Origin of the sequence: Nocardia sp. NPDC050412 (genome assembly GCF_044458825.1) — a bacterium.
Classification (GTDB): domain Bacteria; phylum Actinomycetota; class Actinomycetes; order Mycobacteriales; family Mycobacteriaceae; genus Nocardia.
The window spans coordinates 288,358-387,443 of record NZ_JBITIJ010000009.1; the positions used below are offsets into that span (position 1 = coordinate 288,358).

Sequence of the window (99,086 nt, forward strand, 5' to 3'; positions counted from 1 at the left end):
AGCGCTCGCCCTCGGCATTGACCCAGATCCCGCCGCGGGTGCCGGTATGGAAGACGGGCCGACCGTCGGGCTGCACCACCCCGGGGACGTACCAGGCCTCATCGAGCAGGTCGGTGGCCGCGCCGATCGCGCGACCGGCCAGGATCGCGTCACCGGTGTTGCCCGGCGCGCCGTGGGACCATTCGCCGGTGAGCGGTACGGGCGAATACTGCTCGCGCATCTCACGGTTGTGTTCGAAGCCGCCCGCCGCCAGGATCACGCCGCGGGTGGCGCGGAATGTGCGGCGCTGGCCGCCGCTGACCGCAACCACACCGGTGACCCGGTCGTCCTCGACAACGAGGTCGGTCATGGCGGTTTCGAGCAGGTAGGAGCCGTTGCCCGTTGCCAGGAAGGCTTTCAGCGCCCGGCCGATCAGTGCGCGGCCGCCGACTAGCACCGGCCCTTCGTCGATACCCCAGCGTTCTTCCGGGACGGAGCGCCGGATGAGCGGGGCGAGTTCCTCGAGTTCGGCTACCGAGATTTCCTGCGGGAATATGGTTCGCCCGGTGGCGGTGGATCCGGGACGCCCGTAGAAGTATTCGGGCACGGGCTGGTAGGTGAAGGACCCGAACAGTGGGTTCTGCTCGAGGTCGTCGATCAGCTGGGGCGCGGTCCGCAGATAGGCATCCTGCAGCGGTTCGCGCGAGTTGTCGGCGACAACGTCGTGCAGGTAGGTGCGGGCGGCCTCGGGATCATCTTCGATGCCCGCGCGCGCGATCGGGGCGCTGCCGGGAAACCACAGTCCCGCACCGGAATACGCGGTGGTACCGCCGATCAGCGAGGACTTTTCCAGCAGGAGTGTGCGCAGCCCGCGCGCGGCGGCCGTATAGGCGGCGATCAGGCCACCTCCTCCGGACCCCACGACCACGACGTCGTAGGTTTCCTCGTCAGCGGGCATTGCGTTCTCCTTGTCGAATCGAGGCGCTCCGGTCCCTTGCGTGGCGACGCAGGCTGACGCCGCCGAGCCCTTCGTGCACCGCGGTGTTTCGCTGATCTGCCGCAGCCGGTCGCGACGCGATATGGCCGGTGGGGTGACCTGGTTCACGGGAATTCGGATGTCGGATGAGTGTGCGACCTGCGATGTCGGGTCGAGTGCGGGATTCCGCTGAGCGGGATGGCGCCGGTCGCGGTGGGGGAGCAGTCCACGGTGGCTCGTCGGGAGGCAGCGCGTCCCAGTGTTCGGAAAGTCCGGCGTGCGCTGCCCGGTTTCCCGCTCAAACTTGCCAGCCAGCAGGACATTCCGACTCGAAGGAGAGCTCGCATGGCTGGTTCGCACGACTACGATCCCGGCCCGGAGATTGCCCATGCCGGTGGCCTGAACCTGGGGACGCCGGATCTGCGGCGTTCGATCTGGTTCTTCCGGGACCTGCTGGGCATGGAGGTGGTCGCCGAATCCGACGGTGTGGCATATCTGCGCGGGTACCAGGAATTGGTGCACCACTCGCTGGTGCTCACCCAGCAGGACGAGGCGCGGGTGAACAGCTACAGCTTCCGGGTGAAACGGCCCCAGGATGTCGAGCTGTTCCACAAGCAGCTGACCGAGGCGGAGATCGAGGCGGTGGAGTTGCCCGTCGATCACGAACTCGGCCGCGGCACCGCGATCCGCTTCCTCGTGCCCGGCAGCGAGCATCCCTTCGAGCTCTACTACGACATCGAAAAGCCGGTTGCCCCACCGGAATTGCGCTCGAAGCTGCTCAGCAACAGTTCCCGCCGCCGCGGTTTCGGAGTTCGGCGGCTGGACCATCTGAACGTGCAGTGCAGCCCGACCACGGTGAACCAGGCCGAGGGCTGGCTGCGCAACGCGCTGGGGTTCAAGCGGCGGGAGTTCGCGATGATCCCGCAGTTCCCGGAGACCATCCTGGCTTCCTGGCTGTCGGTGACCCCGCAGGTGCACGACATCGCGATCGGTGTCAACGGGGAGGAGAAGAACGGGGCGTTCCACCACGTGGCCTTCAATATCGAGAACTACCACGACATTCTGCGGGCCGCAGACGAGATCCGTGATCTCGAGATCGACTACGGGCACGGTCCGGGCAAGCACGGCATCGGGCAGGCGATGTACCTCTACATCCACGATCCCGGCTCCGGTCACCGCGTCGAGCTCTACTCCGGCGGGTATTTGATCATGGATCCGGATTGGCAGGCGCTGGAGTGGAAGATCCCCGAATTGCAGTGGGGGCAGACGTGGTACGGCGAAGCCCTCGATGTCGGCCCGGGCGGCGCGTTCCTGTCGACCACACCATCGGCCGGATTGTGAGAGGATCGGTATGACGCTCGAATCCCAGGGCACCCATGACGGTGTGCCCGCCTACTATTTCGACAATCGCCTATCCGGTTCACTGCTGAGCCATCACGAGCAGTGGGACCGACTCGCCGGCACCCACTCCGCATTCAGAAGCACTGTCGCACAGGGTTATTGGGTCATTACGGACGGCCAGGCGATTCAAGAGGCGCTACAGGACTGGCGGACGTTCTCCAGCACCTCGGTGACGGTGCTCGAGCCGAATCCGAAATTCCTGTGGATTCCGGAGATGCTGGATCCGCCGCTGCACACCAAGTGGCGGCGGCTGCTGGGCAGCGAGTTCGGGCCCAAGTGGGTCGCCGCCGGCGAGCCGGAGATCCGCAAGATCGCGGCGGATATGATCGACCGGCTGCTGCCGAAGGGGGCCGCGGATGTTCTCGACGAGTTCGCGCGCCGGTTCCCGACCCTGATCTTCATGCGGCTTATGGGCCTGCCCGAGCAGGATCTGGACCAATTCCTGGAATGGGTCCATGAGATGCTGCACCTGCCGCACGCCGAGGATCCCGACCACCGTCGCCAACTTGCCGCGATGACCGCTGCGTCGGCCTATTTCGAAGAGCAGATCGCGCTGCGTCGCGACGCCCCGCGCGATGATCTGCTGTCGCGCATGATGAGCTGGCGCATCGATGGCGAGCTACTCAGCGACGCCGATATGCACGCGTTCTGCATTCTGATGTTCCAGGCCGGTTTCGATACGGTCCCCATCGCCATCGGCTGGGCCATGTACCACTTCGCCGCGCATCATGAGGATCGCGCGGCCATCGTGGCCGACCCATCGCTGATCGCCAATGGCGTCGAGGAAGTCCTACGTGTCTATTCGTTCGTCATTCCGGCACGAAAGGCGACACGGGATACCGAGATCGGCGGCTGTCCGGTGAAGTCCGGCGACATGGTGATGCTGCCACTAGCGGTGAGCAACCGGGATGCCGAGCGGTTCGACAATCCGCTCGAGGTGGATCTGCAGCGCGCCACGAACAACCACATCGCCTTTGGTTCGGGACCGCACCGCTGCTTGGGTTCGCACCTGGCTCGACTGGAGCTGAACGTGGCGATGGAGGAGTGGCACAAGCGGATACCGGAGTACCGGATCGCACCCGGACAGCAACTCGAGCAGACCGGAAACATGTATGGCCTGATGTCCTTGCGCCTCGAATGGTGAACCACGGCCGGCACACGATACGAAAGGCATTACCACGTGGGAATTCGTGACCGGCTGACCCGACTGCTTGCCGAGGCTCCCGCCGATGCCGAAGCGATCGAGCACGAGGAGACCTGGTGGACCTGGGGTCGGATCCAGACCACCGCGCGCTCGGTCGTGGATGCACTGGAATCCGCCGGTTTGGGCGCGGGATCCCGAGTCGGTGTGGTCCTGGAGAACCGGCCTGAACATGTCGCGGTTGTCGCCGCGCTGATCGCGACCGGTCGATGCGTCGTACTCCTCGCTCCGCTGCAACCGGCGCCGCGGCTGGCCGCCGACATCATCGCCTGTGACCTGCCCGCGGTTGTGTGCGGATCCGTGCTGCTGGCCCGAGATGGCGTACTCGATGCCGCGACGACGGCCGGTTTCGCCCTGGAACTGCGGGACGACGGTTCGGTGCGACGCGTGAGCGGCACGATCCGCGCGTCGGCCGTGACGAATCCGGGGACCGTGGTGGAAATGCTCACCTCGGGGACGACTGGCGCGCCGAAGCGCGTGCATCTGCGGACCGAGCAGTTGGATCAGGCACTGACTTCCGGCGGGCAGACGGCCAGGGACGACCGATTGCTTTCCACCTCCGCGGTACTGGTGAACGCGCCGCTGGTGCATATCGGCGGCCTGTGGCGGGCACTGGCGTGCCTGGCCACCGGTCGGCGGATGATTCTCATGCCCAAGTTCGTCCTGGAACCATGGGTCAGCGCCGTGGAGCGGCATCGGTTGCGTGCCGTGAGTCTGGTGCCCGCGGCATTGCGGGCGGTGCTCGATTCCGGAGTGTCGCGGGCGCGGCTCGCGAGCCTACAGGTCGTCACCTCCGGGACAGCGCCATGCCCGAAAGAGTTGGCGGACTCGTTCTTTCGCACCTACGGCATCCCGGTGCTGATGACATACGGTGCCACCGAATTCGCGGGCGCGGTGGCGGGTTGGACGCTGGCGCTGCACGAACAGTGGTGGGACCTGAAGGCGGGCAGCGCCGGTCGCGCCTTCCCGGGCGTCGAGTTGCGGGTGACCGGCGAGGATGGCGTCGAACTCGGCGGTTGGACGACCGGACGGCTCGAGGTCCGCACCGCGCAGACCGCGGCGGGCGCCGGCGAGTGGGTCCAGACCAGCGATCTGGCGCGGATCGATGTCGACGGCTTCCTCTGGATCGACGGCCGCGCGGACGACGCGATCATCCGCGGTGGCTTCAAGGTCCAGCCGGAGACCGTCAAGCGAGTGCTGGAGACGCATGCGGCGGTGCGCGAGGCCGCGGTGGCCGGACTGCCCGACGCCCGCCTCGGACACGTACCCGTGGCGGCGATCGAAACCGAACCCGGACTCATACCTCCCGACAGCGACGAACTCGTCGAACTCTGCCGCGCTCACCTGCTGCCGTACGAGGTACCGGTGCACGTGGTGGTCCTGGACCAGCTACCACGCACGCCATCGAGCAAGGTGAGCAGGATGGAACTGCTCGACATCGTTCGGGAGCGAAGGAGCCGATCATGACGGCACTGACGATCGGATTCATCGGCGCCGGCCGGATCGGTGCGGCGATGGTGGAGCGATTACTGGCGGCGGGGCACCGGGTCCGGCTGTACGCACGGCGGCCGGAGGTACGGGACCGGCTGGCGGCACTCGGAGCAGAGCCCGTCGATCGGGCCCGGGATATCGCGGCCGCGGATGTCATCGTCAGCTGCCTGTTCGGCGACGAGCAGATATCCACGCTGCTGCCCGAGGTCGTCGGCGCGATGGGGGAGGGCACGGTACTGCTGTCGCACACCACAGGGACGCCGGAGGTGCTGCACGGTCTGGACCGGTTCGCGCCGATCGGACAGGCCGCGCTCGTGGACGCGACATTCAGTGGCACACCGGAGGCGGTGCGTGCGGGTGAGCTGGTGGTCTTCCTCGGTGGCACGCCCGAAAACGTCTCGATCGCGCGACGGGTCGTCGAGTGCTATGCCGGAACGGTCATAGAAACAGGTGGGCGGGGGTCGGCGCTGCGCGTGAAGTTGATCAATAACCTGCTCTTCGCCGCGGTCTCACAGCTCACCCTGCAAGGCCTGACATTGGGCCGCGGGGTGGGCATAGACGAAGACGTAATGCTCGAGGCGCTCGCGGTGAGCAGTGGCGGTACGACGGCTGGACGCTATATCGCCGACCGTGGCGGATCGGAATCCTTCGCCGCCGCGGTCGCACCTTTTCTGCACAAGGACGTCGCCGCCTGCCGAGCCGCATTGACCGATTCCGGCGTAGATTTCTCGGGTCTGCTCGGCGTGGCCTGCGGCGGACCGATCGACATCGGCGATATTGCCCCTAAAGAGGAAACTTAATTTCGATATCACCATTACACAGCGGCTCTCTTTCGCTACACTCGCGCCTGAGGTTCGAGCTCCAAGAAGGAGGCTGGCCAATGGCCTCAGTGGTGAATGACAATGCGGTCGCCACCTCCGAACGACACGAGGCGCCACCGTCCATGGTGGAGCGGATGACACTGATCATGGATTCGTTCGGTGGTCCGCAGATCCGGCTCTCGCTCGAGGATGTTGCCGGACGCACAAATCTGCCGCGCTCGACGACTCATCGCATCCTGGAACAGCTGGTTCGGCTGCGATGGCTCGAGCGCAACGGTCGTGACTACGGCCTCGGTCAACGGGCGCTCGGGTTCGGCGGCCGGGAAGAGGGCCACGGCGCGTTGCGGACCGCGGCGTTCCCACTCCTGCACAACTTGTCGGTGCGCACCGAAATGGTGGTGCACCTGGCTGTTCTGGACGGCGCCGAGGCGTACTACCTGGACAAGTTCGGCGGCAAGGCCGCCGTCCAGGTGCCGTCCGTCGTCGGCGGCCGGGTACCCGCGCACTGCACGGCCGTCGGAAAGAGCATGCTGGCGTGGCTGTCGCCGGAACAGATCGACGATCTGTACCGCGATGTCCTGGTCAAGCGGACCGCGCACAGCATCGGCGATCTCGAGGTCCTGCACCAGGAGTTGATTCGCATTCGTGCGCGTCGCGGCCTGGCTTTCGAGCGCGGCGAATGCTTCCAGCACATCGCCTGTGTGGGTGCGGCCGTCCGCGGTCCCAAGGGGCCGGTCGGCGGGATTTCGCTCGTCGGCGATGTGCGAGCACCGCTCGAGCGGCTGGCGCCGCTGGTCGCCAATACCGCGCACGCGATATCTGAAAAGCTGATGGGCGACACCGCGCGCAAACATTCGGCGCGCTTCGAACCCGTCGTCGTGCGGGATGAACCGCCGATCCCGGCACTCACCGAGACCCTCGGACGAATCGTCGCACTGGGCGAACGCGGTGAGTGGTTCTGAGGTTCGCGCACGTATCCGGACCGCTTTCCGCTGAGCGGAAACAACCACGGGTCCACCGGGTTTCCTGACCAAACTTGCGTTCAGTCGGCCGTCGGCTCGACCGTTGCGCAAGAGAGGTGAGGGCCCATATGAGTCCGCTTCCGGATCCGGTGTCGATGGGTGCCAGGCGCTTCCGCGACGTGCTGGGACATTTTCCGACGAGTGTCGTCGCGATTACCACCACGGCATCCGACGGGCGTCCGCACGGGTTGATCGTCGGTACCTTCACCTCGGTTTCGCTCGAGCCGCCATTGGTGTCTTTTCTGGTGAACCGATCCTCGTCGACGCTGGCAATGATCCAGGAGGCGGGCGGCTTCTGCGCCAACGCGCTCGCGGGCAACCAGGAGCCGACGTCACGCCGATTGTCGGCTCGCGGATCGGACCGTTTCGAGGGCGTGGTCTGGGCACCGTCACCGCTGGGCAATCCGGTGCTGGACGGCATCGTGGCATGGGTCGACTGCAAGCTCGAAAACGTGGTCGAAATCGGTGACCACTATCTGGTCGTCGGCCGGGTCAGCGATCTGAATATCGAGTCGGTGCGAACACCGCTGCTCTTCTTCCGCGGTGGGTACGGCGACTACCTCGCCAGTGCGACGCTGCTGATGGACCGTCTCGTCGGCTGGTGGTGACCGGGTCCGGATTCGGACTCAGACCAACATGTCGTCGACCGGCAATCCGAATGTGCCGCGGCCGTAGAGCGTCAATGCCGTGCCGACATCGTTGGACGCGTGAATGCCCGCGATATGTGCGTCACGCCAGGCCCGCTCGATCGGATTGCGACGGCGCAGCAGCATCCCACCGGTCGCCGCGAAAACCAGATCGATCGACGTCAACGCGCGTTCGGCGCCACACGCCTGATCACGGCGGGCGCGCAACCGCAACTCCAGCGGAATCTCCTGTCGCGCACACACGCACTCGTACAAATCGCGAAGGCTCCGGCTCATCTGCAGGATGGCCGCGTCGATTTCCGCGCTGGCGCGCGCCGCGGCGGTCGGCTGATCCGCGGTGATACTGCCGCCACCGAAACTGAGCCGGTTACTGTCGCGCATCCGGCTCAGAAAGACATCGAGGCAACCCTGTGCCATGCCGACCATGGGTGAGCTGTTCGCGTAGGTGTACATGGTTCCGTATGGCATCCGGTAGAGCGGGCCTGGGTTCGCCTTATGTCCCGGGCTCTCCAGTCGTGCGATGTCGTAGAACCGCGTTACCCGGTGTTCCGGGACGAAAATCCGGTCGACGTACAGATCGTCGCTGCCCGCGCCGCGCAGTCCAGCGGCATCCCACACCTTCGACATCCGATAGTCGACGCAGGGCACCAGCCCGCTGACCATATCCACCGGCTGGCCGTTCTCGGCCACGATGGTGCCGCCCAGCAGCGCCCACGACGAGTGCGCACAACCGCTGGCGAATCGCCACTGGCCCGAGACTTCGTAACCTCCGGCGACCGGAACGAATCTGCCGACCGGCGCATAGGACGAGCAGATCAATGCGTCCGGATCGTCCGACCACACATCACGTTGCGCGCGCTCATCGAAAAGTGCCACATGCCAAGGGGCCAAGCCGAGTACCGACGTCACCCACCCGGTCGAACCGCACGCGGTGGCGACCATGCGCACCGCGTCGTAGAAGTCCAGCGGATCGGCCTCCAGCCCACCCTGGGCTTTCGGGCGCAGCAGTCGGAAGATTCCGGTACCGATCAGATCGGTCATCGTCTCGGCCGGTATCTCGCCGGTCTCGTCGACCAGCGCCGCCCGTTCGGCGAGCGTTGGCAACAGTTCGCCGACCGCTGCGGCTACGTCTGCATTCATGCCGGCTCTCTCGTGTCCTCGCCCCCTGCGCCATTGGCTCCACGGCGGAGCGTAACAGGCACCGACACTGCCCGGCCGATCAGCGGGCGGCCCAGCTGATCGCCTTGGTCTGCAGGAATTCGTCTAGGCCGAATTCGCCCCACTCCCTGCCGATTCCGCTCTGCTTGTATCCACCGAACGGCGAGCGCGGGTTGACCCCCGCACTGCCGCCGTTGATCGCTATGCCGCCCGCGCGGACGCGCGTGGCGATCTCATACGCGGCCTTGGTGTCGGCGCTCCAGACAGCACCGGCCAGACCGTATGGGCTGTCGTTCGCGATGCGTACCGCCTCGTCGTCGGTGCGGAACGGAATGACGACGCCCACCGGGCCGAAGAACTCCGTCTGCGCGATCGTCATCGAATTGTCGACATCGACAAACAGGGTCGGTTCCACGAAGTAGCCCTTGTCCAGCCCGGCCGGGCGCCCGCCACCGGCGACGATCCGCGCACCCTCCTCCTCGCCGACACGAATCAGCTTCTCTACCTTTTCCCGCTGCGCCTCGGTGATCAGCGGGCCCATCGTGGTGGATTCCTGTGCCGGATCGCCGACCCGGACACCGGCGAGCGCGACGCGCAGCCGCGCGACCAGTTCGTCGTGGACGGATTCGTGCACGATCGTGCGGGTCAGGATCGAACAGCCCTGGCCCGCGTGCACCGTGATGCCCATCAGTGCGGACCGGACCGCCCCGTCGAGGTCGGCATCGGCGCGGACGATATTGGCGGACTTGCCGCCGAGCTCGAGCACGACCTTCTTGATCGAGCTCGCGGCCTGGGTATAGACCATCCGTCCGACGGTGTCCGATCCGGTGAAGCTGACCAGGTCCACCATGGGATTGGTGGTCAGCTCCCGGCCCGCGTCGATATCGCCGGTCACGATGTTCAGCACGCCCGGCGGCAGACCGGCGGCATCGGCGAAGTCACCGATCAGCAGGGATTCCAGCGGGGTGGTCGGCGCGGGCTTCAGCACGGCGGTGCATCCCGCGGCCAGGGCCGGTATCACCTTCATCATGCTGAGGAAGAACGGGAAGTTGTAGGCCGCGATCAGTGCGCAGACCCCGAAGCCCTCGCGCCGGATCTGTCCCTGGGAGATGCCGATGCCCGGCGCGATCGTGGGTTCCATCGGGCGCTCCCACGCGAAGGTCGGCATGACGCGTTCGGCCATATCGCGCAGATGGGCTACCGGCACCCGGGTTTGCAGGGTCTCGGCCAATGAGCGGACCGAACCCGCCTCGGACATATTGACGGCGACGAGCTCGGGCAGGCGACGCTCCATTTCCTCGGCCATGCGCAGCAGTACCGCCGCCCGCTCGGCAGGCTTCATCCGCGGCCATGGCCCCTCGTCGAATGCCTTGCGCGCGGCCGTGATCGCGCGACGCACATCCGGGATCGAGGCCTGCGGAATGTAGGCGATCGTCTCTTCCGTCGCCGGATTGCGCACGCTGATGAGCTCGTCCGATTCGCCGTCGGTGCGCCGCCCGTCGATATAGAGCTGCGTCGAGAACGAGTACGCCGTGGTCATGTTCGGTCTCCTGATTGCCGGATCTGCGTCGGACTTCTGGGCAGGCTCACCTGCGGTGCCGTCCGCACGCCGCGTCTTAAAAGTGTACTGAATAGCTGAACTGGCTGATTCGTTTGTCCGATTGCCGCTGAGTGGAAAGTCCGATTGTGTGACCCGACCCACAGGGAGTGTGCTGTCGCGTACGTCTTCGCCCCACTCCGAGCAGGGCGAACGCGATCACCAACCACAGCCACGGCTCGATTGCTCGGTGCGAGTCGGAAACGAGAGCTCCGTGGCAGCCCCCGAAAGGACTCGTTCGATGAGCCCTGCAATGCAATTCGATGAATCGCCCGATGTCGCACAGTCATGGACGCCGCGGCTGGTGCTTTCCCTGGCCTCGATCGTGCTGACGCTCGAGATACTCACCCTCAGCTACATGATGGTTTCGATGGCGGCCCCGGAAATCTCCATGCATTTCCAGACGACGCAGGGTGCCTGGCTGCTGACAGCATTCCTGCTGGTCGGGGCTGTGACGGGTCCGCTGCTCGGCAAGCTGGCCGATATGTACGGCAAGCGCAAGATCCTGTTGTCCTGCGTCGCTGTCTCGGTGCTCGGCTCGCTGGTCTCCGCGGTCGCGACCAGTTACGCGGTGCTGATCGCCGGGCGAGCGTTGATGGGGGTACTCACGCCGTGTGTCTTCCTGGCCTATTCGCTGATCCGGGATGTGTTCCCGAAGAAGACAGTCGCGCTCGCGGTCAGCGTTACCACCAGTGGTTTGGGACTCATCGCGATACCGGCTCCGTTCATCACCGGCTGGCTGCTCGATGACTACGGTTTCCGCAGCATCTTCTGGTTGTTCGTGATCGGGCTCGCGGTCTTCGGCACCCTGATCTCGCTCACCACCGGCGAATCCACCGTGCGGGTGCGGTCGCGGATCGACTTCGCCGGTGCGCTGCTGCTCGGTTTCGGCATCGCGGGCATACTCGTCGCGGTCAGCTTCGGTCCCAGCTGGGGCTGGATGACCGGTTCGACGCTCGCGTACCTCGTCGGCGGCGGCGTGCTGGTGGCGGCCTGGTTGGTTTCGGCCGGAATCGTGCGCGATCCGCTGCTCGATCTGGATGTGGTGCGCAGGCGGCCGGTCCTGCTGATCTCCATCGGCTCGGGCATGTGTTATGGCTGCAGTGCCCTCATCACGATTCTGCTGCCGATGATGGTGATGACTCCCGCCGCCATCGGACTGGGCTACGGATTCGGTGTCAGCGCAAAGGGATTCGCGGTCTTCCAGGCGCCTATCGGCGGCATGGTCGTGGTCGGCGGAGTGGTGGTCGGCGTTCTGGTCGGCCGCAATGTTCGGCCGCGGTTGCTGATGATCGTCGGCCTGCTGCTGTTCGCGCTCGCTTTCGTGCTCATCGCGGTCAAGCATGACGACAAGGCGCTGCTGCTCGTGTTCGCTGGTATGGCGGGCACCGGTATGGGGCTGGGCTACGCATCGGTTCCGAATCTCTTGATCGAAGCGGTTCCGCCGCAGTTGCAAGCCAGTACGGCGAGTGTCGCGGGCGCCGCGCAGAGTGTCATCGCGGCGGTCTTGCCGGTGCTCGCGTTCACGGTGCTGAACAACTCCTATATGGCACCGATCCCGCTCGAAATGACTCATGGCGCCGTGCTTTACACGGAAAAGGGATTCCAGGTCGCATTCCTGATCGGCGCGGTGGCCTGCGCCATCGGCGCGCTGCTCGCCGTGCTGCTGCCCCGTAAGATCGAACAACTTCCGGCGCCTGTCGCGCAGGATGCCGAGGCTCCGGTACTGGCGCACTGATCGAGCCGAGGGCGGCCGCGTGCGAACGCGGCCGCCCTCTCTCAGGATGTGGCGCCGATCAGGGCGAGGCTGGAATGGGCATATGCCGCACGACGTTTGGGACTCACCAGATACGACGGCGGGGCGAAGTAGCCGACATCGCGGGGCAGCGCGTCGGCGCGGCGCGCGAGGGCCGCACGGGCGTCGGCGGTGGTCCCGCACAGCGCGATCTCGGCGAGCATTTCGTCGGTGACCGCCTTGACCATGCCGTCGGTATCGCCCGCCCGGAATGCCGAGCGCAGTTGTGCCACAGGGCTTTCCCAGCCGTGATGGGTGACGTAGGGGTCGTAGGTCTTGACGGTGAGGTAGAAGGCGATCATCCGCTTGGCGTCGGCGATGGCGCGTTCGGGTGCGTTGTCATCGATCGCGGTGATGATCCAACCGTGTTCGAGTGGGCTCCGACCACTATCGGCCGCGCCGCGGTCGACCGCAGGGCGCACGACGTCGCTCCACCAGGTGCGGGTGAACAGGCCGTGGCCGATCACACCGTCGCCGACTCGGCCCGCGGTGGCAGCCATCCGGCTGTTGAATCCGGCGAGCAGCACCGGGATATCGAGGCGGCCGAGCACCGGAGCCCGGACATCGGCGTCGATCGAGTAGAACTCCCCGGAGTACTGGATCTTTTCGCCGTTTTCCGCATGCAGCCAGGCGCGCACCACATCGATGGTCTCGGCGATCCGGTCCACGGGACGATCGGCGGGGACGCCGAACCAGTCGCGGTTGATCCGGAATGCGGCGGTGCCGAGGCCGAGGAACAATCGGCCGGGCGCCTGGCGGTGCAGTTGACGCAGGGCGGTGGCGTGCGCGTACGGGGTACGCGCGAAGGCGTAGGCGATGGCCGGGCCGACCAGTGCGCGTTCGGTATTGGCGACGATCTCGGCCACGGTCAGGTAGGCGTCGTGGTCGACGAAGTCCCCGGTGCAGAAGGCCTGCACACCGGCCTGCTCGGCCTCCCTCCCGACGTCGCGGCCGGGCCACGGCATGCCGAACTTCATCGAATTCTCCTCTTGGACTTTGTGATCGGTGATGGAAGCGCGTCAGCGCAGCGTCCATTTGCTGCGCGGCACCGCGGCGCGGTCTACTTCGGCCTTGCCGATGGGGTTTCCGATCTGGGTGTAGGACAGGCCGGTGCGCAGTGCCTGGGTGCGGCCGGTGTCGAGCGACTCCCAGATCGCCCGGACCGTGCCCTGGATGGCAGCGGGTGGTTTGGCGGCGATGATGCGGGCGATCTCGTCGGCGCGATCCCAGAGTTGATCGCGCGGCAGTATCTCGCTGACCAGGCCGATCTGCATGGCGCGCTCGGGGGACAGGCGCTCGTCCAGGCCGAGCAGCGCGATGCGCAATGTCTCACCCAGCGGAATGCGGCGCGCGAGCCCGATCGGCTCCAGCGCCGCGGTCAGTCCGTAGCTGACATGCGGGTCGAAGAAGCTCGCGTCCTGCGCGCAGATGATGATGTCGGCCTCGTTGAGCCAATAGAACGCGCCACCGGCCGCCATCCCGTGCACCGCGCAGACCAGTGGTTTCCACACCTGGTTGAGCTTGGGCGACAACTTCTCGCCGGGATCGGTCTGCGACCAGACATTGGTGTGCCGGTCGATGCCCTGTTTGACGTCCATACCGGTGCAGAATGCGCGGTCGCCCGCGCCGCGCAGCACGACGACACGGATATCGTCATCGAACTTCACTCGCTGCCAGATGCGATCGAAGTCCTCGAGCATCTCCTGATTGAAGCTGTTCATCGCTTCCGGTCGGTTCAGGGTGATCGTCGCGACGTGCTCGGTCACGTCGAACAGGACGGTTTTCAGCTCCATCCGGAAACTCCGATGTTCGTGGGTCGGCCTGAATGCGGCGCAGCAGCCGGATTAGAGTGTAACAAATTGTTCTACCAGCGACATTGGAGTGCGTGCTGGTCGCCGTCCGAATCGAACCGCTTAATATGTGGTAGACAAGCAATAGCAGCGCACTGTCCGGCACCTCGGGCTGGCCTCGGGCTGCTGCGGATTCTAGATAAGTCGTATACTCTTCTCTGGTCTCGGTCGTCCGGATGTGCTCGTGACGACGGCGGTCGGGGCGAGATGCACGACGAGATCCACGGAGGAAGTTGCGATGAAGCCACGCGTGGGGCAGACGCTCGCCAGCACGGTCGACACGACGACGGTCATTGTCGTCCGCGCTCCGCAGGTCGACCTCGAGATCACCTGTGGCGGTGCGGCGATGGTCGATCCGAAGGGCCCCGACGGCGTCCCGGTGGGCACCGCCGATCCCGCACAACTCGGCGGTTCGCAGCTCGGCAAGCGCTACGCTGATGAGGAAATCGGTGTGGAACTGCTCTGCACGAAAGCGGGTCAGGGCACGCTGGCGGCGAACGGCGTCGCGCTGCCGCTCAAGAACGCCAAGCCGCTGCCGGCCTCGGACTGAAAGCGCATCGATGAACATAGCGATGCTGTTGGATATGGCCGCCGACGGTTTCGGCGACCGAATCGTGGTCGGGCGGACCGACGATGGACTGACTCCGGTTCGGCTGCGTGAACTGGCCGCCGGTGCTGCGCGGGTAGTTCGTGCGGCCGGTGCCGACGCGATCGTCTACCTCGCTGTCAACGGTCCGGCCTTCCCGGTGGCGCTGTTCGCGGCGGCCCAGGCGGGTGTGCCGTTGGTGCCGGTGAACTACCGCCTCGGTGCGGAGCAACTGGACGCGTTGTTGGCGAATCACCCACGCGCACTTGGTATCGCAGATCCTGAGCAGGCCGAGGCATTGCGTCGGGCGGGGTTGTCGGTGCGGAGTCCCGAAGAGTGGATTGCTGCCGCGGCGGATGCCGGTGGCGACGATGACGAGGTTCCGGCGGCTCCGGAAACACCGGCGGTATTGATCTATACCAGCGGCACGACATCCGCGCCGAAGGGTGTGGTGCTGCGGCACCACAACTTGGTGTCGTATGTGCTCGGGACGGTGGAATTCGCGGGCGCGGACGCCGACGAGGCCGCGCTGATGAGCGTGCCGCCGTACCACATCGCGGCCGTGTCGAATGTTTTGACGAACCTGTATGCCGGGCGTCGGGTGCTCACCCTCGAACAGTTCAGCCCCCAGCAGTGGCTCGAACTCGTGCGTGAGCAGCGGATAACGAATGCGATGGTCGTGCCGACCATGCTCGCCCGGATCATGGACGGTGACGGGCTGGACCGCGCGGTGCCGTCGTTGCGTGGGCTCGCTTACGGCGGCGCCAAGATGCCGGTACGGGTGATCGAGACCGCGCTGCGCGAGTGGCCCCATGTCGATTTCGTCAATGCCTATGGGCTGACGGAGACCTCGTCCACGATCTCGGTGCTCGGGCCCGAGGAGCATCGCGCGGCCGTCGCCAGTGACGATCCCGCGGTGCGTGCCCGCATCGGTTCGGCCGGTCGGCCGGTGCCCGGTATCGAACTCGAGGTTCGCACCGAATCCGGCGGTGTCGCCGCGGCCGGGCAGCCCGGCCAGATCTGGGTGCGCGGCGAGCAGGTCTCGGGTGAATACGCCGGGCACGGTGCCTCGATCGATGAACGCGGTTACTTCAACACCCGCGACCACGGCCGCCTCGATGCCGACGGCTATCTCTACATCGAGGGCCGGGTCGACGACACCATCATCCGCGGCGCGGAGAATATCGCGCCCGCCGAGATCGAGGACGTCCTGCTGCGGCATCCCGACGTGCTCGACGCGGTGGTCGTCGGTGTGGCCGACGAGGAGTGGGGTCAGCGGATCGAGGCCGTCGTCGTGCCGCGCAGCGGAGTGCACGTCGATGCCGAGCAACTGCGCGCGCAGGTGCGAAAGACATTGCGCGGCTCCAAGACTCCCGATCACATCACGTACTGGCCGGAACTGCCGCGCACTGCGACCGGCAAGTTGGTGCGCCGAGATATCGTCGCGGCGCTGACGGCCGATCGTCAGCCGACCGCAGGGTGAGTATCAGCCAACCGGGACCGGTATCGCACGACGCCACGGTCGAGGAGGCCGTCGCATGGGTGCGGTTCGACCGGCCGGACGCACGCAACACTCTCGCCGAGATGCGCATCCGCTCGTAGGGCACCTGCAATCTGATCGCCGCCGCGCCGACCGCAGTCGCGAAACACCTTCTCGCTCAGAGCCTTGTGTGGAGGCGCAGCAACGACATCGTGAGCCTGTCGCTGAAACGTGAGCCGGCACATATGGTCGCCGATCGTACCGACGAAAGGATAAGGGTGAGTATGAGCATTGTCGCGAATAGTTCGGCGTTGATGCGGGACCTAACCGCGCGTAGCGCGACCGCGGTCCGTAGCTGGGCGCCCGGCGCCACGGTTGTCGGTATCGAACCACTCACGGGCGGGACATCGAGCCTGACCTACTTGGCCGAATTAACGGGTGCGCCAACTGGATACGAACGTGTCGTGCTGAAGGTGGCGCCGCCCGGTTTGGCACCGGTTCGCAACCGAGATGTGCTGCGCCAGGCACGGATCATGGAAGCACTGGCGGATCGACCAGGGGTGCGGGTGCCGAAGGTTCTGTTCCACGACGGGGGCGCACCGCCGACGGTCCCACCGTTCGTCGCCATGGACCGGGTGCCTGGTACCTGCGTCGAGCCGGTGCTCGTGCCGCGCGGCACGCTGCCCGCGAACCAGGTGCGGGCTCGTGCCTTGGACGCGGCCAGAATGCTCGCCGATCTGCATCGGGTGAACCCAGAGCACACCGCGCTCGCGACTGAGCCGGTGGTCACTCTCGGCGCTGAGATCGACCGCTGGACAAGGGCTTTCATCACTGTGACGGACGATCTGCGCACCGGATACGAAGCGGTCGCGGACCGCCTGCACGCCACCGTGCCCGCCGCCATGACACCGGTCTTCACCCATGGTGATTACCGACTCGGCAACACACTGTGCGAGGCCGACCACATCACCTCGATCATCGACTGGGAAATCTGGTCCCTCGGCGACCCCAGGATCGACGTGAGCTGGTTGACCTTCTTCACCGACGAGGCCGCACATCCGGCGTCGGTATCCGATGAGCCGACCGGCATGCCGGGCAAGGCCGAACTGGTCGACGCCTACCAGGAGGCGCGCGGCGCCGCCCTGCGGGACCTGCCGTGGTTCGAGGCGCTCACCAAATACAAGGAGTCCGCCGCGACCGCCTTGCTGATCAAACGCGGCCGCAAGTCCGGCCAGTGGAACGACATGCACCAACGCATGCTGCCCGCCCTCCCGCTGCTGCTGGACGAGGCGATGGAACTGCTGGGCCGATACCGCCGATCTAGACGGGGTGATACGGATCGGGCGCGCCGATAGCGCGAACGCGGTGAGGCGCACCCCCGGAACGTCGATGTCGGTCGCCGCGTTCACAATGCGGGTCGAGGGCCTCGAAATATCCTCGGCAACTGCGTATTCCGTGGCTTTCGCTACTGCGGCCGCCAGCGCCGCCGTCGCTCCGATCCTGTCGGCCATCCTGGTGGGCGTGCGACTTAGGCAGCGAAGACCGCTGTCGGTGCGGTGGATCCGTCGGTTACTTTCGGGCGTGCCGGTACTCCCGGCTGAACAATTCGCGCAGCGGGGTTTTGCGCAGGTCGCCCTGGTGGGTCCGGAGGTTGGTCCAGGCCGCCGTCTCGGCGAGATTCATCCGCTGATCGTGGACCTGTCGAGGAGGGCGAGTATCTCGTCGGTGGTGCCGGTTTCCGCGATCTTGGGAAACACCTTGCGCAGCACGTAGTCGTGATCTTCCTGATCCAGATCGGTCACCGCGTCGGTGGCGATCGTGACGTTGAAGCCGTACTCGTGCGCGCCACGCGCGGTCGATTCGACACCCATACTGGTGGCGATACCGGTAACCACGACCTGGGTGACGTCGTGCTCGCGCAGCCACGCCGCGAGCACGGGATCGTGGAACGCGCCCCAGACCCGTTTGATCACGGTGTGGTCACCCGGCCGCGGCCCCAACTCGGACAGCAGCGCGACGGCCTCGGCCGCCGAATTCGCGGCCGCCGAGCTGGACTGTCCGCCCGCCGCGCGAGCACGGCTCGCCTCGGTGCGGCCGGGCGCGACGCCGGCCGCCGTCACGATCACGACCGGGAGGTTGCGTTTCCGGAACGCGTCGGCCAGCCGGATCGACTGCTCGACAATCGACTTCGCGGAGCGCACGGTCGGCAGCGCTACCACCGCATCCTGGAGGTCGACGACGACCAGCGCGGTGTGCGCATCTATTTCGGTTAATGGCATGTGATCACCTTTCGGTCCGAGAGCAACGTTATTCTCTACCGGAAATATTAATTCCGTTGTCCGGCAGTCGGATCAGCCCTCAGTACAGCCCGCCGTCCACCCGGATCAGTGCGTCGGTGGTGTAGCTGGAGGCGTCGCTGGCGAGGTAAAGCGCGGTGCTGATGATCTCCTCCGGCTTACCCGGCCTGCCGAGCGCACTGCGGGTGGTGTGTCGTTTCTCCGCCGCCCAGGCCTTGGAGATATCGGTGAGGAACGGGCCCGCCGAGATGGTGTTGACCCGCACCTTCGGGCCGTACTCCTGGGCAAAGACAGTGGTCAGCACATTCAGGGCGGCCTTGGCTCCGGCGTAAGGGCCGAAGCGCGGTTGCGGCAGCAACGCGCCCGAGGAGGAGATATTGATGATCGAGCCGCCGTCGCCGTCGGCCATCCGCCGCCCGATCAGCGATGCGAGCCGGAACGGGCCCTTGAAATTGACCCCGATCACCTTGTCGAACAGCTCTTCACTGGTCTCCTCCGAGGACGGCGCCAGCGGCGACATACCGGCATTGTTGACCAGGATGTCGACCTTGCCGAACTCCTCGTACGCCGCGTCGGTGAGTCGGCCGAGATCGTCCCAGTGACCGACATGCGCCGCGAACGGCAGCGCGCGCCGCCCCAGCGCCCGGACCTCCTTGGCGGCCACCTCGCAGGCCTCGAGTTTGCGGCTGGTGATCACCACATCCGCGCCCGCGGTGGCGAAGGCGCGCACCATTTCCAGGCCGAGGCCGCGGCTGCCGCCGGTGACCAGCGCGACCTTGCCGGACAGGTCGAACAGCCCCGCCGTCATGCGTTCACCCCACCGCTCAGGCTGTCGTCATTAATGATGTGCGCGTAGCGCTTTCGCGCATCCTCGAGCTTCGGCGGAATGTGCTCGCTGGGGAACAGCCCCTCGGCGGGCCGGTACTTCTTCAGCATCTGCTTGGCGACAGTGGTGCGGTGCACCTCGGTCGGACCATCGGCGAGGGCGAGATTCGGGGCGGCCATCCACCACTTCGCCAGCGGCAGCTCGTTGGTGGTGCCGAGCGATCCGTGCAGATGCAGTGCGCGCTGGATGATGTCGTGCAGCACCTTGGCCATCGCCACCTTGCACATCGCGATCTGTGTGCGGGCTGCGCCGTGCGGCTGCGTGTCGATGATCCAGGCGGTGTTCAGCACCAGCAATCGGTACTGCTGCAGTTCGATCCAGGAGTCCGCGATGAACTGCTGTACGGCCTGCTTATCGGCGAGCAGGGTGCCCTGGGTGCGGCGCGACAGCGCTCGCTCGCACATCATGTCGAAGGCGCGGGTGCATTTGCCTACCGTGCGCATCGCGTGGTGGACGCGACCGCCACCGAGGCGGGCCTGGGCGACCTTGAAGCCCTCGCCGGGTGCGCCGAGCATGGCGTCGAGTGGAACGCGGACCTGGTGGTAGCGGATGTAGCCGTGGATGCCCTCATCGAGGGCGTCGCGTTCATCCATGGTTCCGACATTGCGCTTGATCTCGATGCCGGGCGTCTCGGCGGGCACGATCAGCATCGACATGCGGGCGTGTGGCGGCGCATCCGGATCGGTGACGGCCATGACGATGAGGAATGCCGCGTACCTGGCATTGGAGGAGAACCACTTCTCGCCGTCGATCACCCATTCATCCCCGTCACGCCAGGCGCGACACACGAACTCCTTCGGGTCGGCGCCCGCCTGCGGTTCGGTCATCGAGAAGGTGGAGACGATCTCGCCGTCGAGCAGCGGCTGTAGATAGCGGGTCTTCTGCTCCTCGGTACCGAACATGGCCAGGATCTCCGCATTACCGGTGTCCGGTGCGGCGGTGCCGAAAACCGTTGGCGCCCAATAGGATCGGCCGAGGATCTCGTTGAGGTAGGCGAGTTTGACCTGACCGTAGCCCGGCCCACCGAGTTCGGGGCCGAGGTGACAGGCCCACAGGCCCTGCGCCCGGACCTGCTCCTGCAGCGGCCGCAGGATCGCACGGGCCTTTTCATTACCGGTGTCGTACGGGTCGCCGCCGTGCGGGAACAGCAGGTCGAGCGGCTCGACCTCCTTGCGCACGAACTCCGCGGCCCAGTCCAGCTTGGCCTGGAACTCGGGTTCGATCGTGAAATCCAGCATCGGGTCCTCCGAAAGGGATCAGTGGGTCAGGTAGGTGCGGGCGGCCATGAGCAACGGCCGGATGCCGTGGCGCATCCGTTCCACCCGCTCGGTGACCTGGCCGCGGCGTACGGCGTTCTTGACCAGCAGCGCGGATGCGGCGGCCTGTTTGTAGCGGACCAAGGCGTCGAACCAGCCGAGGTCCGCGACCGGTGTGCCGCGCGCCGTCTCGTACGCGGCGAGCAGTTCGTCGGGTTCGAGCGTCGGTGCCGCGGGCGCGACGGCCGTGGGATGGGCGGGATCGGACATCAGTCGCAGCCACGCCAGGTCCAGGCGCGGATCGCCGACCGACCAGATTTCCCAATCGATCACAGCCCGGATTTCGGTCCCGACGCACTGCATATTGCCCAGCCGCCAGTCACCGTGCAGGAGTGCGGGCGGCAGCGGCTTCGGAACTGCCGTGGTGAGCAGTGTCCGGCACTCGACTTCGTCGAGCTCGGCATCTGGTTCGAGCACACAGGTGGCGAAGGCCCGCTGCCACCGCTCGACCTCGGTGTCGAGGGCGACCGCCGGTTCGTCGATGCCCAATTCGGCGGGGCCGACCGTATGCAGTGCCGCCAGCATGCTGGCCGCCGCCGCCGCCCGCGCACGCACCTCGTTCGGAGCGGGGCGACGTTCGAGCTCGAGATGGCGCGGTTCGTAACCCTCACCGTCCGCGAAGGACATGACGAACAGCGGCGGAACTTGCGGCGGTGCGCCGACATCGGAACCGAGCACCCGCGGCACGGCCACGGCGGGCACCGCGGCGAGGGCGGTGAGTGCGCGGGCTTGGCGCAGCACATCCCGGTTCCGGACCGGCTCGAGACCCGGCGGAGCGACCTTGACCACGACGCGAACTCGCTCATCGGTCACGGCCGAGTAGGTGAGGCTGGAAGTGCCACCGGTCAGCTGGGTCAGCTCGTGCAGTGGACGGCCGATCGCCGCGGCCGCACGGAGCGCGATATCGGCGGGATCGGCAATGCCGATCCGCGGTCCTACGACCTGTGACCCCTCGGCCATTCCAACTCCGTTCGACAGAACGCCATACCACCGTGCAAGAAAACGATTCTGGTGAATCGATGTTCGAACAGTACACTCTTTTATATGACGAGTCCACACGTCGGGGACGACCCCGTCGATGGCGAATCCCTGGTGGCCCGGGCGGTGCGGCGGCGAACGGGGGATCGCTACGCGATCGCACGGGATGAAGTGCGCCGCCTGCTCGACGCGGGCATGGAGCTGATGCGCGACGATCCGGACGGAAATCCGCGAATCGTCGAGATCGTCCGCCGGGCAAGGGTTTCCAATGACGCCTTCTATCGGGCATTCCGGAGCAAGGACGATCTCATGGCCGCGATCGCCGACGACGGAGCCCGGCGGTTGCTCGGTCATATCCGTCGCCGATGTGCTCGCTATACCGACCCCGTCGATCAGGTCAGGGCCTGTATACAGGTGGTTTTCAAGCAGGCGGCCGACCGGGAGGTGGCCGCGACGACACGGGCGGTGCTGCGCAATACGTCCCGCGACGGGCGATCGGCCTTCGGTGGTGTCGAGCTGCGTCGCCGGATCGCCGAACTGCTCGCGGTGCCGTTGGCGGCGGGCGGGAGCCCGGATCCGGACCGTGACGCCATGGTCGCCGCATGTGCGATCTTCGCCGTGATGGAGCAGTTCCTGTGGACCGAGCGGGTGCCGACGGCCCTGGATGTGGAGCATCTCGTGGCCTGGATCGTGCCATCGAAGCCCAGGGCGGCCGATGCGGTCTGAGGCCGCACAACCTTGTGGTGTCGGTTGAATAGCGGATACTCTTCTTGAATTACCGACGCTAAGAGGAGCTGGTTCGATGCACAAACCGATGCAGGGCGTGCGCGTACTCGAGGTCGCGCAGTTCACCTTCGTCCCGGCGGCGGGTGCGGTGCTCGCGGACTGGGGCGCCGACGTGATCAAGATCGAGCACGCGGAACGGGGCGATGCCCAGCGCGGACTGGTCAGGGTGCTCGGCTACGAGGCGAACAGCGCCGGATCGTCGTTCTTCCCGATCATGGAGGGCCCGAACCGGGGCAAACGCAGTGTCGGTCTCGCACTGGAGAAACCGTCCGCACGCCGGGTGCTAGAGGAGTTGATCCGCAGCAGCGATGTATTCCTGACGAATTTCCTGCCGCAGGCGCGAGCCAAATTGCGGATCGACCTCGAGGACGTGCGCGCGATCAACCCGGACATCATCTACGTGCGAGGCAGCGGCTTCGGTGTGCGCGGCGAGGAGGCGACCAAGGGCGGCTACGACAGCACGGCATTCTGGGCGCGCGGCGGCAGCGCCGCCGGGGTGACCCCGCCCGACGCCGACCGTATGACGCGGATGCCCGCGGGCGCCTACGGCGATTCGATCGGCGGCATGACCATTGCCGGTGGTATCGCGGCCGCCCTTTACTCGCGGAAGATGACGGGGGAACCGTCGGTCGTTGACGTCTCACTGCTCGGCGTCGGCGCCTGGGCGACGCAGTTCACGGTCAATCTCGCATTGATGAATGGTGGTCCGCTGCCGGTGAATACGCCGCCGCGGCACGGTTCGGCCACGAACCCGCTCATCGGGGCGTACCGCACTTCAGATCAGCGGTGGCTCGAATTGTCGATGCTGCAACCCGGCCGCTACTGGCCCGAGTTCTGCAGGCTGGCCGGTCGCGCGGAATTGGCCGCCGATGAACGCTTCGACAGCACCGAGAAGCTGATGGCCAATGCGGCGCGGGCCGCCGAGCTCGTCGCCGAGATCATCGCGGCGCGTCCCTTCGACGAGTGGGTCGAGATCCTCGGCAGTGGGGAGGGGCAATGGGCGGCGGTGCAGAACGCGTGGGAGGTCGGTCGGGATCCGTCGCTGCGTGCCAACGATTTGATCGTCCCGGTGGTCGATGCCGACGGCGTCGACCGTGAACTGGTCGCCAACCCGGTCCAGTTCGACGAAACGCCGGTAACCCTCACGCGGGCACCGCAATTCGCCGAACATACCGACGAAATCCTGCTCGGGCTCGGTCTCAGCGAGGAGGAGCTGATCGCGCTGAAGATCGACGGCGCGGTCACCTGACCGGGAGGCATGCCGAAGGGAATGTGTCCTCGTCGGAAGCTGAATGTCCATCCCATGGGATAGCGCCTCGACTGGCGCTGGCAGTCAAATAGGCTGCTAATTGCGAGTTGTTTCAGCGCACGACGAGGAAGAATTCGTCAACAGAAGGCAAAAGAGGTTACGAAATAAGGGCTGGCCGGTATATTGGACCAGCACGACGAGTCGAGGCATGCCGGGTCGCGGCATGCGCGTGACGTACTACGAGGCCGCGATGCGGCATGGGTGCGGCCGTAACGCCCACCGGCCCGCGGGGACGCGAATACAGCAGCCCGGTGCGGCGGCCTTCCAGAGAGGATCAGCGATGAGCACTGCGCTCGAGCCCGAGGGCACCTACGACGGTGTCCCCGCGTATCACTTCGACAACCGGCTCGGCGGTCCGGTCCTGAGTCATCAGCGGCGATGGGATGAAATCGCCCGCACCCATTCCGGATTCCGCAGCACCATCGCGCGCGGGTACTGGGTCGTCACGGAAGGTCGGGCGGTGCAGGAGGCGCTGCAGGACTGGCGCACCTTCTCGAACACCTCGGTGACCGCACTCGAGCCGAATCCCAGGTTCCTCTGGATTCCGGAGATGCTGGATCCGCCCGTGCACACGAAATGGCGGCGACTGCTCGGCAACGACTTTTCCCCGAAGACCATCGCCGCCCGTGAGGCGGAGATCCGGCAGGTCGCGATCGAGCTGATCGATCAGCTGAAGGACGGCGGCAGTGCCGATGTCCTCGACGAATTCGCCCGCCGGTTCCCGACCATTATCTTCATGCGGCTGGTCGGCCTGCCCGAGGCGGATCTGCCCATCTTCCTGGACTGGGTGCACGACATGCTGCACCTGACCTACGACGAGGATCCAGAAGGGTCCCGACAACTTGCCGCGATGCGGGCCGTTTCGGATTACTTCGACGAGCAGATCGCACTGCGGCGCGAGGCCCCGCGTGACGATCTGCTCTCGCGGGCAATGAATTACCAGATCGATGGCGAGCCGATCAGCGATGCGGATATGCACGCGTTCTGCATTCTGCTGTTCCAGGCGGGCTTCGATACGGTCCCGATCTCCATCGGCTGGGCCCTCTATCACTTCGCCACCCATCCCGAGCAGCGCGAGGCGATCATCGCCGACCCGTCGCTGATCGCGACGAGCGTAGAGGAGATCCTGCGCGTCTACTCGTTCGTGGTGCCCGCCCGGAAAGCGATGCGCGACACCGAGATCGGTGGCTGCCCGGTCAAGGCAGGCGAGATGGTGATGCTGCCGCTGGCGGTCACCAATCGCGATCCCGAGCGGTTCGAGAATCCGCTGGAGGTGGATCTGCACCGCACCGCGACCAATCACATCGCATTCGGATCCGGCCCGCACCGTTGCCTGGGTTCGCATCTGGCGCGCCTGGAGCTGAATGTGGCGGTCGAGGAGTGGCACAAGCGGATTCCGGAATATCGGATCGTGCCCGGACAGGAGCTGTCGCAGCACGGCAACATGTACGGCATCCAGTCACTGCGCTTGGAGTGGTGATCGCCGTGACGGATTCCCCTGTGACACAAATACTCCGCGCCGCGGATCTCTATCACACCGGGATAGTGGTGCCGGATATCGAGGAATGGAAAGTGCGGATGACCGAGCTCGCGGGCTACCGGTGGACCGCGGCGCAAACCGCCGAAGTGCCGGTCCGGCTGGCCGACGGCGAGCGGGTGATGCAGCTGAGCTTCACCTATTCGCTCGACGCTCCGCACATCGAACTGGTGCAGGAGATTCCCGGGACACCGTGGACGGCGGCGCCGCCGCACGTCGCGACGCACCATCTCGGCTACTTCTGCGACGACGTCGCGACCACATCGAAGCGGCTCGAGGCGGCGGGATTCGCCTTGGAGGCCTGCGCGGTGGTCGACGGCGAGCCGTCGATCTTCGCCTACCACCTGGCGCCTTCTGGTGTGCGGCTCGAGATCGTCGACCGGTCGCGGATGCCGGACTTCGATGTCTATCTGCGCTCGAAGTTGCCGCGGTGATGGCCTTTTCGTTCACGGCGGAGCAGGAAGAACTCCGCGCTACCGTGCGCCGTTTCCTGGCGGACAAATCCCCGAGTGCGGCGGTGCGGCACTGGATGGAAACCGAACCGGGCCACGATCTCGCGCTGTGGAAGCAGATGGCCGAGCAACTCGGCCTGCACGGCCTGGCATTGCCGGAGGAGTACGGCGGATCGGGCGGCGGTCCGGTCGAATTGGGCATCGTGCTCGAGGAGATGGGGCGGGCGCTGCTACCCTCGCCATATTTCTCGACGGTCGCACTAGCGGGCCAGGCGCTTTCCACCTGCGATGACGAGTCGGCCAAGGCGCGCTGGCTGCCCGCAGTCGCCGACGGCTCGCTGACCGCGACACTGGCGCTGGCCGAGGAGAGCGGCTCGTGGCGGCTGGCGGATGTCACCACCATGGCGACGCGGGCGGGGGAGGCCTGGACGCTGTCCGGCACCAAAATGTTCGTCGTCGACGGCGACAAAGCCGATCTGCTGCTCGTCGTGGCGGGCGGTGAGGCCGGACTCGGACTGTTCGCCGTGGACGCAACCGCGGCCGGGGTCACCAGAACCCGGTTGGAGACGCTGGATCCGACCCGCCGACTGGCCAAGATCGACCTGAACAACGCTGTGGCGCAACGGATCAGCCCGCCCACGGATGCCCCGGCGTATCTGCGCCGCGTTCTCGACCTCGCGGTCGTCGCGCTGGCCGCCGAGCAGGTCGGTGTGGCGCAGGCATGTCTGGACGCCGCGGTCGAATACGCCAAGATCCGGGTTCAGTTCGACCGGCCGATCGGCTCGTTCCAGGCCATCAAGCACAAGTGTGCGGACATGCTGCTCGAGGTCGAGGCGGCACGCTCGGCCGCCTACCATGCCGCCACTGTGGCGGCCGCCGGTTCGACCGAGCTGTCGACGGCCGCGGCATTGGCGGCGGCGTACTGCTCGCAGATCGGTACCCATGCCGCCAAGGAGAACATCCAGATCCACGGTGGCATCGGATACACCTGGGAGCATGACGCGCACCTGTATCTGAAGCGCGCGAAGTCCTCCGAGCAGCTGTTCGGCGGCCCGGCTTCGCATCGGGCGCGGCTGGCCGACCTCGTCGGAATCTAGCGGCCGGGCCGGGAGATGTCGATGGCGCTGGCCCGGCCCGTAATCCGCACGCGGCCATGGCTTTCCGACGACTGCGTGCGGACGTCGCCATGATCCTGTCAGGCGCAGCATCACGCCTGGAATGCAACGGCGGGTTGGCGGGCCAGGCCCCATACACGCGGACGTGGCAGTGGCAGTACGGTGCCGCCGAGATCCATGGTCTTCGTTCAGAACGGTTTCCTGACACCGCGCGTGGACCGACTGCGGCAGCGGCCGGGCCAGGAGATGTCGACGGCGCTGGCTCGGCCCCGAATCCGCACTCTGCCAAGGCTTTCCGGCGACTCGCGTGCGGAGGTCTCGGTGGTCCTGTCAGGCGCAGCATCACGCCTGGAATGCAGCGTCGGGGTGGCGGGCCAGGCCGCGTACACGCGGACATGGCGGCACCGTGTCGCCGAGATCCATGGTCTTGGTTCAGAACGGTTTCCTGACACCGCGTGGACCGACTGTGGCAGCGGCCAGGCCCGCGGGCGTCACCCGGTCGGCCGCGCGTAACCGACGGTCGCTGTCTCCCCAGTTCGAGCTGCTGGCGCCGACCGCGCTGGGGTATCGGGTGGAGCGGCGGTGTCGCGGTGTAGCCGCTGCAAGTGATCCGTGTAGTGCCGCCGGGATCCGCTCGGCCGCTGTAGCGATGTCGGCGCGGGTGTGGGATCCGTTGATTCCGCAAACGGTTGGGGTAACGGTGCCCTGAAATGAGTCGGCTGAGCCAAAGTAGGCATTAGGTCCGCCGCTCTCTTTACTGGTGCCGCGGTCCGGTTCGCGCGCTGGAATCAGGTGGCAGATTGGAAATCTGGTGCGGAAATCTGCACCTTCATGCCACGGATGTGATCTATCAGGCTTCTCGGGTGTCTGTTCGAATGAATAAATCAGTGTACTCTTATTCGAGTGGTGAGCTCGTGGACTCGATCTCCGCGCAAGACGGAGTGGTCCGAGCAACGGCCCGATGCGGCGCTATCGCGCGGAGTCGAACACCTCGACCGACGTTCTCGCCGAGCAGGTGCTCGGCCTTCCGAAAGGCTGATCACATGGGAATTCGCGACCGACTGTCCCTGTTGCTGGCCGAGGCGCCCGCCGATGCCGAGGCGATCGAGCACGAGGAGCGCTGGTGGACCTGGGGCATGGTCCAGCAGACCGCGCGGACCGTCGATGCTGCGCTCGATGCCGCTGGCCTGCGCGCCGACGCGCGCGTCGGCGTTGTGTTGGAGAACCGTCCCGAACATGTCGCGGTCGTCGCCGCGGTGATCGCCTCCGGGCGCTGCGTGGTGATGCTCAGCCCGCTGCAGCCTGCCGCCCGGCTCGCGGCCGATATCGCCCGCTGCGAGCTTCCGATCGTTATCGCCGGGTCCGAGGCGCTCGCGCGTGCGGGCGTACTCGCCGCGGTGACCGCGCACGGTCTCGCCATGGAACTCGGCACCGATGGTGCGCTGCGTCCGGCGGGTGGTGCCACCGCCCCTGACGCCGCGACCAATCCGGGCGTCGCCGTCGAAATGCTCACCTCCGGCACGACCGGTCCGCCGAAGCGGGTGCACCTACGCGTCGGACAGCTCGACCACGCCCTCGTTTCGGGTGGACAAACGCCGAAGCCTGGTCGGCTGCTGACACGATCGGCGGCACTCGTATCCGCGCCGCTGGTGCATATCGGCGGGCTGTGGCGGGCATTGGCCTGTCTGGCCACCGGGCGTCGCATGATCCTGATGTCCAAATTCGCCTTGGAGCCGTGGCTGCGTGCGGTGGAACGCCACCAGCTGCGTGCGGTGAGTTTGGTGCCCGCGGCCCTGCGCACCGTGCTAGAGGCCGATGTGCCGAAGCAGCGGTTGGCGAGCCTGCAGGTGGTTACCTCCGGCACCGCGCCCTGTCCGCCCGAACTCGCCGACGCGTTCTTTCAGAAATACGGTCTGCGCGTCCTGATGACCTACGGCGCAACCGAATTCGCCGGTGCCGTCGCCGGGTGGACACTGCCGATGCACGAGCAGTGGTGGGACCGCAAGGTCGGCAGTACCGGGCGCGCCTTGGACGGCGTCGAGCTGCGCGTGACCGACGAGAACGGCATCGAACTGCCGACCGGGAAGACCGGACGGCTCGAGGTCCGAACCGAGCAGACCGCACAGGGCGCCGCGGTGTGGGTGCGCACCAGTGATCTGGCCCGAATCGACGAGGACGGGTTCCTGTGGATCGAGGGCCGCGCCGATGACGCCATTATTCGCGGCGGCTTCAAGGTGCAGCCGGAGACGGTCCAACGCGTACTGGAAGCGCACGACGCGGTGCGGGAGGCGGCGGTGGCCGGACTGCCGGATGCGCGACTCGGCGCGGTGCCGGTGGCGGCCGTCGAGATCGAACCCGGACGCACGCCGCCCGCGGTCGCCGAACTCGTCGCGCTCTGCCGTACTCAGCTGATGCCCTATGAGGTGCCCGCGCACATCGTCGTGCTCGACGAATTGCCGCGTACACCGTCGAGCAAGGTGAGTCGCGTGGAACTGCTGGATATCGTGCGAGCCCGACTCGCCGAACGCACGACGGCCTGACCGTAAGGATCGAGGAGGATCTGTGACGAGCACCGAGGACAAGTCCGCCGAGCAGTTCGGCGTGCTGACCGACCAGGCGATCGAGCGGTCCCGCCGCCGCCTCGGCATACCGAATCCGCAGCGCAATCCGCCGCACAACTACCAGGTGACCTGGGATGGTGTGCGCCACTTCGCATTCGGCTACGGCGACGACAATCCGCTGTACTGCGACCCGGAATACGCGCAACGCACCCGCTGGGGTTCGCTCATCGCGCCACCCACCTTCCTGTACACGATGGGCGAAGATGCCGCACCGAAGCCGGACGCCGAGACCAAGGCACTGCTGAAGGGCGACCCCTTCGCCGGACTGGGCTCCTATCAGGCCGTAATGGAATTCGAGTGGTGGCAGCCGCTGCGCCTCGGTGACCGCAGCAGGGTCCTACAGACACAGGTGGGCGTGCAGCCCAAGCGCAGCAGCTTCGGTGGCCGCACCGCGCACGTCACCCAGGATTACCTGTACACCAACGGATCCGGTGAGATGCACGCCGTGCGGCGCGGTACCTGGATCAATGCCGAGCGGCACACCTCGAGTAAGCGGGCCAAAGAGAAAATGGAGCAAACCCCCTATACGCCAGCGCAACTCGCCGAAATCGACGCGGCGTACGCCGCCGAGACCAGGCGCGGCACCGAACCGCGCTACTGGGAGGACGTGGCGGTCGGCGAGGTGCTGCAACCCAAGGTGAAGGGGCCGCTGACCACCACCGATGTGGTCGTCTGGCATCTGGGCTGGGGTATGCAGCTCACCCCACCGGGCGCATTCAAGATCGCCGCCAATATCCGGCGCAAGGCACCGGGGCTGTACCCGGCCAACGGGTTGAACATTCCGGATACCGTGCAGCGGCTGCATTGGGAGCCCGCGCGGGCACAGGAGCTCGGCCTTCCGAATTCCTATGACTACGGCGGCATGCGCGAGACCTGGCTGTGTCACCTGCTCACCGACTGGATCGGCGACGACGGCTGGCTGTGGAAGCTGCGCTGCGAACACCGCAAATTCAACTACATCGGCGACACCACCTGGGTGCGCGGCACCGTCGTCGACAAGCGACAGGCCGACGGGCGCAACGAGATTCACCTCGAGGTGCGCTGCGAGAACCAGCGAGGTGAGATCACCACCCCCGGCACCGCCGTAGTGCTGCTCCCGACACGAGATCACCCCGTCGAACTCCCCACGCCCCCCGCCCCTGATCTGGACGGCATGGTGTCCCACGAACTGGCCCGGTTCAGCGTCACCGGCTGACCGCCCCCCGGCGACCGGGACGCGCTGCCGCAGATCTACTGACGACCGCACACAGTGAAACACGATATAGCTTGTGCGAGGCCGTCAGCGGCTATACGGCAGCGCTCCCGATCGCCGAAGCACCCAGTGGCACGGACGAGTTCGGTGCCATGCCGCGCATGTTCTGGCGTGACGCGCGCGAGTTTGCCCGGCGAGATCGTGCGCGGCGCGCGAATCCGTGCGCTGCACCATCACATCACGCCGAGTTGGCGGCCTGACAGCGCCGTGTGGCAGGGAGGGTCAGTGCCACCAGGGGGCGAGGGCGTCGAGGTGGCGGCGCATGCGGTGCCGGGCGATTCCGGCATCGCCCTGCACGATCGCGTCGAGGATGAGTTGGTGTACGTGTTCGACTTCCGCAGCGGCGGTGTCGCCGGGGAGAGGCTGATCGTGTCCGGCCGCATGGCGGCGGAAAAGCTCGGTGATGATCGACAGGAACAGCGAAAGCACCGGATTCCCAGCCAAATCGGCCAATTCGGTGTGGAAGAGGTCGGCCTTGCGCGGGTCGTCGGCGGGACCGTCGGTCGGCCACCGGACCGCTGCCGAAAGACGTTGCGCCACTTCGTTGTCGCCGTCGGCGTGGCGCGCGGTCACCCGGGCGAGGGTGCCGAGTTCGATGGCATTGCGGACGATTCGCAGATCGTCTGCGGTGACGCCCTCGTATTCCAGGAACAGCGCCATCGTGTCGATACTGGCTTGCGGTTCGGGTTCGGTGACGACCAGTCCACCGCCCGGCCCGCGGCGCATCTGGGCGACCGCGTGGTATTCGAGCAGTCGGACGGCCTCGCGCAGCACCGCACGGCTGATCTCGTAGCGGGCGAGCATATCGGTCTCCGAGCCGAGCACCATGCCGACCTGCCAGCCGCGCGCGGCGATATCGTCATGAATCCTGGCGGCGACCACCTCGGCCAGCTTTGCCCTTGGCCCCTCGACCATTTCGGGTTCGATCACATTGCCCGCGACCCGCTGGCCACGACGCACCCGATGCTTTTCGATCCAGGCGGCCACCGACTCCAGGTGTGCGGTCAGATCCGTCTGGGCTCGCGCGCCGTCGCCATCGATGACGGCCTCGATGATGGCCCGATGCGCGATACGTGAAGTCTCTTTGGAGCTCAGTATCTCGGCCTTCGAGAGCCGGCGTGAGGTATGCGCATATCGTGCGGTGAGGCGGGTCAGTACATCGATGAACAAATGCAGCACCGGATTTCCGGACAATGCACCGAGCATCGGATGCAACGGATCCTGCGACTGAACCTCAGGCGCCTCGGCGTGGCGGAGTTCGTGTTCGAGTGCCGTGCGCAGGGTATCGATTCCGTCCTCGGTGATCCGCTCCGCGGCAAGACCTGCCGCGATCGGTTCCAGCAGCAGCCGGGCCTGCAGCAGATCCGACACGCTGGTGCCGATGTATTCGAGGTAGATCACCATGGCTCGTGTCGCCGGCCCGGCATCGGGAGCGCAGACGAACAGGCCCCCATTGGGGCCGCGCCGCATCTTGGCGACCTGATGATGTTCGACCAGCCGCACCGCCTCGCGCAGCACCGCTCGGCTGACCCCGAAGCGTTCGCGCAGGTCCACCTCGGATCCCAGGGATTCGCCGACCGGCCAACCGCGGCGCATGACATCCGCCTCGATACGACGGGCGATCTGGGCCGCGAGTTTGCCGACCGGTGCGCCGGTCTCGACGGTGGTGAGGTCGGAGTCCTGCTCGCTGTCGGCGGGCTCGACGTCGACGGCAGTCACTATGGGCCAACTCCTCAATGCGGATTTTGCGGATCCTCAGTCTACTGGCCGGTTGGCCAAAAGCGTGTGCGACGTGCGGGGGGAAGTGGTGAATGACGGGATTAGGGCCACTGTTTGTCACTCACTCACCGGATCAAGCGCCCAGCATCTGCAATCCACCGCTGACCGCGATCAACTGGCCGGTCATATAGCGTGACCCCGGTCCGGCCAGGAACACCATAACGGGCCCGAGGTCGGCGTACGGATCACCGAGTTCACCGCGCAGTGGGATGGTCTCGCGCAGGCGTTCGGCGAGCGCGGCCGAACCCGCGGGGCCGAGATGCTCCCGAAGCCGTTCGGTGCCCGGCGTCTCGACCGCAGGTGCGAGTGCGTTCACCGTGACATCGAACTTTCCCCATGCCGCCGCCGCGGACCGGGTCCATGCCTGCACACCGGCCTTGGCCGCCGCATAGTGCGGCGCGAGCGGATTTCCGCGAATCGCTTCGCCCGAACCGAGATTGATGATTCGACCGCCCGTGTCGCGCATGCGCTCGAACGCCGCCTGATTGGTGAGGATTGTGGTCCGAAGGTTGGCGTCCAGCACGAAATCGAACTCGTCCTCGGTCAGCGTCTCCGGCGTGCTGGCCTGCCAGAGGCCCGCCGCGCTCAGCAGGATATCGAGTCCGCCGAGGATCGCGGTGGCCGATTCGAAGGCGGCGGCGACGGAAGCGCGGTCGCGCGCATCGCAGGACAACCAGTCGCAGCGCCCCTTCAACTCATCCGGCGGGGGTGTCTGATGGAAGAGGCCGACGACATCGGCGCCGGCATCGAGGAACGCGGCAACGGCCGCGGCGCCGATTCCGGTGGCCGCACCGGTCACCACGGCGCGGCGGCCGGTGAGCGGGCGGTCCGCCGCTACCTGCTCCTCCTCGGAGGTCGTGCGCATCGCAGATCCTTTCGTTAAAAAGGAGTATACTCTTTTTACTGTGTGATCAAGGTGTATCGCGGAGAATGCCGCGAATCCCTGGTCGAACCGTGGGTTAGAGTGGCCCCATCGTGGGGCGTGTGGCGCGACGATGAGGAGTAGATAGCGATGCAGCTGGAGTCCACGCCGGAACTCGAAGCGTTCCGCAAGAAGGTGCGGGCATTCGTCGCCGAGCACGCGCCCGGAATCAAGACCCACACCGGTGTGCGCGCGCCCGAGCCCGAACTCATGCCCGCGATCCGTGAGTGGACCGCGAAGCTGTTCGAGGCGGGCTTCCTCGGCATCAACTGGCCCGCCGAATACGGCGGTCGGCCCGACGCGCATCCGCTCGAACCGTTCATCGTCGTCGAAGAGATCACCCGGGCCCGCACCTGGCAGCCCATCGGCGCGGCCGCGCTCGCGTCGGCCGCGGTGATCGAATTCGGCACCGACGAGCAGCAGGCGCGCTTTCTACCCCGCATCCGCACCTGCGAAGACGTGTGGTGCCAGCTGTTCAGTGAGCCGGGTGCAGGCAGTGATCTGGCGGCATTGCAGACGCGCGCACGGCTCGAGGGCGAAGGCGACGATGCGGTATTCGTTATCGACGGTCAGAAGGTCTGGACCACCAACGGGCAGCACGCGGATATGGGATATCTGCTCGCGCGCACCGACCGCGATGCGCCGAAACACAAGGGCATCACCGCATTTGCGCTCGATATGCGCAGCCCGGGCGTCGACATCCGGCCGCTGCGCGAGATCACCGGAACCACCGACTTCAACGAGGTATTCCTCGACGGTGTCCGGATTCCGGTCGCGAATGTGATCGGCCGGGTGGACGACGGCTGGCGGGTGGCGATGAGCAGCCTCGGACACGAGCGTTCCGGCGTGGCCGCGCGCGGAGTGGAGTTGTTCGCCGCGCTCGACGATCTGTTGCGACTGGCCGGAGCGACCTCGGTCGGCGGCAGGCCCGCACTCGAGGATTCGGCCACGCGGCAGGCGATCGGTGAGCTCGCCACGCGGGTCTACGTCAACGCGGCGATGGTCGGCCTCGCCCAGTCTCGAATGCTGCACCACACCGAGCAGCCCGCCGACGCCCCGATCGGCAAGATCTTCTTCAGCGAACTCAATTACGACTTGATCGAATTCGGGATGCGGCTGCAAGGCGCCGACGGGCTGCTGACCGAGGATGACCCGGATGCGGTGGCGGCGGGCTGGTGGCAGGACGCTCACCTGTATTCGCGCGCCTACACAATCGCCGGTGGTGCGAACGAGATCCTGCGCACACAGGTCGCGGAGCGGGGACTCGGTTTACCCAGGGAATCCCGGTGATGACGTTCGTCGTACTGCGCACGGATGGGTCGCGACCGGGTGCGCGGCCGCCCGCTATTCAGGGCGGGCGGCCGGAACGTGTGGCGTCAGAACGAGTAAGGGCCGAACCGGCCCCACGCGATCACCGCGGCGAGTACGAAAAGCACCACGCTGGGCGCGATTTCGGCCCATTCGCTGCGGCGCGCGTGCGTCAGGGCGGCGCCGATCATGATGATCGCGACGCCGACCGCGGCGATCGGGGTGAGTGCCGGGAGGATCCCGGTGAGCGCGGGCAGCACGAGGCCGAGTCCGCCCACCACCTCGACCGCGCCGACCGCCTTCACCTGCTGGTCGGTGAAGCTCTCGACCCAGGACATTTTGGCGGCGAGTTTTTCGCGCGGCTGGGCGAGTTTCCCGGCGCCGGCGGCCACCAAGACCACGGCCAACAGGCCCTGCAGGATCCAGAGGAAGACGTTCATCGAGAACTCCTAGTCAATCGCTCGACCGGAGGGCGGTGAGCGGGCGAACGCGAACAGATTCGAAAGCGGACTTTACCCCGCTTTCATTCCCGGCGGTAACTTGGAACTCGTGGAACCGACCGCGCTACACCTGGGCCCGCCGCGTAACGAACGCGGCGATGCCGCACGTAATCGACGACATCTGCTGGATGTGGCGCGCCAGTTGGTCGATGAACTCGGCGTCGAAAAAGTCACGATGGATGGATTGGCCGAACGTGCCGGACTCGGCAAGGGCACGGTATTCCGTCGATTCCGGACCAAGGCGGGCATCTTCCACGCCCTGATGGACGGGGACGAAAAAGCCTTCCAGCAATCGGTACTGTCGGGCCCACCACCACTGGGCCCCGGCGCCGACCCGATCCAGCGATTGATCGCCTACGGCCGAGCCCGCCTGGACTTCCTGTTCGACCATATCGCGATCGCCCGCGCATCCCTGGACGCCAATCAGCCGATCCCGGTCGGAGCGGCCACCATCTCCCAATTCCACGTCCGCATGCTGCTGAACCAGGCGCGCGTGGACATTCCGGACACTGATGTCCTCGCCATTCAGTTGACCGCGGCCTTGGAAGCGCCCGTCCTGCTCTACCTGCATGCCACGACCGCGGCCGATGCCGCCCACGCGCGAAAGCAATTGGCTGATGGTTGGGAGCGACTGGTCGAACGAATCGTCACCCCGAACCAGATGGACGCCAGGGTGATTCGATAGCCGGATTCCCGGCGATCCTTGATGCAAAGTGTCAATTAAGGATACTCTAATTTCGCGGGTGGCGAGCCACGCGGTGCTAACGCTCTACGAAACCACTGCACCGCAGGTAATTCCGGTCGGACTTCGCCGCACCGGTGACGAAACTACTGTCGCACGGTATCGACTGCCCGGTCCAGGTGACCACGCTGGATCAAGGGTGCGGCAAAGCTGAACCGGGACAACGGAATCGAACTATCAGGAGCGAGCGATGCAGCTCACAACACTGGCGGCGGAGCTGGCGGATAAGCCCGCGATCATCATGGGCGGTTCGGGTGAGACACTGACCTTCCGCGAGCTCGAAGCCAGGTCGAACCAGATCGTGCGAATGCTGCGGGCGCGGGGGTTGCGCACGGGCGACCACATCGCCTTGTTGTTCGACAACACGATCGACGTGTTCCCGATCGTGTTCGCCGCCCAGCGGTCGGGGCTGTTCTACACGCCGGTGAATTGGCATCTGTCCGAGTCCGAGGCGATCTACATCGTCGAGAACTGCGAAGCCCGCATTCTGTTGTCCGCGCGCGCCCTGGAGGATACGGCCGCGGCAATCGGCCGTGCCCTGCCCGGCCTCGAGCGGATCGTCACTGGCGACGGTTCCCGGGTGGAAAGCCTCGACCACGCGATCGCGGGCTGTTCGACCGATCCGATCGAGGACGAGTCCGAGGGCTACTACATGTTGTACTCGTCCGGCACAACCGGCCGACCGAAGGGGATCCTGCCCGAGATCTCCGGGCTGCCGTTCGGCGCGGGCCTGCCGATCGACCATCGGATGGCCGCCGCCTTCGGCTTCGACCGCGACACCGTCTATCTCAGTCCCGGCCCGCTCTATCACGCCGCACCGCTTGCCTGGACCATCGGCACGATCCGCAACGGCGGAACAGCGGTGGTGATGGAGAAATTCGACGCCGAGCACGCATTGCGGTTGATCGAACGTCATGGCGTGACCCACGGCCAGTTCGTGCCGACCATGTTCGTGCGCATGCTCAAACTCCCCGAAGCGGTGCGGGCGCGCTACGACGTATCCGGACTGCGCGCCGTCGTGCACTCTGCCGCCCAATGCCCAGTTGAAGTGAAAGAGCAGATGATCGAGTGGTTCGGTCCGAAGCTGGTGGAGTTCTACGGCGGCACCGAGGGCACCGGATTCTGCATGATCGACACCCCGGCATGGTTGACCCACAAGGGCTCGATCGGCAAACCGCTGCGCGGTGTCCCGCACATCTGCGACGACGAAGGCAATGAGCTGAAGCCGGGCGAGATCGGAACCATCTGGTTCGGCGACGCCGGGCAATTCTCCTACCACCGCGACCCGCACAAGACGGCGAGCGCATACAACGCCAAAGGCTGGAACACCCTCGGCGACCTCGGATATGTGGATGAGGAGGGCTACCTCTACCTGTCCGGTCGACGCACAGATCTGATCCTCTCCGGCGGAGTCAATATCTACCCCCGAGAGATCGAGGACACCCTGACCCTGCATCCCGCAGTCGACGACGTAGCCGTAATCGGCATCCCCGACCCAGAATTCGGCCAACGCGTCCACGCCGTCGTCCAGCCCGCCGACCGCGCTACCCCAGGCCCGGAGCTAGCGGCCGCCCTGATCGACTACTGCCGCGACCATCTCGGCCACTACAAATGCCCGAAATCGGTCTCCTTCGAACTCGTCCCCCGCCTGCCCAGCGGCAAGATCCTGCGCCGCGAACTTATGAAGGCATACGAGGACTAGGCCAGGCCCTAGCCTCGACGCTGTTCGAGCGCGGTGGTGATCAGCGTGCGGGCGTGTTCGCCGTAGACGGCTTGTGCGGCAAAGGATCGTGGTTCGGCAGATGGATATCGACGCGGTGATCGTGCCCAGTGCCGACCATTTCGGCGGGACGGTGCCGGAGGAGTTGGTGAAAGTGCGCGACGTGATCACGACTTCGCCCGAAAACACTTACGCGCGTTGGGCGATCCCGTCACCGTCGCTGCCTGTGGGCGGCATGTGATGCCCGGGCGGCAACGACATTGGGCAGGAGGTGATCAACGATGGTGGCACAAATAGGTGACCAGGGTCCGATGGCAACAACCACGACAACTGGAACCAGGACCCTCGCGGGGGCCGCGGCGACGCCGTAATCCACCGGTGGTGCCGCCAATTACGCCCGCTTCAAAAGCATTGCTCCGGAAGGGACGCCGCCTCCAGCGGTAACTACCGCGACTCCAGCGTCTTCGACCTGACGGCCGCTGGCGTCGCCGCGCAGTTGCAGCATGGCCTCGCGGACGAAGCCGTAGCCGTGGAGACGTCCGGCTGAGAGTTGTCCGCCGTGGGGGTTGAGGGGGAGGGGGCCGTCGAGGGCGATGGTCTTGCCGCCTGCGATGAAATCGGTTGCCTCGCCGGGGCCGCAGAAGCCGAGGCCCTCGATCCAGGACAGCGCGTTGAAGGTGAAGCCGTCGTAGAGGAGGGCGACGTCTACGTCGACGGGGGTCAGGTCGGTGCGGGTCCAGAGGTGGGCCGACGGGCCGCGGGACTGTGGGGTGTGGGTCAGGGTGTCCTGGTCCCAGCTGAGCCGCTCCAGGATCGCGGTGCCGACGGCCTCGACCAGCACCGGTGGGTGCGGGCGGTCGTCGGCGGTTTCGATCGCCGAGACCACGACCGCGATCGCGCCGTCGCACGGCACATCGCAGTCGTAGAGCCCGAAGGGCGTGGTCACCATGCGGGCATTGAAGTAGTCGTCGATGGTGAGCGGGTCGCGGTAGAGGGCCTCCGGGTTGCGGACCGCGCCCGCGCGTGCGGTGACCGCGATGGCGCCGAGCGCGTCGCGTCCGACAGCGTATCGGTGCATGTAGTGCGAGGCGTTGCAGCCGATCCACTGCGCCGCCGACATGGCCCCGAATGGGGCCCGGAACTCCATCATCCCGCTCGCGCGTCCGCCGTCGGGATGCCATTCACCCGACCGCAGCAGCGCACTGTGCGAGGACTCCCAAACCGTGCGGAAGCACAGCACATGCCGACACAGCCCGGCCGCGACCGCGAGCATGGCGGCGGTGATGGAGCCGATCTGCCCCGGCACCTCGCGCGCGCCGTTGACCCAGGTCGGAGTCAATTGCAATGCCTCGGTCAGGGCAGTGATTCCGCCTTCGCTCATCCCGCCGGGGACCGCTCCCGGATAGGTGGACAGTCCATCGATCTCGCTCAGGTCGAGCCCGGCGTCCGCCACTGCGGCCAGGCAAGCGTCGACGGTCAGCGAGATCGGGTCGACCATGAGCCGTCGACCCACTTGTGATTGCCCGACTCCGGTGAGTGCGACCTTGTCCTCGTACTTACGTGTGGAAGCCATGGGCCGCAGCGCATTTCGGACCTCGCGCGGCTCGGGCAGCGGCCCGAGCCCTTCGGTCGCTTCGGTTTCCGGGTCCGGCTCGAACAGCGGAAGGTACAGATCATCGACCGGTTCGAAACGCACGCGCACGCGCATGCCGATATGCACTTCGGTCGGCTCGCATCCGACGATATTGGTGGTCAGCCGCGCCCGATCGTCCTCGACGAGCGCGACCACCGCAACCACATAGGGCGGCGGGAACTTCGGCAACCACGTCTGATGGTTCACGCTGAACCCGACGACCACGGCTTTCCCGGAAGTCGGCGCGAGCGACACCGCGCGGCCGCGGCAGGACAGGCACACCGGCATCGGCGGATGGAAGAACCGCCCGCAGTCGGCGCAGTGCGAAATCCTGAGCACGCCGTCGGCACCGGATCGCCAGAACTCGGCGCTCGCGAGTGTCGGTTGCGGAAGCGGGCGATCCGGGGCGGACGTCATGATGTCGGATTCCTCGAATTTCAGTGCAGCAGTTCGATAATGGTCGCGTTGGCGGTGCCGCCGCCCTCGCACATGGTCTGCAATCCGTACCGCAGGTTCTCGCGCCGCAGCTGAGCCAGCAGCCGCGTCATCAGAATGGCACCCGAACCGCCGAGCGGGTGGCCGACGCCGATCGCGCCGCCGAGCGGATTGAGCTTTTCGGCATCGGCGCCGGTTTCGGCGAGCCAGGCCAGTGGCACCGGCGCGAACGCCTCGTTGACCTCGAACGCACCGATATCGTCGATGGACAGTCCGGCCTTGCGCAGCACCTTCTCGGTCGCCGGGATCGGTCCGGTCAGCATCAGGATCGGGTCGGCGCCGCTGACCGCGCCGGAGTGGTAACGCGCGATCGGGGTGAGCCCCAATTCGCGGGCCTTTTCGGAGGTCGTGATGAGCAGCGCGGCCGCACCGTCGGCGATCTGGGATGAATTGCCCGCGTGGATCACGCCGTCGGGCTTGAACGATGGCTTCAGCCCGGCCAGCTTCTCCGCCGTGGTGCCCCGGCGCAGTCCTTCGTCCACGGTGAATTTGGTGCCGTCGACCTCGATCGGCACGATGTGGTCGTCGAACACACCGTCGTCGATCGCCGCGGCCGCCTTGGCATGCGATTGCGCAGCGAACTCGTCGAGCTGGGTTCGGGTGAAGCCCCACCGTTCGACCATCAACTCGGCGCCGATGCCCTGGTTGAAGTCGAAGTTGTCATAGCGGGCCAGCACCGCGGGACCGTAAGGCTGTCCGGTGGTCCGGTGCGAGCCGAGCGGAACCCGGGTCATCGTCTCCACACCACCGGCGACCACGAGGTCGTACTGCCCGGCCATGACGGCGTGCGCCGCGGAGTCGATGGCCTGCTGGCTGGAACCACAGGCCCGGTTGATCGTCACACCGGGCACGTGTTCCGGCCACCCGGCCGCGAGTACCGCGAACCGCCCGATATTGCTCGACTGGTCACCGATCTGGGTAACACAGCCCCAGACCACATCGTCCACGATGGCAGGATCGATTCCGGTGCGCTCCACCAGCGCATTGAGTACCTTCGCGGACAGATCGGCCGCGTGCACCGGCCCGAGGGTGCCGTTGCGTTTACCGATCGGGGTGCGGACCGCATCGACGATGACGGCGTCTCTCATGGTGGACCTCCTCAGTCCTGTGGGTCGGCACGGTGGCGACCCGGTGTGGTGTTGGTTGCCTGCCTGGCGGCACCGCTGTGGACGAGCTCGTCGCCGCTGCCGATGCCCCAATCCTGGAATACCGCGCGGGTGTCGGCGCCGATGGTCGGTGCGGTAGCGCCTGGTCGCGCCGGGGTGGCCGAAAACCGCGGCGCCGCAGCGGGTTGGACCACACCGTCTCGAGTGATCACACTCCCGCGCGCGGCCAGATGCGGATGTGCTGCTGCCTCGGTGAGACCGAGTACGGGCGCGACGCAGGCGTCGGTCCCTTCGAACAACTGGGCCCATTCGTCGCGGGTGCGTTCGGCGAATCGTTCGGCCAACATACTTCGCAGCTTCGGCCAGGTCGACCGGTCGTGCTGTTGTGCTGGATCGACATCGAGGTCGAGCAGTTCGATCAGCTGCCGGTAGAACTTCGCCTCCAGCGCACCGACCGCCATGTGCCGACCGTCTTTGGTCTCGTAGACGGAATAGAATGGCCAACCACCGTCGAGTTGGTTGACCCCGCGCTCGTCGGTCCACGCGCCGCGCGCGAGTTTGGCGAAGGTGCTCGCGAGCAGATGCGCGGTGCCATCCACGATCGCCGCATCGACGACTTGGCCGCGGCCGGTCCGCTCGACGGCATACAGCGCGGCGAGCACCCCGATAACCAGATAGCAACCGCCGCCTCCGAAATCGCCGACCAGATTGAGTGGGATCTGCGGTGGTCCGCCCGCTGATCCGATCGCACTAAGCGCGCCCGTGAGGGCGATATACCCGATATCGTGCCCGGCCGCGGCGGCCAGCGGGCCGTCCTGGCCCCATCCGGTCATCCGGCCGTACACCAGCCGGGGATTGCGAGCCAGGCATTCGTGCGGCCCGATACCGAGACGCTCGGTGACGCCGGGACGAAATCCTTCGATCAGGACGTCGGCACGTTCGATCAGGTCGAGCAGCGCGGCCGGACCCGACGGATGCTTGAGATCGAGTACCACAGAACGCTTCCCGCGATCGGTCACATTGGTCGGGCCGCTCGCGTCCCGCTCATCGGCGCGTTCCGGTCGATCCACCCGGACGACCTCGGCACCGAGATCGGCGAGGAACATGCCAGCGAAGGGGCCGGGACCGATGCCGCCGAGCTCGACCACCCGGCACCCCGCCAGCGGTCCGCCGGTCATCAGCGACCTTTCCAGATCGGTGCCCTCTTTTCGGCGAAGGCGGTGGCGCCTTCTACGGCATCGGCAGAGGAGAACACCGGCTGCGCGATCGCGACCTGTGCGGCCCAGCCCTCCTCCAGCGTCCAGTCGGCGCTGGAACGGGCGATCTGCTTGGTCGCCGCGACGGCCAAAGGTCCATTCGCCGTGATCGTTTCGGCGAGCGCCAGCGCACCCTCCAGCGCGGCGCCCTCCTCGGTGAGCCGATTGACCAGGCCGATCTCGGCCGCTCGCTCGGCGCCGATCGGATCACCGGTCAGCAGCAACTCCAATGCGATCGCGAACGGCACTCGCCGGGGCAGCAGCAAGGCGGCGCCGCCACGGGCGACCAGCGACCGCTTCACCTCGGGCACGCCCACCCGCGCGGTGCGGGCCGCGACCACGAGATCGCAGGCCAGTAGCAGTTCGAAGCCACCGGCCACGGCCCAACCCTCGACCGCCGCGATCAGCGGTTTGCGCGGCGGCGTCATCGTGATCCCGCACAGGCCGCGGCCTTCGATCGCGGGACTCTCACCGCGCAGCCACGCCTTCAAATCCATTCCGGACGAGAAAGTTCCTCCGGCGCCGGTGAGCACGCCTGCCCATAGCTCGTCGGACTGGTCGAGCTCATCGACTGCGGCCGCCACCCCGGCCGCGACCCCGGCGTTGAGCGCGTTCTTCGCCGCCGGGCGATTAATCGTTATGACCTGGACCGCGCCCCGGCGCTCCACAAGCACTTCGTCCGACACATCTTCTCCTTCGCGCACTGGCCGTCGATCGGCGCCGCTCTCGGGCCCGTCGATTCAGAACAGTATACTTAATTTGGCTAATTTTCCGAATGAATGCGTATACTGAATTCGTCGCGGCGGCCCTTGGCGGCCATGGCGACGCGCTCGCTACGAGGAGGTAACCGGATGCGCCGGACGCTGTTCACCCAGGATCACGAGGACTTCCGCCTCCTGGTCCGCGATTACCTCGCCCGCGAGGTGGTCCCGGAGTACGAGCAGTGGCGCGAGGCGGGCCTGGTCCCCCGCGAACTGTTCACCTCGCTGGGCAAGCTCGGCATCATCGGCACCGCCGTTCCCGAGGAATTCGGCGGCGGCGGTCAGGACGACTACCGCTACAACGTGGTGCTCCAGGAAGAGTGCGCGCGGGCGGGTGTGACGCTCGGCGGCCTGCGTACCCATCTCGACATCGTCGTCCCGTACTTCCTCGGCCTGGCCGACGACCCCCAGCGGTCCCGCTGGTTCCCGGGCCTGGCCTCGGGTGCGCTCTACACCGCGATCGCGATGAGCGAACCCGGGACCGGTTCGGATCTGGCGGGCGTCGCGACCAAGGCGGTCCGCGATGGCGGCCACTACGTTCTCAACGGAGCCAAGACCTTCATTACCGGTGGGTACCATGCCGACCTGGTTATCGTCGTCGCACGGACCAGCACCGATCCGGACAATCGCCGCGCGGGCCTTTCCCTGCTGGTGGTGGAGAAGGGGATGGCGGGCTTCACCGTCGGGCGCAAACTCGACAAACTCGGTCTCACCGTGCAGGACACCGTCGAGCTGTCTTTCGCCGATGTGCGCGTCCCCGTTGCCAATCTGCTCGGCGCGGAAGGCGAGGCGTTCTCCTACCTCGGCCGCAATCTGGCGCAGGAGCGGCTGGCCATCTCGGTCGGTGCGGTCGCGCAGGCCCGGGCCGCGCTCGAAATGACCATCACCTACGTGCGGGACCGGACCGTATTCGGTAAACCGGTAGCGCACTTCCAGAACACCAAATTCGAACTCGCGGCCATCGCCGCCGAAGTCGAGGCCGCCCAGACCATGCTCGACGCGGCCGTCACGGCATTGGTCGCCGGCGAATTGAGTCCCGTCGACGCGGCCAAGACCAAGCTGTTCTGCACCGAGATGCAAGGCCGGGTGGTCGACCGCTGCCTGCAACTGCACGGCGGCTACGGCTACATCCTCGAATCCCCGATCGCCCGGCTCTACGCCGACGCCCGGGTGAGCCGCATCTATGGCGGCACCAGCGAGGTCATGAAGACCATCATCAGTAAATCCCTTGGCTTATAAGGAGTTTGGTATGCACATCGACGGTTCCTCGGCACTGGTCACCGGTGGCGCCTCCGGGCTCGGCCTGGCCACCGCGCGTCGGATCATCGACCGCGGCGGCCGCGTCGTCCTCGCCGACATCTCCGAGGAGCAGGGCGCCAAGGCCGTCGCCGAACTCGGCGACGCGGCACAGTTCGTTCGCGCGGATGTGACCGACGAGGCCGAGATCTCCGCCGCCCTCGATGCCGCCGAAAACAGCGGTCCGCTGCGTTTCGTCGTGCACTGCGCCGGGCGCGGCGGCGACCGGGTCCGGATCATCGACCGCGACCGCACCCCGGGCGACCTCGCGACCTTCGCCGAGGTCGTGCGGATCAACCTGATCGGCAGCTACAACGTGCTGCGCTTGGCCGCCGCCCGCATGGCGGCGAACGAGATCGTCGACGGCGACCGCGGTTCCATCGTCCTCACCGCATCGGTCGCCGCATTCGACGGCCAGATCGGACAGACCTCCTACACCGCATCCAAGGCGGGCGTGCACGGCATCACCTTGGTCGCTGCCCGCGATCTGGCCAGCTGGCAGATCCGGGTGAACACCATCGCGCCTGGCATCATGGACACCCCCATGCTCGCCCGGCTGCGCGAGGACATCCGCGAAAGCCTGGCTGCCACCGTGCCGCATCCCAAGCGCCTCGGTGATGGCGACGACTACGCCCGCCTGGCCATCGAGATGCTGGAGAACCCCTACCTCAACGGCCAGACCATCCGGCTCGACGGCGCCATCCGCATGGCGCCGCGCTGAGCGCCGCACCGATCGCAACCATGGAGGAGCCAGGTGACTCTCACGTTCAGCGAGGAGCAGGTCGAGACCGATGAGCAGTTCCGGGCACGCCTGCGGGCGTTCCTGACCGACCATCATCCCGGTCGTCGACCCAAGGATCCGGCCGAGCGACTGGCCTGGCAGAAGGCCTGGTTGGCAACGCTTTTCGACGCCGGATACGCCGGTCCGAGCTGGCCGCGGGAATACGGTGGGATGGGGCTGAGCTTCGGGCGTCAGGTGATCTACCAGGAGGAGTACGCGCGGGCACGGGTGCCTGGCCCGCTGGGCACCGGTCTGGGCATCGCCGCGCCGACGATCATCAAATACGGCACGGCCGAGCAGAAGCAGCGCTTCCTGGCTCCGATGCTGCGCGGCGATATGGTTTGGGCGCAGGGGTATTCCGAGCCGGGTGCCGGATCGGATCTGCCCGCGCTGCGCACCACGGCGCGGCTCGAGGGTGGCGGTCCCGACGACCCCGACGCGGAGTATGTGGTCAACGGGCAGAAGGTGTGGAACAGCGCGGCCGATATCGCCGACATCATCTTCACCCTGGTCCGCACCGGTCCGCCGGGATCGCGGCAGGAGGGGATCAGCTATCTGCTGATCGATGCGCACGCACCCGGCGTGAGTGTGCGACCGCTTCGTGACCTGACCGGCGACGCACACTTCTGCGAGATCTTCTTCAGCGATGTGCGGGTGTCGGTCGCCAATCGGATCGGCACGGAGAACGGCGGGTGGCCGCTGGTGCGCACCAGCCTGGGTCATGAGCGCGCGGCCGGGGCGATGAATCAGGCCGCTCTGTACCGGCGCGTACTCGACGAGCTGATCGAGCTGGCGCGTGAGCGCGGTGTGACCGCGGATCCGCTGGTGCGTGATCGGTTGGCGGACTTCGAGATTCGGGTGTCGATCATGCGGCTGACCGGCATGCGCACGATCGCCGACATCATGGCCAAGGGAGAGCCGGGGCCCGCATCATCGACATCGCGATTGTTCATCGTGACCTTCGAACAGGACCTGCACGAATTCGCCGTCGATATGCTCGGCGCCTACGGTGTGCTCGGTCGGCGCGATCCGCACGCCGTGCAGCGGGGTCGCTGGGTGTGGGGCTTTCTGCGCACCCGGGCCTCGACGATCGGTGCGGGAACCGCCGAGATCCAACGCAATACCATCGCCGAACAGGTGCTCGGCCTGCCACGCGATCCGGCGATGCCGTCGGTTGGGCGGACTCGATGAGGGCGGCGCGCTGCACCGAATACGGTGCGCCCGCTGGACTGTCGGTCGTCGAGCTCGACGATCCTCAGCCCGGTCCCGGCGAAGTGCTGATCCGGGTACATGCCGCTGCGGTCAACTACCCGGATGTGCTGGTCATCGCGAACCGATATCAGGTATCGGCACCGCTGCCTTTCACACCCGGCAGTGAATTCGCGGGTGTCATAACGGCTTTGGGGCCCGGAGTGACGGGTCCGCCGGTGGGTTCGCCGGTGGCCGGAGCCGCGCTTACCGGTGCGTTCGCCGAACAGATCGTGGTGCCCGCCGCGGGTTTGCGCCCGATTCCGGACGGTCTCGATATGGTGCACGCCGCCGCGTTTCACGTCACCTACGCGACCGCCTACCACTCGCTGGTCACCATCGGCGAGGGGAAAGCGGGGGAGTGGGCGGTGGTGCTCGGCGCGGCGGGCGGGGTCGGCTCGGCCGCGGTCGATGTCGGCACCCGGTTGGGACTACACGTCATCGCGGCCGCGTCGAGCGAGGACCGGCTCGTGGTCACGCGCAAGCTCGGCGCCGAGGCCGGAATCGATTATGTCCGTGAGGATCTGAAGAAGCGGTTGCGCGAAGTCACCGGCGGCGAAGGCGTCCACCTGGTGATCGATCCGGTGGGCGGCGACTACTCGGAGGCCGCCCTGCGCGGACTGCGGCGCGGCGGCCGATTCGTCACGGTCGGGTATGCCGACGGGAAGATTCCCAGCATTCCGCTGAATCTCGTACTGCTCAAAGAAGCGACCGTACGAGGCTTCGAGATCCGGATGTTGCGCCAGTACGCCAAAGATGCCGTAGCAGCCGGTGATCGTGCGCTGGCCGCGATGGTTCGTGACGGGATGCGTCCGCTCGTCTCCCAGGTCCATCCGCTCGCCGAAATCGCCACCGCATTGACCGACGTTGCCGAACGCCGCACCACCGGAAAGATCGTCCTCGATATGACTGCCACCTGAGCGGCACCACCACCATGGTGGCGGTGCCGCCACCGTCGAAGCGGTCACGCTGTGCGGGCGGCTGGATTCCACGATATCGGCGATGGCATTCATCGCCGGGTTTGCTTTCGCGGACGGTTATTCCTGGATGGTGATGACCAGCGCCGGGCAGACCGCGGCGGCTTCCCGGACATCGGCGGCCTGATCCTCGGGTGGGTTCGCGTCGAGCAGGATGACGATGCCGTCCTCGTCGCGCTGGTCGAAGACATCGGGGGCGACGGCCACGCACTGTCCGCAGGCGACGCACTTGTCTTCGTCGATGGTGACTTTCATGGGGGACTCCTTGTTTGTTAGCGCCGACGTTTGTCAGGCCCGGCTGGTCGCGGCCGACCGGGCCTCGACGATTTCCTGCCTGCGCAGGCGGGTCTGTTTGGGCATGTTCCAGCCGACGACGCCGGTGACTCGACCCTCGAGGGTGTAACGGGCGACGAATCTGCGCTCGTCGGTGGAACCGTTCACGATCTCGACCTCCGCTCCGGTCGGGAGGGTGCCGTGGACCTGGATCTTGGTGTCGAACTGATCGGTCCAGAAGTAGGGGATCGGGGTGTAGGACTGTTCGGCGCCGAGCAGATTGGCGGCGACCGCTGCGGCCTGTTCGGTGGCGTTGGTGCGGTTCTCCATCCGGACCAGGCCGCCCACGTGGTCGTCATACCAGCGGGCGACATCCCCCGCGGCGTAAATACCTTGGGCCGCACGGCAATAGGAGTCGCACACCACGCCGTTGTCCAGCGTCAGTCCGCTGTCGGTCAGCCATTCGGTCGCCGGGACCGCGCCGACCGCGACCACGACGACATCGGCGGGCAGTTCCTCCCCGGTATCCAGCCGCACCCCACCGACCCGGCCGCCGTCGTGGATGAATCCGCTGACTCCGGTGCCGAGCCGCATCCGCACCCCGCGTTCGGTGTGCAGATCGCCGAGCAGGGGTGCGATCACCGGACCGAGTTGTCCGGCCATCGGCGCCAACAGGGGGCCGACCACGGTGACGTCCAGGCCCATAGTCCGTGCGGTGGCGGCGATTTCGGAGCCGAGTACGCCTTCACCGACCACCACGAGCCGAGTGGCGCGCAGCAGATCCGCGCGCAGGGCGACCGCGTCCGCGAGATTGCGCAGCACGTGCACACCGGCCAGGCCGTCCGCGCCGGGCAGTGTGCGGGCGTGCACCCCGGTGGCGATCACGACGGCGTCGGCCTGTACGGCCAGCCCGGATTCGGCGTGCACGATGTGGTTCACCGGGTCGAGGGCGACCGCGGTCTCGCCGAGGACCAGATCCATCGGCATCGCGGCCAGATGTGTGGTGGGGCGCAGTTGGGCCTTCTCGGGTTCCCAGGCGCCCGCCAGAATCTGCTTGGACAGCGGCGGCCGGTCGTAGGGAAGTTCGGGCTCGGCGCCGAGGATGGTGACGCTGCCCTGATATCCATTGCGCAGCAAGGCTTCCGCGGTGGACAGTCCGGCCGCGGAGGCGCCGACTACCAGTACGCTCTCGGGTACATACATGGCTGAATCTCTTTCGTAGGTCTGGTGGTCGGGGTCAGACGAGCTGCAGGCGCCTGCGCAGCAGGGCGGCGCCCGCCCCCACCGAGACCAGCCCCATGGCGACGCAAGTGGCGATCTGCTGGACACCGTCGAGGCCGAGGCTGTCGGCCACCGGTTCGAAGCCGACTGCCAGCGCGATGGCGAGGTTGAACAGGAACAGCAGCCAGAGGGTGGGCTTCGCGGAGAGCCGCGTTTGGACGGACTTCATGTCGATTCCTTCGAGATCGGAGCCGGTTAACGTCTGGCGTAAACGATTCCGTCTCCGGCTCGTCGCAACGAGGGAGTGCGGTCCCGAAGTCGAGGTGTACCTGGCTACACCCCTCGGCGGTACCGCGCTACACCGTCGGCGGGCATCGCTTCGCATAGCCTGGTCACATGCGGAAAACGGTGCGACAGGCGGCGCGGGCAACCGCCCAGCTGGCCAATGCCGCGGCGCTGGCCTTCGGCTCGTACCTGTTCATTGCCATGCTGTTGCTGACGCTGGCCGGTGCGCTGTCGCTGGTCGGCATCGGGATGGTGCCGGTGACGGTCCAGTTGGTGCGCCAGTTCGCGGGCAGCAAGCGGCGCCAAGTGGCGACATGGACCGGTCGCGCCGTCCCCGAGGCGTATTCGTCGATCAGCGGCCCGCTGCGGCAGAGTCTGCGCGCGGTCGTGCGCGACCCGACGACGCTCGCCGACCTGCGCTGGATGCTGGCCTACTACTTCTACGGCGCCCTGGCCTATCTGGCGATACCGCTGTGGCTGATCGGCTTGCCCGTCGACGGGGTGTGGTGCGGTGTGCTCGGCCGAAAAGCGCTGGTACTACCGCTGATCGGTCGATTAGCCGATCTGGATGCCAATTGGTCTCGCTCACTGCTGCGACCTCCGCCCAAGGCGTGGCTCGCGGCACGGGTCGACGAGCTGACGCAGACCCGTACCAGTGCGATCGCCGCACACGGCGCCGAATTGCGCCGCATCGAACGCGATCTGCACGACGGCACGCAGGCGCGGTTGGTATCGCTGTCCATGCGGATCGGTCTGGCGAAGCGCGCCATGGACCGCGATCCCGCGAACGCGCGCAAACTGCTCGACGAGGCACAGCAACTCACCGAGGAGACGCTGACCGAACTGCGCCACATCGTGCGGGTGATCCACCCGCCGATCCTCACCGACCGCGGCCTCGCCGGTGCGATCCTGGCACTCGCGACCGACAGTGGTCTCGATGTCACCGTGGACGTGGACGAGGTGTCGCAGGGTCCGCGCGCCCCGGCGGCGGTAGAGGCGGCGGCCTACTTCGTCGTCGCCGAGGCATTGACCAATGCGGCCAAGCACAGCGGGTCCGAGCGGGCCGATGTGCGAATCATGCGGATACACAATGGATTACGCGTGGTCGTGCGTGACGAGGGTAAGGGTGGAGTCGAGGATATGTTGCGGGGCAACGGTTCCGAGGGGTCCGGTGTGCTCGGCATACAACGTCGGGTCGCCGCACTCGATGGGACCTTTACTGTGACCAGCCCCGTCGGGGGTCCGACCGAAATCGAGGTGGATTTGCCGTGCGCGTGGTGATGGCCGAGGACAATGCCCTGCTACGGGAAGGACTCGTCCTATTGCTGACCTCGGCCGGACACGAGGTCGTGGCCGTGGTGGGCAGCGGACCGGAGATTGTGCCCGCATTGCTCACTCACCGTCCGGATATCGCGGTGCTCGATGTCCGGCTGCCGCCGGCCTTCCGGGACGAGGGTCTGCGGGCGGCGCTGGCCGCACGCAAGGAGTTGCCTGGATTGCCGGTGCTCGTGCTCTCGCAGTACGTCGAGGAGTCCTATGCCGCCGAATTGCTCGGCGGCGGAGCCAGTGGGGTCGGCTATCTGCTCAAGGACCGGGTGGGTCGGGTCGACGAATTCCTGGAGGCGCTGGAGCGGGTCGCGGGCGGCGGCACCGCGCTCGACCCCGAGGTGGTGAGTCAACTGCTCACCCGCCGCCGGAATTCACCCCTGGACTCGCTGACGCCACGGGAGCGCGAAGTACTCGAATTGATGGCGGCCGGGCACGACAACGCCACGATCGCGGAAACACTCGTTGTCACCGAACGCGCGGTCAGCAAGCACATCGGCAATGTCTTCCAGAAACTCGGGCTGCCGACGACAGATAGCGGACATCGCCGGGTGCTTGCGGTACTCGCCTACCTCAATAACGCCTAGCGGCGGGGGTGGTCGAGCACGAGCGCCCCGTCCAGAGACCTGCGGGCAGGTTCTCGACGAGGCGTTGAGTTCGGGCTGTTGGGGATGAACGGTGTTACTCGATGGTGATCGCGCGCTCCGGACAGGCCATTTCACCCTCGCGCGCCGCATTCTCCAGATCCGCGGGCACTTCGCCTTCGAACGGCAGGGCGTAGCCGTCGTCATCGAGTTCGAACAACTCCGGGGCCGCGGCCGCGCACCGGGCGTGTCCGGAACACAGCGAACTGTCGATCGTGATCTTCATCGAACAACTCCGTTCTCGAGAGTAGAGATTTCGCCGAGATTCATCGGCCCGGCGTAGGCGATGGTCAGCAGTTCCGTCACCAACATCGCCGTCGGCGCGTGCGCCCGCCGTGATGACGGGCTCGGCATAGGCGCGCACCACCTGACGCGCCGTCGCCCCGGGAATCCGATCGTCGGGAGCGTAGTCATGACCGCGCCGCGCTGCCGCTCGGCTGCGTCACGACCACGAACGTGGCTGTGTCGGTTGTTCGCTCGCTCATGGCTTGGTGGTCGAACCCGCGTCGACGGTGAATTGCAGTCCCGTCACGTAGCGCGCTTCGTCGGAAGCGAGGAACAGCACGGCATTCGAGATATCCCGTGGCTCGACGTGGGTGTGCAGCGTATTCATCGCGGCCAGCGCGAACAGTGGCTCGCGTTCCTTCAGTTCCTCCATCGGCACGCCGACCGTGATGCCGGTATCGCTGACGCCGGTGGGATGCACGGTGTTCACCCGAATCCGGTGTTTGGCAAGCTCATTGGACAGCGCCTTCATCAGGCCGACCACACCGTGCTTGCTCGCCACGTAGTGGGCGTAGGGGACATGGCCCCGGATACCCGCGGCCGAGCTGGTGATGACGATGGATCCGCCCGCATCGGCAGCGATCATGCCGGGTATCGCGGCACGCACGGTATTCCACACGCCCTTGAGGTTGACGTCCATCGTGACGTCCCACTCCTCCTCGGACAATTCCCAGGCGCGACCGGCACTCATCACCCCGGCATTGGCGACAATCGTGTCGAGGTGACCGAATTCGGCCGTCGCCGCGTCCACCGCGGCCCGCATATCGCTGAGCGAGCGCACGTCGGCCTGGACTACGACGCACCGCCCGCCGACGGCCTCGACCAGCTTCGCGGTCTCCTCGAGCTGTTCCTTCGTCGCCAGCGGATAGGGCAGCGCCTTGCTGATCTCCTGGCAGACATCGGTGATCACGACGGCGGCCCCCTCTTCCGCCAGCCGCACCGCATGCGAGCGGCCCTGGCCGCGCCCAGCTCCGGTGATGAGTGCGACCTTGCCCTCTACACGCCCCATACCAACCTCAGTTCCATTGTTGTGCAATGCTTTCCGTGCCGCTGACCGACGTGAGGGGTCAGCGGCCGAGCAGATCGGCGGCTGCCTCGCGCAGCGCGCGGAGCCGGGTTTCGAGCAACTCACGCTCGGCGGCGTCGGCCGCACCGAGTTCGGGCAGCCGCGCCTCGACCTCGCCGATCTCCTCCTGCAGGCGGCCGTAGGCCTCCTCGCGGGTCAGCAGATCCAGTTCCGTCCAGTCGGAGCGCTCGGACTCGGGCTTGCGGCTCATGCGGTACCTCCTGCGGCATGATCGGGGCCCTGTGTGGCTACGCGGCGCCGCCGCCTCCGGGGCTGATCGCTCATGCCGGAAGGTTGTAGAGCCGACGGGTGTTCAGTTCGACCATCTGGTGTACCTCGTCGTCCGGTACATCGGCCAGTACCTCGGCCGCGTAGGCACGGCTCTTGGGCCAGTACGAGTCGGAGTGCGGGTAATCGCATTCCCAGGTGATGCGCTCGACCCCGATGTGGTGGCGCACCTCGATGCCGAACCGGTCATCGATGAAGCAGCCGTGGAAGTGCTTCTTGAACAGGTCCGAGGGCCGAATGTCCTGATTGATGTTCTGGTAGAAGCGATGCCGCTCCCAGGTGCCGTCCATCCGCTCCAACATGTACGGCATCCAGCCGATGCCGCCCTCGGATAAGCCGACCTTCAACTTGGGGTGCCGATGGAACACCGGCGAGAACAACAGGTCCGCGGTGGCGAACATGGAGTTGCAGCCGAACAGCGAGATGGTCACCGCGAACGGAGCCTCCTCTGAGGTCTTCGGCGGTTTGCCCGAGGTGCCGAAGTGCAGGCACAGCGGCATATCGGTCTCCTCGAGCGCGGAGAACATCGGGTCCCAATGATCGCTGTAGAACGACGGCAACCCCAGCGGCGCCGGATTCTCCGGGAAGGAGATCGCCTTCGAGCCCTTGGCGGCGACCCGGTGGATCTCCGCGACACAGGCCTGCACATCCCACAGCGGCAGAATGCTCAGCGGGATCAGGCGGTCGGCCGGACCGGCCGCGCACCACTCGTCGAGCACGAAGTCGTTCCACGCCCGCACAGACAGCAACGCGAGTTCCTTGTCCTGGCTCTCCAGGAATACCGTGCCCGCGAAGCGCGGGAAGGAGGGAAAGCACAGCGCGCCCCAGACGCCGTCGAGGTCCATATCGCGCAGTCTGGCCTTCGGGTCATAGCAGCCCGGGATCATCTCGTCGTAGCGGGTCGGTTCGGTGCCGAACTCCTCGGGATTCTTACCCGCGACGGCATTCAGTCCGATGTAGGGGTACACGCGGCCCTCGTAGGTCCACACCTCCGCGGGTGCGGCGTAGCCCTCCCGATCCTGCTCCACGATTCGCGGACCGGCCTCCCGGTACTTCGCGGGCAACCGGTCCACCCACAGCCGTGGGGGCTCGATCAGGTGGTCATCGGTCGACAGCAGCTTCATCCATGGCTGCAATGGCATCTTGTGCTCCCTCGTCCAGATCGCGGCGCGCCGGAGCAGTCCCGCAAATGGGGCTTGCTCCGCCCTCGACATACGCAGCGCAGAGCCGAAGCCAGCTGTGTGCTGGCACACAAACTCTATATCACTCCGCTTATTGTGTACACCTGATTACTTCTCACTCAGCGGAAACTGTGCCTTCGTCAACTAATCAAGCAATATTCAGTCTACCCATTTACAGTCCAACTAACTATGCTCATGGCACCAGCTCGCCGGGATCGCGCGGCCGCGCCGTGTCCACGGCAGCGCCGGAGTGGATCCGCGCCCGCATTCGAGTGTCCCGCCGTGCCGCCAGAGTCGATGGAAGGAAACCCACGATGGGTCGAGTACAGGACAAAGTCGTCTTCATTACCGGAGCCGCCCGCGGTCAGGGGCGCGCACACGCGCTGCGGCTCGCGGAGGAGGGCGCCGACATCATCGCCGTCGATCTGTGCGAGAACATCCCCACCAACGGTTATGCGCTGGCGAGTCAGGACGACCTCGACGAAACCGCCCGCCTGGTCGACAAGCTCGGGCGGCGCATCGTCGCCCGTAAGGCCGATGTGCGCGACCCGGCCGCATTGAAGGCCGCCGTGGCCGAAGGGGTTGCCGAGTTCGGCAGGCTCGATGGCGTTGTCGCACAAGCCGGTATCGCCCCGTTGGGTCCGCAGGACAGTGCACTGGCCTTCATCGATGCCATCACCGTCGATTTCAACGGCGTCGTCCACGCCGTCGAGGCCGCCCTGCCGCATTTGAAGGCGGGGGCCTCGATCGTGGCGACCGGATCGCTGGCCGCGCTGATTCCGGCGAGCGTCGACAACCCCGCCAACGGTCCCGGCGGTCTCGGTTACTCCTTTGCCAAGCGCACCGTCGCCGCCTTCATCCACGATCTCGCGACCGTACTCGCATCCCGGCAGATCAGGGCCAATGCGGTGCACCCGACGAACGTCAATACCGACATGCTCAAGAACGAGCTCATGTACCGCTCGTTCCGGCCCGATCTGGAGAATCCGACGCGCGAGGATGCCTTGGTCTCCTTTCCCGCGACCACCGGCATGGGCAACCCCTATGTCGAACCCGAGGACATCGCCGACGCCGTGCTCTTTCTGATTTCCGAGGAATCCCGGTGGGTGACCGGCATGCAGATGCGTGTCGACGCCGGTGGTTACGTCAAGAAGCGCCCCCAGCTGCCGACTTTCTGACCAGGTGGGTGGGCAGTGGTCGGCTGCCCACCCACCCCATTCAGGCTCGGGCCGAGCGCGCCACATACCGCGCGATCACATTGCGCTGAATCTCGTTGGTGCCCTCGCCGATTTCGAGAATCTTGGCATCGGCGTAGAAGCGCGAGATCTTCGACTCGCGCATATAGCCATAGCCGCCGTGGATCTGGACGCTGGCGCTGGCCGCTCGATTGGCCACCTCGGAGGCGTACAACTTGGCCATGGCCGCCGCTTGGCCGAACGGCCTGCCCTCGTCGGCGAGCCATGCGGCGCGATAGACGAGGGCGCGTGCCGCTTCGACCTCGGTGGCCATATCGGCGAGCTTGTGCTGTACCGCCTGGAACGCCGAGAGCGGCTTGCCGAACTGTTCGCGTTGGGACGCATGGGTGGCAGCGAGATCGAGCGCCTCTTGGGCCAGGGACAGCGCCAGTGCCGCGACGCTGATGCGGCCGCCGTCGAGCACATCGAGGAACTGCCGTAATCCGTTGCCCTCGTCGCCGATCAGGTTCTCGCCCGGGATCCAGCAATCGTCGAAGATCAGCTCCCGCGAATCCATCGCATGCCAGCCGAGCTTCTTCATCGGATGGCCGACGGTATAGCCCGGTGTGCCGGTCGGCACGAAAAACGTTCCGTACCTTCTGGTTCCGTCATTATCGGTGCCGGTCACCGCGAGAATCGTGACGCCGAGACTGATCTCGGTGCCCGCATTGGTGATGAACATTTTGGTGCCGTTGATGAGCCATCCGTCACCGTCACGCCGAGCGGTGGTCCGGATACCGGCCGCATCCGAGCCCGCGGTCGGTTCCGTCAGTCCGAAGGCGCCGATATGGGTGCCCTGCGCGAGCGGCGTCAGCCATTTCGCCTTCTGTTCCTGGGTGCCGAAGGTGGCCAGGGGCAGCGAGGCGATGGTGGAGTGGGCGTTCCAGCAGGCGGCCAGCGACTGATCCGCCGCGCCGATCATTTCCATGGCGGCCACATAGGAGACGAACCCGACATCGGTGCCGCCGTACTCGGGGGCGACGAGCAATCCGGTCAGGTCCAACTCGCCCATTTTCAAGAAGACCTGGGACGGGAATCGTTCCTGCTCCGACCAGGACTCGGCATGCGGCTCGATCTCCCGTTCGGCGAAGTCACGGCACAGCTTCTGTAGCTCGATCGCCTCGGCTGGCAGGTCTAGATCCATAGCGAGTCCGTCCTGTCGTCTGGTCGCCAACAGCGACTCTTGTTTTTTCGAACACTCGGTATAATATTTACCATCGGTGCCGCACGTCAACAGTCGCACCGAGTGCGAGGCCGTCGACCGATCGGTGAGAAATCCATGACAATGACTGAATCCAATTCGCGGACAACGGACTTGGGGAATGCGGCGACGCTGACCGAGATGTACCGCAGAATGCTGACGATTCGGCGGTTCGAAGAGCACGCCGCCCGGCTCTACCGCGACAGCCGGATACCGGGATTCCTGCATCTGTCCATCGGTCAGGAGGCATCCGCGGTCGGCGCCTGCTGGCCACTGGACGACCGGGATGTGGTGACCTCGACCCATCGTGGCCACGGCCACTGCATCGCCAAGGGCCTCGATGTCGACGGCATGTTCGCCGAGCTCATGGGCAAGGAGAGCGGAACCTGCAAGGGGCGCGGCGGTTCCATGCACATCGCGGATCCACGCAAGGGGATCTTCGGCGCGAACGGCATTGTAGGTGCGGGCCTGCCGATCGCGGTCGGCGCCGGCACCGCCGCCCAGCTGCGCCGGGGCGGCGGCGTGGTCGTCGCCTTCTTCGGCGACGGCGCCATCGCCCAGGGGGTGTTTCATGAATCGGTCAATTTGGCCGCGGTGTGGGACCTGCCTGTCATCTTCTTCTGCGAGAACAACGGCTACTCCGAATTCTCCGCGGCGGCCGACCAGCACCGGGCGACCCTGCGCGAGCGCGCGGCGGGCTACGGCGTCGAATACCACGGGGTGGACGGCAATGATGTCGTGCAGGTCGCGGCGCTACAGCGCGAGCTCGTTACTCAGCTGCGCGCCGGTGTGGGCCCGATGATCGTCGAGGCCACCACCTACCGCTGGCACGGGCACTACGAGGGCGATCCCGAAAGCTACCGGGACGCCGAAGAACTCGCCGAATGGAAGAAGCGCGATCCGCTGGTACTGCTCGGCGACACCATGCGCGGGCGCGGGCTGGCCGAGCAACTGACCGTCGTCGAGCGTGAGGTCGACGCAGTGATCGAGCACGCGATCGAGCAGGCCACCGCCGCACCGTACCCCGCCGCCGAGACGGCCGGCGATTTCGTCACCACACCACGTGCCGACATACCGGAACCGGCGACACCGACCGACGGATCGCTGAAAATCATGCATGCGATCACCAATGCGTTGAATCGTGAGCTCGCGGACGATCCGACCGTCTTCCTGGCGGGCATCGATGTCGGAAAGGGCGGCAATGTCTACGGATTGACGCGCGGTCTGGCCGAGAAATACCCGGGCCGCGTCCGTGACACCCCGATTTCCGAAAGCGCGATCATGGGGACCGCGGTGGGTGCGGCGATGGCGGGCTACCGCCCGGTCGTCGAACTGATGTACTTCGACTTCATCGGCGTCTGCCTGGATCAATTGATGAACCAGGCGGCCAAATTGCGCTTCATGACCGGCGGCGCGGTGACCATGCCACTGGTGGTGCGCACCCAGTTCGGTGCGGGCAAATCCTCCGGCAGCCAGCATTCTCAGAGTCTGGAGGGTCTGCTCGCGCACATCCCCGGGCTGACGGTGGTGATGCCGTCGACTCCGGCCGATACCTACGGCTTGTTGCGCGCCGCGATCCAGGATCCCAATCCGGTGATCTTCATCGAGAACCGCCTGCTGTACGGCAAGAAGGGGCCCGAGCCGTCGGCGGATCACATTGTGCCCCTCGGCAAGGCGATCGTGCGACGACCCGGCGTCGACGCGACCGTGGTCTCGTATTCGAAGATGATGTACGACTGCCTCGCCGTGGCCGATCGCCTGTCCGCCGAGGGCATCGAGGTCGAGGTCATCGATCTGCGGACCATCAGTCCGCTGGACTTCGATACCGTCCTGACCTCGCTGCGCAAGACGAATCGTCTGGTGGTCGTCCATCAGGCCGTCGGTGAATTCGGCGTCGGCGCCGAACTGGCCGCCCGCGCCGTCCGCGAGGGATTCTGGTACCTGGACGCGCCGGTGATCCGAGTGACGGCCGGTCCGACACCCGCGCCATACAGCCCGACGCTGGAGCAGATCTGGCTGCCCGACGAGGCGCGCATCGAGGCCGCGATTCGCGAATCCTTGGACGCCCACCCGTGACCGACGCCGAGACGGTAGTTTCTACCGACCGTTCACTCTGCGTATACTCGGTTCGCACGCGACCGAGGGAGGGATGAAATGGCTCGACCACCAGGACACGGACCTGCCTACGAGGTCAAGCGACAGGAAATCATCGATACGGCCGCGGCGCTATTCGCGAAAAAGGGTTATGCCGCGACCGGGATCATCGAGATCGGTGACACGGTCGGCCTTGCCAAGGGTGCGCTGTACTACTACATCGGCTCCAAGGAAAATCTGCTCGTCGAAATCCAGGGCAGGGTGCTCGACCCGTTGTTGGTCGTCGCCGCGCGCATCCAGGAGTTGGATGCTGCGCCGCTGGTCAAACTTCGGTTGTTGTCCGAGGAATTGCTGAATGTCATATTCGGGCGCCTGGACCATATCTGGGTGTACGAACACGACTATCGCCAACTGACCGGCGAGAATCTGTCCCGCATGCTCGAGAAGCGCAAGGAAGTCGAGAATGTCGTGCGGTCGCTACTGGTCGACGCGATGGACGACGGATCGCTGAGCAAGGCCGATCCGACCCTGGCCATGTTGCAGTTTCTCAATATGCACAACCGCACCTATCAGTGGCTCGATCCGGATAAGCGGTGGGATGCGAAATTCCTGTCGAAGTCCTACTGCCACACCCTCTTCAATGGCTTCGCTGACGGCGAATGTGATCTCGAGGCGCTGGAGGCGCAGGTCGAGGCGCAGACGGTGGCGAGTAGCGCCTAGCATCTGGTCGATCCGAACGCCGCGTTCGACAACCGTGTGTTGTCCGACGCGGCGTTCGGCGTTTCCGGCGGTCGGCCCGCGAGACCTTGACAGAATTGCGGTTTTGGTTTTGTATACCGAGTGTTCTAATTAATTGACAGTCCCGACATGGGAGGCCGGCATGGGTTCGAGGCTCGAAGGCAAGACCGCGGTGGTGACCGGCGCAGGTGGCGCGCTCGGCTCGGCGGTCGCGCTGCGCTGCGCCGAGGAGGGGGTTCGCGATCTCGTCCTCGCCGATGTCGATGTCGATGGCATGGCTTCGCTAGCGGATACATTGCGCGCCAAGGGAATTACCGTGGCAGCGGAGCGGCTGGACGTCGCCGATGGTGACGAATTCGACGCACTCATCCGGTCCGCGGTCGAGCGCAGCGGCACCGTCGATGTGCTGGTGAACACCGCGGGCATCGTGTCGCCGAACGCCCGCATCCACCACCTGTCCACCGAGGACTGGCAGCGCACCATGTCTGTCAACCTGACCGGCACTTTCCATGGCATCCGTGCCGTAGCCCGCGCGCTGCGCAAGAAGTCGAATGTCTCCATCGTCAATATCGCCTCCGTCAGTGGGCTGACCGCTTGGGCTTATGCCGCGCCATATTGCGCCTCGAAGGCTGGGGTGATCCACCTGACCCGCGTCGCCGCACTCGAATACGCCAAGGAGGGGATTCGGGTCAACGCCGTATGTCCCGGCACCTTTCCGACGGCTGTGCACGACGGCCTGCCCGCCGAAGCGATGAATGCGATCGAGGCGAAGCATCCGCTCGGATTCGGTGCGCCCGCCGACATCACCGGCGCGGTCGTCTATCTCGCCAGCGATGAATCGCGTTGGGTCACCGGGCATTCCCTGGTCGTCGACGGCGGCTACTCATTGCCGTGATGTGGCGCAACCGTCGCGAATGGTTGTCTGCCGCGCCACGGTTGATTAGTCTGATCGGTACAGAAAACTTTCAGCTTCCTCTTCACAGCGAAGGCCCGTGAATGTTCAACTTCGCCGCCGTATTCGACCGGAACGCGCAACAATACGCAGCCGAAATCGCACTGTCCGAAGGCGATCGGGCGTTGACCTACGCCGAACTGCGCACCCGCGTGCATGCGCTGGCCCTCACGCTGCGTGAGCTGGGAGTCGCACCGGGCGACATCGTCGCCGTGCTGCTGTACAACCGGATCGAATTCGTGGAAACCATGCTCGCGGCCAATCACATCGGCGCCGCGATCATGCCGCTCAACTATCGGTTGTCTCCGGCGGAATGGCAGTACATTCTCGAGCATTCGAATGCCGGTGCCATCGTCACGGAGTCCGAGTTCACCACGGGCATCGACGCATTGGCCCCGTCCTTGCCGCAGCTGCGACACCGCGTGACGCTCGATGCGGCACCTGATCCGTCGTGGCTGGAATACGACGCGCTGGTCGCGCCGAATATCGGCCGGACGACGGACGTGGTCGATGTGGAACCCGATGCGCTGCAACGACTTATGTACACCTCGGGAACGACCTCGCGCCCGAAGGGTGTGATGATCTCCCACCAGAACCTGACCTGGAAGAATCTTGCGCACATCCTCGAGTTCTCGCTGACCGCCGCGGACAACACCCTGGTCTGCGGCCCGCTCTACCACGTCGGCGGAATGGATCTGCCGGGCCTGGCCACCTTCCACGCTGGTGGGCGATTGAGCCTGATTCGCCGTTTCGACGCCGCCGCGGTAGTGGACGCGATCGAACAGCTTCGCCCGACCAATGTCTGGCTGGCGCCGTCGATGATGAACGCACTGCTGCAACTGCCCGATATCGCCGAGCGAGACACCTCATCGATCCGCTTCATCACCGGTGGTGGCGAGAAGATGCCCATCCCGCTGCTCGACCGGATCGCCGATGCGTTCGCGGATGTCTGGTTCGCCGACGCCTACGGTCTCACCGAAACCGTCTCCGGCGATACCGTCAACGATGTCGAGCACATGCGATCGAAGGTCGGCTCGGTCGGGCGGCCGGTGGCCGATGTCGAGGTCGCCATTGTCGACGAGCGCGATACCCCTGTTCCGGCCGGACAACTCGGCGAGATCGTCATCCGCGGGCCCAAGGTGACGTCCGGCTATTGGCGTGACGAGGCGGCCACCCGCTCGGCCCTGCGCAACGGATGGTTTCACACCGGCGATATCGGCCGCCTCGACGAAGACGGCTACCTCTACATCGAGGACCGCAAGAAGGACATGATCGTCTCGGGCGGGGAGAATATCGCCACCCCGGAGGTCGAACGGGTGCTGTACGAGTATCCGGATGTGGTCGAGGCGGCGGTCGTCGGCATGCCCCATCCGCGCTGGGGCGAGGTGCCGAAGGCATTCGTGGTGCTGCGCGCCGGCAGCCACTTCGACGCCGAGGCGCTGAAGGATTTCTGTCGCACCCGCTTGGCGAAATATAAAGTGCCCGCGGAGATCGAATGCATCGACTCTTTGCCGAGAACTCCTTCCGGGAAGGTGCTCAAGCGCGTATTGCGCGACGGGACCGCCTGAGTTCACGCGGCTCTCGCACACCCTCGGACGCTGTCGCACAGCGACTCTCCGCACGACACGCCGGGCTGAAAACCAGAAGCTTTGCGCGAGCTCGGATTTGACCGAGGTTGAGGTAGCGACGGGCTCATCCCGACATTGGTCTCATCAGGATGGGGCCGTTGCGCCCGCCGATATGACCTGGCGGGATTTCCTGGTGCAGGCCAGGCTGATTCGGGCCATGGTCGCACTTGCGCAGCCGGGAGTGAAACATCCTGGAGGTCGCCATGTCGGTCGGCTTCGGCAGCGCCAGCGCCTTCAGTCGCGCCCACCGTAGCTTCGCGGGCTGCACCCCGGTTGAGTACCGCCACGGGGTGGCGGCCCGATGAGTCGGCCATGGTGTAGCCAGGTACACCATCCATTCGGGACCGCGCTCCCTAGCCCCGGCACGTCATCGCCGGCATCGTCGAGGTAACGTCCACCTCGGAGTGGAGAACGTCATTCTCCGGGTTTCTCGCCAATGGCGCCGGTTTTCGCTCAAGCTGATTACCTGTGCGGCGCGCTCCGCAGCTCGAGGACTGCCGGGCCGGGCCCGCGGCCGCAACAGGAGGATCGGATGACGACAGTAGGTATCGCGACCGGCGCGGGCCGAGGCATGGGCAATTCGTGTGCGCAGCGCATGGTCGACACGGTGGATGTATTGCTGCTCGTCGACCGGGACGAGGCGACGGTGACCACGGCGGCCGAGGAACTGGACCAGGCCGGGCGCGCGAGCACTGAACCATTCGTTCTCGACATCACCGACGTCGACGGGTTGGCCCGACTCGCAGCGCGCACAAGCGAACTCGGCACACTGCGTGCGGTCGCGCACGCGGCGGGCATCTCGCCGAGTATGGGGGATTGGCGCCGGATCTTCGAGGTCGACCTGATCGGCACGGCTCGACTGGCCGAGGCGCTGAGGCCGCTCGCCTCGACGGGCACGGCGCTGGTGTGCTTCGCGTCCATGTCGCCGCTGCTCGATCCCAGCGTGCCCGATCCCACCGCTTTGGCGATCCTGGATGATCCGCTCGACGATAAGTTCCTGGAGCGCATGCGTGAGACGCTCGGCGTATCCATCGAGAATTCGGGCATCGCGTACAGCTGGGCGAAGCGCGGCGTGCACCGGTTCGTCCAGCGGGAGGCGCTGCGCCTCGGTCCGGCCGGTGCGCGCATCTGTTCGGTATCGCCTGGCATCATCGCGACGCCGCAGGGCAAACAGGAAGCCGAAGAACATCCGATCATGGGCAAACTCGTCGAGGGCTCCCCGCTGCGGCGGATGGGCAAAGCGGGTGAAGTGGCCGCCGTAGTCGCATTCGCGCTGTCCGATCAGGCGAGTTTCCTCAATGGCATCGACCTGCTCGTCGATGGCGGTGCTTATGCCGCGGTGCAGGTCGCGGCCGGGAAATAGGTTTACTCTTTGTCGGGCTCGGCCGCTCATGGCCGAGCTTGATCTCTGCTGCGGGGCCGACGACTTTCCTTGATTGTACCGACCGATAGGTCTAACATTCGATTGTTGCCCGGCACGAGGCAATCGAACGGGAGTCGCAGATGAGGTTTGTTCACGAGGCAGTCGCGTGACCGCGCCGGATCGAGTGCTGGTGGTCGGTGCTTCGGCGGCCGGACTGTCGACGGTGGAATCGCTGCGGCGCAAGGGGTTTCAAGGTCCGATAACGGTGCTCGGCGATGAGTCGCATGCGCCCTACGATCGGCCGCCGCTGTCCAAGCAGGTGCTCTCCGGTGCGTGGGCACCGGATCGGGCCGCGCTGCGCAAGCAGGAGATGCTGGCGGCGTTGGATGCCGAATTCGTACTCGGCGCCGAGGCGACGGGATTGGATCCGAAGACCCGAACCGTGCGCACTGCTGCCGGGCACGAATTGCGGGCGGAGGCGGTGGTCCTCGCCACAGGTGTGCGGGCGCGGACATTGCCCGGTCAGGACGACCTGACCGGCGTGCACGTATTGCGCACCCTCGACGACGCATTGGCGCTACGGGCGGATCTCCTGATCAGCTCGCGGTTGGTCGTCGTCGGCGAGGGTGTCCTCGGTGCCGAAATCGCCGCCACCGCACGCACACTCGGGCTGGACGTGACGATGACCGGTCCGCAGCCAGCCCCCATGGCTTTGCAGGTCGGCCCGATGGTGTCGAAACTGTTGGCGGACTTGCACACCGATCGCGGTGTGCGACTGCGACTCGGCACCGGCGTCGTCGGCTTGGACGGCGCGGACGGTCGGGTTACCGGCGTGCGGCTCGACACCGGCGAGTTGCTGGCCGCCGATGTGGTGGTGGTCGCGATCGGCGCGGCCCCGGCGACCGACTGGCTGAAAGACAGTGGACTGCAGCTCGATAACGGTGTGGTCTGCGATTCTCGCTGCCGCGCCGCCGAGGGAATTTACGCCGTCGGCGATCTGGCGCGGTGGCATCACGAGCAATTCGGCGAGTTGATCCGCCTGGAGAACCGGACTAATGCCACCGAGCAGGCCGCGGCCGTCGCAGGTGTGATCATGGGGGAGGACCAGCCATACGTGCCGGTGCCCTACTTCTGGACCGATCAATTCGACGTGAAGATCCAGGTGCACGGCAGGCTTCCCATCGGCGCCGAGGTCGACCTCGTCGACGGTGACCAGGCGGGCGGAAGGTTCGTCGCGCGGTACCGCGACTCGGGTGTGGTCACCGGTGTCCTCGGCTGGAATATGCCCAAACAGACTCGCCTGCGCCGACAGGAAATCGTCGATGCGCTCGCCAGTCCGGCCGCTGCCAGCGCTCGGCCCTGATTGCCTTCAGCCCCAGCTCAATTCACCGAAAGACCAGGAGAGACCCCATGAAGGTTGTCATCGACGAAGACAAGTGCGTCGCGGCCGGACAATGCGTTGCCGCCGCTGCCGAGGTCTTCGACCAGCGCGACGAGGACGGCATCGTGGTGCTGCTGAACGAACATCCATCGGCCCAACAGGCCGAGGACGTCCGTCAGGCGGCGGCTATCTGTCCCGCGATGGCGATCTCGATCGAGGAATGAAATGTCGACCCAAGGAGAGCCGATCATGACCGAGACCGTGGATATCCCCGAATACCCGACGCCGCGAGATGCCAAGTGCCCCTTCCTGCCTCCGCCGGAATTGCGTGAATTGCACACCGCGGGTCTGCCGCTCTCGCGGGTGCGTACCTGGGACGGCCGGACCCCGTGGCTGATCGCCTCGCACGCCGCGCAGCGACAGGTCATGGCCGACCCGCGGGTCAGCGCCAACGACCATCTGCCCGGATTCCCATATATGACCCCGGCCATCGCCGAGACGATCCACGACCGGCCGAAGACGCTGTTCGACACCGACGGCGCCGAGCACGCGCGGTTGCGCCGGATGCTGACGAACTCGTTCACGCGCGGGCGGATGGAGAAGGTTCGCCCGGCGATCCAGCGGGTCACCGACGAACTCATCGACAAGATGTTGGCGGGGCCCAATCCGGCCGATCTGGTGGAGGCGCTCTCGCTGCCGCTGCCGTCGCTGATGATCTGCGAGCTCCTCGGCGTCCCGTACGAGGATCACGACTTCTTCGAGGAACACGCCAAGATCACCAATGGTCGGGAGGTGACCCCGGAAGAGAACAACGCCTCGAATGCGGCGCTCGGCGCCTACCTGGGCAAGCTGATCGTGGCCAAGATGGAAAACCCCGAAGAGGACGTGGTCTCGGACCTCGCGGCGCGGGTCAAGGCGGGCGAGCTGGATATGCCAGGCGCCACCATCATGAGCATGATCATGCTCATCGCGGGTCACGAGACCAGCGCGAATATGATCACGCTCGCGACCGCGCTACTGCTGCAGAATCCGGACCAGCTGGCGCTGCTGCGCGAAACCGAGGATCGGAAGGTCATCGCGGGCGCGGTCGAGGAACTGCTGCGCTACCTGACCATCCCGCATCTGTTGCAGCGGCGCATCGCCACCGAGGACATCGAGGTCGAAGGTCACACGATCCGAGCGGGGGAGGGCATCATCAGCTCGTTGCCCGCGGCCAACTTCGACCCGGTGGCCTTCCCTGAGCCCGAGAAGCTCGATCTCCAGCGCGAGGCGCGCCATCATCATGCGTTCGGCTGGGGTCCGCACCAGTGCATCGGCCAGCAGCTCGCACGCATCGAGCTCGAGGTCGTATTCGGCACCCTCTACCGCCGCATCCCGACGCTGCGGCTGGGAGTCGACTTCGACCAGCTGAGGTTCAAGGGTGATTCGCTTGCCTACGGCATCTACGAACTGCCCGTCGCCTGGTAGCGAACAGTATCCTCATTTTAAAGCCTGGATCGACCGGTACAAGTATCTCCGATACAAGGACCGGATGCGCCCGACCGCCGCCATCCCTGTCACCGATGTTCCGGACGCGGTCGCCGAGATCGAACGCTGTGCCCGCGCCGGGCTCGGGGCCATCCTGCTGCCGGAGCTTCCGCCGGCGCCGTACTGGTCGCGGCATTACGACCCGATCTGGGCGGCCGCGCAGGCCAACGGAATGCCGGTGTTCTTCCACGTCGCCACCGGCGGGGTTTCGGTCAAGGAGGAAACTTCGGAGACGGCGGTCACCGTCAAGGGGCTGATGATGGCCGTCAATATGGGCAAGGGGCAGCTCGCCAGCTCGCGGAGGTTCCCGAGGGCGTTTGACCCGCGCTCGCGTGCCCGGAGCGCGGACCGCTCCGGGCACGTCGCGTTGTCAGTGCACCCGCGTCGGCCGGATTCGCCTCCAGATCCTTGGGGGGCTACCACGGCGCCGTTGCCGGGGAGTGGGAATGTCGAGCACTCCCACCCAGAGTCGAATCCACCCAGCCGCGAACCCGGCTTCATCGGCGGATCGAGCTGTCAGAACAGGTAGCGTCCGCCGTTCACGCTGAGCGTCTGTCCCGTGACATAACCGGCTTCGTCGGAGGCCAGGTAGGCGACCGCGTGGCCGATGTCCTCCGGCTGCCCGGCCCGCTTCATCGGCATATGCGCCGCCGCCGCTTCCACATCGATGGTCTGGCGGGTCAGCGGGGTATCGATGAATCCGGGCGGAACGTGGTTGACCGTGATTCCCTGTTCGATGAACTCGACCGCCAACGCCTTCGTCAAGCCGATCACGCCACCCTTGGATGCCGCGTAGTGGGCCATGCCCGGGGCTCCGGTCTGCGCGGACGATGAGGAGATATTGATGATCCGGCCCCACCCGGCCGTGAGCATGTCGGGGATCAGTGCCTGCGTGACCAGGAAGGGACCCTTGAGATTGATCCCGATCATCCGATCCCAGGATTCCTCGGCCAAGCTCGTGAAGGGCTCGTATGTGGTGATTCCGGCATTGTTGACCAGCACGGTGACGGGTCCGAGCTCGGCGTGGGTGCGGGCTGCCGACTCGGCGATGGCGTCGGCATTCGCCGCGTCGCCCGCCACCGCGATGGCTGTACCGCCCGCCTCGCGGATCGCGGCGGCGGTCTTCTCGGCGTTTTCGAGGTTCAGATCCCAGATCGCGACCGCGGCGCCTTTGGCCGCGAGTACGGTCGCGATGGACTTGCCGATCCCGCTACCGCCGCCGGTGACGACGGCGATCTTGCCTGCAAGTGACATTTTCGTTCCTTTGCGTCGAAATCGGTTGCCGGGCTGGGCTATTCACCCAGCGCGGCCCTGGCGGCGGTACGTGCCGCGGTCGCGCGCGGGAATCCGGCATAGCCGCTGGAGTGGTAGATGACCTCGGCGATCTCGTCCTTGGTAAGTCCGTTGGTCAAGCCGATTCGGACGTGGTGGCCGAACTCGTTCTCGGCTCCGAGTGCGATCAGGATGCCGAGGGTGACCAGGCTGCGATCGCGTGGCGTGAGCCCCTCCCGGCCCCACAGCTGGGCCCAGACGCTGACCAGACCGATCTCGACGAGGTCCTCGCCGATCTGGCCGTCACGCAGGTCGATATCGCCCTCGGGAAAGACGCCGGGGAGGGCCGCGCGCATCACCGCGAGACCTTCGGTGCGCAAGTCGGTGTCCTTGGTTGTCATCAGCGACTCCCATCGCATTCCGTGGTGCTACTGGTAGTCGGCAATCTTAGAACAATCGGTCGGTACAATCAATGCTGGAGGGGCTGTTGATTCCGACCGGATTCGGCTCTAGTCTCGTGACCAACGTCATAGACCGACCGGTCGAAACATCTTTGGCGTCGTACAGCAGGCGACCCATTCGAGAATTGGAGAACGTATGAGTGGATCGGCGAACGCCGCTGGTGCGACAGCTGACGCGGTCGACGTCCTGGTGATCGGCGCGGGCGTGACGGGCATCTATCAGCTGTACCGGGCCCGCGAGGAGGGCTTCACAGTCGAACTGCTCGAGGCGGGCGACGGCGTCGGCGGGACCTGGTACTGGAACCGCTATCCCGAAGCGCGTTTCGACTCCGAAAGCTACACCTACGGCTACCTGTTCTCCAAGGAACTGTGGGAAGAGTGGGAGTGGTCGGAGCGGTTCACCGGCCAGCCGGAGAACGAACGCTACTTCAACTTCGTGGTCGACCGATTCGATCTGCGCCGGCACATCCGGTTCGGCATCCGGGTGACCGCCGCGGAATTCGACGAGTCGGCCGGGATCTGGACGGTGCGCACCGATGACGGCACCGAGCATCGCGCGCGCTTCCTCGTCGCCGCGACCGGTGTGCTCTCGGTGCCGTTCATCCCGGAGGTGCCCGGACGCGAGAGCTTCGGCGGCCAACAGCATCACACCGGCCGCTGGCCGACGACCCCGGTCGATTTCACCGGCAAGCGCGTCGCCATCATAGGCACCGGATCCAGCGGCGTGCAGATCGTTCCGGCCATCGCCGACCAGGTCGCAGCGTTGACGGTGTACCAGCGGACTCCGGACTGGTGCACGCCACTGAACAACGCGCCGCTCACCCCGCAGGAACGGGCCGAGATCAAGGCCGACTTCGAACGCATCCGCGAGTCCCTGAACACCTCGCCGAGCGGATTCCTGCATGACTTGCCCAGCCGCTTTTCTGCCGACGATACGGCCGAACAGCGACAGGCCTTCTTCGAAAAGATGTGGAACAGCCCGGGTTTCACGAAGTTGACCGAAAACTACATCGACTTCACGACCAACCCCGAAGTGAACAAGGAATTCTGCGAATTCATCGCGGACAAGATTCGCGGCATCGTCACCGATCCCGAGACGGCCGAGAAACTCATCCCGAAGGACCACATCTACGCCGGTCGGCGTCCCCCCTTCGTGACCGGCTACTTCGAGGCATACAACAAGCCGAACGTTTCGCTCGTCGCGCTCAAAGAGACCCCGATCATCCGTATCACCGAGACCGGAATCGAGACGGCCGAAGGCCTTCGCGAGTTCGACATCATCATCTGGGCGACCGGCTACGACTTCGGTACCGGTGCACTCAATCGGCTCGGCGTCCGCGGCCGCAATGGCCTTGCGCTCGAGGACTATTGGGCGCAAGGGCCCAATACCTACCTGGGCATCGCGACGGCGGGTTTCCCGAACTTCTTCTTCCCCGGCGGACCGCACGGCGCACTCGGCAACAATCCGCGCTACGCCGGTGACCAAGTGGACTGCGTCATCGGTGCGCTGGTGCACGCGCGCGACAACGGTTACGAAGTCATCGAGGCGGACCCCGCCGCGGAGGCGGAGTGGACCGAAACGGTCAACGGCAGCGGGTCGCTGTTCTTGGAGAGCAGCTATTTCTTCGGGTCGAACATTCCCGGCAAGGCGGTCAAGCAGCTGCTGAATCCGACCGGGCGGCCCAACCTGCAGCGGCTGATCGCCGAACTCACCGCGAACGAGTACTCGGCATTCATCTTGTCCAAGGTTGAGGAAGCGGCCGCTTAATAGCGCTCGAGCAGGCAATTTGCGTTCAACGATGGAGAGAAAATGAGCGAATCCAACGAAGCCCGGATCGCGGCCGGTGTCCGTGCGGCGATCGGCGCCCACACCCAGGCACAGGACGCGGGGCAGGCCGATGAAATCGTGGCTCTGTACGCACCTGACGGGGTGCTCGAGATTCCGGGCATGGACCCGATCAGCGGTCACGACGCATTGCGGGCGGCATTCGAAGGCTGGGCGCCGACGGCACCACAGCGTCACCTCGTGGCCAACACCTTGATCACCGCGGTGAGCGCGCAGGAGGCGACGGCCGTCAGCGATGTGGCCTTCTTCCAGCGCGGCGAGACGGGGTGGGCGGTGCAGGTCGTCGGTCGATACGAGGACACGCTGCGGCACAGTGACGGAGCCTGGGTGTTCCAGCACCGCAAGACGACGTACCTGACCTAGCGACGCCGAATCCGCCGGAACCAGAACATCTTTGGAGAATCAATGAGTGAGTCCACCCAGGCGCAGGTCGCGCACGGGGTCCACACCGCCATCGCCGCGTACGCGCATGCGCTCGACGACGGACGTACCGACGATATCGTCGCGCTGTTCAGCCCCGATGGCGTCAGCGAGATCATGGGCGTCGGCACCTTCGAGGGCCATGAAGCCATCCGTCAGGTCTATGCCGGATTGCTGCCGACCCAACCGCAGCGGCACCTGGTGGCCAACACCGTCATCACCTCCTGGTCCGAGGATGAGGCGACCGCCAACAGCGACCTGGTCTTCCTGCAGCGCGGCGAATCGGGTTGGGCCGTGCTGATCGCGGGCCGCTACGAGGACACCCTGCGTCGCGATGACAGCGCATGGCGGTTCCAGCACCGCAAGACCACCTACGTGATGTAAGAGAGATAGGAGCAACCCGTGACGAAACGGTGGAAGCAGCGCCCGCCCGGCTCGAACTGGGGCGATTTCGGCGACGACGATGAGTTGGGGCGGGTCAACCTGCTCACCCCGGAGAAGGTTCTGCAAGGGGTGCGCGAGGTCGAACACGGCATCACCTTCAGCCTGAGCCTGCCGCTGGACTATCCGGGCGGTACCGCGCTGAACCAGCGCCGGTATCCGCCGATCCTGCGGCCCACCGAGGATCTGGCGCACAACCAGGACACCTTCTACAACGTCGTCGCGCGCGACAAGATCGCCCCCAGCTTCATCGATCTGTGGAGCGACGACGTCGTGACGCTCTGGCTGCAGTACTCCACGCAGTGGGACTCGCTGGCGCATCAGGGCGCGTTGTTCGACGCGGATGGCGACGGTGTCGCGGAACCGGTGTATTACAACGGTTTTCGCCCCGGCACCGATATCGTCGGTCCACAGGAGGACGCCAAGGGCGACGGCAGCGGGAGCGTCTCCTTCGCCAAGCATCTCGGCTGCGAGCACATGGCCGCGCACGGCATGCAGGGTCGCGGTGTCCTGATCGATGTGTCGCACCTCGGAAGCGACTGGCAGCCGGTCGATTTGAAAATGCTCAAAGACATCATGGCGAAGGACGATGTCGTGGTGGAACCGGGTGACATGCTCCTGCTGCACACCGGGTTCGCCACTCAGGTTCTCGCCTGGGAGAAGAATCCGGGGCCGGAGATCCAGGCCATGTATCCCTACCTCGACGCGACGGATGAGTCGCTGCTGGAGTGGATCGCCGAATCGCAGATCTCGGCGCTCGTCTCGGACAACTACGCGGTCGAGGGCTGGGCACCGGATAGCGAGACCCCGCACACACTGCTGCCGATCCATAACCTGTGCCTGTTCAAACTCGGCATCCCGCTGGGTGAGCTCTGGTACACCGAGGAATTGGCGACGTGGCTGCGGGAACACCAGCGCAGCCGCTTCCTGCTGACCGCGCCGCCACTGCGCCTGCCCGGGACGATGGGCAGCCCGCTGACCCCCGTCGCGACCGTCTGACGCGGGCCGCCGGCATCCAGGGTTCGGTTCGGTGCAGGTGAGGTGTAAAGCCTGACCTGCACCGAACTGTTTTGTTCGATGGAAGGGAGCGTCGCGATGCCTACAACGCGTACCGAACGTGCGAAAACCGCCCGCTACCACCGCAAGCGGGAGCAAGTGGTGGATGTCGCTGTCGAGCTCTTCTCGAAGAACGGCTATGCGAGCACCGGGGTCGCCGATATCGGCGCTGCCGCCGGACTGGCCCGCGGTGCGCTGTACTACTACATCGGTGCCAAGGAAGAGTTGCTGGCCGAGATCCACGACCGCGTAATGGATCCGCTGCTCACCGAAGCGTCGGCGATCGTCCGGCTCGATATCGGCTTCCAGACGCGCCTGCGATTGCTGTCGGAATCGCTACTTCGGCAGATCGTGCATCGACAAGATCATGTGTGGGTCTTTCTGCATGAGCACCACCAACTGCAGGGTGAATACCGCACTCGCTTCCGGGCCAAGCGCCAGCGTTTCGAATCGCAGATTCGCGATGTGCTCGCCGACGGGCATCGACAAGGCAAGTTGCGGGTGCGGGATCTGGAGCTCACCACGCTCGCGTACCTGAACCTGCACAACTACACATACCAGTGGGTGGGTCGGCGCGCGGATCTGAAAGTAGACGAGCTCGCTCGCTTCTATTGCGAGATCTTCTTGAACGGAATCCTGGTCGAGCGGGTCGACGAGTCGGCGACCGAAGCCGAACTGGCGCACGGGCGTTCCGTGCTCGGTGTGCTGCTCGCGAAGGGGCTCGATCACTAGCAATCCCGTCGCTCGCCGTACCTCTCCCATCGGGTGCGGCAAGCGACGGGCTGCTGCCTAGCTCTGTGTCATCTGAGCGAACTGATGCTTCAGGAATGTGGCGGACCAATTCATCAGATCTGTCGGCACGTAATAGCCGGTCTCATCATTGATTGCCGCCCAGTGTGCGGCGACTTCCTCGATCGTGGCCGGGCCCTGGGCCAGATAGCCTTCGGTGGAGGCCAGGAACAGCCGCGCGAATCGGCCCGCTCCCGCGGTGTAGATCTCACCGGTGACCGGGCAGCTTTCGTGCGCCAGGAAGGCGGCCATCGGAGCCACCGACTCCGACGGCATGGCCGCTGCGGCAGCCGCGGCATTCTCGTCGGTATCGGGGTCGCCACCGGCCATGCGGGTATAGGCCGCGGGCGCAAGCAGATTCACCTTGATCCCGTGCGGTTCGCCCGCGAGTTTCGCACTGCGCGCCAACCCGATGAGGCCCGCCTTCGCTGTCGCGTACGGCAGGTTGACGTCCATGCCGAAGACGCCGCTCGACGTGGTCAGTACGACCCGGCCATAGCTCTGGTTCAGGAAATGCGGCCAGGCGGCCTTCATGGTGTTGAACGAGCCGAGCAGATGTACGGCGAGGTGTCGCTCGACATTGTCCAGTTCGACATCGGGCAGGCCCGCGTACCTGACGATGCCCGCATTGTTGATCAGAATGTCGATGCGGCCGAACCGGTCCACCGCGGCGTCGATGATCGCCTGGGCCCCGGCCGGTGTCGAGACGTCGTTGCCGTCGGCCACGGCCGAACCACCTGCGGCGATGATGCCGTCGACGACCGCCTGGGCCGGTGTGGTGTCGGCGCCGTCGCCCTCGATCGATCCACCGAGGTCGTTTAGGACGACACTTGCTCCGCGTTCGGCCAGGAGCCGGGCGTGGGCTCGCCCGATGCCGCGACCCGCGCCGGTAACCACCGCGACGCGGCCCTCGAAACTCAACTCACTCATTCGCGACTCCTGTCGTACTCCATTGTCGATCCGTGGCCACGGTCATCGTATTTTAGACCAATCGGTCAGTACATACAATGAAAGTCAGCGACCCAGGAAGGTTGCTTTTCGCGGGCCGTCCTCGACGAAGCTGCGCAGACCGCGCTGTCCGTCCTCGCTGGCGAAGCATCGGGTGATCAGGTCGGCTTCCAACGCCAGCCCGTCCTCGATCGACATGTCGAACCCGTCCTCGATCGCCTGCTTCGCGTACCGGAGTGCGAGCGGGCCGCGGGCGTAGGAGAGGCCTCGCTCTACGGCGGCGTCGAACACATCGGCGTCGTCGAGTAGTTGATCGATGAGGCCGATGTGCAAGGCTGCCTCCGCGCGCACGAGGCGTCCGGTGAGGATCAGATCCTTCGCTTCGGCGAGTCCGACAATCCGCGAAAGACGTTGCGTCCCACCGGAGCCGGGCATTATCCCGAGCGTGATCTCGGGCAAGCCGAGGATGGCGCCGCGACCGCCGATGCGGAAGTCGGCGGCCAGTGCCAGCTCGCAGCCGCCGCCGAGTGCGTAGCCGTTGATCGCCGCGATCGTGATCTGCGGGGCCGTGGCCAGGGCGTGAAATGCCTTTTGCAGTACCCGGTTTCGCTGTCCGAACGCCTCGGGGGACAGGCCGAGCATCTCCTTCACGTCGGCGCCGGCCGCGAAGTGTTCGCCGCCGGTGATGACGACCGCTCGATAGGTCGTGCTGCTGTGCAGTTCCGCCGCAACGGTTTCGAGTAGATCCCACATCTCCTGGTCGAGCGCGTTCACCGGATGGCGCTCGATGCGCAGGATGGCCAGCCGCTCGTCGGCGGGATGCGGCTCGAGCCCGACCTTGGCGGGCGTTGGATTGCTGCTCACTATTCGATGCCTCCGGTTTATGTGCTACGTTCACGGTTGAGTGTACCGACCGGTCGAAGAATTTATCGGTGGATGGACGGTGAGATGCAATGGGTATGGGGCATGCCGACGTATCGGGTCGACGCGTAGTCATTACCGGCGCCGGACGCGGCTTGGGGCGGGTGCTCGCGACCGCCTTCGATGCCGCGGGGGCGCAGCTGGGATTGGTCGCGCGATCGGAAAACGCGCTGCGCGCGGTGGCCGACTCCCTGCGGGGTGAGCCTTTGGTGTGCGCGGGTGATGTGCGTGACGACGAGTTCAACGACACCGTCGCCGAACGCATGGTCGAGCGCTTCGGCGGCGTCGACGTGTGGATCTGCAATGCCGGTGTGTCACCGGAGGTTTCGACGGTGACGCAGACCAAGCCCGCCGTCTGGCGAGACATCATCGACGTGAACCTGACCGGAACCTTCCTCGGCGCGCGTGCGGCAGCGGCGGTGATGGGGGAGGGCGGTCGGATCATCGTCACGGGTTCGGTCATCGGTCAGCGGCCGCGTGCCGGACTTTCCGCATACGCGGCCTCCAAGAGTGGCGCCCACGCGCTTGTCCAGGCTTTGGCGCAGGAACTCGGACCACGTGCGATCACCGTCAATGCGGTGGCGCTCGGCTGGTTCGACACCGGGATGGGAGCGCACTGGCACCGCGATGTCGAGCGGGAGAACGATATCGTCGGCCACACCGCCCTCGGGCGTTGGGGAACTCCCGCCGACCTGCCCGGCATCTATCTGTTCCTGGCCGCCGAATCCTCGGCCTACATCACGGGCACCACGATCACGGTCGACGGCGGATATTCACTGCTGTGAGCCTTGCCCCGCGCTACACGGCCGCACAGGCTGCGGCCGCTGCGTCCGAACCTGTGCATACCCGGGGATTCGGCACGACATGCGTGGTTCTCGTGCGCAATAAAGTATCCTGATTTCCGTCGCGGCCACCCCGAGCAGTGCATTCCCAACTACCGGCCGTGTTCGAGGAGATTCCATGAGCGTGCCGCCCGTCCTGCGCGACCGACTGCGTCTGCCCGTTATCGCGTCCCCGATGTTCATCGTGTCGAATCCGGAATTGGTCATCGCCCAGTCGACCTCGGGCATTGTCGGGTCTTTCCCCTCCCTCAATGCGCGCCCGGAATCCGAACTGCGGCACTGGCTCACCCGGATCACCGAGGCGCTGGCCGAATTCGACGCCGAACATCCGCAGACGCCGAGCGCGCCGTACGCCGTGAACCTGATCGTGCACAAGACCAACGACCGGCTCGACCACGATCTCGCGGTGGTCGAGGAATTCCGCGTCCCCATCGTGATCACCTCGCTCGGTGCGCGGCCGGAGGTCAACGAACGCATCCACGCCTACGGCGGCATCGTGCTGCACGACGTGATCAACAATGTCTTCGCCCGCAAGGCCGTCGACAAGGGCGCCGATGGACTCATCGCCGTGGCGGCGGGTGCGGGCGGCCACGCGGGAACCCAGTCGCCGTTCGCCTTGATCCATGAGATCCGGAGCTGGTTCGACGGACCGCTGGTGCTGTCCGGATCGATCGCCCACGGTAACTCGGTATTGGCCGCACAGGCCGCGGGCGCGGACTTCGCCTATATCGGGTCGATGTTCATCGCCACCGACGAGGCGAACGCGGCACCCGACTACAAACAGATGATCGTCGATTCGACCGCCTCGGACATCGTCTACAGCAATCTCTTCACCGGTGTGCACGGCAACTACCTGCGCGGCAGCATCATCGCCGCCGGACTCGACCCCGATGCGCTGCCCGGATCCGACTCCGCGGCAATGAATTTCGCCGGTGGCAGCGCGAAGGATGCGAAGGCCTGGCGTGATGTCTGGGGCGCCGGCCAGGGGATCGGCAGTGTCGACTCGGTACGCCCGGCCGCCGCCGTCATCGAACGCCTCGTCGATGAGTACGAGATGGCTCGGACCCGGCTGTCGGCTGTGCCGGTCCATACGTGACGGGTGCGTAGGGAAACCCACGCGGCGGTCGGCCCGGTCGCTGGAGTCGTTGCGTAACAGTCATGTCGCTGGGTATGGCGGATTACGAGGGCTATTGGCGAAGAAGGTGAGACCCTGATGATGATGGATATGTTCTGGATGGCCGTGAACTTCCTGCGTTCCATGATGGGCATGTAATCCACGGACGTCCAAGGCCGGTTCCTGCCGCAATGTGGCAAGGACCGGCCGTTTCATTTCCGCTCAGAGGGTCGGCACCTCGTGTGATCTGAGGAGTTTGGTGAGATCGGTGCTCACCAGGTGCGGCCGGTATGCCGTTGCCTTCGGTCACCCCGCTGCCGCCGCCAACGTGCACTCGATGGATGGCCTCGAATAGTGGCGAGAGGCTATTGACAGGGATCGGCATGGAGGTGCTATACATTAGGGGAGGCTTACCTCGTTAGATGAGGCTAACCTCGTGAAGTGTCCCGCTCGCACAATGAGGCATCCGTGTACGTCTGTATCTGCAACGCCGTCTCCGAATCGGACGTGCACAGCTGTGTCGCCGCAGGCGCCAGCTCGACCGCGCAGGTCAAAAAGGCGTGCGGCTGGAAGCCCGGCTGCGGCAGCTGTACCCGCCGTCTTTCCGAGCTGGTCGGCCGGGCCTGCGAGGCCCCTGCCCACGCCGTCGAGGCGCCCGCAGCGTAGCCCGACACGATAGGCCGTCCTTACCGTTTCACCGATTGTGAGCTGTGACACGATCACATTCATGGAAGGCGATAAGGAAATCATCTCGGTGCTCAATGAGCAGCTGACAGCCGAACTAACGGCCATCAATCAGTACTTCCTGCACGCCAAGATGCAGGAGAACTGGGGTTTCACCAAACTTGCCAAGCACACACGCCACGAGTCCATCGATGAGATGAAGCATGCGGAGGTGCTCACCGATCGCATCCTGTTCCTGGAGGGACTGCCCAACTATCAGAAGCTCAACCCGCTGCGCATCGGCCAGACCGTCCCCGAACAGTTGCGGGCCGATCTGAAGATCGAGATGGAGGCGGTGGATCGGCTGCGCGGCGGTATCGAGCTGATGCGCTCGCGCGGTGATGTCACCTCCGCGCGCATCTTCGAGTCCATTCTCGAGGACGAGGAATCGCACGTCGACTACCTGGAGACCGAACTCGACCTGCTCGAGAAGCTGGGTGAGCAACTGTACCTGCAGCGTTATACCGACATCCCCGAAGACGACTGACATCGTCACCGGTTCCGGTCGGTCGATCATGCGCCCGGAACCGGTGCTTTTCAGATGCCGCCGTCAGCGGATCGGTTGCGTGACGGCCTCATGTTCGTCGTTGACCAGATGGAATGCGATCGCGAGATCATCGATTACCGCCTGCCACGCGGCCTGACTGCCCTCGCCGCGGGGATCGCGGGCCAGCGCGAGCAAAGTCGTCGCGGCATCCACGGCCTGAACCGCGGCAGCCAGTAGCGCGGGCACGGGGGTGGGGGCATTTCGGGAGGCGAGTGTGGCGATGTTGTGACGCAGCCACCGCGCGTCGAACTGTGCCTGCGCCGATACATCGCCTACGGCGTCTTGCTCCGCGGTCGCGGCCATCGACCAGGGGCCCGTGCACTGCCCGAGTGGTGCCTGGATCACCAAGTCCCGCAGCTCACTACTGAGCAATCCGTGTAGCCGACCCGCTAGTTCGGCGCGTTCGACGGGCAGCTCGGCCGACCAGCCGGAAGCGGTGTGCTCCACATCGGCCTGCAATACCGCCAGCACTGCTCGCAATTGCGCAGCTGTTGCCACCTACGCCCCTCTCCGTCGTTCATCCGAGCTACCGTTGCGCGACAACAATTCGTGGACCCAAACGACTTGCGAACCTCCCGGCACTATCCGCTGCGCGGCCGTTCGTATCGAAACGTTCGTCACCCGACGGTAAGTGCAGACATGACGATACATAAGCAGACAATCTCGAGCTACCGACAAGCGGCAGCCAGTCTTCGCCGCCCCACAGGCTGTCCGCGCCAGTTGCTCGGCGTTCGAGGCGAAGCGGGGCACCTCGTCATCGGCTGAAGCTCCGAACTGCGGTAGTGCGAATCCCCCGAATGACCGTCAGGTTAGGCATCGAAACCAATGCGTTCAATACTTGAAACCCGCTAGTTAAAAACCGGGGCGGCGGCGGTTCGCTTCCTCGGCGGGCAACCGGGCGAAATCAATTGCGCGAACGCACCTCTGGTGCCTGCTGTCGTGCGGCAGGCCTGCACGTTAATATTGGGATGATTGCTTTCACCCGAATGCGGCGCGTCCGCATGACCGAAGGCTGGTGAGTCCGCCGATGTCGGTGTCGATGTTCGATGAGGCGCTTCCGCGCGGCGAACGTGATGGTGTCGGCCTACGAGTCGGCGCGATCATCGACCGGGGTGGGGAAGTGCTGCTATTGGAGGCCCACAGCACAGGGCCGCTCCCGCTCACCCGCAAGCTTCCGGGCGCCACCGTGGAACCGGGCGAATCGGTCTCCGCCGCACTGATTCGCGGAGTCCGCGAAGAGACCGGCCTGACCGTCACCGGCATCGGCCACCACGTCGGTGATTTCGACTACCTGTCTCCGGCCGGAAAGCCGGTGCGGCGCTTGCATTTCGCCGTAGAAGTGGCGGACACCAGCCCGATTGTCCTGTCCGCCCACGCCGATTACGTATGGGCATCCCTGGACGGAGAGCTGCTCGTGACGCCATCCATCCGCGGCATCCTCGAAGCCTATAAGGACCTTCTGCTCCACTGAGCGGCCTTCGATAGTCGATATCGGTTGTGCTCGTGTGGTTCTCATGCTGTGGGGGATCGGACGATCTCGTCGTGACCACATTCGGAGCATGTCGATAACCCGCGCTCCTATGTCGGCCAGGGGATTCTCCAGGCAGGAGCGAATCGACTGCCTTCCATGTGATGGTGGCTGCCCGATGCGCGATCGAGGTTAGGCGATGTCGAGTTCCTGATGTTACCCACTATTCATAGCTGATCTCATCGGTGCATGATGGTGTGCCCAGCATAAGTATCTTCTGACTTGTAATTTTCACTATTGATCGGTTCTCGCCGCCTCGGCAAGTTACGCTCTATTCATCAGAGCGTGGCCGTGATCGTTCCGCGTAGTCGGCATGGCTGGGGCTCGCCCATCTCGCTCGACGTCTACGGAACCCGACAACGGAAGGAATCCGATGACCGCCACCGCTCAACCGCTGCCGACGCCGGTGCCGCTGACCAGCGAGGAAACCCGAATCCACATTCCGGCCATCCATCGCTCGCAAACCAGGCGGCCGTTGAAACTCGCTGACGCACTGGACTTCTGGAATTTCGCCGGTGCCGCGGCCAATGTGGTGATGCAGATGGCCCGACCCGGTGTCGGCTATGGCGTCTCGGAGAGCCGAGTCGAGTCCGGCGCGCTAATGGTGCATCCGTGGAAGCGGGCCAGGACCACCACGCAGTACCTGGCGGTGGCGATCCTGGGCACCCAGGACGAGATCGATGCCTACCGCGAGGCGATCAACGTCGCCCACCGTCAGGTGCGCTCGAGTCCCGACAGCCCGGTGAAATACAACGCCTTCAACCGTGACCTCCAAAAGTGGGTCGCCGCTTGCCTTTTCATCGGCTTCGAAGACACCTATCAGCTGTTGCACGGCAAGATGAACGATGAGCAGGCCGAGCAGTTCTATCAGACCGCTTCTACCCTGGCCACCGGTGTGCAGGTCACCAAGGATATGTGGCCGGCCACCCGCAAAGACTTCGATCTCTACTGGAACGAGGCGAGCAGCCACGCCGTCCTCGACGACAAGGTCCGCGCCTACCTCGATGATCTGCTCAATCTGCGCATGATCCACTGGTATCTGCGGCTGCCATTCCGAAACCTGTTGAAGTTCTTGACGATCGGCTTCCTGGCTCCGTACTTCAAACAACAACTCCAGGTCGAATGGACCGACTCCGATCAACGCCGCTTCGAACACCTCTTCCTGTTCGTCGGCTTCGTCAACCGCTTCATCCCCCGCTTCCTGCGCTTCGCCCCCACTCACGCGCTGATGCGAGACCTGCGTTGGCGCATCCGCAAAAACAAGAGCCTGATCTGAGAGCTCGCATACGCGCCCGTTCGCGGCCACGCTACGAACATCAGTGGGGGACAGCCGCCAAACGCTGATTCGTCACGCGCAGTTGCCGTTGCGTGCTGTTAGTGAGGTCGTCGACTTGCTCGGCCGTCAACTGCCCGCACGGCTGTCCCCAGTGCAGCGCGATATCGTCCCCCGGCGCCGCATCCGGGAGCGCGGCGTAGCCGTCGGTCCACACCGGGATGGTTCGCCGTATCGTCTCCGACAGTGACAAGTGTGCGCCGTCCCAGCGCAACCGGTGGGTCCCGACGGTGAGGTCATTGCGGTGGCGATCCAGTACCGTCGCGGCGGTGATTCGGCAGTTGTCGAGGATTTCCAAGGGCTGGTCGCCGGGGGCGGCCAGCATCCTGGTCCACGGGTAGACACCGAAGACGTGGAAGCTGTGGTTCGCGGCGGCCTCCGCAGCGAGGTCGGACCCCAGATGGGACCAGTACACACCCGCGATCGGGGCGATGAGTCGCAGCAACTCAGCGAGGAATTCGGGGCCGTCGAGCTCGGCGCCGATGCCTCCCCCCAGCCAATAGGACGCGACCAGTCGCTCATCGAGTGGGTCGGTGATGCCGGTCATGCGCGACATGACCCGCAGGTAGGGCCATGCGCCGGAGAAGCCCCGCGCCAGGACCCGCACACGCTCGCCATCGCGTTCACGCAGGGCCGCGGTGTGCTCGGGCCCGCAGTAGCCGAGGTGGTTGGGCGCGTACGCGTAGCGCGCGAACATCTCCACACCGTCCATCACGTCGATTCCTCCGATAGCGTTACGCTCCAGCGGCTTTCGATGTCGCCGTAATGCCAGATCGCGAGGGCGCCGGCCCAGGTGAGCGCGAAGAGGCCGACGATGATGAAGCCCATCGTGGCGAGGTCGAGGCCGCCGATCCAGGCGAGCACCCCGCTGGTGACATCGAGTTTCTCGGTGAGGATGGAGATGAGCTCCTGGACACCGATCAGCAGCGCCACCGCGACCGAGAGACCGGTGACCACGATGTTGTAGTAGATCTTGCGGATCGGTCCGGCGAAGGCCCAGCCGTAGGCGTAGTTCATGAACGAGCCGTCCAGCGTGTCGAACAGCGACATGCCCGCCGAGAACAGAACGGGCAGAACGAGAATCGCGTACCAGGGCAGTCCGGTGGCGGCCGCGCCTGCGGCGATCACCAGCAAACCCACTTCGGTGACGGTGTCGAATCCGAGCCCGAACAACAGTCCCACCGGATACATCTGCCACGGCTTGCGCACCGCGCGCATGACCGGCGCCAGGATCCGGTTGAGCAGGCCGCGCGAGTCCAGCGCGCGCTCTAGTTGCTCTTCGCTGTAGCCGCCGCGTCGCATAGCGCGTAAGACCTGCCAGATCCCGATCAGCGCGATCAGGTTCAGCAGTCCGATGAGGATCAGGAATGTGCCCGAGACCGATGTGCCGAACACCCCGGTCCACCGCTGCAATCGCGAGTTCTCGTCTTCCAGGTTCCGCGCCAGCGCGGTAACCCCGAGGGCCAGCAGACCGACGAGCACGAAGACGACGGTGGAGTGGCCCAAGGCGAACCAGAAGCCGACCGCGAGCGGTTTCTGCTTGTCCGCCACCAGCTTTCGGGTGGTGTTGTCGATCGCCGCGATATGGTCGGCATCGAAGGCGTGTCTCATGCCCAACGTGTAGGCGGTGACGCCGAGCCCGACGCCGAATACCGCGCCATCCACCAGGTACGAGCCGGGCACGATCAGCAACAGCAGCGTGCCCCATCCCACGAGGTGCAGTGTGACGATCGTTGCTGCCATGCCGAGGATGCTGCGACGCTGTCCGCCGTCGAATCCGGTCCAGGCAGCTCGCAGCCTCGTGGTGACTGTTGCCATCCCACGGTCCCATCTCTCCAACTCGTCGGCGGAGTCACCGCCGTGTTCAACAGATTCGCGGTAGCTGTTCTCCGGCAGGCAGATCGACGACGCGGGTACCACCGAGGGCGGTGCGGGCCACCACCATCCCCGGGTGTTCGGCAACGCAATGACCCACGACAGCCGCGTGGGCGCCGAGCGGATGCGCGCGCATGGCGTCGAGGACGCGTTCGGCGTACTCGGGGGGTACGAATGCGACGAGTTTGCCTTCGTTGGCGACATACAGCGGATCGAGACCGAGCAACCCGCAGGCATCGCGGACCCCGACGGGCACCGGGATCGCCCGTTCGTCGAGCTCGACACCGACACTCGCGGCGCGGGCGATCTCGTTCAGGGAGGCCGCCATTCCGCCGCGCGTGGGATCGCGCAGCACATGCACATCCGCGCCGGTGGCGAGCATGGTCGCGACCAATCCGTGCAGTGGCGCGGTATCGCTGCACAGGGTCGTGCCGAACTCGAGGCCTTCCCGGCAGCTCAGTACCGCGATACCGTGCAGTCCGATCTCACCGCTGACCAGCACGATATCGCCGGGCCTTGCCCGCTGGGGCCGGATGTCGACACTTTTTGGGACCAGTCCGATGCCCGCGGTGTTGATGAAGATGCCATCGCCGTGCCCGGCGTCGACGACCTTGGTGTCGCCGGTGACCAGCCGGACTTCGGCCGCGAGCGCGGCGGTACCGACGGCCTCGGCGATGCGGGCGATCTCGGCCAGCGCGGTGCCCTCTTCGAGGATGAACGCGGTCGAGAGCGCAACCGGCCGGGCACCGGACATCGCCAGATCGTTCACGGTGCCGTTCACCGCGAGATCACCGATCGAGCCGCCGGGGAACACCAGCGGCTTGACCACGAACGAATCGGTGGAGAACGCCAGCCGCACATTGCCGAGGCGGAGCACCGCCGAGTCGCCGAGCTCGGTATCGGCGGCCGCGCCGAATGCGGGCAGAAACAGGTGCTCGATCAGCTCACCCGACATCGCGCCGCCGCCGCCGTGTCCCATCACGATATTGGGCGCATCGCGCAGCGGCATCGGGCAGACCCAACCATCGATGTCGAGCGGGGGCGATGCGGCTGCCCCGCTGCCGTTGGTCTCACGCATGGGCGGCCTCCGCGGGAAGATCGAGACGCCGGTACAGGTAGTACGCGGCACAGGCGCCTTCGGAGGAAACCATTGTGGCACCCAACGGGTTTCGCGGGGTGCATTCCTTGCCGAAGGCCGCACACTCGTGCGGTTTGATCAAGCCTTGGAGGACTTCACCGGACCGACAGATCGAAGACTCGGCGGTGTGCAGATCTCCGACGGAGAAACGCTGTTCGGCGTCGTAGTCGCGGTAACGCGGCGACAGCCGCCAGCCGCTGCGGGGGATAACGCCGATGCCGCGCCACGCCCGGTCGGTGACCTCGAAGACGTCCTCGAGCATTGCCTTGGCCGCTGGATTCCCGGTTGCGGCTACCGCGCGGGGATAGGCGTTCTCGACCTCGTGGCGTCCCTGTTCGAGCTGGAGCACGGTGCGCCGGATGCCTTCGAGGATGTCCAGCGGTTCGAATCCGGTGACCACCATCGGAACCTTGTATTTCGCTGCCAGTGGCGGATATTCGCCGGTGCCCATCACCGTGCACACGTGCCCGGCGGCGAGGAATCCCTGGACCCGGCAGCTGGGCGACTCCATGATCGCCGCGATGGCGGGCGGGACGAGCACATGCGAGACCAGCAGCGAGAAATTCTCGATGCCGAGCCGTCGGGCCTGGTACACCGTCATCGCGTTGGCGGGCGCGGTGGTCTCGAATCCGATGCCGAAGAACACCACCTGCCGATCCGGGTTGTTTTTGGCCAGTTCCAGCGCATCCAACGGCGAATAGACCACCCGCACGTCGCCGCCTTCGCTCTTGACCCGGAATAGATCCTTGTGGCTGCCGGGTACCCGCAGCATGTCGCCGAAGGAGCAGAAGATCACACCCGGCTGTGCGGCGATCTCGAGTGCCTTGTCGATCACTTCCAGCGGGGTGACGCATACCGGGCAACCGGGCCCATGAATCATCTCGATCTGATCCGGCAACAGCTGGTCGATGCCGTGGCGGATGATCGAATGTGTCTGTCCGCCACACACTTCCATGATCGACCACCGCTTGCTTGTGGTCGCGCGGATACGGTCGAGCAGGTTCCTCGCAAGCTCGGGATTGCTGAATTCGTCCAGGTATTTCATGACTTCGCCTCCTGGTCGTCGACGGTCGCGCCCGCCGCGGATGTGTCGGAATTGCCGTCCCCGGGCTGCGGGGCTTCGGGGTTATCGACGCCGGCCTGCTTCGCCGCGATCGCGAAACCGTCGCCGAACTCCTCTTTCAGTACGCCGAGATGTTCGAACTCGGCCAGCGTCCGCAATGCGGATTCTTCATCCAGGCGTTGGATCGCGAACCCGACGTGCACCACGACGTAATCGCCGACCGCCACGTCCGGGATGTATTGCAGGCACACGTCTTTGTGCACGCCGCCGAAGTCGACCTCCGACATCAGCGTGCCGTCGCGTTCGTTGACGCTGAGCACCTTTCCGGGAACCGCAAGACACATCGCTTGTCTCCTTCACTCACACCGCACCGGCTACCAGGAGCTGTCCGAACGCGATCCCGCCGTCGTTCGGTGGCAGTCTGTGATGACTGATGACACGGAATCTGTCGCGCCGCAGCAGACGGGTACAGCTCGACAACAACAGCGCGTTCTGGAACACACCGCCCGACAGCGCGATCACCGACTCGGGCGCGGCGAATCGCCGTGCCGCGTCGTGCACTAGGTCGGCGACGGCGGCGTGGAATCGGGCGCCGATGACCGCGGGCGGTATGCCGCCCGCCGCATCGGCGACGACCTCGGCGAGTACCGGGGCAGGATCGATCCTGGCGGGATCGCCGTCACGCCAAGCGAACCGGTATCGGCCCACCGCACCATCGGCTCCGCGGGCCAGACCTTCGAGTTCGATCGCGGCCTGCGCCTCATAGTCGACGACGTGCCGCACCCCGGTCAGGGAGGCGACCGCGTCGAACAGCCTGCCCATGCTCGAGGTCGGCGCGCAGCCGAGCCCGGTGTCGAATTGGTGCGCGAGCACGGCCCGTTCGGCGTCGAGGCAGGCGTCGACCGAGGCGATACCGGGGGACCACTCGATGCCCGCGGCGCGCAGATGTGACAGCGCCATCCGATAGGGCTTGCGGACGCTGAGGTCGCCGCCCGCCAAGGGCACATAGGACAGGTGCGCCATGCGCCGGTAGCCCTTGTATCCGGCGACGAGCACCTCACCGCCCCAGACCGCGCCGTCGGGTCCGTACCCGGTGCCGTCGAAGGCGATGCCGAGCACGGTCTGGTTCGCATCGACCCCGTGCTCGCCCATCACCGCGGCCAGATGCGCGTGATGGTGTTGCACGGTGTGCACCGGTCGGTCGGCCGCGTTCGCGCGGGCCCACGCGGTCGAACGGTAGCCGGGGTGGGCGTCGGCGGCGAGTTGGGTCGGGTGCACGCAGGTGAGTTCCTCCAGATGCGATCGCGCCGTATCGAATGCCTGCAGAGTGGCCAGATCGTCCATGTCGCCGATGTGCTGACTGAGCCAGGCGTACCGTCCGTCGGCGACGGCGCAGGTGTTCTTCAGGTCGGCGCCGACCGCCAGAGTCGGCGGAACCGGGATCGGCAGCGGCAGCGGCAGCGGCGCGTAGCCGCGGGAGCGGCGCACCGGCAGCTCGGCGCCGTCCACCACGCGCACCACCGAGTCGTCGCACGGGACGAGAATGCGCCGGTTGTGGCCGAGCCAGGCGTCGGCCAGCCCGGCCAGGCGGGTGCGGGCATCGGCGTCGTCGTAGCAGATCGGTTCGCCGCCGAGATTGCCGGAAGTCATCACCAGCACGTCGGGGCCGGGCGGGTCGCCAGGGAGGCCGAACAACAGCAGATGCAATGGGGTGTAGGCGAGCATGACTCCGAGGTCGGGGTTGCCGGGTGCGACCGTGTCGGCAACTGGCCGCTCGCCGCGCGGCAGCAGAACGATCGGCCGTTGCGGACCGCTCAGCAGGGCCGCGCCGGTGGGATCGATGGTCACGATCCGCGCCGCGGTGTCCAGGTCGGCGACCATGACCGCGAACGGCTTGTCGCCGCGCCGCTTGCGGCGACGCAATTCGGCCACGGCCGTGTCGTTGCCGGCGTCGCAGGCGAGGTGGTAGCCGCCGATGCCCTTGACCGCGAGAATACCTCCGGCACACAGCAATTCGCGCGCCGCGGTGAGCGGCCGCCCCAGCTCACCGGGCCCGGTGTAGGACAGAGTGGGCCCGCAGTCCGGACAGGCGATGGGCTGGGCGTGAAACCGGCGATCGGCGGGGTCGGCGTATTCGCGGGCGCAGCGCGCGCACATGGCGAAATTGGCCATGGACGTGCGCTCGCGGTCGTAGGGCAGCCCGGCGATGATGGTGAATCGCGGGCCGCAATTGGTGCAGTTGACGAAGGGGTGGCGGTAGCGGCGGTCGGCGGGGTCGCGCAGTTCGCGCGCGCAGTCCGTACAGATCGCTACATCGGGCGAGACCAAGGTGCGTCCGGCACCGCCGCGAAGGGTATCGCCGATCAGGAATCCGGTGCCGCCGCGGATTTCGACCGCGGTCTGCTCGACCGCGGCGACGGCGGCCAGCGGCGGCGGTGAGTCGTGCACCCGGCGAATGAACTCGCGCACCGATGCCTCGGCGCCTTCGATCTCGATGACGACGCCGTCGGTGTCGTTGGCAACACGGCCGGTCAGCGCGAGCTCGACGGCCGTGGTGTAAACGAACGGCCGGAATCCGACGCCTTGCACCACGCCGCGCACTAGTAGGCGGCGGCGAACGCGATCGGCACTCACGGCTGATCTCCACTGCCCAGCAGGCGCAGCCCGGCCATCGCCCGCTCCGCGCCATCGGCGTCGGTCTTCTCGATGACGAATCCCATGTGGATGATCACCCAATCACCCGGCGCGGCGGGCTGATCCTCGTCGAGCAGACCGATATTGACCTTGCGCTTCTCACCGGACACCTCGACCACGGCGATCTGCCCGTGGTAGCCGTCCGGAATCTCCACGACCCGCCCCGGAATGCCAAGGCACATGCTCACACCTCCTGTCCAGCGCGCAATTGCGCCGCGACGCGCGCCACCGCGGCTGCGGCAGGATCGACCGCCGCGGCGACGGCAGCGCTGAGACCGATCCCCTCGGCTACCGAGTCGACCTGACAGCCGACGACGACGGTCGGCGGCACGACACCGCCGAGCGCGTGCACCGCGGCGAAGACCGCTTCCGGATTCATCGCGTGCGCGTCCATGGCCGTCGTCGCATCCGACTCGGGTTCGGCGCGCATGATCTGCACGTGGCCGGGATCGCCGGTATTCGGCAGGGCGTCCACCAGTACCAGCGCATCCCACCCGTCGAGCAGGTCGTAGGCCAGGTGTAACCCGCGGATGCCGTAGTCGACGATCCGCTGGTCCTGCGCCGACGCCGTGGGTAGCCGACGGACCACCTCGGGGCCGAACCCATCGTCGCCGAGGAAGATATTGCCGATCCCGGCAACGAGCACGCGTGCGCTCATCTCACATGTGGCGAATCTTCAGATAACGCCGGAGGTCGGGGATCGACCGTATGCCGAGATAGGCGCCGACCACGACGATGACTGCCACCACCGCGGTGGAGACCACACCGACTGTTTGCATGACCGTATTCCTTTCACTCGTCGCCGTTGATAATCGGTTCGAGCTCATCGGGAGCGAAATACAGGTAGCGGCCGTACCATTCGTGCAGATCGGCCGCCGGATCGTCATCGATGACCACGCCGACGTGCGTTTCGCCGTCGACGTCAGCGTGCACCGAGGTGACGCGCGCCGCCCTGCCCGCGTAGAACAGGTCGTGTGCGTCGGCGCGTCGCGTCGGGCGCAGCCGAACCCGGCTGCCCTTGCGTACGAGCACCCCGGCGATCGGGATCGCGTCGGACTCCGGGCGCACCGCGCCGTCGGCTGCGGGATCCCACCAGCTCATGTCCTCCGGTACCTCGGGCACCAGGCGCGGCGCAGGTTCGCGCCACAGCCCGTGCAGGTCGTGCATGGCCTCGGGCGTCATGCGATCGCAGCGGTCGATGATTTCGGCGGCTTTCGGGTCGGTGGCGCGGGCCCGTTCCTTCTCGTCATCGGTGAGCGACATCACGCGCAGCGTGAGGATTTCGTCGATCTCGGTGGAGTCGAACAGCTGACCCGCGCTCTGCTCGGCGATCTCGGGATGGTCGTAGAGGATGATCGGCGACACCAGGACAACGCCGTTATGGCCGGGCGGGCCGGCCAATACCGGGAAGCAGCGGTGCTGGGTGCAGTGCTCGACGGCCGTCTCGGCGCCGGGTTCGGGATCGAGGAGCGAGATGAACTCACCACCGTCGAGTTCGGCGATCACGTGGGCGCCGAGCATGGAGCGGACGGTGGCGTCGTCCGAGTCGGCGGCCGCAGCGCCGCTGTTGCGCAGTCGTATTCCGACGCGTCGATAGTCGCCCTCGGGGACGACGGTCAATTCGAGTGTGCCCTCGATCTGTGCTCGGGTGCGTACCACCATGCCCGCCGTCGATCCCGGAATCGGTTCGACCGCCTGCCAGCCCGGTACTTCGATCGGCATCGTCGAATCCGCCAAAGGCCGGGGGCCGCAGGTGATTTCGCATTCGGTAGCCTCGTCCCAGCTGACCCATCGGCGACCGTCGACGATCAGTTCGGCGCGCGCGCTTCCGTCCAGTTCGACTGTTCGGCGCTGCAGTTGCAGGAACCGTGCGGTGAGCGTGATCCGCGTGGCTCGGGACGCGCGGACGAGACATTCGGCGGCAAGCGAGTCGTCCTCACCGAATCCGGCCGCGGCCGCGTCGCGCGGCCCGAGCACACCGAACTGCCAGCGGGACTGGTTCTTTCGGGCGTCGGACCGGTACGGGTACAGCAGATACCCCTCGTACAGCACGGCGTCGGCGACGGCACGGGCGCGGGTCATGGCGGCGTTCACGACGCGGACTCCTCGGTGAGAAGTTTCGCGACGGCGTCGTCGAATCCGAGCAAACCGTGCGAGGACTTGTAGGCAGCCAGCGCTTCCACATTCTCCCTGCGCAACCGCACCCAGCCGGAGTTCGGATAATGGGTGTCCATGAGATCGCGCCACACGGCGACCGGCATATCGAATTTGTCCTCGCGGTCCCATGGCACCTGCTGAACCGCGAAACCCGTTTCCCCTCTGATGAATACGGTGCCGCTGAACAGGAATATCAGCGGCACGGTGCCCTCGCGCAGGGCGTGCAGGTACTTCGATCCGGTGACCTCGAAGTCGTAGGTGCACGGCATCGGCAGTTCCACCTCGGCGCCGCCGGAGAAGCCGGACACCATGGTGGCGCAGTGCATCCAGGTGAACGACTTCTGTGTTTCGTGCCAGCGTTCGCGCGGGCCGAAAAGGTCCAGCAGCCCCGCGCCTTCGGCGTCGGAGTAGCCGCGCCGGAAGGGTTCGATGCGCACCTGGGCGCGCAGCGCGATCGCGTGCACCGGCTCCTCGGCCAGCGCGGCGATGCCGATGCGCGCGGACAGATTCGGGGCGACCGCGTACGGTTCCGGCCGCACCTCGAGCACCGCGAAGGTCATCGCATAGGCCGGACTCATGACGCCACCTCCGGCCGGGCGCGAGCCGACATCGCGGTGAAGAATTCCGCGATGAAGTCTCGGGCTTCCTTGCCGCCGTCGAATCCGCGCCACAGCATCCGCATCCGTCCGACGAACTCGTAACAGGCATCGATCGGCAGCAGCAGCACCGCGCCGGGACCGCCGCGCTCCGGCATCCGGATGAGCAGCGCCTCGACATCCGGCGCGAGCCGGTCGAGTTCGGGATGGCGATCCAGGATCGCCCGCCAATCCTGCAGCGGCAGTTCGGATTCGGTGGCCCCGGCCGGTCCCGGATAAAACGCGACAGTACGCCCGAGCGTCGAATTGACGAAGAAGAACGCCAGCCCGACCGGGATGTCGAGGGTATCCCATTCACCCTGACCGATCACACAGTCCGGGAACGAGACGTAGTGGTCGGGCACCGCCCGGTAGCGCAGCGCGGCCTGCTGATCGGTGAACAGCAGATAGCAGCCCACACATACGCACATCAGCTGTCTGCCTTCGATATCCACCACATGGCGGTGCTGTGCACCGACCGGTTCGGCGCACATTTCGCACCGCTCTCCGGCCGCCGCGGGCGGGGTCGGGTCGGTCGCGATGCGGCGCAGTGCGCGCAGGCTCTGGTTCATCCGCGGACCTCCGCGGGTACCGCCACCGAGATCTCACCGGAGCGCACCAGCACGGGCAGCGGCTCCAGATGCCCGTCGCCGTCCAGCCGCGTTCCGGCGTGCACAACATCGAAATGGGCCTGGCATCCCGGACAGCGCAGCACCGCCGAGCCTGCCGGGGCCCCCATCCTGCGGTGCAGCGCGGACCCCGCCATCGAACGCCCACAGGCCGCGCAGCGGTCGCGATAGACGAACAGGTCCGTGCCGACCCTGCAGGCCAGTACCGGCACGTCCGCCACCGTGAACCCGCCGACCTCGCCTGCCGCCAGGTCCGCGAGCTCCGGGACCGAGATCCAGCTGCCCGCGGGCGGATCGCCGGTGTGCACCCGCGCGAACAGCGCCTCGGCCGGTATCACCCCCGCCTGTGGCTGTGCCGCCGCGGCGACCACCTCGATAGCCTCGATTTCCGGCGCGGCCGCGCGCACCGCATCCTCCACCGCCAGTTCCAGCGTCACCGACGATGAAGGGCACGTGCGACAGCTGCCGGACAGCTCGAGCCGCACGACAGCGTCGGCGACATCGATGAGCGTCACATCGCCGCCGTGCGAGCCGAGGTAGGGGCGGACGCTGTCCAGCGCCGTCGCCACCCTCGTTCGCACGTCGTGCGGGTGCAGGCCGTGCACCAACAGCAGGCTCGCGACCAGATCGTCGCGGGTCAGCTCCTCGACGGTCCGGTCGTCGAGCACGGCCATAACCCGGCCGAGTGCCGCGCCGTAGAGGTCGACGACCTCACGCACAAGACGCTCGGCGCGCTCGCGCGCCATCGGGCCGCCTGCCGAACAGGCATCCAGCAGGGTGTCGATCCGATCACCCGCGCCCCGCCACTGGTTGTCGTCGGTCGGTCCGGCTCGCTGCTGCGGGCGACCATCCACGCTGTGCCTCCCGTCGTCGGCAGGACCCGTCATTCCGCGGTGAGCGTCTGCGTTGGTGAATGGACCTTGTCCAGGGTTACGCCATTGCCCAGATACATGTGCACCCCGCAGGGCAGGCACGGATCGAAGCTGCGCACCGTGCGCATGATGTCGATGCCCTTGAAGTGCTCTCGATCGTTCTCCTCGAAGATCGGCTGCCCCTGTACCGCGTCCTCGTAGGGCCCAGGTGTACCGAAGGAGTCACGCGGATTGGCATTCCACGGCGTCGGGGGATACGGGTGGTAGTTGGCGATCTTGCCGTCCCGGATGACCATGTGGTGCGACAGCACACCGCGCACCGCCTCGGTGAAACCACAGCCGATGCCCTCGTCGGGCACCTCGAAGTGCTCCCAGGTCTTCGTGTGGCCCGCCCGGATCTCACCGAGCGCCTGCTCGGCGAAGTGCAGTGCGCACGCCGCCGCGTAGGCCTGGAAGTAGGTCCGAGCCCGGTCGCGTTCGATCGTGTTGCTGCCGTGCGTCGGGATCTTCCATTCCAAGGTGACCGGGCCCTTCAACGCGGTCTTGGGCAGGTTGATCTGCACGCTGGATCCGGTGGATTTGACGTAACCGATATCCACCAGCCCGGCCAGCGCTGTCGTCCACAGGCGAGCAAGCGGCCCACCGCCGGTGTCGAGCGCGAGATGGTCCTTGCCATCGAACCAGCGCGGGGACATCACCCAGCTGTACTTGTCGTCCAGGTCGCGCTTCTGCGGTTTCGGATTGGTGTGTTGATTCCAGGGGTGGCGCCGGTCGATCGGATTGCCGAGCGGATCGGTCGTGACGAACATTTCCTGATCGGTCCAGTCCTCGTAATACGAACTGCCCAACAGGATCCGGATGCCGAGATTGATATCGACCAGCGAGGTGGTGATCAGCTTCCCGTCCACCACGATGCCGGGACTGACGAACATCCGCCGACCCCACTGCTCCATATCCTTGTAGTCGAAGTTGCACACCGCGGGATCCTGGAAAGATCCCCAGCAACCGAGGAGTGTGCGGCGCAGGCCCACCTGCTCATAGCCCGGCAGCGCCTCGTAGAAGAAGTCGAACAGGTCGTCGTGCATCGGCACGACCTTCTTCATGAACTCCACATACCGCATCAGCCGCGACATGTAGTCGGTCATCAGCTGAATTGTCGCGACCGTGCCGACCCCACCGGGATACAGCGTCGACGGGTGCACGTGCCTGCCCTCCATCAGGGAGAACATTTCGCGCGTGTACCGACTGACCTGCAGCGCCTCCCGGTAGAACTCGCCGGTGAACGGATTGAGCGCCCGCATGATGTCGGCGACAGTGCGGTAGCCGTGGTCACCGGCGTGCGGCGCCTCGGCGCGTTCGGCGCGTTCGAGCACACCGGGATTGGTCTCGGCGACCATCTTCTCGCAGAAGTCCACCCCGACCAGGTTCTCCTGGAAAATATTGTGGTCGAACATGTACTCGGCGGCCTCGCCGAGGTTCACGATCCACTCGGCGATCGGCGGTGGTTTGACCCCGTAGGCCATGTTCTGGCAATAACACGAGCAGGTCGCGTGGTTGTCACCGCAGATGCCGCAGATGCGGCTGGTGATGAAGTGCGCGTCGCGCGGGTCCTTGCCCTTCATGAAAATCGAATAGCCGCGGAAGATCGACGAGGTGCTGTGGCACTCGACCACCTCGCGACTGTTGAAGTCGATCTTGGTGTAGATGCCCAGGCTGCCGACGATGCGGGTGATCGGATCCCAGGCCATCTCTACCAGGGCGTCGGGTTCGATCTTGCGAAGCGACGGATCGGGAATGATCTCTGTCATCGAAATATCTCCCTACCAGGTGCGTGTCGCGCCGGATTCGAGCTTCCCGCCCTTGTGCCGCCAGCGCGGTTCCTTGTCGACGGTGCGGCCGGTGATGTGGCGGAGACTGCGGATCACTGACCCGTACAGCCCGGAAGCGGTCGAGGAGATCTTGCCGCCCGGCGGTTCGTCCATGAACGGCATGAACTTGTCCGGGAATCCCGGCATCGTGCAGCCGATGCAGATGCCACCCACATTCGGGCACCCGCCCACACCATTGACCCAGCCGCGCTTGGGCACATTGCACTTGACGACCGGACCCCAACAGCCCAGCTTCACAATGCATTTCGGCGATCCGTACTCTTCGGCGAAATCACCCTGCTCGTAGTAGCCCGCGCGGTCGCAACCTTCGTGGACGGTGGCGCCGAACAACCACTTCGGGCGCAGTGCATCGTCGAGCGGGATCATCGGCGCCTGGCCCGTGGCCATATAGAGAAGGTATGTAAGAGTCTCGGACAGATTGTCGGGCTGGATCGGACAGCCGGGCACGCAGACGATCGGAATGCCCGCTTTGCTCTTCCAATCCCAGCCGAGATAGTCCGGGACACCCATCGCGCCGGTCGGATTTCCCGCCATGGCGTGGATACCTCCGTACGTCGCGCAGGTGCCTACGGCGACCACCGCGGTCGCCTTGGGCGCCAGCCGATCGAGCCATTCGCTCGTCGTCATCGGCTGACCGGTCGCAGGATTGTTGCCGAAGCCGCACCAGTAACCCTCGTCGTGCAACTGCTCATTGGGGATCGACCCCTCGACGACCAGAACGAACGGATCCAGTTCGCCCCGATCTCCCTTGAAGAACCACTCCAGGAAATCGTCGGCGCCGCCGGCCGGACCGCATTCGAAATCGATGAGCGGCCAATGCACGGCAATCTTCGGTAAACCGGGGAGTGATCCGAGTGCGATCTCTTCGATGCTCGGCTGGGTGGCGGCGGTGAGGGCCACCGAATCGCCGTCACAGCTGAGTCCGGCATTGATCCAGAGGACGTGGATCAGGGTGTCTTCGGCTTTTACTGCTTCCTGAGTTGGCATCGGACTGCCACCTTCCGCAGCGGGGGCACGCGGATACATCTCCGGTTAGCTACGTCGACTATTCCGCGTGTGAATCTGATCACATGAGTCTAGGTCTGAGAGCTAACCGCTTTCAAGGCGTTGGGATGCCAACGGTTAGCCGGGCGGCGAGCCAGTCGTACCAGAGGGGCAGCCCGTCGCCGGTGGTCGCCGATACCGGAAGGATTTTTACGCCCGGATTCACCGACTGCGCATACTCCGCGCACCGCTCTAGATCGAAGTCCACATATGGCGACAGATCGGTCTTATTGATCAGCACCAGCTCCGCCGCGGCAAACATGTGCGGGTACTTCAACGGCTTGTCGGTGCCCTCGGTGACCGAGATGATCACGACTTTGCCCGCCTCGCCGAGATCGAACAATGCCGGACAGACCAGATTGCCCACGTTCTCCACGAACAGCAGGCTGCCCGGCGCCGGTTCCAGTGCGTCGAGAGCGCGCCGCATCATGTCCGCGTCGAGATGGCAGCCCGCGCCGGTATTCACCTGTACGACCTTGCATCCGGTTGCCCCGATGCGCCGCGCATCCAGCACGGTGGCCTGATCACCCTCGATGACGGCCACCGGAACGGATTCGAACTCGCGGATGGTTCGCTCGATCAGGGTCGTTTTCCCCGCCCCCGGTGAACTGGTCATATTCAGTGCCAAGATCCCACATTCGCGCAATCGCGCACGATTCGCCGCGGCGAGTTCATCGTTCTTGGCGAGCACCTTCTGTTCGAGGGTCAGTGTGGTCAGAGGGTGCTCATGGGAGTGCTGGTGTTCATGCCCGGGACCATGCTCATGGTGGCCATGATCGTGCGGGTGATCGTGGTCCTGATGTCCGACGGTGATCACGGCGACCCCGTCGCCTTCGCAGCCGCAGGTTGCGCACATCGCTCACTCACCTCCATAGATACGATTCGAAGTTCCCGCCCCGCAGTGATCTCGACCTCGGCGCTGCCGCAACGGCACAGCACGATGAGGTCGGGCAGAAGGAATTCCGCCCCGCAGCTCCGACAATGCGCTGCCCCGTCGACAATGCGCAGGTCCAGTCGTGCTCCCTGAGCGATCGTCCCCTCGGTGGCAAGCTCGAAACAGAACTGCATGGACTCGGGCACCACAGCACACAGCGCGCCGACCTCGACCGTCACGTGGTGCACCGGGCGCCCTTGCGCATGCTCACAGACGGCGTCGACAAGGTACTGGGTAATAGCCATTTCATGCATCCCGACCTCGCCTTTCGACAAGCCCTGGAATGGATCCTACGCCGCGGCCAGGGCGGACCGGCGGGCCATGACCGCAAACGATGGGCAATGGATCATCTTGTTATCACCCTGGTGGCGGACAGCCGCGTACTGTGCGCGAGAACATATTCGCTCGGCCGGAGGGGTAGGTCCTTGTCATCGTTGATTCCCGGATTCATCGCCTGGCCGCTGACCGTCTGCGTCGCGGTCTTTGCGGTGGGCCGTTTCCTGCTGTTCCGGGACAGGATCGTCGACCGGCTCATCAATCGGCTGTACGCATGGAGCGCGGCGGCGATGCTCCTCTACCGGTTCGCGTCCATGTCGGGTGCTTCCGGTCCGGTATCCGCGCTGGCGCTGGCGCTGGGCTGCGTCGTGATGGCGACAACGTACCTTTACGCCATCGGGTGCGTCCGCCTGAGCGATATCGTCCCGGACACCCTGCGGGGTCGTCTGCGTCGATGCAGTCTCGTCGCCCTGATATCGACGGTCGCGGTTCTGATCGCGGGCGCAAGGGCAAGCAGCGAAGGGCGCCCGGTCGACATGAGCCTCGCGTGGGACGGGATCGTCATCGCGATCGCGGTCGGCGCGCCGGCCGCGATAAACACGGCGGTCTTCGTTCGAATGGTCGTCCGCGAGTACCGCGCCGACGATCGCACCGCAGCGGAAAGGGTTGTCGGTGCGGGCATGATCCTCAGCATGATGTTCGTCTGGGGAACTCTGCTACTCTCCGGTCTTCAATTGACCACCGGGTGGCCCCAACTCGGACCTCATATGCCGCGGGCAGAGCTGGCATTCACGGTCGGCGTCGTGGTCAACGGCATAGCACCCGCGTTCCCGTTGTCGATGGCGTTTATGCGTGCAGTGGGCCTGGATCGCGAGGGACGGGTGTGTCGTCGGCTGGATCCGCTGTGGCGGGATCTCACGGCGGCGGTCCCGGAGATCGTGATGCACCCGGCGGTCGACACTGGAGCCCCGCGCGATCCGGCCACGCGAGTTTTCCGGATGACGGTCGAAATACGTGACGCGCTGATGCATCTCGCGCCCTATATGCCTGCCGGACAGCGGCCGCTCGTCGAAAGTGGCGGAAACCCCGAGGATTACGCGAAGCGGATCGCACACGCGGCGAGAGCAAGGATGACGGGCATTGCTCCTATGTACTCGACGGTTGCATCGCAGTCGCCCATCGGTGGTGGCGATTTCCATACCGACCTCGAGAAACTGCTCGACCTGGCGCAGGCGTGGCGTAACCTTCCGACAGTTCTGCAGGCGCGACGCGCTTGAAATGACAAAATCCCTTGCATCGCAAGGGATTTTGTCTATTCCAGTGTTCGGGGGGAGCTGATATCGGGCCGTCGGCAATAGCTCGCCGACGGCCCAGTCCATCAGCTATCAGACTTCCGGATCCTAAACATAGGTGTAACCGACGGCGTTGCTGGTTCCACCTACGGTGCTGGTGGTGACCTGCACCGTTCCGGCCGCACCCGCGGGGGCGACGGCGGTGATCTGGATAGCGGAGTCCACGGTGAACGACGTCGCCGGTGTGGCACCGAAGTCGACCGCCGTGGCTCCGGTCAGATCTGTTCCGATCAGGACGACCGTTGTTCCACCGGCCACCGGTCCCACGTTCGGAACGATCGTGGCGAGGGTGGGAACCGCGACATAGGTGAAGGAGACACCATTACTGGTTCCACCAGCGGTGGTGACGGTGACCTGCACCGTTCCCGCCGCACCCGCGGGGACGAGGGCCGTGATCTGGGTGTCGGAGTTGACCGCGAACAAGGTCACCGGTGTCGCGCCGAAGTCGACCGCGGTGGCTCCTGTCAGGCCTGTTCCGGTGATCACAACGACTGTCCCACCGCTTACCGGGCCTGCGTTCGGAACGACCGTGGTCAGGGTGGGGACCGCTGCATAGGTGTAGGAGACACCGTTGCTGGTTCCACCCGCTGTGGTTACGGTGACTTGCACGGTTCCGGTTCCTGCGGGGGCGACCGCCGTGATCTGGGTGGCGGAGTCCACGGTGAACGAGGTCGCCGGTGTGGCACCGAAGTTCACCGCCGTCGCCGCGGTCAGGTTCGTCCCGGTGAGGACGACCGTTGTTCCACCGGCCACCGGTCCCACGTTCGGAACGATCGTGGTGAGGGTGGGAACCGCGACATAGGTGAAGGAGACACCATTACTGGTTCCACCAGCGGTGGTGACGGTGACCTGCACCGTTCCCGCCGCACCCGCAGGGGCGAGGGCCGTGATCTGGGTGTCGGAGTTGACCGCGAACAAGGTCACCGGTGTCGCGCCGAAGTCGACCGCGGTGGCTCCTGTCAGGCCTGTTCCGGTGATCACAACGACTGTCCCACCGCTTACCGGCCCTGAACTGGGAACGACCGTGGTCAGGGTGGGAACCGCGATATAGGTGTAGCCGACACCGTTGCTGGTTCCACCAGCGGTCGTGACGGTGACCTGCACCGTCCCGGCCGCACCCGCAGGGGTGACCGCCGTGATCTGGGTGGCGGAGTCGATGGTGAACGAGGTCGCCGGTGTGGCACCGAAGTCCACCGCTGTGGCTCCTGTCAGCCCTGTTCCGGTGAGGACCACCGTTGTTCCACCGGTCACCGACCCGGCGTTCGGAACGACCGTGGTCAGGGTGGGGACCGCTGCATAGGTGTAGGAGACACCGTTACTGGTTCCACCTATGGTGGTGGCGGTGACTTGCACGGTTCCGGTTCCTGCGGGGGCGACGGCGGTGATCTGGGTGGCGGAGTCGACGGTGAACGAGGTTGCCGGTGTGGCACCGAAGTTGACCGCTGTGGCTCCTGTCAGCCCTGTCCCGGTGAGGACGACCGTTGTTCCACCGGCCACCGGTCCCACGTTCGGAACGACCGTGGTGAGGGTGGGGACCGCGATATAGGTGAAGCCGACACCGTTACTGGTCCCACCCGCTGTGGTGGCGGTGACCTGCACCGTTCCCGCCGCACCCGCAGGGGCGACAGCGGTGATCTGGGTGGCGGAGTCGACAGTGAACGAGGTTGCCGGTGTGGCACCGAAGTTGACCGCTGTGGCTCCTGTCAGCCCTGTTCCGGTGAGGACGACTGTTGTTCCACCGGCCACCGGTCCCACGTTGGGAACGACCGTGGTGAGGGTGGGTAGCGCGATATAGGTGAAGCCGACACCGTTACTGGTCCCACCCGCTGTGGTGGCGGTGACTTGCACGGTTCCGGTTCCTGCGGGGGTGACCGCGGTGATCTGGGTGGCGGAGTCGACGGTGAACGAGGTTGCCGGTGTGGCACCGAAGTTCACCGCCGTCGCCGCGGTCAGGTTCGTCCCGGTGAGGACGACTGTTGTTCCACCGGCCACGGGTCCCACGTTGGGAACGACTGTGGTGAGGGTGGGTAGCGCGATATAGGTGTAGCCGACACCGTTGCTGGTTCCACCAGCGGTCGTGGCGGTGACTTGCACGGTTCCGGCTGCACCCGCAGGGGCGACCGCCGTGATCTGGGTGGCGGAGTCGACGGTGAACGACGTCGCCGGTGTAGCACCGAAGTCGACCGCTGTGGCTCCTGTCAGCCCTGTTCCGGTGAGGACGACTGTTGTTCCACCGGCCACCGGCCCCACGTTGGGAACCACGGTGGTCAGAGTAGGCACCGCGACATAGGTGAAGGAGACACCATTACTGGTTCCACCCGCCGTGGTCGCAGTGACTTGTACGGTTCCGATTCCAGCGGGCGCGACCGCCGTGATCTGGGTGGCGGAGTCGATGGTGAACGAGATCGCTGGTGTGGCACCGAAGTTCACCGCCGTGGTCCCGTTCAGCCCTGTTCCGGTGAGGACCACTGTTGTTCCACCGGCCACCGGCCCCACGTTGGGAACCACGGTGGTCAGAGTAG

General features: G+C 65.8%; 99 protein-coding genes (1 of these 99 running past the window's edge). 52 read left to right on the plus strand and 47 right to left on the minus strand.

Features of this window, described 5'->3' with window-relative positions; genetic code table 11:
- Positions 1–937, minus strand: partial view of an FAD-dependent oxidoreductase gene (locus tag ACIBI6_RS25865; protein WP_364342571.1) — the 5' portion only. It extends 674 nt beyond the left edge of the window; the window shows 937 of its 1,611 coding nt (coding positions 1–937); its start codon is at positions 935–937; the stop codon falls past the left edge of the window.
- Positions 938–977: 40 nt separating this feature from the next.
- Here ACIBI6_RS25865 and ACIBI6_RS25870 point away from each other — a divergent pair, with 40 nt between their 5' ends.
- The 7 genes from ACIBI6_RS25870 to ACIBI6_RS25900 all read left to right on the plus strand — a co-directional run bounded on the left by ACIBI6_RS25870 (position 978) and on the right by ACIBI6_RS25900 (position 7,499).
- Positions 978–1,148 carry a hypothetical protein gene (locus ACIBI6_RS25870; protein ID WP_364342568.1) on the plus strand — a complete coding sequence of 57 codons (171 nt, stop codon included), beginning with the start codon at positions 978–980 and terminating at the stop codon, positions 1,146–1,148.
- A 152-nt stretch (positions 1,149–1,300) separates the two neighbouring features.
- Positions 1,301–2,296: a VOC family protein gene (locus tag ACIBI6_RS25875; protein ID WP_364342565.1), complete on the plus strand. Its 996-nt coding sequence runs from the start codon at positions 1,301–1,303 to the stop codon at positions 2,294–2,296.
- 10 nt (positions 2,297–2,306) lie between these two features.
- Positions 2,307–3,500 (plus strand): cytochrome P450, encoded by a 1,194-nt coding sequence (locus ACIBI6_RS25880; protein WP_396958157.1) that lies wholly within the window; start codon positions 2,307–2,309, stop codon positions 3,498–3,500.
- Positions 3,501–3,536: 36 nt separating this feature from the next.
- Positions 3,537–5,024: a class I adenylate-forming enzyme family protein gene (locus ACIBI6_RS25885; protein WP_396958158.1), complete on the plus strand. Its 1,488-nt coding sequence runs from the start codon at positions 3,537–3,539 to the stop codon at positions 5,022–5,024.
- Positions 5,021–5,848: an NAD(P)-dependent oxidoreductase gene (locus tag ACIBI6_RS25890; protein WP_396958159.1), complete on the plus strand. Its 828-nt coding sequence runs from the start codon at positions 5,021–5,023 to the stop codon at positions 5,846–5,848. The genes ACIBI6_RS25885 and ACIBI6_RS25890 overlap by 4 nt, the downstream gene beginning before the upstream one ends.
- 80 nt (positions 5,849–5,928) lie before the next feature.
- Positions 5,929–6,831: an IclR family transcriptional regulator gene (locus tag ACIBI6_RS25895; protein WP_364342553.1), complete on the plus strand. Its 903-nt coding sequence runs from the start codon at positions 5,929–5,931 to the stop codon at positions 6,829–6,831.
- Positions 6,832–6,959: 128 nt separating this feature from the next.
- On the plus strand, positions 6,960–7,499 hold the full coding sequence (locus tag ACIBI6_RS25900; RefSeq protein ID WP_364342550.1) for a flavin reductase family protein: 540 nt from the start codon (positions 6,960–6,962) through the stop codon (positions 7,497–7,499).
- Between the two features lie 18 nt (positions 7,500–7,517).
- Here ACIBI6_RS25900 and hsaA read toward each other — a convergent pair whose 3' ends face one another.
- Positions 7,518–8,678, minus strand: coding sequence for a 3-hydroxy-9,10-secoandrosta-1,3,5(10)-triene-9,17-dione monooxygenase oxygenase subunit (hsaA, locus tag ACIBI6_RS25905; RefSeq protein WP_364342547.1), 1,161 nt, complete (start codon positions 8,676–8,678; stop codon positions 7,518–7,520).
- Positions 8,679–8,757: 79 nt separating this feature from the next.
- Positions 8,758–10,236, minus strand: a complete 1,479-nt coding sequence (locus tag ACIBI6_RS25910) for an aldehyde dehydrogenase family protein (protein ID WP_364343084.1) — start codon at positions 10,234–10,236, stop codon at positions 8,758–8,760.
- A gap of 298 nt (positions 10,237–10,534) precedes the next feature.
- Between ACIBI6_RS25910 and ACIBI6_RS25915 the strand changes: the two genes are divergently transcribed.
- Positions 10,535–12,031, plus strand: coding sequence for an MFS transporter (locus ACIBI6_RS25915; protein ID WP_396958160.1), 1,497 nt, complete (start codon positions 10,535–10,537; stop codon positions 12,029–12,031).
- Between the two features lie 41 nt (positions 12,032–12,072).
- On the opposite strand, the gene ACIBI6_RS25920 is transcribed toward ACIBI6_RS25915, so the two are convergent.
- Both ACIBI6_RS25920 and ACIBI6_RS25925 read right to left on the minus strand, forming a co-directional pair.
- Positions 12,073–13,065, minus strand: a complete 993-nt coding sequence (locus tag ACIBI6_RS25920) for an LLM class flavin-dependent oxidoreductase (protein ID WP_396958161.1) — start codon at positions 13,063–13,065, stop codon at positions 12,073–12,075.
- A gap of 42 nt (positions 13,066–13,107) precedes the next feature.
- Positions 13,108–13,881: an enoyl-CoA hydratase/isomerase family protein gene (locus tag ACIBI6_RS25925; protein WP_364342537.1), complete on the minus strand. Its 774-nt coding sequence runs from the start codon at positions 13,879–13,881 to the stop codon at positions 13,108–13,110.
- 295 nt (positions 13,882–14,176) lie between these two features.
- On the opposite strand from ACIBI6_RS25925, the gene ACIBI6_RS25930 reads away from it, so the two are divergent.
- The 4 genes from ACIBI6_RS25930 (at position 14,177) to ACIBI6_RS25945 (ending at position 17,359) form a co-directional block, all read left to right on the plus strand.
- Complete coding sequence (locus ACIBI6_RS25930) at positions 14,177–14,488, plus strand: hypothetical protein (RefSeq protein WP_364342534.1); 312 nt, start codon at positions 14,177–14,179, stop codon at positions 14,486–14,488.
- A 10-nt stretch (positions 14,489–14,498) separates the two neighbouring features.
- Positions 14,499–16,007 carry a class I adenylate-forming enzyme family protein gene (locus tag ACIBI6_RS25935; protein ID WP_396958162.1) on the plus strand — a complete coding sequence of 503 codons (1,509 nt, stop codon included), beginning with the start codon at positions 14,499–14,501 and terminating at the stop codon, positions 16,005–16,007.
- Positions 16,004–16,126: a hypothetical protein gene (locus ACIBI6_RS25940; protein ID WP_396958163.1), complete on the plus strand. Its 123-nt coding sequence runs from the start codon at positions 16,004–16,006 to the stop codon at positions 16,124–16,126. Before ACIBI6_RS25935 ends, ACIBI6_RS25940 begins: the two co-directional genes overlap by 4 nt.
- Before the next feature lie 162 nt (positions 16,127–16,288).
- Positions 16,289–17,359, plus strand: a complete 1,071-nt coding sequence (locus ACIBI6_RS25945) for a phosphotransferase family protein (RefSeq protein WP_364342528.1) — start codon at positions 16,289–16,291, stop codon at positions 17,357–17,359.
- A 324-nt stretch (positions 17,360–17,683) separates the two neighbouring features.
- On the opposite strand, the gene ACIBI6_RS25950 is transcribed toward ACIBI6_RS25945, so the two are convergent.
- From ACIBI6_RS25950 to ACIBI6_RS25965, 4 genes are all read right to left on the minus strand, one after another.
- Complete coding sequence (locus tag ACIBI6_RS25950) at positions 17,684–18,283, minus strand: cysteine hydrolase (RefSeq protein WP_364342525.1); 600 nt, start codon at positions 18,281–18,283, stop codon at positions 17,684–17,686.
- Between the two features lie 79 nt (positions 18,284–18,362).
- Positions 18,363–19,109 (minus strand): glucose 1-dehydrogenase, encoded by a 747-nt coding sequence (locus ACIBI6_RS25955; RefSeq protein WP_364342522.1) that lies wholly within the window; start codon positions 19,107–19,109, stop codon positions 18,363–18,365.
- Positions 19,106–20,425 carry an acyl-CoA dehydrogenase family protein gene (locus ACIBI6_RS25960; RefSeq protein ID WP_364342519.1) on the minus strand — a complete coding sequence of 440 codons (1,320 nt, stop codon included), beginning with the start codon at positions 20,423–20,425 and terminating at the stop codon, positions 19,106–19,108. The genes ACIBI6_RS25955 and ACIBI6_RS25960 overlap by 4 nt, the downstream gene beginning before the upstream one ends.
- An 18-nt stretch (positions 20,426–20,443) precedes the next feature.
- Positions 20,444–21,463 (minus strand): phosphotransferase family protein, encoded by a 1,020-nt coding sequence (locus ACIBI6_RS25965; protein WP_364342516.1) that lies wholly within the window; start codon positions 21,461–21,463, stop codon positions 20,444–20,446.
- An 84-nt stretch (positions 21,464–21,547) separates the two neighbouring features.
- On the opposite strand from ACIBI6_RS25965, the gene ACIBI6_RS25970 reads away from it, so the two are divergent.
- The 7 genes from ACIBI6_RS25970 (at position 21,548) to ACIBI6_RS26000 (ending at position 30,496) form a co-directional block, all read left to right on the plus strand.
- Positions 21,548–22,207 carry a TetR/AcrR family transcriptional regulator gene (locus ACIBI6_RS25970; protein WP_396958164.1) on the plus strand — a complete coding sequence of 220 codons (660 nt, stop codon included), beginning with the start codon at positions 21,548–21,550 and terminating at the stop codon, positions 22,205–22,207.
- 76 nt (positions 22,208–22,283) lie between these two features.
- Positions 22,284–23,516 carry a CaiB/BaiF CoA transferase family protein gene (locus ACIBI6_RS25975; RefSeq protein WP_396958165.1) on the plus strand — a complete coding sequence of 411 codons (1,233 nt, stop codon included), beginning with the start codon at positions 22,284–22,286 and terminating at the stop codon, positions 23,514–23,516.
- Between the two features lie 340 nt (positions 23,517–23,856).
- Positions 23,857–25,056, plus strand: coding sequence for a cytochrome P450 (locus ACIBI6_RS25980; protein WP_364342507.1), 1,200 nt, complete (start codon positions 23,857–23,859; stop codon positions 25,054–25,056).
- 20 nt (positions 25,057–25,076) lie between these two features.
- A complete protein-coding gene (locus ACIBI6_RS25985) occupies positions 25,077–25,547 on the plus strand; it encodes a VOC family protein (RefSeq protein WP_396958166.1) in 471 nt (156 codons plus the stop codon).
- Positions 25,547–26,662, plus strand: coding sequence for an acyl-CoA dehydrogenase family protein (locus ACIBI6_RS25990; RefSeq protein WP_396958167.1), 1,116 nt, complete (start codon positions 25,547–25,549; stop codon positions 26,660–26,662). The genes ACIBI6_RS25985 and ACIBI6_RS25990 overlap by 1 nt, the downstream gene beginning before the upstream one ends.
- Before the next feature lie 1,061 nt (positions 26,663–27,723).
- Positions 27,724–29,220 (plus strand): AMP-binding protein, encoded by a 1,497-nt coding sequence (locus ACIBI6_RS25995; protein WP_364342498.1) that lies wholly within the window; start codon positions 27,724–27,726, stop codon positions 29,218–29,220.
- 22 nt (positions 29,221–29,242) lie between these two features.
- Positions 29,243–30,496 (plus strand): MaoC family dehydratase N-terminal domain-containing protein, encoded by a 1,254-nt coding sequence (locus tag ACIBI6_RS26000; RefSeq protein WP_364342495.1) that lies wholly within the window; start codon positions 29,243–29,245, stop codon positions 30,494–30,496.
- A gap of 279 nt (positions 30,497–30,775) precedes the next feature.
- Here ACIBI6_RS26000 and ACIBI6_RS26005 read toward each other — a convergent pair whose 3' ends face one another.
- Positions 30,776–32,176 carry an FCD domain-containing protein gene (locus ACIBI6_RS26005; RefSeq protein ID WP_364343081.1) on the minus strand — a complete coding sequence of 467 codons (1,401 nt, stop codon included), beginning with the start codon at positions 32,174–32,176 and terminating at the stop codon, positions 30,776–30,778.
- A 229-nt stretch (positions 32,177–32,405) separates the two neighbouring features.
- The gene (locus ACIBI6_RS26010) at positions 32,406–33,197 is read right to left on the minus strand and encodes an SDR family NAD(P)-dependent oxidoreductase (RefSeq protein WP_396958168.1); all 792 of its coding nucleotides are present in this window, start codon (positions 33,195–33,197) and stop codon (positions 32,406–32,408) included.
- A 147-nt stretch (positions 33,198–33,344) separates the two neighbouring features.
- On the opposite strand from ACIBI6_RS26010, the gene ACIBI6_RS26015 reads away from it, so the two are divergent.
- On the plus strand, positions 33,345–34,544 hold the full coding sequence (locus ACIBI6_RS26015; RefSeq protein ID WP_396958169.1) for an acyl-CoA dehydrogenase family protein: 1,200 nt from the start codon (positions 33,345–33,347) through the stop codon (positions 34,542–34,544).
- A gap of 86 nt (positions 34,545–34,630) precedes the next feature.
- Here the strand turns inward: ACIBI6_RS26015 and ACIBI6_RS26020 are convergent, their stop codons facing one another.
- The gene (locus tag ACIBI6_RS26020; RefSeq protein WP_396958170.1) at positions 34,631–35,002 is read right to left on the minus strand and encodes a DoxX family protein; all 372 of its coding nucleotides are present in this window, start codon (positions 35,000–35,002) and stop codon (positions 34,631–34,633) included.
- Positions 35,003–35,111: 109 nt separating this feature from the next.
- Between ACIBI6_RS26020 and ACIBI6_RS26025 the strand changes: the two genes are divergently transcribed.
- The 3 genes from ACIBI6_RS26025 (at position 35,112) to ACIBI6_RS26035 (ending at position 37,765) form a co-directional block, all read left to right on the plus strand.
- Positions 35,112–35,747, plus strand: a complete 636-nt coding sequence (locus tag ACIBI6_RS26025) for a TetR/AcrR family transcriptional regulator (protein WP_396958171.1) — start codon at positions 35,112–35,114, stop codon at positions 35,745–35,747.
- 247 nt (positions 35,748–35,994) lie between these two features.
- Complete coding sequence (locus tag ACIBI6_RS26030) at positions 35,995–37,506, plus strand: acyl-CoA synthetase (RefSeq protein WP_396958172.1); 1,512 nt, start codon at positions 35,995–35,997, stop codon at positions 37,504–37,506.
- A gap of 100 nt (positions 37,507–37,606) precedes the next feature.
- Complete coding sequence (locus ACIBI6_RS26035) at positions 37,607–37,765, plus strand: hypothetical protein (RefSeq protein ID WP_396958173.1); 159 nt, start codon at positions 37,607–37,609, stop codon at positions 37,763–37,765.
- Between the two features lie 150 nt (positions 37,766–37,915).
- On the opposite strand, the gene ACIBI6_RS26040 is transcribed toward ACIBI6_RS26035, so the two are convergent.
- Genes ACIBI6_RS26040 through ACIBI6_RS26055 form a run of 4 tightly spaced genes read right to left on the minus strand, consistent with a single transcriptional unit; the run spans position 37,916 to position 42,700 of the window.
- Positions 37,916–39,574: a thiolase C-terminal domain-containing protein gene (locus ACIBI6_RS26040; RefSeq protein WP_396958174.1), complete on the minus strand. Its 1,659-nt coding sequence runs from the start codon at positions 39,572–39,574 to the stop codon at positions 37,916–37,918.
- Positions 39,575–39,594: 20 nt separating this feature from the next.
- A complete protein-coding gene (locus tag ACIBI6_RS26045) occupies positions 39,595–40,740 on the minus strand; it encodes a thiolase family protein (RefSeq protein ID WP_396958175.1) in 1,146 nt (381 codons plus the stop codon).
- A gap of 11 nt (positions 40,741–40,751) precedes the next feature.
- On the minus strand, positions 40,752–41,936 hold the full coding sequence (locus ACIBI6_RS26050) for a CaiB/BaiF CoA transferase family protein (protein WP_396958176.1): 1,185 nt from the start codon (positions 41,934–41,936) through the stop codon (positions 40,752–40,754).
- Positions 41,936–42,700 (minus strand): crotonase/enoyl-CoA hydratase family protein, encoded by a 765-nt coding sequence (locus ACIBI6_RS26055; RefSeq protein ID WP_396958177.1) that lies wholly within the window; start codon positions 42,698–42,700, stop codon positions 41,936–41,938. Before ACIBI6_RS26055 ends, ACIBI6_RS26050 begins: the two co-directional genes overlap by 1 nt.
- Positions 42,701–42,865: 165 nt before the next feature.
- Here ACIBI6_RS26055 and ACIBI6_RS26060 point away from each other — a divergent pair, with 165 nt between their 5' ends.
- From ACIBI6_RS26060 to ACIBI6_RS26075, 4 genes are read left to right on the plus strand one after another with little or no spacing between them, the layout of a single operon-like run.
- Positions 42,866–44,014 (plus strand): acyl-CoA dehydrogenase family protein, encoded by a 1,149-nt coding sequence (locus ACIBI6_RS26060; RefSeq protein WP_396958178.1) that lies wholly within the window; start codon positions 42,866–42,868, stop codon positions 44,012–44,014.
- 10 nt (positions 44,015–44,024) lie between these two features.
- Positions 44,025–44,792, plus strand: coding sequence for an SDR family NAD(P)-dependent oxidoreductase (locus ACIBI6_RS26065; protein ID WP_396958179.1), 768 nt, complete (start codon positions 44,025–44,027; stop codon positions 44,790–44,792).
- 33 nt (positions 44,793–44,825) lie between these two features.
- The gene (locus ACIBI6_RS26070) at positions 44,826–46,043 is read left to right on the plus strand and encodes an acyl-CoA dehydrogenase family protein (protein WP_396958180.1); all 1,218 of its coding nucleotides are present in this window, start codon (positions 44,826–44,828) and stop codon (positions 46,041–46,043) included.
- Positions 46,040–47,020: an NADPH:quinone oxidoreductase family protein gene (locus tag ACIBI6_RS26075; RefSeq protein ID WP_396958181.1), complete on the plus strand. Its 981-nt coding sequence runs from the start codon at positions 46,040–46,042 to the stop codon at positions 47,018–47,020. Before ACIBI6_RS26070 ends, ACIBI6_RS26075 begins: the two co-directional genes overlap by 4 nt.
- 117 nt (positions 47,021–47,137) lie before the next feature.
- On the opposite strand, the gene ACIBI6_RS26080 is transcribed toward ACIBI6_RS26075, so the two are convergent.
- The 3 genes from ACIBI6_RS26080 to ACIBI6_RS26090 are packed head-to-tail and all read right to left on the minus strand — an operon-like array spanning position 47,138 to position 48,800.
- Positions 47,138–47,332: a ferredoxin gene (locus tag ACIBI6_RS26080; RefSeq protein WP_063038717.1), complete on the minus strand. Its 195-nt coding sequence runs from the start codon at positions 47,330–47,332 to the stop codon at positions 47,138–47,140.
- A 33-nt stretch (positions 47,333–47,365) separates the two neighbouring features.
- Complete coding sequence (locus tag ACIBI6_RS26085; RefSeq protein WP_396958182.1) at positions 47,366–48,553, minus strand: NAD(P)/FAD-dependent oxidoreductase; 1,188 nt, start codon at positions 48,551–48,553, stop codon at positions 47,366–47,368.
- Positions 48,554–48,587: 34 nt separating this feature from the next.
- A complete protein-coding gene (locus ACIBI6_RS26090; protein ID WP_396958183.1) occupies positions 48,588–48,800 on the minus strand; it encodes a hypothetical protein in 213 nt (70 codons plus the stop codon).
- A 167-nt stretch (positions 48,801–48,967) separates the two neighbouring features.
- Between ACIBI6_RS26090 and ACIBI6_RS26095 the strand changes: the two genes are divergently transcribed.
- Together ACIBI6_RS26095 and ACIBI6_RS26100 are read left to right on the plus strand one after the other, a co-directional pair.
- Positions 48,968–50,137: a histidine kinase gene (locus tag ACIBI6_RS26095; RefSeq protein WP_396958184.1), complete on the plus strand. Its 1,170-nt coding sequence runs from the start codon at positions 48,968–48,970 to the stop codon at positions 50,135–50,137.
- Positions 50,125–50,769, plus strand: coding sequence for a response regulator transcription factor (locus ACIBI6_RS26100; RefSeq protein WP_364342439.1), 645 nt, complete (start codon positions 50,125–50,127; stop codon positions 50,767–50,769). Before ACIBI6_RS26095 ends, ACIBI6_RS26100 begins: the two co-directional genes overlap by 13 nt.
- Before the next feature lie 94 nt (positions 50,770–50,863).
- Here ACIBI6_RS26100 and ACIBI6_RS26105 read toward each other — a convergent pair whose 3' ends face one another.
- The 4 genes from ACIBI6_RS26105 to ACIBI6_RS26120 form a co-directional block, all read right to left on the minus strand.
- Positions 50,864–51,052, minus strand: coding sequence for a ferredoxin (locus tag ACIBI6_RS26105; RefSeq protein ID WP_357465927.1), 189 nt, complete (start codon positions 51,050–51,052; stop codon positions 50,864–50,866).
- 255 nt (positions 51,053–51,307) lie between these two features.
- Positions 51,308–52,120, minus strand: coding sequence for a mycofactocin-coupled SDR family oxidoreductase (locus tag ACIBI6_RS26110; RefSeq protein WP_396958185.1), 813 nt, complete (start codon positions 52,118–52,120; stop codon positions 51,308–51,310).
- A 58-nt stretch (positions 52,121–52,178) separates the two neighbouring features.
- A complete protein-coding gene (locus tag ACIBI6_RS26115) occupies positions 52,179–52,388 on the minus strand; it encodes a hypothetical protein (RefSeq protein ID WP_364342428.1) in 210 nt (69 codons plus the stop codon).
- Positions 52,389–52,458: 70 nt separating this feature from the next.
- Positions 52,459–53,607: an amidohydrolase family protein gene (locus ACIBI6_RS26120; RefSeq protein ID WP_364342425.1), complete on the minus strand. Its 1,149-nt coding sequence runs from the start codon at positions 53,605–53,607 to the stop codon at positions 52,459–52,461.
- A gap of 353 nt (positions 53,608–53,960) precedes the next feature.
- On the opposite strand from ACIBI6_RS26120, the gene ACIBI6_RS26125 reads away from it, so the two are divergent.
- Complete coding sequence (locus ACIBI6_RS26125) at positions 53,961–54,824, plus strand: mycofactocin-coupled SDR family oxidoreductase (protein ID WP_396958186.1); 864 nt, start codon at positions 53,961–53,963, stop codon at positions 54,822–54,824.
- 40 nt (positions 54,825–54,864) lie between these two features.
- Here ACIBI6_RS26125 and ACIBI6_RS26130 read toward each other — a convergent pair whose 3' ends face one another.
- Positions 54,865–56,025: an acyl-CoA dehydrogenase family protein gene (locus tag ACIBI6_RS26130; protein ID WP_364342419.1), complete on the minus strand. Its 1,161-nt coding sequence runs from the start codon at positions 56,023–56,025 to the stop codon at positions 54,865–54,867.
- A 135-nt stretch (positions 56,026–56,160) separates the two neighbouring features.
- On the opposite strand from ACIBI6_RS26130, the gene ACIBI6_RS26135 reads away from it, so the two are divergent.
- From ACIBI6_RS26135 to ACIBI6_RS26180, 10 genes are all read left to right on the plus strand, one after another.
- Positions 56,161–58,158, plus strand: a complete 1,998-nt coding sequence (locus ACIBI6_RS26135; RefSeq protein ID WP_364342416.1) for a dehydrogenase E1 component subunit alpha/beta — start codon at positions 56,161–56,163, stop codon at positions 58,156–58,158.
- Between the two features lie 78 nt (positions 58,159–58,236).
- A complete protein-coding gene (locus ACIBI6_RS26140; protein ID WP_364342413.1) occupies positions 58,237–58,896 on the plus strand; it encodes a TetR/AcrR family transcriptional regulator in 660 nt (219 codons plus the stop codon).
- A 160-nt stretch (positions 58,897–59,056) separates the two neighbouring features.
- Positions 59,057–59,809, plus strand: a complete 753-nt coding sequence (locus ACIBI6_RS26145; RefSeq protein ID WP_396958187.1) for an SDR family NAD(P)-dependent oxidoreductase — start codon at positions 59,057–59,059, stop codon at positions 59,807–59,809.
- A 101-nt stretch (positions 59,810–59,910) separates the two neighbouring features.
- The gene (locus ACIBI6_RS26150) at positions 59,911–61,434 is read left to right on the plus strand and encodes a long-chain fatty acid--CoA ligase (protein ID WP_396958188.1); all 1,524 of its coding nucleotides are present in this window, start codon (positions 59,911–59,913) and stop codon (positions 61,432–61,434) included.
- 251 nt (positions 61,435–61,685) lie between these two features.
- Positions 61,686–61,799: an AraC family transcriptional regulator gene (locus ACIBI6_RS26155; RefSeq protein ID WP_396958215.1), complete on the plus strand. Its 114-nt coding sequence runs from the start codon at positions 61,686–61,688 to the stop codon at positions 61,797–61,799.
- 227 nt (positions 61,800–62,026) lie between these two features.
- Entirely contained in the window at positions 62,027–62,857 is an 831-nt protein-coding gene (locus ACIBI6_RS26160) for an SDR family oxidoreductase (RefSeq protein WP_396958189.1), read from the plus strand.
- Between the two features lie 166 nt (positions 62,858–63,023).
- Entirely contained in the window at positions 63,024–64,220 is a 1,197-nt protein-coding gene (locus ACIBI6_RS26165) for an NAD(P)/FAD-dependent oxidoreductase (protein ID WP_396958190.1), read from the plus strand.
- A 47-nt stretch (positions 64,221–64,267) separates the two neighbouring features.
- Positions 64,268–64,462 carry a 4Fe-4S domain-containing protein gene (locus tag ACIBI6_RS26170; RefSeq protein WP_364342398.1) on the plus strand — a complete coding sequence of 65 codons (195 nt, stop codon included), beginning with the start codon at positions 64,268–64,270 and terminating at the stop codon, positions 64,460–64,462.
- A 25-nt stretch (positions 64,463–64,487) separates the two neighbouring features.
- Positions 64,488–65,705, plus strand: coding sequence for a cytochrome P450 (locus ACIBI6_RS26175; RefSeq protein ID WP_396958191.1), 1,218 nt, complete (start codon positions 64,488–64,490; stop codon positions 65,703–65,705).
- Positions 65,659–66,294: an amidohydrolase family protein gene (locus ACIBI6_RS26180; protein WP_396958192.1), complete on the plus strand. Its 636-nt coding sequence runs from the start codon at positions 65,659–65,661 to the stop codon at positions 66,292–66,294. Before ACIBI6_RS26175 ends, ACIBI6_RS26180 begins: the two co-directional genes overlap by 47 nt.
- Here ACIBI6_RS26180 and ACIBI6_RS26185 read toward each other — a convergent pair.
- A complete protein-coding gene (locus tag ACIBI6_RS26185; RefSeq protein ID WP_396958193.1) occupies positions 66,282–67,019 on the minus strand; it encodes an SDR family NAD(P)-dependent oxidoreductase in 738 nt (245 codons plus the stop codon). The two genes, ACIBI6_RS26180 and ACIBI6_RS26185, sit on opposite strands and share 13 nt — an antisense overlap.
- Positions 67,020–67,057: 38 nt before the next feature.
- Positions 67,058–67,438, minus strand: a complete 381-nt coding sequence (locus tag ACIBI6_RS26190; protein ID WP_364342383.1) for a carboxymuconolactone decarboxylase family protein — start codon at positions 67,436–67,438, stop codon at positions 67,058–67,060.
- A gap of 196 nt (positions 67,439–67,634) precedes the next feature.
- On the opposite strand from ACIBI6_RS26190, the gene ACIBI6_RS26195 reads away from it, so the two are divergent.
- The 5 genes from ACIBI6_RS26195 to ACIBI6_RS26215 all read left to right on the plus strand — a co-directional run bounded on the left by ACIBI6_RS26195 (position 67,635) and on the right by ACIBI6_RS26215 (position 71,993).
- Positions 67,635–69,266, plus strand: coding sequence for a flavin-containing monooxygenase (locus ACIBI6_RS26195; RefSeq protein ID WP_396958194.1), 1,632 nt, complete (start codon positions 67,635–67,637; stop codon positions 69,264–69,266).
- A gap of 42 nt (positions 69,267–69,308) precedes the next feature.
- A complete protein-coding gene (locus ACIBI6_RS26200; RefSeq protein WP_364342377.1) occupies positions 69,309–69,707 on the plus strand; it encodes a nuclear transport factor 2 family protein in 399 nt (132 codons plus the stop codon).
- A gap of 42 nt (positions 69,708–69,749) precedes the next feature.
- On the plus strand, positions 69,750–70,148 hold the full coding sequence (locus ACIBI6_RS26205) for a nuclear transport factor 2 family protein (protein ID WP_364342374.1): 399 nt from the start codon (positions 69,750–69,752) through the stop codon (positions 70,146–70,148).
- Positions 70,149–70,166: 18 nt separating this feature from the next.
- Complete coding sequence (locus ACIBI6_RS26210; protein ID WP_364342371.1) at positions 70,167–71,204, plus strand: cyclase family protein; 1,038 nt, start codon at positions 70,167–70,169, stop codon at positions 71,202–71,204.
- Between the two features lie 96 nt (positions 71,205–71,300).
- Positions 71,301–71,993 carry a TetR/AcrR family transcriptional regulator gene (locus tag ACIBI6_RS26215; RefSeq protein ID WP_364342368.1) on the plus strand — a complete coding sequence of 231 codons (693 nt, stop codon included), beginning with the start codon at positions 71,301–71,303 and terminating at the stop codon, positions 71,991–71,993.
- Positions 71,994–72,050: 57 nt separating this feature from the next.
- Here ACIBI6_RS26215 and ACIBI6_RS26220 read toward each other — a convergent pair whose 3' ends face one another.
- Both ACIBI6_RS26220 and ACIBI6_RS26225 read right to left on the minus strand, forming a co-directional pair.
- The gene (locus tag ACIBI6_RS26220; protein WP_396958195.1) at positions 72,051–72,980 is read right to left on the minus strand and encodes an SDR family NAD(P)-dependent oxidoreductase; all 930 of its coding nucleotides are present in this window, start codon (positions 72,978–72,980) and stop codon (positions 72,051–72,053) included.
- Between the two features lie 84 nt (positions 72,981–73,064).
- Positions 73,065–73,862, minus strand: coding sequence for an enoyl-CoA hydratase/isomerase family protein (locus tag ACIBI6_RS26225; RefSeq protein WP_396958196.1), 798 nt, complete (start codon positions 73,860–73,862; stop codon positions 73,065–73,067).
- Between the two features lie 89 nt (positions 73,863–73,951).
- Between ACIBI6_RS26225 and ACIBI6_RS26230 the strand changes: the two genes are divergently transcribed.
- The 4 genes from ACIBI6_RS26230 (at position 73,952) to bfr (ending at position 77,085) form a co-directional block, all read left to right on the plus strand.
- Positions 73,952–74,704, plus strand: a complete 753-nt coding sequence (locus ACIBI6_RS26230; protein WP_396958197.1) for an SDR family NAD(P)-dependent oxidoreductase — start codon at positions 73,952–73,954, stop codon at positions 74,702–74,704.
- 175 nt (positions 74,705–74,879) lie between these two features.
- Complete coding sequence (locus ACIBI6_RS26235) at positions 74,880–75,857, plus strand: nitronate monooxygenase family protein (protein ID WP_364342355.1); 978 nt, start codon at positions 74,880–74,882, stop codon at positions 75,855–75,857.
- 459 nt (positions 75,858–76,316) lie between these two features.
- Positions 76,317–76,541, plus strand: a complete 225-nt coding sequence (locus ACIBI6_RS26240) for a (2Fe-2S)-binding protein (protein WP_364342352.1) — start codon at positions 76,317–76,319, stop codon at positions 76,539–76,541.
- Positions 76,542–76,602: 61 nt separating this feature from the next.
- Positions 76,603–77,085, plus strand: coding sequence for a bacterioferritin (gene bfr, locus ACIBI6_RS26245; RefSeq protein ID WP_396958198.1), 483 nt, complete (start codon positions 76,603–76,605; stop codon positions 77,083–77,085).
- A gap of 63 nt (positions 77,086–77,148) precedes the next feature.
- Here the strand turns inward: bfr and ACIBI6_RS26250 are convergent, their stop codons facing one another.
- Positions 77,149–77,643, minus strand: coding sequence for a hypothetical protein (locus ACIBI6_RS26250; RefSeq protein ID WP_364342346.1), 495 nt, complete (start codon positions 77,641–77,643; stop codon positions 77,149–77,151).
- 517 nt (positions 77,644–78,160) lie between these two features.
- On the opposite strand from ACIBI6_RS26250, the gene ACIBI6_RS26255 reads away from it, so the two are divergent.
- Positions 78,161–78,616 carry an NUDIX hydrolase gene (locus tag ACIBI6_RS26255; protein WP_364342343.1) on the plus strand — a complete coding sequence of 152 codons (456 nt, stop codon included), beginning with the start codon at positions 78,161–78,163 and terminating at the stop codon, positions 78,614–78,616.
- A 430-nt stretch (positions 78,617–79,046) separates the two neighbouring features.
- Positions 79,047–79,949, plus strand: coding sequence for an oxygenase MpaB family protein (locus ACIBI6_RS26260; RefSeq protein WP_364342340.1), 903 nt, complete (start codon positions 79,047–79,049; stop codon positions 79,947–79,949).
- A 40-nt stretch (positions 79,950–79,989) separates the two neighbouring features.
- Here the strand turns inward: ACIBI6_RS26260 and ACIBI6_RS26265 are convergent, their stop codons facing one another.
- From ACIBI6_RS26265 to ACIBI6_RS26345, 17 genes are all read right to left on the minus strand, one after another.
- Positions 79,990–80,718, minus strand: coding sequence for a DUF6390 family protein (locus ACIBI6_RS26265; RefSeq protein WP_396958199.1), 729 nt, complete (start codon positions 80,716–80,718; stop codon positions 79,990–79,992).
- Positions 80,718–81,824, minus strand: a complete 1,107-nt coding sequence (locus ACIBI6_RS26270) for a HoxN/HupN/NixA family nickel/cobalt transporter (protein WP_396958200.1) — start codon at positions 81,822–81,824, stop codon at positions 80,718–80,720. Before ACIBI6_RS26270 ends, ACIBI6_RS26265 begins: the two co-directional genes overlap by 1 nt.
- A 46-nt stretch (positions 81,825–81,870) precedes the next feature.
- Positions 81,871–82,959 (minus strand): hydrogenase expression/formation protein HypE, encoded by a 1,089-nt coding sequence (gene hypE, locus ACIBI6_RS26275; RefSeq protein ID WP_396958201.1) that lies wholly within the window; start codon positions 82,957–82,959, stop codon positions 81,871–81,873.
- Positions 82,952–84,064: a hydrogenase formation protein HypD gene (gene hypD, locus ACIBI6_RS26280; protein WP_364342334.1), complete on the minus strand. Its 1,113-nt coding sequence runs from the start codon at positions 84,062–84,064 to the stop codon at positions 82,952–82,954. Before hypD ends, hypE begins: the two co-directional genes overlap by 8 nt.
- Positions 84,061–84,426: a HypC/HybG/HupF family hydrogenase formation chaperone gene (locus ACIBI6_RS26285; RefSeq protein WP_364342332.1), complete on the minus strand. Its 366-nt coding sequence runs from the start codon at positions 84,424–84,426 to the stop codon at positions 84,061–84,063. Before ACIBI6_RS26285 ends, hypD begins: the two co-directional genes overlap by 4 nt.
- A 16-nt stretch (positions 84,427–84,442) precedes the next feature.
- On the minus strand, positions 84,443–86,716 hold the full coding sequence (gene hypF / locus ACIBI6_RS26290) for a carbamoyltransferase HypF (protein WP_396958202.1): 2,274 nt from the start codon (positions 86,714–86,716) through the stop codon (positions 84,443–84,445).
- Positions 86,713–86,958 carry a HypC/HybG/HupF family hydrogenase formation chaperone gene (locus ACIBI6_RS26295; RefSeq protein WP_364342326.1) on the minus strand — a complete coding sequence of 82 codons (246 nt, stop codon included), beginning with the start codon at positions 86,956–86,958 and terminating at the stop codon, positions 86,713–86,715. The genes hypF and ACIBI6_RS26295 overlap by 4 nt, the downstream gene beginning before the upstream one ends.
- 2 nt (positions 86,959–86,960) lie before the next feature.
- On the minus strand, positions 86,961–87,434 hold the full coding sequence (locus ACIBI6_RS26300; RefSeq protein ID WP_396958203.1) for a hydrogenase maturation protease: 474 nt from the start codon (positions 87,432–87,434) through the stop codon (positions 86,961–86,963).
- Between the two features lies 1 nt (position 87,435).
- On the minus strand, positions 87,436–87,555 hold the full coding sequence (locus ACIBI6_RS26305) for a DUF6893 family small protein (protein ID WP_396958204.1): 120 nt from the start codon (positions 87,553–87,555) through the stop codon (positions 87,436–87,438).
- Between the two features lie 13 nt (positions 87,556–87,568).
- Positions 87,569–88,870, minus strand: a complete 1,302-nt coding sequence (locus ACIBI6_RS26310) for a hypothetical protein (RefSeq protein ID WP_396958205.1) — start codon at positions 88,868–88,870, stop codon at positions 87,569–87,571.
- Positions 88,867–89,511: a DUF6084 family protein gene (locus tag ACIBI6_RS26315; RefSeq protein WP_364342320.1), complete on the minus strand. Its 645-nt coding sequence runs from the start codon at positions 89,509–89,511 to the stop codon at positions 88,867–88,869. Before ACIBI6_RS26315 ends, ACIBI6_RS26310 begins: the two co-directional genes overlap by 4 nt.
- Entirely contained in the window at positions 89,508–90,140 is a 633-nt protein-coding gene (locus ACIBI6_RS26320; protein ID WP_364342317.1) for a DUF5947 family protein, read from the minus strand. Before ACIBI6_RS26320 ends, ACIBI6_RS26315 begins: the two co-directional genes overlap by 4 nt.
- Positions 90,137–91,051 carry a NifU family protein gene (locus tag ACIBI6_RS26325; protein WP_364342314.1) on the minus strand — a complete coding sequence of 305 codons (915 nt, stop codon included), beginning with the start codon at positions 91,049–91,051 and terminating at the stop codon, positions 90,137–90,139. The genes ACIBI6_RS26320 and ACIBI6_RS26325 overlap by 4 nt, the downstream gene beginning before the upstream one ends.
- A gap of 29 nt (positions 91,052–91,080) precedes the next feature.
- Positions 91,081–92,877, minus strand: coding sequence for a nickel-dependent hydrogenase large subunit (locus tag ACIBI6_RS26330; protein WP_364342311.1), 1,797 nt, complete (start codon positions 92,875–92,877; stop codon positions 91,081–91,083).
- A gap of 12 nt (positions 92,878–92,889) precedes the next feature.
- Positions 92,890–93,945: a hydrogenase expression protein HypE gene (locus ACIBI6_RS26335; RefSeq protein ID WP_364342308.1), complete on the minus strand. Its 1,056-nt coding sequence runs from the start codon at positions 93,943–93,945 to the stop codon at positions 92,890–92,892.
- Between the two features lie 112 nt (positions 93,946–94,057).
- Positions 94,058–94,858: a hydrogenase nickel incorporation protein HypB gene (hypB, locus tag ACIBI6_RS26340; RefSeq protein ID WP_364342305.1), complete on the minus strand. Its 801-nt coding sequence runs from the start codon at positions 94,856–94,858 to the stop codon at positions 94,058–94,060.
- Positions 94,816–95,190 carry a hydrogenase maturation nickel metallochaperone HypA gene (locus ACIBI6_RS26345; RefSeq protein ID WP_364343065.1) on the minus strand — a complete coding sequence of 125 codons (375 nt, stop codon included), beginning with the start codon at positions 95,188–95,190 and terminating at the stop codon, positions 94,816–94,818. The genes hypB and ACIBI6_RS26345 overlap by 43 nt, the downstream gene beginning before the upstream one ends.
- A 171-nt stretch (positions 95,191–95,361) precedes the next feature.
- On the opposite strand from ACIBI6_RS26345, the gene ACIBI6_RS26350 reads away from it, so the two are divergent.
- The gene (locus ACIBI6_RS26350; RefSeq protein ID WP_396958206.1) at positions 95,362–96,489 is read left to right on the plus strand and encodes an MAB_1171c family putative transporter; all 1,128 of its coding nucleotides are present in this window, start codon (positions 95,362–95,364) and stop codon (positions 96,487–96,489) included.
- A 123-nt stretch (positions 96,490–96,612) separates the two neighbouring features.
- Here the strand turns inward: ACIBI6_RS26350 and ACIBI6_RS26355 are convergent, their stop codons facing one another.
- Positions 96,613–99,072 carry a beta strand repeat-containing protein gene (locus ACIBI6_RS26355; protein ID WP_396958207.1) on the minus strand — a complete coding sequence of 820 codons (2,460 nt, stop codon included), beginning with the start codon at positions 99,070–99,072 and terminating at the stop codon, positions 96,613–96,615.
- Positions 99,073–99,086: the final 14 nt, after the last annotated feature.

Excerpts from the sequence above, each read along its gene's own strand:
- ACIBI6_RS26315 (WP_364342320.1), bottom strand. The coding sequence starts at position 89,511 with ATGAGTCCGGCCTATGCGATGACCTTCGCGGTGCTCGAGGTGCGGCCG.
- ACIBI6_RS26075 (WP_396958181.1), top strand. The coding sequence starts at position 46,040 with ATGAGGGCGGCGCGCTGCACCGAATACGGTGCGCCCGCTGGACTGTCG.
- ACIBI6_RS26120 (WP_364342425.1), bottom strand. The coding sequence starts at position 53,607 with ATGCCATTGCAGCCATGGATGAAGCTGCTGTCGACCGATGACCACCTG.
- ACIBI6_RS26195 (WP_396958194.1), top strand. The coding sequence starts at position 67,635 with ATGAGTGGATCGGCGAACGCCGCTGGTGCGACAGCTGACGCGGTCGAC.
- ACIBI6_RS25920 (WP_396958161.1), bottom strand. The coding sequence starts at position 13,065 with ATGAAGTTCGGCATGCCGTGGCCCGGCCGCGACGTCGGGAGGGAGGCC.
- ACIBI6_RS25935 (WP_396958162.1), top strand. The coding sequence starts at position 14,499 with ATGAACATAGCGATGCTGTTGGATATGGCCGCCGACGGTTTCGGCGAC.
- ACIBI6_RS26145 (WP_396958187.1), top strand. The coding sequence starts at position 59,057 with ATGGGTTCGAGGCTCGAAGGCAAGACCGCGGTGGTGACCGGCGCAGGT.
- hypD (WP_364342334.1), bottom strand. The coding sequence starts at position 84,064 with ATGAAATACCTGGACGAATTCAGCAATCCCGAGCTTGCGAGGAACCTG.
- ACIBI6_RS25980 (WP_364342507.1), top strand. The coding sequence starts at position 23,857 with ATGAGCACTGCGCTCGAGCCCGAGGGCACCTACGACGGTGTCCCCGCG.
- hypB (WP_364342305.1), bottom strand. The coding sequence starts at position 94,858 with ATGTGCGCAACCTGCGGCTGCGAAGGCGACGGGGTCGCCGTGATCACC.
- ACIBI6_RS26065 (WP_396958179.1), top strand. The coding sequence starts at position 44,025 with ATGCACATCGACGGTTCCTCGGCACTGGTCACCGGTGGCGCCTCCGGG.
- ACIBI6_RS26295 (WP_364342326.1), bottom strand. The coding sequence starts at position 86,958 with ATGTGCCTTGGCATTCCGGGGCGGGTCGTGGAGATTCCGGACGGCTAC.
- ACIBI6_RS26050 (WP_396958176.1), bottom strand. The coding sequence starts at position 41,936 with ATGACCGGCGGACCGCTGGCGGGGTGCCGGGTGGTCGAGCTCGGCGGC.
- ACIBI6_RS26090 (WP_396958183.1), bottom strand. The coding sequence starts at position 48,800 with ATGAAGTCCGTCCAAACGCGGCTCTCCGCGAAGCCCACCCTCTGGCTG.
- ACIBI6_RS26125 (WP_396958186.1), top strand. The coding sequence starts at position 53,961 with ATGGGTCGAGTACAGGACAAAGTCGTCTTCATTACCGGAGCCGCCCGC.
- ACIBI6_RS26130 (WP_364342419.1), bottom strand. The coding sequence starts at position 56,025 with ATGGATCTAGACCTGCCAGCCGAGGCGATCGAGCTACAGAAGCTGTGC.
- ACIBI6_RS25970 (WP_396958164.1), top strand. The coding sequence starts at position 21,548 with ATGACGAGTCCACACGTCGGGGACGACCCCGTCGATGGCGAATCCCTG.
- ACIBI6_RS26095 (WP_396958184.1), top strand. The coding sequence starts at position 48,968 with ATGCGGAAAACGGTGCGACAGGCGGCGCGGGCAACCGCCCAGCTGGCC.
- ACIBI6_RS26345 (WP_364343065.1), bottom strand. The coding sequence starts at position 95,190 with ATGCATGAAATGGCTATTACCCAGTACCTTGTCGACGCCGTCTGTGAG.
- ACIBI6_RS26015 (WP_396958169.1), top strand. The coding sequence starts at position 33,345 with ATGCAGCTGGAGTCCACGCCGGAACTCGAAGCGTTCCGCAAGAAGGTG.
- ACIBI6_RS26270 (WP_396958200.1), bottom strand. The coding sequence starts at position 81,824 with ATGGCAACAGTCACCACGAGGCTGCGAGCTGCCTGGACCGGATTCGAC.
- ACIBI6_RS26045 (WP_396958175.1), bottom strand. The coding sequence starts at position 40,740 with ATGAGAGACGCCGTCATCGTCGATGCGGTCCGCACCCCGATCGGTAAA.
- ACIBI6_RS26140 (WP_364342413.1), top strand. The coding sequence starts at position 58,237 with ATGGCTCGACCACCAGGACACGGACCTGCCTACGAGGTCAAGCGACAG.
- ACIBI6_RS26010 (WP_396958168.1), bottom strand. The coding sequence starts at position 33,197 with ATGCGCACGACCTCCGAGGAGGAGCAGGTAGCGGCGGACCGCCCGCTC.
- ACIBI6_RS26175 (WP_396958191.1), top strand. The coding sequence starts at position 64,488 with ATGACCGAGACCGTGGATATCCCCGAATACCCGACGCCGCGAGATGCC.
- ACIBI6_RS25995 (WP_364342498.1), top strand. The coding sequence starts at position 27,724 with ATGGGAATTCGCGACCGACTGTCCCTGTTGCTGGCCGAGGCGCCCGCC.
- ACIBI6_RS26060 (WP_396958178.1), top strand. The coding sequence starts at position 42,866 with ATGCGCCGGACGCTGTTCACCCAGGATCACGAGGACTTCCGCCTCCTG.
- ACIBI6_RS25990 (WP_396958167.1), top strand. The coding sequence starts at position 25,547 with ATGGCCTTTTCGTTCACGGCGGAGCAGGAAGAACTCCGCGCTACCGTG.
- ACIBI6_RS26320 (WP_364342317.1), bottom strand. The coding sequence starts at position 90,140 with ATGAACCAGAGCCTGCGCGCACTGCGCCGCATCGCGACCGACCCGACC.
- bfr (WP_396958198.1), top strand. The coding sequence starts at position 76,603 with ATGGAAGGCGATAAGGAAATCATCTCGGTGCTCAATGAGCAGCTGACA.
- ACIBI6_RS25930 (WP_364342534.1), top strand. The coding sequence starts at position 14,177 with ATGAAGCCACGCGTGGGGCAGACGCTCGCCAGCACGGTCGACACGACG.
- hsaA (WP_364342547.1), bottom strand. The coding sequence starts at position 8,678 with ATGAATGCAGACGTAGCCGCAGCGGTCGGCGAACTGTTGCCAACGCTC.
- ACIBI6_RS25945 (WP_364342528.1), top strand. The coding sequence starts at position 16,289 with ATGAGCATTGTCGCGAATAGTTCGGCGTTGATGCGGGACCTAACCGCG.
- ACIBI6_RS25895 (WP_364342553.1), top strand. The coding sequence starts at position 5,929 with ATGGCCTCAGTGGTGAATGACAATGCGGTCGCCACCTCCGAACGACAC.
- ACIBI6_RS25890 (WP_396958159.1), top strand. The coding sequence starts at position 5,021 with ATGACGGCACTGACGATCGGATTCATCGGCGCCGGCCGGATCGGTGCG.
- ACIBI6_RS26110 (WP_396958185.1), bottom strand. The coding sequence starts at position 52,120 with ATGGGGCGTGTAGAGGGCAAGGTCGCACTCATCACCGGAGCTGGGCGC.
- ACIBI6_RS26215 (WP_364342368.1), top strand. The coding sequence starts at position 71,301 with ATGCCTACAACGCGTACCGAACGTGCGAAAACCGCCCGCTACCACCGC.
- ACIBI6_RS25910 (WP_364343084.1), bottom strand. The coding sequence starts at position 10,236 with ATGACCACGGCGTACTCGTTCTCGACGCAGCTCTATATCGACGGGCGG.
- ACIBI6_RS26265 (WP_396958199.1), bottom strand. The coding sequence starts at position 80,718 with ATGGACGGTGTGGAGATGTTCGCGCGCTACGCGTACGCGCCCAACCAC.
- ACIBI6_RS25950 (WP_364342525.1), bottom strand. The coding sequence starts at position 18,283 with ATGCCATTAACCGAAATAGATGCGCACACCGCGCTGGTCGTCGTCGAC.
- ACIBI6_RS26220 (WP_396958195.1), bottom strand. The coding sequence starts at position 72,980 with ATGAGTGAGTTGAGTTTCGAGGGCCGCGTCGCGGTGGTTACCGGCGCG.
- ACIBI6_RS26020 (WP_396958170.1), bottom strand. The coding sequence starts at position 35,002 with ATGAACGTCTTCCTCTGGATCCTGCAGGGCCTGTTGGCCGTGGTCTTG.
- ACIBI6_RS25880 (WP_396958157.1), top strand. The coding sequence starts at position 2,307 with ATGACGCTCGAATCCCAGGGCACCCATGACGGTGTGCCCGCCTACTAT.
- ACIBI6_RS26105 (WP_357465927.1), bottom strand. The coding sequence starts at position 51,052 with ATGAAGATCACGATCGACAGTTCGCTGTGTTCCGGACACGCCCGGTGC.
- ACIBI6_RS26305 (WP_396958204.1), bottom strand. The coding sequence starts at position 87,555 with ATGCAAACAGTCGGTGTGGTCTCCACCGCGGTGGTGGCAGTCATCGTC.
- ACIBI6_RS26135 (WP_364342416.1), top strand. The coding sequence starts at position 56,161 with ATGACAATGACTGAATCCAATTCGCGGACAACGGACTTGGGGAATGCG.
- ACIBI6_RS25925 (WP_364342537.1), bottom strand. The coding sequence starts at position 13,881 with ATGGAGCTGAAAACCGTCCTGTTCGACGTGACCGAGCACGTCGCGACG.
- ACIBI6_RS26115 (WP_364342428.1), bottom strand. The coding sequence starts at position 52,388 with ATGAGCCGCAAGCCCGAGTCCGAGCGCTCCGACTGGACGGAACTGGAT.
- ACIBI6_RS26235 (WP_364342355.1), top strand. The coding sequence starts at position 74,880 with ATGAGCGTGCCGCCCGTCCTGCGCGACCGACTGCGTCTGCCCGTTATC.
- ACIBI6_RS26300 (WP_396958203.1), bottom strand. The coding sequence starts at position 87,434 with ATGAGCGCACGCGTGCTCGTTGCCGGGATCGGCAATATCTTCCTCGGC.
- ACIBI6_RS25975 (WP_396958165.1), top strand. The coding sequence starts at position 22,284 with ATGCACAAACCGATGCAGGGCGTGCGCGTACTCGAGGTCGCGCAGTTC.
- ACIBI6_RS26170 (WP_364342398.1), top strand. The coding sequence starts at position 64,268 with ATGAAGGTTGTCATCGACGAAGACAAGTGCGTCGCGGCCGGACAATGC.
- ACIBI6_RS26190 (WP_364342383.1), bottom strand. The coding sequence starts at position 67,438 with ATGACAACCAAGGACACCGACTTGCGCACCGAAGGTCTCGCGGTGATG.
- ACIBI6_RS25960 (WP_364342519.1), bottom strand. The coding sequence starts at position 20,425 with ATGCTGGATTTCACGATCGAACCCGAGTTCCAGGCCAAGCTGGACTGG.
- ACIBI6_RS26030 (WP_396958172.1), top strand. The coding sequence starts at position 35,995 with ATGCAGCTCACAACACTGGCGGCGGAGCTGGCGGATAAGCCCGCGATC.
- hypE (WP_396958201.1), bottom strand. The coding sequence starts at position 82,959 with ATGCGTGAGACCAACGGCAGCGGGGCAGCCGCATCGCCCCCGCTCGAC.
- ACIBI6_RS26035 (WP_396958173.1), top strand. The coding sequence starts at position 37,607 with ATGGATATCGACGCGGTGATCGTGCCCAGTGCCGACCATTTCGGCGGG.
- ACIBI6_RS26285 (WP_364342332.1), bottom strand. The coding sequence starts at position 84,426 with ATGTGTCTTGCGGTTCCCGGAAAGGTGCTCAGCGTCAACGAACGCGAC.
- ACIBI6_RS26085 (WP_396958182.1), bottom strand. The coding sequence starts at position 48,553 with ATGTATGTACCCGAGAGCGTACTGGTAGTCGGCGCCTCCGCGGCCGGA.
- ACIBI6_RS26330 (WP_364342311.1), bottom strand. The coding sequence starts at position 92,877 with ATGACAGAGATCATTCCCGATCCGTCGCTTCGCAAGATCGAACCCGAC.
- ACIBI6_RS25965 (WP_364342516.1), bottom strand. The coding sequence starts at position 21,463 with ATGGCCGAGGGGTCACAGGTCGTAGGACCGCGGATCGGCATTGCCGAT.
- ACIBI6_RS26150 (WP_396958188.1), top strand. The coding sequence starts at position 59,911 with ATGTTCAACTTCGCCGCCGTATTCGACCGGAACGCGCAACAATACGCA.
- ACIBI6_RS25955 (WP_364342522.1), bottom strand. The coding sequence starts at position 19,109 with ATGACGGCGGGGCTGTTCGACCTGTCCGGCAAGGTCGCGCTGGTCACC.
- ACIBI6_RS25915 (WP_396958160.1), top strand. The coding sequence starts at position 10,535 with ATGAGCCCTGCAATGCAATTCGATGAATCGCCCGATGTCGCACAGTCA.
- ACIBI6_RS25900 (WP_364342550.1), top strand. The coding sequence starts at position 6,960 with ATGAGTCCGCTTCCGGATCCGGTGTCGATGGGTGCCAGGCGCTTCCGC.
- ACIBI6_RS26230 (WP_396958197.1), top strand. The coding sequence starts at position 73,952 with ATGGGTATGGGGCATGCCGACGTATCGGGTCGACGCGTAGTCATTACC.
- ACIBI6_RS26335 (WP_364342308.1), bottom strand. The coding sequence starts at position 93,945 with ATGCCAACTCAGGAAGCAGTAAAAGCCGAAGACACCCTGATCCACGTC.
- ACIBI6_RS26160 (WP_396958189.1), top strand. The coding sequence starts at position 62,027 with ATGACGACAGTAGGTATCGCGACCGGCGCGGGCCGAGGCATGGGCAAT.
- ACIBI6_RS25875 (WP_364342565.1), top strand. The coding sequence starts at position 1,301 with ATGGCTGGTTCGCACGACTACGATCCCGGCCCGGAGATTGCCCATGCC.
- ACIBI6_RS26080 (WP_063038717.1), bottom strand. The coding sequence starts at position 47,332 with ATGAAAGTCACCATCGACGAAGACAAGTGCGTCGCCTGCGGACAGTGC.
- ACIBI6_RS26200 (WP_364342377.1), top strand. The coding sequence starts at position 69,309 with ATGAGCGAATCCAACGAAGCCCGGATCGCGGCCGGTGTCCGTGCGGCG.
- ACIBI6_RS26185 (WP_396958193.1), bottom strand. The coding sequence starts at position 67,019 with ATGTCACTTGCAGGCAAGATCGCCGTCGTCACCGGCGGCGGTAGCGGG.
- ACIBI6_RS26040 (WP_396958174.1), bottom strand. The coding sequence starts at position 39,574 with ATGACGTCCGCCCCGGATCGCCCGCTTCCGCAACCGACACTCGCGAGC.
- ACIBI6_RS26260 (WP_364342340.1), top strand. The coding sequence starts at position 79,047 with ATGACCGCCACCGCTCAACCGCTGCCGACGCCGGTGCCGCTGACCAGC.
- ACIBI6_RS26205 (WP_364342374.1), top strand. The coding sequence starts at position 69,750 with ATGAGTGAGTCCACCCAGGCGCAGGTCGCGCACGGGGTCCACACCGCC.